This window comes from Membranihabitans marinus (assembly GCF_019802045.1).
Lineage (GTDB): Bacteria > Bacteroidota > Bacteroidia > Chitinophagales > Saprospiraceae > Membranihabitans > Membranihabitans marinus_A.
The window spans coordinates 1-115,343 of sequence record NZ_JAHVHU010000009.1 but is presented as its reverse complement, the minus strand read 5'-3'; the positions used below and the strand labels follow the sequence as shown (position 1 = coordinate 115,343).

At 44.3% G+C, this 115,343-nt stretch carries 94 protein-coding genes, 1 tRNA gene and 2 pseudogenes (1 of these 97 running past the window's edge); 50 read left to right on the top strand and 47 right to left on the bottom strand.

Translation table 11 applies throughout. The annotated features are described in order from the left end of the window. The 3 genes and pseudogenes from KUV50_RS10485 to KUV50_RS19735 all read left to right on the top strand — a co-directional run. Positions 1 to 312: the final stretch of an RNA-binding domain-containing protein gene (locus KUV50_RS10485; protein ID WP_222580098.1), read on the top strand. 900 nt of this gene lie to the left of the window's left edge; 312 of the gene's 1,212 nt are visible here — the last part of the coding sequence; its start codon lies beyond the left edge, outside the window; its stop codon occupies positions 310 to 312. A gap of 440 nt (positions 313 to 752) precedes the next feature. Next, positions 753 to 2,192 (top strand): annotated as a pseudogene (locus tag KUV50_RS19740) (type I restriction endonuclease); the annotation flags it as partial. A 63-nt stretch (positions 2,193 to 2,255) separates the two neighbouring features. After that, positions 2,256 to 4,559, top strand: a pseudogene (locus KUV50_RS19735) (type I restriction endonuclease subunit R); the annotation flags it as partial. Positions 4,560 to 4,565: 6 nt separating this feature from the next. Here KUV50_RS19735 and KUV50_RS10475 read toward each other — a convergent pair. Genes KUV50_RS10475 through KUV50_RS10465 form a run of 3 tightly spaced genes read right to left on the bottom strand, consistent with a single transcriptional unit; the run spans position 4,566 to position 8,197 of the window. After that, entirely contained in the window at positions 4,566 to 5,552 is a 987-nt protein-coding gene (locus KUV50_RS10475) for an ABC transporter ATP-binding protein (protein ID WP_222580096.1), read from the bottom strand. A gap of 4 nt (positions 5,553 to 5,556) precedes the next feature. Continuing rightward, positions 5,557 to 7,224 (bottom strand): ABC transporter permease, encoded by a 1,668-nt coding sequence (locus tag KUV50_RS10470; RefSeq protein WP_261395142.1) that lies wholly within the window; start codon positions 7,222 to 7,224, stop codon positions 5,557 to 5,559. Next, positions 7,205 to 8,197, bottom strand: a complete 993-nt coding sequence (locus KUV50_RS10465; RefSeq protein WP_410000045.1) for a Fe(3+) ABC transporter substrate-binding protein — start codon at positions 8,195 to 8,197, stop codon at positions 7,205 to 7,207. The genes KUV50_RS10470 and KUV50_RS10465 overlap by 20 nt, the downstream gene beginning before the upstream one ends. A gap of 739 nt (positions 8,198 to 8,936) precedes the next feature. Here KUV50_RS10465 and KUV50_RS10460 point away from each other — a divergent pair. From KUV50_RS10460 to KUV50_RS10380, 17 genes are all read left to right on the top strand, one after another. Then, a complete protein-coding gene (locus KUV50_RS10460; protein ID WP_222580093.1) occupies positions 8,937 to 10,013 on the top strand; it encodes an aldose epimerase family protein in 1,077 nt (358 codons plus the stop codon). Positions 10,014 to 10,121: 108 nt separating this feature from the next. Next, positions 10,122 to 11,279 (top strand): DUF5009 domain-containing protein, encoded by a 1,158-nt coding sequence (locus KUV50_RS10455; protein ID WP_315899955.1) that lies wholly within the window; start codon positions 10,122 to 10,124, stop codon positions 11,277 to 11,279. 153 nt (positions 11,280 to 11,432) lie between these two features. Then, positions 11,433 to 11,951 carry a hypothetical protein gene (locus tag KUV50_RS10450; protein ID WP_222580092.1) on the top strand — a complete coding sequence of 173 codons (519 nt, stop codon included), beginning with the start codon at positions 11,433 to 11,435 and terminating at the stop codon, positions 11,949 to 11,951. After that, on the top strand, positions 11,952 to 13,487 hold the full coding sequence (locus KUV50_RS10445) for a tannase/feruloyl esterase family alpha/beta hydrolase (RefSeq protein WP_222580091.1): 1,536 nt from the start codon (positions 11,952 to 11,954) through the stop codon (positions 13,485 to 13,487). Between the two features lie 164 nt (positions 13,488 to 13,651). Continuing rightward, the gene (locus tag KUV50_RS10440; RefSeq protein WP_222580090.1) at positions 13,652 to 15,055 is read left to right on the top strand and encodes a purine-cytosine permease family protein; all 1,404 of its coding nucleotides are present in this window, start codon (positions 13,652 to 13,654) and stop codon (positions 15,053 to 15,055) included. Then, positions 15,052 to 15,240, top strand: a complete 189-nt coding sequence (locus KUV50_RS10435; protein WP_222580089.1) for a hypothetical protein — start codon at positions 15,052 to 15,054, stop codon at positions 15,238 to 15,240. Before KUV50_RS10440 ends, KUV50_RS10435 begins: the two co-directional genes overlap by 4 nt. Before the next feature lie 606 nt (positions 15,241 to 15,846). After that, entirely contained in the window at positions 15,847 to 16,434 is a 588-nt protein-coding gene (locus tag KUV50_RS10430; RefSeq protein ID WP_222580088.1) for an RNA polymerase sigma factor, read from the top strand. A gap of 121 nt (positions 16,435 to 16,555) precedes the next feature. Beyond that, complete coding sequence (locus KUV50_RS10425; protein WP_222580087.1) at positions 16,556 to 17,521, top strand: FecR family protein; 966 nt, start codon at positions 16,556 to 16,558, stop codon at positions 17,519 to 17,521. A gap of 97 nt (positions 17,522 to 17,618) precedes the next feature. Continuing rightward, on the top strand, positions 17,619 to 21,026 hold the full coding sequence (locus KUV50_RS10420; protein ID WP_222580086.1) for a TonB-dependent receptor: 3,408 nt from the start codon (positions 17,619 to 17,621) through the stop codon (positions 21,024 to 21,026). A 16-nt stretch (positions 21,027 to 21,042) separates the two neighbouring features. Continuing rightward, positions 21,043 to 22,524 carry a RagB/SusD family nutrient uptake outer membrane protein gene (locus KUV50_RS10415; protein ID WP_222580085.1) on the top strand — a complete coding sequence of 494 codons (1,482 nt, stop codon included), beginning with the start codon at positions 21,043 to 21,045 and terminating at the stop codon, positions 22,522 to 22,524. 76 nt (positions 22,525 to 22,600) lie between these two features. Continuing rightward, positions 22,601 to 23,503: an amidohydrolase family protein gene (locus KUV50_RS10410; protein WP_222580084.1), complete on the top strand. Its 903-nt coding sequence runs from the start codon at positions 22,601 to 22,603 to the stop codon at positions 23,501 to 23,503. 82 nt (positions 23,504 to 23,585) lie between these two features. Continuing rightward, positions 23,586 to 24,677, top strand: a complete 1,092-nt coding sequence (locus KUV50_RS10405; RefSeq protein ID WP_222580083.1) for a plastocyanin/azurin family copper-binding protein — start codon at positions 23,586 to 23,588, stop codon at positions 24,675 to 24,677. Continuing rightward, positions 24,674 to 26,380, top strand: coding sequence for a hypothetical protein (locus KUV50_RS10400; RefSeq protein WP_222580082.1), 1,707 nt, complete (start codon positions 24,674 to 24,676; stop codon positions 26,378 to 26,380). Before KUV50_RS10405 ends, KUV50_RS10400 begins: the two co-directional genes overlap by 4 nt. Then, positions 26,377 to 27,738, top strand: coding sequence for a DegT/DnrJ/EryC1/StrS family aminotransferase (locus KUV50_RS10395; protein ID WP_222580081.1), 1,362 nt, complete (start codon positions 26,377 to 26,379; stop codon positions 27,736 to 27,738). The genes KUV50_RS10400 and KUV50_RS10395 overlap by 4 nt, the downstream gene beginning before the upstream one ends. A 43-nt stretch (positions 27,739 to 27,781) precedes the next feature. Continuing rightward, positions 27,782 to 28,744, top strand: a complete 963-nt coding sequence (locus KUV50_RS10390; RefSeq protein ID WP_222580080.1) for an amidohydrolase family protein — start codon at positions 27,782 to 27,784, stop codon at positions 28,742 to 28,744. After that, positions 28,734 to 29,540 (top strand): amidohydrolase family protein, encoded by an 807-nt coding sequence (locus tag KUV50_RS10385; protein ID WP_222580079.1) that lies wholly within the window; start codon positions 28,734 to 28,736, stop codon positions 29,538 to 29,540. Before KUV50_RS10390 ends, KUV50_RS10385 begins: the two co-directional genes overlap by 11 nt. A 100-nt stretch (positions 29,541 to 29,640) precedes the next feature. Continuing rightward, entirely contained in the window at positions 29,641 to 30,939 is a 1,299-nt protein-coding gene (locus KUV50_RS10380) for a flippase (protein ID WP_222580078.1), read from the top strand. Positions 30,940 to 30,944: 5 nt separating this feature from the next. Here the strand turns inward: KUV50_RS10380 and KUV50_RS10375 are convergent, their stop codons facing one another. The 3 genes from KUV50_RS10375 to KUV50_RS10365 all read right to left on the bottom strand — a co-directional run bounded on the left by KUV50_RS10375 (position 30,945) and on the right by KUV50_RS10365 (position 34,759). Then, positions 30,945 to 32,096, bottom strand: coding sequence for a porin (locus tag KUV50_RS10375; RefSeq protein ID WP_222580077.1), 1,152 nt, complete (start codon positions 32,094 to 32,096; stop codon positions 30,945 to 30,947). 252 nt (positions 32,097 to 32,348) lie between these two features. Beyond that, a complete protein-coding gene (locus KUV50_RS10370) occupies positions 32,349 to 33,776 on the bottom strand; it encodes an O-antigen ligase family protein (RefSeq protein WP_222580076.1) in 1,428 nt (475 codons plus the stop codon). Further along, on the bottom strand, positions 33,773 to 34,759 hold the full coding sequence (locus KUV50_RS10365; RefSeq protein ID WP_222580075.1) for a Wzz/FepE/Etk N-terminal domain-containing protein: 987 nt from the start codon (positions 34,757 to 34,759) through the stop codon (positions 33,773 to 33,775). Before KUV50_RS10365 ends, KUV50_RS10370 begins: the two co-directional genes overlap by 4 nt. A gap of 191 nt (positions 34,760 to 34,950) precedes the next feature. Here KUV50_RS10365 and KUV50_RS10360 point away from each other — a divergent pair, with 191 nt between their 5' ends. Continuing rightward, a complete protein-coding gene (locus tag KUV50_RS10360; protein WP_222580074.1) occupies positions 34,951 to 36,000 on the top strand; it encodes a hypothetical protein in 1,050 nt (349 codons plus the stop codon). 114 nt (positions 36,001 to 36,114) lie between these two features. Here the strand turns inward: KUV50_RS10360 and KUV50_RS10355 are convergent, their stop codons facing one another. Genes KUV50_RS10355 through KUV50_RS10335 form a run of 5 tightly spaced genes read right to left on the bottom strand, consistent with a single transcriptional unit; the run spans position 36,115 to position 39,279 of the window. Further along, positions 36,115 to 37,332, bottom strand: coding sequence for a hypothetical protein (locus tag KUV50_RS10355; RefSeq protein WP_222580073.1), 1,218 nt, complete (start codon positions 37,330 to 37,332; stop codon positions 36,115 to 36,117). Then, positions 37,325 to 37,888, bottom strand: coding sequence for an RNA polymerase sigma factor (locus tag KUV50_RS10350; RefSeq protein WP_222580072.1), 564 nt, complete (start codon positions 37,886 to 37,888; stop codon positions 37,325 to 37,327). The genes KUV50_RS10355 and KUV50_RS10350 overlap by 8 nt, the downstream gene beginning before the upstream one ends. 20 nt (positions 37,889 to 37,908) lie before the next feature. Next, the gene (locus tag KUV50_RS10345; protein ID WP_222580071.1) at positions 37,909 to 38,331 is read right to left on the bottom strand and encodes a hypothetical protein; all 423 of its coding nucleotides are present in this window, start codon (positions 38,329 to 38,331) and stop codon (positions 37,909 to 37,911) included. A gap of 56 nt (positions 38,332 to 38,387) precedes the next feature. Then, entirely contained in the window at positions 38,388 to 38,840 is a 453-nt protein-coding gene (locus tag KUV50_RS10340; protein WP_222580070.1) for a hypothetical protein, read from the bottom strand. A gap of 28 nt (positions 38,841 to 38,868) precedes the next feature. Beyond that, entirely contained in the window at positions 38,869 to 39,279 is a 411-nt protein-coding gene (locus KUV50_RS10335) for a hypothetical protein (protein WP_222580069.1), read from the bottom strand. A gap of 245 nt (positions 39,280 to 39,524) precedes the next feature. Between KUV50_RS10335 and KUV50_RS10330 the strand changes: the two genes are divergently transcribed. Then, positions 39,525 to 40,793, top strand: a complete 1,269-nt coding sequence (locus KUV50_RS10330) for a hypothetical protein (RefSeq protein WP_222580068.1) — start codon at positions 39,525 to 39,527, stop codon at positions 40,791 to 40,793. Between the two features lie 48 nt (positions 40,794 to 40,841). On the opposite strand, the gene KUV50_RS10325 is transcribed toward KUV50_RS10330, so the two are convergent. After that, positions 40,842 to 42,014, bottom strand: coding sequence for a phospholipase D-like domain-containing protein (locus tag KUV50_RS10325; RefSeq protein ID WP_222580067.1), 1,173 nt, complete (start codon positions 42,012 to 42,014; stop codon positions 40,842 to 40,844). A gap of 145 nt (positions 42,015 to 42,159) precedes the next feature. On the opposite strand from KUV50_RS10325, the gene KUV50_RS10320 reads away from it, so the two are divergent. From KUV50_RS10320 to KUV50_RS10305, 4 genes are read left to right on the top strand one after another with little or no spacing between them, the layout of a single operon-like run. Further along, entirely contained in the window at positions 42,160 to 43,074 is a 915-nt protein-coding gene (locus tag KUV50_RS10320) for a DUF6807 family protein (RefSeq protein WP_222580066.1), read from the top strand. A gap of 10 nt (positions 43,075 to 43,084) precedes the next feature. After that, on the top strand, positions 43,085 to 44,116 hold the full coding sequence (locus KUV50_RS10315) for a DUF6340 family protein (protein WP_222580065.1): 1,032 nt from the start codon (positions 43,085 to 43,087) through the stop codon (positions 44,114 to 44,116). Beyond that, on the top strand, positions 44,094 to 45,599 hold the full coding sequence (locus KUV50_RS10310) for a sulfatase (protein ID WP_222580064.1): 1,506 nt from the start codon (positions 44,094 to 44,096) through the stop codon (positions 45,597 to 45,599). Before KUV50_RS10315 ends, KUV50_RS10310 begins: the two co-directional genes overlap by 23 nt. Before the next feature lie 36 nt (positions 45,600 to 45,635). Next, positions 45,636 to 46,667 (top strand): threonine aldolase family protein, encoded by a 1,032-nt coding sequence (locus KUV50_RS10305; protein WP_261395103.1) that lies wholly within the window; start codon positions 45,636 to 45,638, stop codon positions 46,665 to 46,667. A 309-nt stretch (positions 46,668 to 46,976) separates the two neighbouring features. Here KUV50_RS10305 and KUV50_RS10300 read toward each other — a convergent pair. From KUV50_RS10300 to KUV50_RS10265, 8 genes are all read right to left on the bottom strand, one after another. Continuing rightward, positions 46,977 to 47,050: transfer RNA gene (locus KUV50_RS10300), tRNA-Met, on the bottom strand. Between the two features lie 115 nt (positions 47,051 to 47,165). Next, positions 47,166 to 47,921, bottom strand: coding sequence for a zinc ribbon domain-containing protein (locus KUV50_RS10295; protein WP_222580063.1), 756 nt, complete (start codon positions 47,919 to 47,921; stop codon positions 47,166 to 47,168). Between the two features lie 15 nt (positions 47,922 to 47,936). Next, a complete protein-coding gene (locus KUV50_RS10290; RefSeq protein WP_222580062.1) occupies positions 47,937 to 48,731 on the bottom strand; it encodes a Nif3-like dinuclear metal center hexameric protein in 795 nt (264 codons plus the stop codon). Continuing rightward, a complete protein-coding gene (gene rfaE2 / locus KUV50_RS10285) occupies positions 48,724 to 49,209 on the bottom strand; it encodes a D-glycero-beta-D-manno-heptose 1-phosphate adenylyltransferase (protein WP_222580061.1) in 486 nt (161 codons plus the stop codon). The genes KUV50_RS10290 and rfaE2 overlap by 8 nt, the downstream gene beginning before the upstream one ends. After that, a complete protein-coding gene (locus tag KUV50_RS10280; protein WP_222580060.1) occupies positions 49,199 to 50,257 on the bottom strand; it encodes a lysylphosphatidylglycerol synthase transmembrane domain-containing protein in 1,059 nt (352 codons plus the stop codon). The genes rfaE2 and KUV50_RS10280 overlap by 11 nt, the downstream gene beginning before the upstream one ends. Before the next feature lie 6 nt (positions 50,258 to 50,263). Beyond that, the gene (gene panD / locus KUV50_RS10275; RefSeq protein WP_222580059.1) at positions 50,264 to 50,611 is read right to left on the bottom strand and encodes an aspartate 1-decarboxylase; all 348 of its coding nucleotides are present in this window, start codon (positions 50,609 to 50,611) and stop codon (positions 50,264 to 50,266) included. A 228-nt stretch (positions 50,612 to 50,839) separates the two neighbouring features. Next, positions 50,840 to 51,691: a pantoate--beta-alanine ligase gene (panC, locus tag KUV50_RS10270; protein WP_222580058.1), complete on the bottom strand. Its 852-nt coding sequence runs from the start codon at positions 51,689 to 51,691 to the stop codon at positions 50,840 to 50,842. A gap of 6 nt (positions 51,692 to 51,697) precedes the next feature. Further along, positions 51,698 to 52,660 (bottom strand): glycoside hydrolase family 113, encoded by a 963-nt coding sequence (locus KUV50_RS10265; protein WP_222580057.1) that lies wholly within the window; start codon positions 52,658 to 52,660, stop codon positions 51,698 to 51,700. Between the two features lie 245 nt (positions 52,661 to 52,905). Here KUV50_RS10265 and KUV50_RS10260 point away from each other — a divergent pair, with 245 nt between their 5' ends. Further along, positions 52,906 to 54,006 (top strand): AAA family ATPase, encoded by a 1,101-nt coding sequence (locus KUV50_RS10260; protein ID WP_222580056.1) that lies wholly within the window; start codon positions 52,906 to 52,908, stop codon positions 54,004 to 54,006. A gap of 221 nt (positions 54,007 to 54,227) precedes the next feature. Here the strand turns inward: KUV50_RS10260 and KUV50_RS10255 are convergent, their stop codons facing one another. Continuing rightward, entirely contained in the window at positions 54,228 to 54,722 is a 495-nt protein-coding gene (locus tag KUV50_RS10255) for a DUF4920 domain-containing protein (RefSeq protein ID WP_222580055.1), read from the bottom strand. Positions 54,723 to 54,886: 164 nt separating this feature from the next. Between KUV50_RS10255 and KUV50_RS10250 the strand changes: the two genes are divergently transcribed. From KUV50_RS10250 to rplI, 4 genes are all read left to right on the top strand, one after another. Further along, positions 54,887 to 56,131, top strand: coding sequence for a caspase family protein (locus KUV50_RS10250; protein WP_222580054.1), 1,245 nt, complete (start codon positions 54,887 to 54,889; stop codon positions 56,129 to 56,131). A gap of 113 nt (positions 56,132 to 56,244) precedes the next feature. Beyond that, complete coding sequence (gene rpsF / locus KUV50_RS10245) at positions 56,245 to 56,664, top strand: 30S ribosomal protein S6 (protein ID WP_222580053.1); 420 nt, start codon at positions 56,245 to 56,247, stop codon at positions 56,662 to 56,664. A 27-nt stretch (positions 56,665 to 56,691) separates the two neighbouring features. Then, on the top strand, positions 56,692 to 56,958 hold the full coding sequence (gene rpsR / locus KUV50_RS10240) for a 30S ribosomal protein S18 (RefSeq protein ID WP_222580052.1): 267 nt from the start codon (positions 56,692 to 56,694) through the stop codon (positions 56,956 to 56,958). A gap of 28 nt (positions 56,959 to 56,986) precedes the next feature. Then, on the top strand, positions 56,987 to 57,433 hold the full coding sequence (gene rplI, locus KUV50_RS10235) for a 50S ribosomal protein L9 (protein ID WP_222580051.1): 447 nt from the start codon (positions 56,987 to 56,989) through the stop codon (positions 57,431 to 57,433). A 180-nt stretch (positions 57,434 to 57,613) separates the two neighbouring features. Here rplI and KUV50_RS10230 read toward each other — a convergent pair whose 3' ends face one another. The 9 genes from KUV50_RS10230 to KUV50_RS10190 form a co-directional block, all read right to left on the bottom strand. Further along, positions 57,614 to 58,387, bottom strand: a complete 774-nt coding sequence (locus KUV50_RS10230; protein WP_222580050.1) for an XRE family transcriptional regulator — start codon at positions 58,385 to 58,387, stop codon at positions 57,614 to 57,616. 116 nt (positions 58,388 to 58,503) lie between these two features. Beyond that, positions 58,504 to 59,271, bottom strand: a complete 768-nt coding sequence (locus KUV50_RS10225) for a creatininase family protein (protein ID WP_261395139.1) — start codon at positions 59,269 to 59,271, stop codon at positions 58,504 to 58,506. After that, a complete protein-coding gene (locus KUV50_RS10220) occupies positions 59,268 to 59,675 on the bottom strand; it encodes a RidA family protein (protein ID WP_222580048.1) in 408 nt (135 codons plus the stop codon). The genes KUV50_RS10225 and KUV50_RS10220 overlap by 4 nt, the downstream gene beginning before the upstream one ends. Continuing rightward, entirely contained in the window at positions 59,672 to 60,808 is a 1,137-nt protein-coding gene (locus tag KUV50_RS10215) for a mandelate racemase/muconate lactonizing enzyme family protein (RefSeq protein WP_222580047.1), read from the bottom strand. The genes KUV50_RS10220 and KUV50_RS10215 overlap by 4 nt, the downstream gene beginning before the upstream one ends. 6 nt (positions 60,809 to 60,814) lie before the next feature. Beyond that, positions 60,815 to 61,609, bottom strand: coding sequence for an SDR family NAD(P)-dependent oxidoreductase (locus KUV50_RS10210; protein WP_222580046.1), 795 nt, complete (start codon positions 61,607 to 61,609; stop codon positions 60,815 to 60,817). A 4-nt stretch (positions 61,610 to 61,613) separates the two neighbouring features. Next, positions 61,614 to 62,303 (bottom strand): RraA family protein, encoded by a 690-nt coding sequence (locus KUV50_RS10205; RefSeq protein ID WP_222580045.1) that lies wholly within the window; start codon positions 62,301 to 62,303, stop codon positions 61,614 to 61,616. Between the two features lie 289 nt (positions 62,304 to 62,592). Further along, entirely contained in the window at positions 62,593 to 63,588 is a 996-nt protein-coding gene (locus KUV50_RS10200) for a Gfo/Idh/MocA family protein (RefSeq protein ID WP_222580044.1), read from the bottom strand. A 36-nt stretch (positions 63,589 to 63,624) separates the two neighbouring features. Next, positions 63,625 to 64,992 carry a Gfo/Idh/MocA family protein gene (locus tag KUV50_RS10195; RefSeq protein ID WP_222580043.1) on the bottom strand — a complete coding sequence of 456 codons (1,368 nt, stop codon included), beginning with the start codon at positions 64,990 to 64,992 and terminating at the stop codon, positions 63,625 to 63,627. A 101-nt stretch (positions 64,993 to 65,093) separates the two neighbouring features. After that, entirely contained in the window at positions 65,094 to 66,446 is a 1,353-nt protein-coding gene (locus KUV50_RS10190) for a DUF6807 family protein (protein WP_222580042.1), read from the bottom strand. 272 nt (positions 66,447 to 66,718) lie between these two features. Between KUV50_RS10190 and KUV50_RS10185 the strand changes: the two genes are divergently transcribed. The 4 genes from KUV50_RS10185 to KUV50_RS10170 all read left to right on the top strand — a co-directional run bounded on the left by KUV50_RS10185 (position 66,719) and on the right by KUV50_RS10170 (position 70,027). Then, positions 66,719 to 67,282, top strand: coding sequence for an AraC family ligand binding domain-containing protein (locus KUV50_RS10185; RefSeq protein ID WP_222580041.1), 564 nt, complete (start codon positions 66,719 to 66,721; stop codon positions 67,280 to 67,282). A 15-nt stretch (positions 67,283 to 67,297) separates the two neighbouring features. After that, a complete protein-coding gene (locus KUV50_RS10180) occupies positions 67,298 to 67,636 on the top strand; it encodes a helix-turn-helix domain-containing protein (RefSeq protein WP_222580040.1) in 339 nt (112 codons plus the stop codon). Between the two features lie 183 nt (positions 67,637 to 67,819). Further along, positions 67,820 to 69,130, top strand: a complete 1,311-nt coding sequence (locus tag KUV50_RS10175) for an NfeD family protein (protein ID WP_222580039.1) — start codon at positions 67,820 to 67,822, stop codon at positions 69,128 to 69,130. Between the two features lie 99 nt (positions 69,131 to 69,229). Next, complete coding sequence (locus KUV50_RS10170; RefSeq protein ID WP_222580038.1) at positions 69,230 to 70,027, top strand: slipin family protein; 798 nt, start codon at positions 69,230 to 69,232, stop codon at positions 70,025 to 70,027. A gap of 359 nt (positions 70,028 to 70,386) precedes the next feature. On the opposite strand, the gene KUV50_RS10165 is transcribed toward KUV50_RS10170, so the two are convergent. The 5 genes from KUV50_RS10165 to KUV50_RS10145 form a co-directional block, all read right to left on the bottom strand. Next, on the bottom strand, positions 70,387 to 71,400 hold the full coding sequence (locus tag KUV50_RS10165) for a Gfo/Idh/MocA family protein (RefSeq protein WP_222580037.1): 1,014 nt from the start codon (positions 71,398 to 71,400) through the stop codon (positions 70,387 to 70,389). After that, positions 71,397 to 72,683, bottom strand: a complete 1,287-nt coding sequence (locus KUV50_RS10160; RefSeq protein ID WP_222580036.1) for a DegT/DnrJ/EryC1/StrS family aminotransferase — start codon at positions 72,681 to 72,683, stop codon at positions 71,397 to 71,399. The genes KUV50_RS10165 and KUV50_RS10160 overlap by 4 nt, the downstream gene beginning before the upstream one ends. Positions 72,684 to 72,736: 53 nt before the next feature. Beyond that, entirely contained in the window at positions 72,737 to 75,319 is a 2,583-nt protein-coding gene (locus KUV50_RS10155; protein ID WP_222580035.1) for a glycosyl hydrolase 2 galactose-binding domain-containing protein, read from the bottom strand. Further along, a complete protein-coding gene (locus KUV50_RS10150) occupies positions 75,316 to 75,567 on the bottom strand; it encodes a hypothetical protein (RefSeq protein ID WP_222580034.1) in 252 nt (83 codons plus the stop codon). Before KUV50_RS10150 ends, KUV50_RS10155 begins: the two co-directional genes overlap by 4 nt. Before the next feature lie 403 nt (positions 75,568 to 75,970). Then, entirely contained in the window at positions 75,971 to 77,479 is a 1,509-nt protein-coding gene (locus tag KUV50_RS10145; RefSeq protein ID WP_222580033.1) for a sodium:solute symporter family transporter, read from the bottom strand. A gap of 664 nt (positions 77,480 to 78,143) precedes the next feature. Here KUV50_RS10145 and KUV50_RS10140 point away from each other — a divergent pair. Continuing rightward, positions 78,144 to 79,853, top strand: coding sequence for a DEAD/DEAH box helicase (locus tag KUV50_RS10140; RefSeq protein ID WP_222580032.1), 1,710 nt, complete (start codon positions 78,144 to 78,146; stop codon positions 79,851 to 79,853). Between the two features lie 746 nt (positions 79,854 to 80,599). On the opposite strand, the gene KUV50_RS10135 is transcribed toward KUV50_RS10140, so the two are convergent. From KUV50_RS10135 to KUV50_RS10120, 4 genes are all read right to left on the bottom strand, one after another. Further along, a complete protein-coding gene (locus tag KUV50_RS10135) occupies positions 80,600 to 83,050 on the bottom strand; it encodes a hypothetical protein (protein ID WP_222580031.1) in 2,451 nt (816 codons plus the stop codon). Positions 83,051 to 83,192: 142 nt separating this feature from the next. Further along, positions 83,193 to 84,074 carry an endonuclease/exonuclease/phosphatase family protein gene (locus KUV50_RS10130; protein ID WP_222580030.1) on the bottom strand — a complete coding sequence of 294 codons (882 nt, stop codon included), beginning with the start codon at positions 84,072 to 84,074 and terminating at the stop codon, positions 83,193 to 83,195. A 166-nt stretch (positions 84,075 to 84,240) separates the two neighbouring features. After that, positions 84,241 to 84,441 carry a hypothetical protein gene (locus KUV50_RS10125; protein WP_222580029.1) on the bottom strand — a complete coding sequence of 67 codons (201 nt, stop codon included), beginning with the start codon at positions 84,439 to 84,441 and terminating at the stop codon, positions 84,241 to 84,243. Positions 84,442 to 84,553: 112 nt separating this feature from the next. Then, on the bottom strand, positions 84,554 to 86,776 hold the full coding sequence (locus KUV50_RS10120) for an SMP-30/gluconolactonase/LRE family protein (RefSeq protein ID WP_222580028.1): 2,223 nt from the start codon (positions 86,774 to 86,776) through the stop codon (positions 84,554 to 84,556). A 442-nt stretch (positions 86,777 to 87,218) separates the two neighbouring features. Here KUV50_RS10120 and KUV50_RS10115 point away from each other — a divergent pair, with 442 nt between their 5' ends. Both KUV50_RS10115 and KUV50_RS10110 read left to right on the top strand, forming a co-directional pair. Continuing rightward, positions 87,219 to 88,310, top strand: coding sequence for an amidohydrolase family protein (locus tag KUV50_RS10115; RefSeq protein ID WP_222580027.1), 1,092 nt, complete (start codon positions 87,219 to 87,221; stop codon positions 88,308 to 88,310). A 76-nt stretch (positions 88,311 to 88,386) separates the two neighbouring features. Further along, the gene (locus tag KUV50_RS10110) at positions 88,387 to 88,962 is read left to right on the top strand and encodes a DUF4256 domain-containing protein (RefSeq protein ID WP_222580026.1); all 576 of its coding nucleotides are present in this window, start codon (positions 88,387 to 88,389) and stop codon (positions 88,960 to 88,962) included. Positions 88,963 to 89,059: 97 nt separating this feature from the next. On the opposite strand, the gene KUV50_RS10105 is transcribed toward KUV50_RS10110, so the two are convergent. Then, entirely contained in the window at positions 89,060 to 91,615 is a 2,556-nt protein-coding gene (locus KUV50_RS10105) for a phosphocholine-specific phospholipase C (protein ID WP_222580025.1), read from the bottom strand. A gap of 267 nt (positions 91,616 to 91,882) precedes the next feature. Here KUV50_RS10105 and KUV50_RS10100 point away from each other — a divergent pair, with 267 nt between their 5' ends. After that, positions 91,883 to 93,979: a hypothetical protein gene (locus KUV50_RS10100; RefSeq protein WP_222580024.1), complete on the top strand. Its 2,097-nt coding sequence runs from the start codon at positions 91,883 to 91,885 to the stop codon at positions 93,977 to 93,979. Positions 93,980 to 94,063: 84 nt separating this feature from the next. On the opposite strand, the gene KUV50_RS10095 is transcribed toward KUV50_RS10100, so the two are convergent. Then, positions 94,064 to 94,543, bottom strand: coding sequence for a nuclear transport factor 2 family protein (locus tag KUV50_RS10095; protein ID WP_222580023.1), 480 nt, complete (start codon positions 94,541 to 94,543; stop codon positions 94,064 to 94,066). Between the two features lie 273 nt (positions 94,544 to 94,816). Here KUV50_RS10095 and KUV50_RS10090 point away from each other — a divergent pair, with 273 nt between their 5' ends. Then, entirely contained in the window at positions 94,817 to 95,830 is a 1,014-nt protein-coding gene (locus KUV50_RS10090; protein ID WP_222580022.1) for a zinc-binding alcohol dehydrogenase family protein, read from the top strand. A 287-nt stretch (positions 95,831 to 96,117) separates the two neighbouring features. Here the strand turns inward: KUV50_RS10090 and KUV50_RS10085 are convergent, their stop codons facing one another. After that, entirely contained in the window at positions 96,118 to 97,119 is a 1,002-nt protein-coding gene (locus KUV50_RS10085) for a phosphotriesterase (protein ID WP_222580021.1), read from the bottom strand. A 317-nt stretch (positions 97,120 to 97,436) separates the two neighbouring features. Here KUV50_RS10085 and KUV50_RS10080 point away from each other — a divergent pair, with 317 nt between their 5' ends. From KUV50_RS10080 to KUV50_RS10055, 6 genes are all read left to right on the top strand, one after another. Then, positions 97,437 to 98,453 (top strand): MsnO8 family LLM class oxidoreductase, encoded by a 1,017-nt coding sequence (locus KUV50_RS10080; protein WP_222580020.1) that lies wholly within the window; start codon positions 97,437 to 97,439, stop codon positions 98,451 to 98,453. A gap of 80 nt (positions 98,454 to 98,533) precedes the next feature. Continuing rightward, positions 98,534 to 99,151, top strand: coding sequence for a Pr6Pr family membrane protein (locus tag KUV50_RS10075; RefSeq protein WP_222580019.1), 618 nt, complete (start codon positions 98,534 to 98,536; stop codon positions 99,149 to 99,151). A gap of 268 nt (positions 99,152 to 99,419) precedes the next feature. Further along, a complete protein-coding gene (locus KUV50_RS10070; protein ID WP_222580018.1) occupies positions 99,420 to 100,403 on the top strand; it encodes an ATP-binding cassette domain-containing protein in 984 nt (327 codons plus the stop codon). Further along, positions 100,400 to 101,128 (top strand): ABC transporter permease subunit, encoded by a 729-nt coding sequence (locus KUV50_RS10065; RefSeq protein ID WP_222580017.1) that lies wholly within the window; start codon positions 100,400 to 100,402, stop codon positions 101,126 to 101,128. Before KUV50_RS10070 ends, KUV50_RS10065 begins: the two co-directional genes overlap by 4 nt. 15 nt (positions 101,129 to 101,143) lie before the next feature. Then, positions 101,144 to 102,661, top strand: coding sequence for a GldG family protein (locus KUV50_RS10060; RefSeq protein ID WP_222580016.1), 1,518 nt, complete (start codon positions 101,144 to 101,146; stop codon positions 102,659 to 102,661). A gap of 31 nt (positions 102,662 to 102,692) precedes the next feature. After that, complete coding sequence (locus KUV50_RS10055; protein ID WP_222580015.1) at positions 102,693 to 103,613, top strand: DUF4340 domain-containing protein; 921 nt, start codon at positions 102,693 to 102,695, stop codon at positions 103,611 to 103,613. A 15-nt stretch (positions 103,614 to 103,628) separates the two neighbouring features. On the opposite strand, the gene KUV50_RS10050 is transcribed toward KUV50_RS10055, so the two are convergent. From KUV50_RS10050 to KUV50_RS10030, 5 genes are all read right to left on the bottom strand, one after another. Continuing rightward, the gene (locus KUV50_RS10050) at positions 103,629 to 105,686 is read right to left on the bottom strand and encodes an alpha-L-fucosidase (RefSeq protein ID WP_222580014.1); all 2,058 of its coding nucleotides are present in this window, start codon (positions 105,684 to 105,686) and stop codon (positions 103,629 to 103,631) included. 62 nt (positions 105,687 to 105,748) lie between these two features. Next, the gene (locus tag KUV50_RS10045; protein WP_222580013.1) at positions 105,749 to 108,337 is read right to left on the bottom strand and encodes an alkaline phosphatase D family protein; all 2,589 of its coding nucleotides are present in this window, start codon (positions 108,335 to 108,337) and stop codon (positions 105,749 to 105,751) included. A 31-nt stretch (positions 108,338 to 108,368) separates the two neighbouring features. Beyond that, positions 108,369 to 108,755 (bottom strand): Co2+/Mg2+ efflux protein ApaG, encoded by a 387-nt coding sequence (apaG, locus tag KUV50_RS10040; protein ID WP_222580012.1) that lies wholly within the window; start codon positions 108,753 to 108,755, stop codon positions 108,369 to 108,371. A 6-nt stretch (positions 108,756 to 108,761) separates the two neighbouring features. Beyond that, a complete protein-coding gene (gene gmk, locus KUV50_RS10035; RefSeq protein WP_222580011.1) occupies positions 108,762 to 109,334 on the bottom strand; it encodes a guanylate kinase in 573 nt (190 codons plus the stop codon). 210 nt (positions 109,335 to 109,544) lie between these two features. Then, a complete protein-coding gene (locus KUV50_RS10030) occupies positions 109,545 to 110,420 on the bottom strand; it encodes a YicC/YloC family endoribonuclease (protein WP_222580010.1) in 876 nt (291 codons plus the stop codon). Between the two features lie 208 nt (positions 110,421 to 110,628). Between KUV50_RS10030 and KUV50_RS10025 the strand changes: the two genes are divergently transcribed. The 4 genes from KUV50_RS10025 to KUV50_RS10010 all read left to right on the top strand — a co-directional run bounded on the left by KUV50_RS10025 (position 110,629) and on the right by KUV50_RS10010 (position 115,159). Beyond that, positions 110,629 to 110,937 carry an HU family DNA-binding protein gene (locus KUV50_RS10025; protein ID WP_222580009.1) on the top strand — a complete coding sequence of 103 codons (309 nt, stop codon included), beginning with the start codon at positions 110,629 to 110,631 and terminating at the stop codon, positions 110,935 to 110,937. Continuing rightward, positions 110,930 to 111,694 carry a tetratricopeptide repeat protein gene (locus KUV50_RS10020; RefSeq protein ID WP_222580008.1) on the top strand — a complete coding sequence of 255 codons (765 nt, stop codon included), beginning with the start codon at positions 110,930 to 110,932 and terminating at the stop codon, positions 111,692 to 111,694. Before KUV50_RS10025 ends, KUV50_RS10020 begins: the two co-directional genes overlap by 8 nt. A 413-nt stretch (positions 111,695 to 112,107) precedes the next feature. Next, positions 112,108 to 113,667: an Rne/Rng family ribonuclease gene (locus KUV50_RS10015; RefSeq protein ID WP_222580007.1), complete on the top strand. Its 1,560-nt coding sequence runs from the start codon at positions 112,108 to 112,110 to the stop codon at positions 113,665 to 113,667. 409 nt (positions 113,668 to 114,076) lie between these two features. Beyond that, positions 114,077 to 115,159: a glycosyltransferase gene (locus tag KUV50_RS10010; RefSeq protein ID WP_222580006.1), complete on the top strand. Its 1,083-nt coding sequence runs from the start codon at positions 114,077 to 114,079 to the stop codon at positions 115,157 to 115,159. The last annotated feature ends 184 nt before the right edge of the window (positions 115,160 to 115,343 follow it).

Genomic DNA, 115,343 nt, shown 5'->3' with positions numbered 1-115,343 from the left:
GAACTCATAGCCAATGCGTTGATCCATCAGGATTTTGACGAAAAAGGCTTTCCTATGATAGAGATATACGCAGATCGTATTGAAATCTCAAATCCTGGTCTTCCTTTTATTACTCCAGAACGTTTTATAGATGAGTACCAATCCAGAAACGAACAGTTGGCTGATGTGCTTAGACGCTTAGGAATATGCGAAGAAAAGGAAGTGGTATTGATAAAGTTATTGCTTCTACCGAAGTATATCAGTTGCCAGCTACAGATTTTATCATTCAACAAAGACATACCAAAGCCATATTATATGCCTATAAGCAACTGAACGATATGAGTAAAAATGATAAAATCAGAGCTACCTATCAGCACTGTTGTCTTAGATATGTAACCAATAAAAAAATGACCAACCAATCTCTTAGAATACGATTTACCATAGAGGAACATAATGCTGCAACAGCATCTCGTATAATACGGGACACTTTAGATTCTGGTCTGATTAAAGATGATGACCCCACCACTAAATCAAGAAAATATGCCAAATACATCCCATTCTGGGCTTAATTCTTATTTGATGAGCAGGACTACAAACACACACTGGTCTGTCATAAGCTATTGTATTTCAATCACTTGCTTATTTGATGGTTATTTGACAGGAAAAAGCTACGTGCTCCATAAAACATCAAAATCACTTGATCAGATTCACCTCTATTCTCCATTACCAAAAAGTTGTCATTATACGGCGATAGAATATAATATTCCAAGTATATGACCCGTATAACCGAAAATACCATTGAAGATTTTGTCATCCATTTGTTGGAACGTTTGGGGTATGGTTATATCTACGCACCAAGCATTGCATATGATGGTGAGAACCCCGAGCGCAGTTCCTACGAAGACGCCCTCCTGACAGGTCGAATGGCCAATGCCATCAGAAGAATCAATCCCACCATTCCGGCAGAAGCCCAGGAGGAAGCCATCAAAGAAATACAACGGATTCATTCCCCGGAACTTTTGACCAATAATGAAAGCTTCCATCGATTATTGACCGAGGGGATCAACGTGAGCTATCAGAAGGGTGGCCACCAACGTGGAGACTTGGTCTGGCTCATCGATTTTACCAATCCTGATAATAATGATTTTATAGTCACTAATCAATTTACCGTAGTGGAGGATGGTGTCACCAAACGACCGGATGTCATCTTGTTTGTGAACGGGATACCACTGGTGGTAATGGAACTGAAAAACGCTACCGATGAAACCGCCACCATCAATTCGGCATTCCGGCAGATCGAAACCTACAAAGCGATGATCCCATCCCTTTTCACTTACAATGCTTTTTCCATCATTTCAGATGGACTGGAAGCCCGGGCAGGAACGCTTTCATCCGGTATAAGCCGATTTATGACCTGGAAATCTGCTGACGGTAAAGAAGAGGCTTCTCATTTGGTCAGCCATATTGAGACCTTGATTACTGGCATGCTAAACAAAGAGACCCTGCTTGATCTGATCCGGCACTTTATCGTGTTTGAAAAATCAAAAAAGGAGGATAGTAAGACCGGAATCACGACCATCTCGACAGTAAAGAAACTGGCCGCTTATCATCAATACTATGCGGTTAACCGAGCGGTGGAATCCACACTACGCGCTACAGGTTATTCCCCTCCTGGGGAGGGGTGGTCGCAGACCGGGGTGGTAAATTCCCCTCCTCAGGAGGGGTGGCAGACGAAGTCTGACGGGGTGGTAAATCTTCCCCATAAAGATATTGAGCTGGAAACCGATCCATTAGATAGGAGCGCCCGTCCCGGCTCTGGCGATCACCAATCCGGTGGAAGCACCACCCCGCCCCATGGGCACCCCTCCAGAGGAGGGGAATTTCGGAAGTCAAAGAACTACTTCTCCCTTCCATACAACCCGAAATTAAAAGAACGTGCCCGGAAGCTTCGAAAAGCAGGGAACCTGCCTGAAGTTTTGTTCTGGCAGAGAGTAAACAAAAAACAATTTAAGGGCTTTGATTTCGACAGACAGAAAATAATAGGTAATTATATTGTCGATTTCTATTGCGGAAATTGTCAGGTGATAGTTGAAATTGACGGAAGCAGCCATGATAATAAGCAAGAGTATGATGCGGAAAGGGATAACTACTTGGAATCATTGGGATTATATATGATTCATATTACGGCGAAGGATGTTTTGCAAAATTTGGATGGGGTTATGAGGTGGCTTGAAAACCACCCCGCCCTGAGGGGCACCCCTCCAGAGGAGGGGAATGTGCAAGAATCACCGGAACAGTATGGATTACCCGGGGTAAAAACCCAATCCCACGGGGATCGGAAAGGCGGCGTTGTATGGCATACTCAAGGGAGTGGCAAATCGCTGTCTATGGTGTTTTTTACAGGAAAAGTTGTCCTGGCTTTGGATAATCCCACCGTGGTGATCATTACCGACAGAAACGATCTGGATGATCAGCTCTTTGATACGTTTGCCGGATCAACCCAGCTGCTCCGGCAAGAACCCCGGCAGGCAGAAGACCGATTGGATTTGAAAGATAAGCTGCGTGTAGCCTCGGGCGGTGTGATCTTTACCACGATTCAAAAATTCCAGCCCCAGGAAGGTAATGTATTTGAGACCCTTTCGGAAAGAAAAAATATCGTCGTAATCGCTGATGAAGCCCACCGGACACAATATGGCTTCAAAGCAAAAACCATAGATGACAAGGATGAACAGGGGAATGTAATAGGGAAGAAAACCGTATATGGATTTGCCAAATACATGCGCGACGCATTACCAAATGCCACCTATGTAGGATTCACTGGGACCCCGATAGAAAGTACAGATGTGAACACTCCGGCTGTATTTGGGAATTATATCGACGTCTATGACATTGCACAAGCGGTTGAGGATGGAGCCACTGTCCGTATTTATTATGAAAGTCGTTTGGCAAAGGTAAACCTCAGTGAAGAAGGTAAAAAGATGGTGGAGGATCTGGATGAGGATCTCACCACGCAGGATCTCACGGATACCCAAAAAGCCAAGGCGAAATGGACTCAGCTCGAAGCCCTGATCGGAAGCGAGAACAGGATCAGGAATGTAGCCAATGATATCGTCCACCATTTTACGCAACGCCAGGAGGTTTTTGAAGGTAAAGGAATGATCGTGGCCATGTCGAGAAGAATAGCCGCTGAATTGTATGATGCGATTATAAAAATCCGTCCGGATTGGCATTCTGATGATTTGAATAAAGGTGTGATAAAAGTGGTAATGACTTCCGCTTCTTCCGATGGCCCTAAAATTGCCCGGCATCATACGACCAAACAACAGCGTCGAACACTGGCCGACCGCATGAAAGATCCGCAAGATGAGTTGAAATTGGTCATAGTACGCGATATGTGGCTTACGGGTTTTGATGCACCAAGTCTGCACACTCTTTATATCGATAAACCCATGAAAGGACACAATCTCATGCAGGCCATAGCCCGGGTGAATAGAGTTTATAAAGATAAACCAGGCGGGCTGGTGGTAGATTACCTGGGGATTGCATCTGATTTGAAAAAGGCGCTTTCCTTTTACTCGGATGCCGGTGGAAAAGGAGATCCTGCGGAAGCGCAGGAGCAAGCGGTAGAACTGATGTTGGAGAAAATGGAAGTGGTTTCCAATATGTATTATGGCTTCCCCTACGAAGACTATTTTCAGGCAGAAACCGGGCAAAAGCTTTCCTTGATTTTAGCAGCCGAAGAACACATTCTCGGTTTGGACGATGGCAAGAAACGATACCTCAATGAAGTGACTGCATTGTCTAAAGCCTTTGCCATCGCTGTACCTCATGAACAGGCCATAGATGTAAAAGATGAAGTTTCGTTCTTTCAGGCAGTTAAAGCCCGATTGGCTAAGTTTGACAGTACCGGTGCTGGAAGAACGGATGAGGAAATCGAAACAACCATTCGTCAGGTCATTGATCAGGCATTGATTTCAGAACAGGTTATCGATGTTTTTGATGCAGCTGGCATTAAGAAACCCGACATATCTATTCTTTCAGAAGAGTTTTTGCTCGAACTAAAGGGCATGGAACATAAGAATCTGGCCCTTGAAGTCTTGAAGAAACTACTCAATGATGAAATCAAAGCTCGATCGAAGAAGAACTTAGTGAAAAGTAAGTCACTGAAGGAAATGTTAGAGAACTCCATCAAGAAATACCACAACAAGATTTTAACCGCAGCTGAGGTGATGGACGAACTTATTAAACTGAGTAAGGAAATCGTCAACATGGATAGTGAAGCCAGCAACCTGGAGCTCACTGATTTTGAGTATGCATTCTACACTGCCGTATCGAACAATGACAGCGCCAAACAGCTCATGCAGCAAGACAAGCTGAGGGAACTTGCCGTAATTCTAACAGAACGGGTAAAGAAAAATGCCTCCATCGACTGGACCATAAAAGAAAGTGTCCGGGCGAAACTAAAAGTGATTATCAAGCGGACCTTAAGACAATATGGCTATCCACCGGATATGCAAAAGCTGGCGACTGAAACCGTTTTGAAGCAAGCCGAAATGATTGCGAAGGAACTTACTAAATAAATTCCATCACGATGAAAACTCCATCACATCCTTTGAATTAAAACCGATCTTGATGTGGTCTTCGATATGGCGTTCGTGGGTAATTACCGACACCCGATGACCATTTTCAAGCTGAAGATCCAGCTGCGTGCTATTCCCCAGAAAGGTTGATTTCAATACTTTCGCGTGGGTTACATACTCACAGTCCGTATTGATGGTCAGGTTTTCATTGCGGATCGCATGACAGCACTGAGGATTCAAAGGACATTCAAAGGCGCTTTGGAGTGCTTTGTCCAGCATAATGGTATTACCAAACAAGGAGGCCACGTACATAGATTTTGGCTGCGTATAGAGTTTAAAAGCCCGATCCTGCTGTATGAGTGATCCATCTTTGAGGATCAAAATTTCATCCGCTACGGTCAGTGCATCCTGCGTGTCATGGGTCACGAATATTGCAGTCACGCCGGTCTTCTTGATGATTTCAAAGACTTGGTTTCTCAGTTGAGCTCGCAAAACCGCATCCAGATTACTGAACGGTTCATCGAGTATCAACAATTCCGGATTGGGCGCCAAAGCACGTGCCAGGGCTACCCGCTGCTGCTGGCCACCTGACAACTGATGTGGATACCGATCTTCCACGCCGTGCAAATCTACTAATTCGAGCACCTCCCTCGCCCGTGCTTTTTTGTTCTTCATTCGGGAGATTCCGTAGGTCACATTGTCGATCAATCGCAGATGTGGAAACAGCGCATACTCCTGAAATACCAGACCAATTTTCCTTTTCTCCGGAGGCACCAACTTATGAATAGAAGATACCAGGGAACCCTGGAAGTATATCTCCCCCGCATCGGGTCGTTCCAACCCCGCTATCAATCGAATTAATGTCGTCTTACCACTTCCACTTTCCCCTACGATCGCCCCCACATCTCCTTTCTCCATCCCAAAACTTACATCACGGAGGGCATAGCTCTTACCACCGTCAAAACTTTTCGATATTTCTTTTATTTGTAGCATTTTTCTATCTGTTTAATAGTAACCGGTTCAATAAAATCACCGGAAGCACTGCTGTCACAATAATCAAAAGGGACGGAATGGCTGATTCCATCACCATTTCGTCACTTGCATACTCATAGGCCTTGACTGCCAGGGTATTTACACGGAACGGCTTCAAAATTAAAGTCAAGGGTAGTTCTTTGAGCACATCGATAAACACCAAAATAAAGGCACTAAAAATACCGGTTTTGATCAATGGAAACTCCACCCGGAAAAAGGTTTTTGCATTTCCTACCCCCAGCATTTTGGATGAATCCGGAATACTTTGTCCCACTTTTTGACTGGTCGATTCGATCGGGTTGTAAGCGACCGCCAGAAACCGCACGCAGTATGCATAGATCAAAACCACCAGACTGCCGGTAAAAATCAATCCTATGTCTATACCCAACAAACTTTCGCCGATTTTGATCAACCATTTATCAAATCCAAGTGCCGGGATCAATACACCCACGGCAATAACCGCACCAGGTATGGCGTATCCCAGTACACCTATTTTGGTTACATTCTGGATAAATGGCAAAGGACTCCATTTTGAAAAGTAGATCAGAAAAGTAGCCAAAATCACTGCGAATAAAGAGGCGATCAGCGCAATACCGAAACTTTGAAGCGACAATTGGAAAAAAGCGGGTCCCAGAACTTTATCGGCAGTTAGGGTCGCCCAATAGATCAATTGGCTGACCGGAAGAATAAATCCCAATAATACCGGAACAAACACCGGAATAAAGATCATCCATCGTTTCCATCGACGTGCCGGTCGGATCCGGTTGATCCCACCGGAATTCGATTTGTTGTCAGACACCCGTACATTTTTACGCTCCCAACGTTCCAGGAGAATAAGCGAAAAAACAATAACAATCAGTAATGCAGATAGATACACCGCGGTCTCCGGTTCTCCAATCGAAAACCACGCCCGGAAGATCCCCGTCGTAAATGTATTGACCCCGTAGTATTTGGCTGCGCCATAATCATTGAGTACTTCCATCAGCACCAAAATCAATCCTGCTATAATGGCTGGACGAGCCAGAGGCAGCATTAATTTAAAAAAGGTCTGACCCTCCCCGGCACCCAACATCCGGGAAGCCTCCAGCAGATTATTCGCCTGATTTAGAAAAAAGGCGCGCGCACTCACATACACGTAGGGAAACAACGAAATACTCAACACAAATGCCAAACCAAACCGATTCATGATGTCCACCTTGGTCATGCTCAGTTCGAAATAACGTAAAATCAACTCCAAACTACCTCCGTAGTCAAAAATACCAGCATAGGCATAGGCTACAATGTAGGACGGTATTGCCAGCGGAAGTATTAGCAACCACTCCAGCTGGGGCCGGAACGGAAATTCATACCGGGAGATTAACCAGGCACAAGTCACCCCAATGACCACGACCATAAGCCCACAAACGAGAAAAAGGAACAGTGAATTGGAGGTATAGTCCCATAAGAGATGCTGGACGATATGACTCCAAGTCTCTCCTGGTCCGGAGAACAGCTTAAAACCTATCGCAAAGATCGGTAAGGCTATTAAAAAAGCAATGGCCAATGCGTACATTGACCATCTGTTGTTGTCTCTTTTAAACCTTTTTAACCGGTTTTTCCAGGAAAATAAATCTTTATGGCCATCCTGTTTCATCAAAAATCAGCACTGCTTTTTTATTGTTAATTCCCAACTGGGAAAGGTTTAATGTATCTTCTTTGAAATCGCCCCATTCCTTCAGTTGGTCCGCCGGTTCGACGCTTTCATTAACAGGGTATTCGAAATTCACATGCGCAAACACCTTCTGGGCTTCCTCTGAAGCTAAAAATTCAATAAACCGGATGGCATTCTCTTTGTGGGGAGCATATTTAGCCACACCGGCCCCACTAACATTGATGTGCGTGCCACGCCCTGCCTGGTTAGGGAAAAACAATCCAACTTTTTGGGCGGTTTCCACCTCCTCTTGATTGGAGGAATTAAGCATTTTACCCAGGTAATACGTATTCACCACTGCGACATCGCCTTCCCCGGCTACCACTGCTTTCACCTGATCGCGATCTCCCCCCTTGGGCGTTCTCGCCATATTATCAACGATGCCTTTTGCCCAAGTCCTGGCTGCTTCCTCTCCGTCATGTGCAATGATCGAAGCCAACAGAGATTGATTGTAAATATTACCCGACGAACGAATCAAGATTTTATCGTTCCACTTATCGGAGGCCAGATCTTCATAGGTGGATAAATCTTCCGGGGAAACCCGGTCTTTCGCATATACGATCACCCGTCCCCGCTTCGTCAGACCATACCAATAATTGTCCTTGTCCTTTAGGTGACCTGGCACAATACTTTTTAATTTATCTGAACTCACAGGCTGTAATAGATCTTGTTCTTTTGCACGATGCAGCCGACCGGCATCCACAGTAATGAGGACGTCAGCAGGAGATTGCTTTCCCTCCATTTTTATTTTTTGGATGAGCTCATCTGCATTGGCATTGACCACATTCACTTTGATGCCCGACTGTTCTTCAAAGGTATCAAATAACATCTGATCAGATTCATAATGCCGATGCGTGTACACGGTGACCTCGCCAGCATCTTCGGACTCATTTCCTGAGTCCTGGCAACCCCACATCAGGATGGTTGCAAATAATACGATATATACTTTTTTCATTGCGCTTCATTTTAGCCGCTGATTTGTTAATCAGCGATGAATGAGGTGCAAATATAACTATTTAGAATCGGTATAAACAATAATGCGATAAAGAATGTACAGATTATTGTGTTTCATGCGGTTAGCGGACGATGCTTGAACATCCGTAAATACACAGTCACTTGGTAATGACCATTTATTTTCGCTCTTTTATGCTCTTCCAAGAGAGAGAAGACTGAAAATCGACTCGGCTCCCTTTAGGGTGGGGCAAAACGAGGCAATTATTCCGACGGCTGTGTAGTTGCGAAAACCTGCATTCTTCCAGATGCACTTTTTATTTACCCATGAAACAACCACATTACGTGGACGACCTATCAGCTATTTTTACCCCTTACAGAATGAGGAAATTTTTATATCGGCTACTAACATATTTGGTATTCAGGTCCAAATCATTGATTAATATTTTACATCAGAAAAGCTATAAATAGTATATTTAGCTGAAATCCTAAAAATAGCATGCTGCCATAGTTACTACATTGGACATGTTTCGATCCAACCTGGTTGCATTTTTGAGAAAACTTAGTAATGAAATAATTATTTGAATCAAATGAAAATTCAAAACGAAATTTATCCGATTAGTGTTCTCGCCTTCGTATTATTGCTTTTTCTTTATTCTTGCCAGTCACCCTCTGACACGAATACATCATATAAAAACAATGGAATGGACGCATTAAAAAAAAGCATTGCCCTTAATTACGACGATTTCGACACCATTGTGAATAGTCAGAACGTTGGGCTGTATTGGATCGAAAATGACAGCATCCTCGCTGCATTCACGAACTATGGCGCCCGGCTCGTGGGTCTGTGGGTTCCGGACAGGGATGGTAAATGGACTGACGTGGTCGTTGGTTTGGGTAGCATTCATGACTATACCAAAAGCACAGAACGCTACTATGGAGCCACTATCGGACGTGTGGGGAATCGTATTGCCAAAGGTAAATTTACATTGGAAGGAAAAGAATACCAGGTTCCGACTAATAATGGAGTGAATGCCCTGCATGGAGGTCCTAATGGATTTCAGGAGGTCGTATGGGAAGTTTCTCAACCGGATCCGAGCACGCTTATCTTTCGATATTTATCACCGGATGGGGAGGAAGGGTTCCCGGGCAACCTCGATGTGACCGTTACTTATTCAGTAACAGCTGAACGATCTGTCTTGATGGATTACAAAGCAACCACGGACCAACCTACGCTTGTCAACCTGACCAATCACGCCTTTTTCAATCTTAATGGAGAAGGTTCAGGCGACATTCTGGATCATAGGGTAATCTTCTACGCAGACAAGTTTACACCGATTGACGATGGGTTGATTCCTACCGGAGAAATAAAAGATGTATATGGGACACCGTTTGATTTTACTGAGGCGCAAACCATTGGAGCGCGGATCGGTGCTGATAATACGCAGTTAAAAAACGGAGGTGGGTATGATCACAATTTCGTACTCAATGGCACCCCGGCACACGGTATGAATCATGCCGCTCAGATTATCGGTGACCAGTCGGGTATCGTCATGGATGTGTACACGGAAGAACCCGGGATGCAGTTTTACAGTGGAAATTTCATGCAAGGAAAAAACACGTTTAAATCTGGGAAAAACGACTTTTATAGAACTGCTTTTGCTTTGGAAACACAGCACTTTCCCGATGCACCAAATCAGCCGGCATTTCCTTCCATCGAACTTCAACCCACTGACTCCTACCATACCGTTTCTGAGTATCAGTTTTCTGTCGTGAAGTAATTCAAAAATTATCGACACTCTACTATCCCATTTTATTGAATAGTTCAGATGCACTTTGTACATTGGAAAACGCAATATTTTTCGTGAAAAAATCTTAATTCAAAAGAAGTGAAATCGGCTTATCAACCAATAGACACCCCCGCTCCTAATCCAATAGGGCCCAGTTCATTTGTCAAGAAAAGACTATTGTCCCTGGATGCACTCCGGGGATTTGATATGTTTTGGATCATGGGGGCAGACAGTCTTATCAAGCGCATCGCGAAAACCACCGATTCTCCATTTTGGGATACCCTCGCCATTCAGCTGGACCACCCGGAATGGAACGGGTTTCACTTTTATGATCTTATTTTTCCCCTGTTCTTATTTATGGCCGGAGTCGCTACACCTTATTCGATCAGCAGCCGCCTCAAAAAAGGCCATACCAAACAGCAGGTACTGCGTCACATTATAAAAAGAGGGATTGTCTTAGTCCTTCTTGGAATAGTATACAACAATGGTCTGGAGCTTAAACCAATTTCTGAAATCCGTTTTGGAAGTGTATTGGGAAGAATAGGATTAGCCTATATGTTTGCTAATATAATCTACCTCTATGCCCGAGAACGCGTACAGTACATGTGGTTCGGCGGGTTACTTCTCGGTTACTGGTTACTTTTAAAATTTAATTCAGCCCCCGGATTCCCAATGGGTGATCTGACCATGGAAGGAAATTTTGCATCCTACCTCGACCGCATCATTATGCCAGGTCGTCTTTACAAGGGGATACACGATCCCGAAGGGTTGATATCCACCATTCCGGCGATCAGCACCGGGCTATTGGGTATTTTTGCAGGAACACTGTTAAAAAACAAGCCCTTTAGCGAGTTGCGAAAAGCAAGTCTTCTGGCGGTAGTTGGTGTTGTTTGCCTGATCATCGCGCAGCTCTGGAACCTGGATTTTCCGATTAACAAAAACCTGTGGAGCAGTTCCTTTGTATTCCATACCGGCGGGATCAGCCTTTTGTTACTCGCTTTATTCTATTACATCATCGACATAAAAGGATATAAATCATGGACCTTCTTTTTTCGTGTGATCGGCATGAACTCGATTCTCATTTATATTTCCGGACATTTCATTGATTGGCGTTACACCACCAGTGCCTTTTTCGAATGGGTGGGACAGTTGGTGGGTGATCCATACAACATCGTGGCGATGGCCATTTGCTATATTCTGGTCAAGTGGGTTTTTCTTTATATTCTTTATCGGAACAAAATATTTCTGCGGGTGTAGTCCAATAGGGAATCGAAGAACACACTCCAAAGATTTGATTATAAGAATGAAGTAATCCGCCTTGATTATGCTTGAATTATTCAAATAATCGCTATATTGATAACCCCGTAGATAATTCGACATTATATAAATCGCAGGTTAAAATGATTAACCATGTTCAAAGCACCCATCATAGAAAATCCCCGGTACTATAAATTGGTGCAAATGCAAACCAGAATATTAATCCTCCTGATCTTTCCATATGGTTGGATTATGACCAGCCTGGATTTACCAGTCTGGACAATTACTTTATTGCTCTTAGGATATATCGGGGTTGTTATTGCGATATTCCGCAACCAAAAAGCTGTCCGAAAAATATTAAATCGGAAGCAATTGGAAATCAACGAGGATGAAATTCACCTGGTTAATCAAAAACACGACATCCTATCGAAATGGGTGGTCAGCCCGACCGATTCGATCATTACCAATACGGATTTTGCAATGCCCCACTACAAATTTTCTGACATCGTGGGAGCCTGGCGCGGGGATTCTCCACATAACTTTCTGGAATTGAGGAAGGGGTCGGAAGAGGTTCGTTTTGAATTTCATCTCGATTCAGATTATATGCGAATTCAAATGCAGAAAATATTAGATCACTGGATAGCCCGGGGCATCCCTGTAAAACGCATATAGATGACTGCTCTTTTTCCTCGGACCATCCTGATTTTATTCCTACTCCTGACATCGGGTGTACTTATTGGCCAGGAAGAAAAGTCAAATTCACCTTGTCTGACGCCAGAACAACTTCAAAAAATTCAATTACCAGAAGTACAGATCCACAAAGTGCTTCCTTCCAATGATCCGGTGCCTCATATTTCATTTTTAGGTACGATCGGTCAGGAAATTCAGTTTGAATTATTACTACCCCGCGAATGGAACGGCCGTTTTGCGATGGGTGGCGGTGGGGGTTTCGTGGGATCCATACAAAACTCGGCTGAATTTTCATTGTCACGTGGATTTGCCACGGCAGGGACCGATACCGGCCATCAGGGGAGCGGCCACCGCGCGACCTGGGCAAAAAACAACATAGAAAGGCAACTAAATTTTGGCTACATGGCTATTCACCGGACCGCCGTAGTGGCCAAAGAAATCATCCGGCAATATTATTGTTCTTCGTCTGAATACAGCTATTTTCTCGGTTGTTCCAGAGGTGGGGGTCAAGCCATGATGGAAGCGCAACGATTCCCGGAGGACTTTGACGGTATTGTAGCTGGCGCCCCCGCATTCACCTGGCCGGCACTGGGCACAGAGTTTATCCAAAACTCCCAAGCCATTTACCCCCGAAAACTCAATGAACCGATACTGACCAGAGCAGATCTCACACTTTTAGAACAACTCATCCTGGAACAATGTGACACCCTCGACGGGCTCCGGGATGGGATCATCAATGACCCCAGAAAGTGCACAATTAACTACACCGTCTTTCCTACATGCGACACACCTGAAGACAAAGATTGCTTCACCCAGGACCAATTAGATGCTATTAAAACGGTGTATCGTGGCGTAGTGCTGAATGGCCGGGAAGTTTATCCGGGGTTTCCATACGGCGCAGAAGGTCAACCAGGTGGTTGGTTTCCCTGGATCGTTGGGTTACCCTCCGATACCGCTTTATTTGAAAGAACAGGTCTGCAATACCGGTACGGCAGCGAGGTATTCAGGTATTTTGTTTATCATGATTCAGCCTGGGATTATCAAAGCGCTGACTTTACAAACTTCTTTGACGAATCAAAATTCGCTTCTTCGTTTTTGGACGCGACATCCACTGATTACGCCTCTTTTGAGGCCAGAGGAGGTAAAATGATTATATACCATGGCTGGAATGATCCGGCGCTTTCCGCTTTCTCCACCATTGATCATTATGAAGCAGCCCTGGCTAAAGATTCCCGCCTTCCGGATTATCTTCGTCTCTTTCTTCTACCTGGTGTTCTTCATTGCGCCGGTGGTCCCGGCCCGCACCAAACGGATTGGTTAGTCCATATCCAAAATTGGGTGGAAAAGGGTAAAGCTCCTGATGAAGTTATTGTGTCCAAAAAACATGGTCCAGATACCCTGATGAGCCGACCCGTATATCCATATCCTTACCTTAGTCAATACAAGGGTGTCGGGGACCCTAATCAAGCAAACAGCTTTCACAAAACACGCTCCAATCCGCACGATATTAAGAGATAACTGATCCTCATCACGTTCTCGGAGAAACCATAGGGAAGCAAATTAGATTTTTTAACGTTTCTTGGAGCATGCGATCAACAAACAAAGCATCCAAACTTGACCAATGGGATGTTAAAAGTTAATTTCAAAAATCTAATTCAAGTAAATAGAACCAATTCCGAAATATGTTTCAAAAATTTCAAAAACGACTGGATGAGGTCAGCGAATTTGAGCGTGAACCAGTACCCAGGAAAAAGCAAAAAGGATTGCGAAGTTTTCTGGGGATGTATGCCGGAGAGCATACCGCCGGTACTGAATTTGTCATCGGGCCCTTGTTTGTGGTTCATGGGGTAACTGCTTTTGACCTGGTCATCGGTTTACTGATTGGTAATTTATTGGCCGTTTTGAGTTGGGCATTCATTGTGGCCCCCATTGCAGTCAAAGAACGGATCACACTCTATTACAAGCTGGAGAAAATATGCGGTAAACGATTGGCTGGTATTTATAATTTGGTCAATGCCCTGATGTTTTGCTTTCTCGCCGGATCGATGATAGCGGTGGCAGCGACCGCGGTAGGTATTCCGTTTGGGCTGCCGATGCCGACACTCAATGACTGGCTACCTACGAGTATCATGTGGATCGTAATAGTTTTTGCTATAGGGGCCATCACGACTTTGGTGGCCATGCTGGGCTACGAACAGGTCTCCCGGTTTGCCAATATAGCCGCTCCATGGCTGATTTTGGTATTTATCGGTGCGGCCGTAGCTGTCTTGCCAGAGCTAGGCGTAAACAAGTTGGGTGATTTCTGGCCGATCGCACAGGAGCGGATCTGGACCGGCCAGGTCATGGAAGGCCAGTCCAAATTCACCATCTGGCACATCATTTTTTTCAGTTGGTTCGCCAATATGGCGATGCACATCGGAATGGCTGACCTTTCGATACTTCGTTATGCTAAAAAGTGGCAATATGGGTTTTCCTCTGCGGCCGGCATGTATGTTGGTCATTACATCGCCTGGTTGGCCTCCGGAATATTGTACGCTGTTTTTCTACATCAAAGTCAACAGTCACTGCAGTTTGCCCCTGGCCCCATTGCATATTATGCGGCCGGAGCAGCTGGCGCCATATGCGTAATTATAGCCGGTTGGACGACCGCCAATCCAACCATTTACCGTGCCGGATTAGCGGTTCAATCTTTATTCCCTAAGTTCAAGACTTGGAAAATCACGCTGATCGTTGGTCTGGTGACCACACTGGCGGCTTGCTTTCCGGCGCTGGTGATGAAATTATTGGAATTTGTTGCTTTGTACGGACTTCTGTTGATGCCGATGGGTGCCATAATTTTTGTAGACTTTCATTTATTCCCCAAACTGCGGCTGTCGCAGAACTGGGCAGAGCGGAGTGGTATTATATTCAATCGCGCAGCCGGATGGACCTGGCTGCTGACATTGGCACTATGTCTTGCCATGTCCTATTTTCTGGGTTGGGAAATTTATTTTCTGGGACTACCCGGCTGGTTTGTAGCGGTATTGTTTTACATATTATTTGGTACCTGGATTCAGAATAAACATAAAACTGCGCTAGCATCATGAAAAATAAAAACATAAATTCTATTTTATGGCTATTGGCCGGACTTGGGCTTCTCCTTACCATTCTTCCTCCTATTCTGGTATTCACTCGTTCCATTGAATTTAGCCTACATACCACGCTCATGACGGTGGGGATGTTTGTATGGTTTGGGGCTCGGATCGGGATTCAAGCCATGGATAATCGTTAATTATTGATTCAGCGGTGATCAATCAACCGAGGAATTTATTAGCCAAGTCCAGTCTCGTCTTTCACGACGCGATGGGTATTAAGCAGTAGAAGTCGTGATGATCAAAAGGATATTAACCCCCTTTATTCACCACATCAATCAATTGCAATGTATAATATGCAGTGTAGCAATTGCTTAAAGTACAAATTTGGGCATATTACACAGCCCAATTTTGGGTGACGTTTGACTTTTTCGAGTTAAAAGATCACTTATAATCTACTCGAAATGGCCTTTGTTATTTTTCCAATCTCGCATTCCAGCCGTAACCTGCGGAATGAAATTGAAAAATCAAGATAAATCTACTTCTACGATAATGGAATACGCAATGTCGTGATCAATCCATGCAGGCCTCTGGAACTTTGCCCTGACAAGAGAGCTTTATGAGTGTTACCGAGTTGGATTCCCCCTTTTAAATAGCCCGAGTTAATTACGAAATAACAAAATTTATTCTTACTTTCGGTAACGTACCCAAATCGTAAATCGTTATACTACGTAGAAAGGCAATGGGAAATATGATTTTCACTTAAAATTAAAATCGGAAAAACCAGGCTCATCAAAACTCTGAAAATGAAAGAGAACGATAGAAAAGCCGAAGAGATAATCTTGGAATCACTAAAGTCCGGCGATGAATCTTCTTTTAAGATAGTTTACAACCAATACTGGGAAAAGTTATACGTGGTGGCCTTTACCCGGATTAAGAATTCAGTGGGCGCAGAAGAAGTTGTACAGAATGTTTTTGTCCAGCTATGGTGCAAAAAAAAATCCCTGGAAATCAACAATCTCTCAGCTTATCTGGCGGCCATGACGAGATATGAAGTATATAAATACCTGGCCAGAGAATCCAAAATGAAACAACGGGAAGAAGTTTGGACCTCAAAGACATATTCATATGTTACTCCTTTTTCAAGTCTTGAAAATAAACTCTTATTAGAATTTATTCGAGATCTCGCTAATGAATTGCCTGAAAAATGTCGCCTCGTTTTTGTGGAAAACAAACTTGAAGATAAGTCTTTAAAGGATGTAGCCCATGCAATGAATATTTCTCAAAAAACAGCTGAGGCCCACTTAACGAAAGCACTCCGCTTTATTCGCATTCAACTACACAACCACCTGGATATCGTTTTATGGATTCTTTCGGCCCCCTTAATCCTCTGATAACAAATATTTTTAAATATTTCAGCTTTTGACTAAGGGTAAACACTGCTTAGATGTCTCTTATATAGTATACGGCCAATACAATAATTGACTAACGAAAAAAGAAACGTGCTGATAATCAATGAACAAAGAGAAAATTAGGCAAATCGCCGCGAAAGTATTACAGGGAAAAGCCACAAAGGAAGAACAAAACATACTGCATAAGTGGTATGACCAAAAAAAGATGGTAGAAGGGGAAGAAATAAGGATTGCAGGTCATTCTCCCAAAAACCGGATGTATAAAAATATTGTGAAGCAAATGCCACAGAAAGTGGACGTATATAAACCAGGACCACATCTTTCGACCGTAAAATGGTTGTGGGCTGCAGCAGCTATCCTGGTTATGATACTATCGTATTCCGTTTTCTATTTTACCGTACCACATAAATCTGTGGAATGGATCGCTGTAACGGTTCCTCTTGGGAAGATGAAAAAGATAATTTTGCCGGACAGTAGTATCGTCTGGTTGAATGCGGGATCGCAATTACGCTACCCTGCTCATTTCAGCGAAAGCGAAAGACGTGTAGAAATCACTGAAGGACAGGCTTTCTTTGAGGTTCAAAAAAACAAGAACCGGCCTTTTAAGGTAACAGTCCATGAATTGCTGGTGACCGTTCTAGGCACTTCATTTGAAGTGAAATCTTTTTTTGATGAAAAGAATGCGGAGGTGGGCGTCCAAACAGGTCTCGTCAATATCTCCTATAAAAATCACAACGAGAAAACTTCACTCCACCCTGGAGACCTGGCTTTTGTGAATAAATCGTCCGGAGAGTTGGATCTAAGAACTCAAACCCCTCAATCCATAGGATCGTGGAAAGAAAATCGACTAGAGTTCAATGGTGAATTATTAGGTGTCGTCACGAACGCATTGGAACGAAAATATGACGTGAATTTTTCCATAGATAACCAGGTACTATTAGACCTTCCAGTCACTATTAAACTGGACCATCAACCCTTAGAAAACATACTGGAAGTACTGGGATATTCACTGGGCTTTAATTATGAGGTAAGCGAAAATGGAAAAATTATAAAAATATTTAAAGAATAAAAAAGCGAACCGGCCAGGTTTACGAGGCATGACCGGTCGCTCCTCTACTAATTATTGAACAATAAAAAGTTATGTAAAGATGACAAAAATTTCACTCATGTTACGGACGAAAAGTCCCTTAATCCTTCGATGTATGCGCATTTCCACATCAATCACCATCATTCAATTATTATGCAGCACCTTTTTAACCGCTCACATCGCCGAAGGTCAGGCTGTAACCCTTAATTTTGAAAAAGTAAAGCTTGACGCTGTTTTCGCAGAAATTGAAAAGCAAGCAGAAGTGACTTTTGTTTACCATCCTCCTACCATAGAGGAAGTAGGTTCTATCTCACTCCGGGTAAAAAACAAACCACTTGAATACATTTTGAGAGAACTAGAGAAGAAAACACCTCTTTCGTTTAAACAGGTTGGAAATATAATTGGTGTATCTGTCACAAAAAATAAACCACCATTATCTGTCAGTAAGAATAAGGCAACTACACTTAATGAACCTGAAAAGATGGACCAAAATCAACCGGTTTCTGTATCAGGTACCGTAACTGATGTTAGTGGCCAACCGTTAATAGGTGTCAATATCGCTGTAGAAGGTAGTAACCAGGGGACTGCCACAGATTTCGATGGCCGATTTGAACTCAATGATATTGCCGAGAATGCCATACTGATCATCTCCTATATCGGGTATAAAACCCAGCGAATTCCATTGAACAATAGATCTACCCTAACGATCATCCTGGAAGAAGATACACAGACCCTTGATGAAGTAGTAGTCGTGGGATATGGTACTCAAAAGAAAAGTTCTTTAACCGGGGCTATTGCCAAGATAGATAATAAGACACTGGATCAAATGCCTACAGGACGAATTGAAAACACATTAGCCGGCAAGATGGCCGGCGTGAGTATTCTCAACAACCGGAATATTCCAGGTGCCGCTCCTTTGATCCGCATCCGGGGTGCAGGATCGATTGATGCCGGAAACAGTCCTTTGGTGGTGATCGATGGTTTCCCTGGCGGAGATCTCGGCCAGTTGAATATGAACGATGTTGAATCCATCGAAGTTCTGAAGGATGCATCTGCGGCCGCGATATACGGATCTCGTGCGGCAGGGGGAGTTGTTATTATTACAACAAAAAGAGGCAGCGGAAAGCCGACCTTGAATTTTAATGCTTACTATGGTATATCTTCTCCTCTCTTACACGACGACTGGTTGACCGGCGAAGAGTGGTATGACTATTTGGTCAAATACCAAAACCGGGAATTTGCCTGGGCCGGTGGAGATGTTTCGTTGCCGATGTTCGGTGATCCTCGGCGACCTGCTTCCTATCAGGTAAATCCATTGACTTACGAATTACCCCAAACCATTTGGCAGGATGAAATCACTAAAAATGCCCCGATTGCCAACTACAACTTATCCATCGGTGGTGGGCAGGGGAAAACTCGTTATTATGTTTCGGCAAGCATGAAAAATGAAGAAGGTAATATCCTGACAGCCGGATATGAACAGTATAGTCTGAGAGCAAACCTGGATGCGGAAATTAATGACCGCATTAATGTGGGCTTTGAATTAAGCCCTTCCTATAGCAAAACAAGAACCGCAGGAAGCAATATGGTTTCACTGGTAAAATATCCGCCATTTGTTGCACCCCTTGATGAAAATGGAAAGTATCCTCGAACCCAGGATTACATCCCCAAAGGTCACTCGGGGCAAGCCAGTCCATATGTTTATTTGTACGGAACGCATGACAATGATAGTTATTTTAAAAATCTGGCCCGAGGTTTTGTGAATATTAATGTGTTGGATGGGCTGGATTTTAAAACCAGTGTAGGTACCAATATCACACAAAATTCATCTGATTATTTCCGCGGAGGCGCGGGGGATCCTTTAATATCCACCAGAGGAAATGCCGGTGATTATCAAAGTATCAATCTGATCAATGAGAATACATTGAATTACACCAAAACATTTGGCAATGTACATGATCTTACTGGACTTTTGGGAGCTTCCTTTCAGCATCAGACATCCCGGGGGACTGCCATCGGAGCAGTTAACGGGTCATTTAATAATGAAACCATTCACACGCTCAATAATGCTATCATAAATCCATCTGCAACCCGGACTACTAAGTCTGAATGGGGATTGGTTTCGTATTTTGGTCGTGTAAACTATGCATACGATAGCCGGTATTTATTGTCTGCTTCCTTGCGAACGGATGCCTCTTCTCGTTTTGGTCCAGATAACAAATGGGCAATATTTCCAGCATTATCCATGGCTTGGAGATTGTCCAATGAAACATTCATGGATAATATTGCCACCATCAGTGAACTAAAGATCAGAGCCAGTTATGGAACCACAGGTAATTTCAATATAGGTGATTTTGCTTACTTAGGACGGGTCGGTTACGTCAGTTATTCACCTGGCAACAGCTTAGTAAATGGTCAGGCGCCTGTTTCTTTTGAAAACAACATGCTGGGATGGGAAATCACCTCCAGTTACAATGCAGGGATTGACCTCGGACTATTTGAAAATAGGTTTTATATGAGTCTGGATATTTATGACAAAAGCACATCTGACCTATTGTACAATGTGTCAATTCCGGCTATAACAGGTTTCACAAGCACCATTACTAATATAGGGGAAATCAATAACAAAGGCGTAGAGCTGGAGTTAACTTCCCGAAACATAGTTGGAGAATTCAACTGGCAAACATCGTTCAATATTTCACACAATAAAAACAAAGTGGTCGATTTGGGACCCGTCAATGAGCGGATATACAACCATAGTCTCGGAATGAGTTGGATCCTGCGGGAAGGAGAACCTATGTTTTCATACTATGGATATAAAATGGAAGGCGTTTATCAAAACGACGCTGAGGTGGAGAATTCTCCACATCTTCCAGGAGCTAAAGCAGGCAATCCCATCATAAAAGATCAAAACAATGATGGCAAAATCGATCCGGAGGATAAAGTCATTCTCGGCAACTTTCAACCCAAATTTTTAATTGGCTTAGTCAATGACTTTTCCTGGAAAAATTTTGACATGAATATGGCCATCCAAACAACACTAGGAGCTGATATTTATAATTTTGAAAATCAATACTATGAGGGCAATACCTTGGGAGCCATGCGGCGATCGTTAGTGGAAAACCAATGGTGGTCGCCCGAGGAACCTGGAGATGGACAAACCCCCGCCGCTGCTTTAAGCCAATTGATTCAATACAATTCAAATACGGATTTCTATATTGAAAACGGGTCCTATCTATCCATTAAGAACCTGAATATTGGCTATACACTACCCGCCAACATCTCACCGAAAATAGGCATGGAACGGTTTCGCATCTATGCCAGTATAAATAACCTGCTAGTCATCAAGGACAAGAACAACCATGCGTACAATCCCGAAGGAATGACCGGAGGTGAAATTGGGGGCATTAATAGTATTCCGGGATACAACAGTGGTTCAGAACCCATTGCCCGGGTATTTGCTCTGGGATTAAACATTTCCTTTTAAACTTAAAAACTCAGTAATGAAAAATAGATCAATAATCACAATCACGTTCGTCACTTGCCTTTTGATATTCATGACCAGTTGTCACAAAGAACTACTGGAACCTATCCCCGAATCTGTGCTGACGACGACGAATGCTTTTAATACGGCAAAGGACATCAATCTAGGCGTCATCGGAATCTATTCCGGCTTGCAATCCAAAGTTCAGAAGGACTATCTACTCATGGAAATGACCTCGGACAACATGTATGCTGAGTACTATGCGACGGAACCAGGGTTGGCTGAAGTAGAAGTACTGGAGGTGTCCTCTGAGAATAATATCCTCAACAACTTCTGGAAGATGTCATATAATGGCATTTTTAGAGCAAATTCTATCCTGTCAAATATTGACCAACCATCGAGTTATGGCCCAGGTGAAAAAGAACAGTACACCGGGGAAGCAAAATTTTTACGCGCCTTGTTTTACTTCGATTTGACCCGTATTTTTGGAGATGTACCACTAGTTACTGAAGCACTTTCGGTCATTGAGGCTGAAAAAGTCGGTCGATCTCCTCAAACTGAAGTTTTAAATTTGGTCGTTTCAGATCTAAAAGACGCCATCGATAAACTACCCGCTCCCTCGAACATAGAAAGTGGCCGGGCGTCAAAAGCAGCTGCCATGGCCTTGCTAGGCAAGGTATACATTCACATGGAAGATTGGGCAAATGCCAAAACATACTTTGGGCAGGTGGTTAATGACTTTGACTATGAATTGGTCTTTGAATTTAAAGACTTGTTCTCATTGGAAACAGAGAATAACAGCGAAGCGATCTATTCGGTCAATTTTATTGAAGGCACTAATGGCCAGGGCATTACCTACAACTTTGCTCCGCTTGGAGGAATATATGGGGTCCTATCCAATGGATCAAGGGTGGGTCGCCCTACCTGGGACTTGCATCAGCTGTATGAACCTGGTGATCAAAGATTTGACGTAACGATTTCAGAAACTCAACTCACTGCAAACTCCAAACCAGGAGACGAGCCAATCTGGTACCCATATGTGAATAAATACATTGTGCCCATAGCAGGTTCAAGTTCTGGATTGGATTTGCCCATTCTCCGTTTGGGGGATATCATCTTGTTATATGCGGAATCACTCTATAAGACAAATGATAAAGAAGCCGCTCTGAAGCAGTTAAACCGTATCCGAACTCGTGCATTTGAAAACGACAATCATGATTATGCTTTGAGTGACATTGCATCGGAACAAGAATTTATGGATCTGCTTTTATTGGAACGACGATTGGAACTGGCTTTCGAGAACCAACGATGGTTTGACCTGGTTCGCACCGGCCGTTTCACTTCGAAACTCACTCAGTTTGAAACGGAATACAATCCGGGTTCTGGAAATGCAGAAATACAAAAAATCAATGTCCAGCCTTATATGAAATATTTCCCAATACCCTATGAACAGATACAATTGTCTGCCCCCGGGGTATTAACACAAAATGAAGGATACTAATTCAAATGTATATGTACGAATAGATATGACCATATCTGTTCGTACATTTTTAAATGTAATAAAAAAACTTAGCTACATGAAGAGGCTCGATCGGAGAGGATTTATAACCAATGCTGCTACAAGTGTTGCTGGTATAGTCCTGCCCCGTCGTGCTTCGGTGAACAGAGCCTCATATATTGCTCAATCCGAGTATTCGATCATCGAGCAGGTTCGAAAATTCCAGTTATTAGATGCCTATTGTACCGCTGATCCGAAAATGGACGATGCAAAGAAATTTGGCATCGAGCAGATGTTCACCGGGAAACCAATGATCTGGTCAAAATGGACCCCGGATGAATTTATCCAAGCCAATGACGACATGCTGGCGTTGATGAAAAAATATCCGAACCAGGTTATTGGTCAGATTTCCATTAATCCACATTATCAAAAGGAATCGTTGGAAGAGATTGATCGATGCGCAGATCTGGGCATGGTTGGAAGCCGACTGTATTATCAGGTAAAGATCAATGACCCTTTGTACTTTCCCATCATAGAAAAATTCATCGATCTGAATATGATCATCTTTATGCATGGCGAAGCACAAATAGGTGTGGGAGGATATCGTATGAAATATGATGTCGGAAGGCCTTTTACCATTTCAACCCCGGAAGATTTCGTGGATGCGGCGGTACGATACCCGGAAGGAATGTTCCAATTTGCACATATCGGCGGAGGTGGAGACTGGGAATATATGTGTAAAGCTTTTCGGGAACACCCCAACATTTATGTAGATACCGGCGGAAGCAATAATGCCGGCGGTATGATCGACTTTGCCGTGGAATACTTGGGAGAAGACCGGATATTTTTTGGTACAGACAACAGTTATTATCAAGGTGTTGGGAAAATATTGGCTGCAGACTTGACGGATCGTCAGAAGCAAAAAATATTTTTCGATAATTACAACCGCGTGCTCACAAAAGGAGGCTATAACATGGATTGATTTCGATTTTCAAAAACAAAAAATAAATAAAATGAGTCACCCAAATAACTGTATTAAGCAGAATCACACATAAATGCTAATCATGCAAAAATCCGCTTATCTAATTCTATTGGTTCTGTTGTTATCAGGATCTGTAAAATCTATGGCTGTGCAGTCCGATACGACTATTTATCTCAAAGCGATCGCCGGGATGCAATACGATAAGGTTCGGATTCAGGTAGAACCTGGTTCTACAGTAACACTAGTCCTTTCAAATGTCGATGACATGAGTCACAACCTGGTCGTGACAAAACCAAAATCAAGGGTCAAGGTAGTGGAAGAGGGCATGGCATTGGCGGAACGCGGTCCCGAAATGAACTTTATCCCGGGTATCACAGAAGTATTATGGTCTATCCCTGTACTTGCTCCCGGTGAAGAAAATACCGTGGTATTTTCCGTGCCGCAGGAAGAAACCATCCTTCCGTATGTGTGTACATTCCCGGGCCATGGATACATTATGTATGGAGCAATATATGTAACGAAGGAGGAACTACCACCGCTGGAGACAGACACGAATATACCGGAACACCGGCGGAAAGCGGGGAGTAAAAAAGGAGAGATGGCGGAACATGCCACCATGAAACCGCATCCCTATAACCTGGATCCGCCTTATTATTACCGGATATTTATGCCCGACGCCAGCCCGGCCTCAATTGCAGTACGACTGACCGATGAAATTTCCTTTTGCTGGGACGCCGGGCCTTGTCAGCTGCTCTACGCTTGGCAAGGTGGCTTTATTGATAATTCAGTAGCCTGGGAAGGCCATAAGAACACGGAATCAAGGATTCTGGGAATTATTTTTTATACAGAAGCAGTGAATAACCCTTTGCGCTTTGGGGGAAAGAACCATGTTTCAGAAGAGATAGAATTTCAGGGGTATCGATTAAAAAACCGGAATCCGGAATTTCATTATCGCATAGATGGTATCGATGTTTATGAATATTTCCAAGTGTCCGATGATGGGCAAAACCTTGTCAGAAATTTCCGAGTGCCCGATGTTTCAGAAACGGTATGGCTAGAAGTACCGGAATACGTAAAGGCTAGTGATGGCCAGATGTCCGGAGGATTTATAACATTGACCCCGATGGAAGCCCGGCAATTTTCGATTGAAATTCCGATAACTGCGCTAAAATGAAAAAGACCGGACATAAACAGATGCTCGAGAAAGGAAATATCAATAACTTTTCAGACATTTCATCCCAAATCGCTAACAATTGCCGTAACCCCCATAGCGGCGGTTTTAACCGCCGACCCATCAAATGGGCTTATACAATTAACAGCTTTATCCACAATAGAAATTTCACTCTTTATAGAATCAAAAGTTGGAGTAGTAACTTAATGGTTGTATTGACGTTGTTAACCGTACTATGCAGCACAGGATGCAATTCGAATGAACCGTCCGAATCTTCACCTTCAACCTCCTATCTGGTAGAAGATATCCCCCTCCCGGATGGTCTGACCGCAGAGGTCGGCGGAATGGACTTCCTACCCAATGGAAATCTGATCGTTTGCTTTCACCGCGGTGAAGTCATGACTTACAATCCGGCAACGAAAGAATGGTCATTATTTGCGATGGGACTTCATGATCCTCTTGGTTTACATGTGGTCAGCGATTCCGAGATTCTGATCATGCAACAGCCGGAACTCACCCGATTAAAAGATACAGATGGTGACGGTGTGGCGGATCTTTATGAAACGGTTAGTGATGAATTTGGTTTGTCTGGGAACTATCATGAATTCAATTATGGTCCGGTAAAAGACAAAGCCGGAAATTTGTATTTTGCCTTGAATACCGCTTCTTCAGGTGGAGAGATCAAAGACATCGTACGAGGTCCCGTAAACCTGCTGGGCCGGGATGGTGAAGATGGACAACGACAAATGTATTCGGTGGTGCCTTACCGGGGATGGATGATGAAATTACATCCGGATGGTGAATTAATACCGTATGCATCGGGGCTGCGCTCCCCTAATGGACTGGGATTTGATGGTGAAGGAAATCTGTTTGTGGCCGATAACCAGGGAGACTGGGTCTCGACAAGCACATTATACCACATCCAGGAGAATCACTTTTACGGTCATCCGGCCAGTCTGGTCTGGAAAGACGACTGGCCGGCACGTAATCCTTTTGATGAACCGATTGAAAAACTAAATAGCATGCGGACCGTTGCAGCGGTACTTTTCCCCCAAGGCATTATGGCAAATTCACCATCCGAACCTTTGTGTGATCTGACTGGTGGGAAGTTTGGCCCGTTTGAAGGGCAACTATTCGTCGGTGAAATGAACCGGGACCGGATTGTCCGTGTGATGCTGGAAAAAGTGAATGGAAAATTTCAGGGTGCCTGCGTCCCCTTCATCGATCATCAAGGTTTGCGCATGGGTAACAACCGGCTGGCTTTTGGTCCCGATGGAGATCTTTGGGTCGGACAGACTGAACACGGATGGGCAGGTGCCATGGGTATCCAAAGAATCCGTTTTACCGGTAAAACGCCATTTGATATACATACCATGAATCTGACAAAAGATGGGTTTGACCTGACCTTCACGCAACCGATCACCAAAGATGCACTGGATAGCACAACATTCCATCTGCGTCATTACTATTATGACTATTATAAAAAGGATTTGAGCGAACCCGTCGACAAATCTATACAGATTGATGTTCAAGAGGTTCCAGTCTCTGATCTTTTACTTTCTAAAGACAAAATGAAAGTATCCATGAAGATTGACGAACTAAAACCGGGGTACATCTACGAACTGAAGCTGGAAAACCTAAAAAGCAATCAGGGCATCGCTTTGGAAAACACCCTTATCTGTTATACTTTAAATGAACTAAAATGAAAGATCCACTCCAACGACGAAAGTTTATATCCAAGCTATCGGCCGGAATGGCCGCTTCTGTGTTAACACCCTCGGCTGTTGTACATCCATTCAATATTAATTCTTCCGGTCGGAAACTAGCCCTAAAAGGGGGGAAAGCGATTTTTCCTTCTACCAAAATCGGTATAGACTGGCCTTATGTCGATGATAAAGTAGTCGATTCGGTGGTGGAAACCACGAAAAGCCGGATATGGAGCCGGATCCAATCCCGGGATGGGAAAGTGCCGACATTCGAAAAAGTATTTGCAGATCTTATCGGTGCGAAACATTCAGTAGGCACCGGGTCTGGTACACAAGCTTTGAGTACAGCCGTCCTGGCATTAGGCATCGGTCCAGGTGATGAAGTGATCACATCGCCCTACTCCGACTTTGGGACGATCTCGTCCATCTTGACCGCACGTGCATTACCCGTATTGGCGGACCTGGATCCACAGTCATTCCAACTGAATCCAGATGAAGTAGAGAAGAAGATCAATAAAAACACCAAAGCGATCATGCCTGTTCACATTTCCGGGTTGCCTGCCGACATGGGCCGCATCATGGATTTAGCACGTAAACACAACCTGAACGTAATCGAAGATGCCTGCCAGGCTCACCTGGCTTCCTACCAGGGGCAACCATTGGGGCTGATCGGGGATCTTGGATGCTTTAGTTTTCAGGCAAGCAAGGCTATAGCCTGCGGAGAAGGCGGTGCCGTCGTGGGGAATGATGAAGCCCTCATGGATGAATGTTACACGGTGCAAAACCGGGGTTCGTCCCGACAGGGTAAAAATGAAACAATCGGCCCTAAATACAGAATGAATGAATTTGAAGGGGCAGTATTGATGGGCCAAATAAGTGGTGCTAGAGAACGGTTTGAAAAGCGGGATCAAAATGCCAATTTTCTAAACCAACATTTAAAAGAAATCAATGGATTGACTCCACAAAAACAATACAAAGGCACGGAAAATGGGGGATATTACCGGTATGCCCTGTCCTATGAAGAGGACAATTTTGATGGTGTCAGCCGGACGGCTTTTCTCAAAGCGGTCAATGCCGAAGGTGTTCCTTTTAGTTCCTATATCCGCAATGGATTTCACCGCGAGCCCTGGGTGGATCATATATTGGGATTAAAAGGTTATCAGACCATGTTTTCTAAAGAAAGATTGGAGAAATACAAAGCGGACATGAAAATGCCAAATTGCGATATCGTGACAGATAAAACCCATATCTCTCTATGGGGGTCGGGCCTTTTACTCGGTTCCCAGGAAGAAATGCAAGGGATCGTCGATGCAGTAACCAAAGTGTACGAAAACAGGGATCAATTAAAAGACCTATAACAGCCATAGAAGCCATTAAAAACCACCTTCATAAATTAATGAGATGAATAAAAAACTCAACCGCAGAAAATTTGTAACCAGAAGTGCGGCTGGTGTAGGGGGCCTTTTAATTGGGAGCCCTCTGGCAGCTAATCAAAAGCAGTTTTTTTCAGACAATGAAGAAGGACATACGTCTTCAGAAAAGCCCGGACACTTCGACCTTATGAAAGAGGTGATGAAGTACCGGAAAATCGATGCCCACGCTCATATATATTTTACAGACAAGAGTCCGGAAGAGCAACTAGAGCAAGGACAGCGCATGGGGATTGATCAACAGGTCATCTCCCGATACCTCAGTGTAATGCTCGGCACCCCGGAACAATTCAGGGAGTACAACGACCTGACAATCAAGGCCATGAAGAAATATCCCGATCAGTTATTGGGCGGATTTGTATTGAATCCTCACTACAAAAAGGAGTCCCTGGAGGAAATTGACCGTTGCGCAGATGCGGGCATGATCGGCACCGGTGAACTGTATTACCAGGTCAAGATTAACGATCCATTGTATTTTCCGATTATTGAAAAACTGATCGACATGAAGATGATCATATTTTCCCATGCGGAATGTCAGCTGGGGGTCGGCGGTTACCGGATGAAGTATGATGGCCACAAAGAACCCAATACGTCCATTCCTGAAGATTTCGTAGACGTTGCAAAACGCTACCCGGAAGGAATCTTTCAATTTGCTCACATTGGTGGTGGTGGAGATTGGGAGTATATGTGTAAAGCATTAGCGGATAGCCCCAATGTATATGTGGATACCTCGGGCAGCAATAATGCAGAAGGAATGATTGATTTTGCGGTAGAGACCTTGGGAGAAGATCGTTTGTTTTTTGCTTCCGACAACAGCTATTATCAGGGTGTCGGCAAAATTCTCGCATCAAACCTGACCGAAACTCAGAAGAAGAAAGTCTTTTTTGACAATTACAATAATCTTTTAAAAAAAGGAGGTAGAAATGTTGATTGATATAAATGCCTATGTGGGCCACTGGCCTTTCGTACAGTTAAGACACAACACCTGTGAAAAGTTGTCACAGCGCATGGACAAATTTGGAGTTGATGTATCTGTGGTTAGTAATCTAAATGGAATATTCTATAAAAACACTCAGTCAGCAAACGAAGAACTCCATGAAGAAATCCGGTCTTCCGGTCGATTCAAGGATCGGCTCATCCCGTTTGCCGTGATTAATCCGATTTATGCAGGATGGCGACGTGATCTCGAGACCAGCGTCAACAAGCTCGGCATGAAAGGATTACGGCTGTACCCCAAATATCACGACTATAAAATGACGGACCCTGCCCTGATCGAACTGGTAAAAAGAGCCAGGGACCTGGATTTACCGGTAGCATTCACATACCGAATGGTGGATAGTCGGCAACGGTCCTGGTTGGATATCGACCGGGTACCTTATACGCCAAGACCAGAGTGGTCTTTGAAAGATATCATGCCCATCATACGGGAAGTTCCCGATGCACGGTATATGATCTTGAATGTAGCGAATAGCCTAAGTCTGGAGCAAGAAGATGCCAATATTTTTAAAAAAGCAAACGTGTTGATGGACACCTCAGGCCGGTCTATGAACAGCCTGGGCAACTTACTAAAGACACAAGGTAAAGAGCGGTTTGCTTTTGGTACGCATTCCCCCTTGTTGGATTATCTCACCGGGATGCTTCGGATAGAAGCTTTGCGGGATGATGAAGCCAACGAAACAACAAAAAAGCTATTGAGAGCGGAGAATGCACAAGCTTTTTTGGAAATATGAACCTGAAAATCACCTGCTCAAAAAAGATTGTGAGGGCAAAAATATCGTGTTGACATCCAAATGTTATTGATACATTTGCACCAGAATCAATAGCATCATCGTGGCACGAAAGTCTGAAATCAGAATTTTCTGGCGGGACATACACATCTGGGAGACCTTACGTGGAAGTGGTATCTACCTCATTATCAAAATATTTGGCTCCCTGGGTGCCTATCTGCTGGCCTGGTATATTTCCAAAAAGTATGGCCCCGAAGGAAATGGAATCCTGTCTTTTGTACTGACTTTGTCTGTCCTACTTGCAGCGATCTACAACCTTGGACTGAACATCTACGCCGTCAAAATAATCCCCCAATTTCAGCATCAAAAAGATGAGTCAGGCGCACAGTCGTTTTATCGAACCGCTTTGACCTGGGTTCGAAACGTCACTATCAGCGGGAGCCTGCTCTGTTATGCTCTTTCTCACGTTGTCCCATCTCCCAGTCTCTCCAGAGACCTGGAGCTGGTCAGCTTTCTGACGGTTCCGGTATCGCTACTCCTGTTTCTAAGCCATAGCTTTAAAGCACGAAAAAATATGTTTGGTTTTTCGTTGCTCCAAAATAACATCATCCAACTCGTCGCTGCGCTGCTTTTAGTAATACCTTTTTGGCATCGAACCGCTCCGTCTGAACCGGTTTGGGCTTGCATTTTGGCTGGCACATTAATGACTCTTATAGGCTTGTTAGCAAATCCCCAAAGGCAGGGATTTACAACAAAGCTTCCCTCGGTTTCTTTCTATTCCCATCTCCGCGAATCCCTCCCCATGTTAGCGGGTGGAATTGGTTTTATGGTTCTAAGTCTGACAGATCGGTTAATGCTTCGTTTTCTCGATTCGACGACACAACTGGGTATTTATGATATTGTGCTCCGGTTGTCCAATCTGACCCTGCTGGGCATAATCTCTCTGAACGCCATGACAGAGCCAAAATTCGCAGGATTTTACGCACAAAAAGCCATGAAAAGTTTGCATCGGTACGTAACTCGGATGACTTGGACAGGAATATTTATCTCCCTGCCTATGTTAATCGTACTGGGACTTTTCGCAGACTTTTGGCTGGGGCTATTTGGTCAAAGCGGTGATTTTCTCTCGGGGCGCGACACCCTTTACATATTGCTGGTCGGTCAATTAATACATGTGAGCTGCGGGGCTGGCCTTATCCTTCTGACGATGACCGATCATCAACGATCGGCACAATACATTCTCCTGACAGCAGCCCTGGTAAATATAGTGCTCAATGCTCTGTTCATACCCGCTATGGGTATCGAGGGAGCAGCGCTCGCTACGACGATCACCACGCTCATATGGAGTATTTGGGCGTTCATACTGGTGCGACGAAACCTGGGATTTTGGATGTGGCGGTAGTCATTCTAAAAGCCTACCTGTGCTTGCAACCGAAACCCGAATCGACCTGTAAAGTCGGTGCCCCTCGTACGGCTTTCATGCAACGTAGCGTCCGCCTGTAATTTGATAGCTCGTCCGCTGATGTACCGGTTGAGCCCGATGGTCCAATCCCTTTTCTCCGGTGTCAGATCCTGAATTCCATCCCCAGGCCTCACCCCGGCAAGTCGTCCGACCAGCTCCCAGTCAGACCGGAAGTACTTACTCATTTGAGTACTATAACCCGACCCATTATATACATAGCTAATCTGTTCTCCGGAAGGATCAAAGGTTATCGGATCCTCGCTGTCTCTTGTGGTAAATGCACCTTGAATGCTCCAGCCTCTGTACTTGAAAATCACATCGCCATATATCGTTGATATATTCCGATTTGCATAAAGCAGTCCACCCCGCTGTCCGCCTGCGCGCTGCGCCCGATCGTTGTAATTATATGATAATCCGGCCATCAACCGTGGACTGGTATGCCATTCCAGATCCCCTTCTTTATAGGCACTGCTTTTCAGAAACGAGCCGAACGGATACCAATCCAAACGCCCCGTATACGAAAAGCCGGCTTGTTCTACGACGACCCAGTTTTTTCCTTCACCAGTGGTGATCGCACCATGGAATACAAGTGGTCGCTGACCACCGGGGTTGAATTTATACTTTCCTTGTAAACCAAAATCCAGATCTAAATTAAAGGTCGAATTGAGCAGCGAACGATCGACCAGTTGGAGGGAAGTAGAAGAATTTATACGGTCTCGATTTCCAGGTAAAGCGGTTTGACCAAAGCCCAGAGAAAATCTATTGTTGAATTGGTAATAAATCATCGCGTCATACATCACCCGGGGTGCCTGACCCTGCGTAACGCTACTAATATTTCCTGGTGCCATTGCCAGCTGTATCTTGTAGGTCAACCGGGGATTGAGAACAAAACCACTGAACTTTAATCGGAACCGTCGGATTTTTGCTGAAAATTCATCCACAGTCCAATTCTCAGTAGATGGGGTTTTTAATTCCACCCTATTTTGCATATTAAATTGAAAATGAAGACTCAGCGAACTATCAGGCGCTACAATCCCTACTCCTTTGTCAAAAGAAAACTGTGGGTCGTTCTGTGCGGTCAATTTTACTGTTATCAAGAAAAATAGGCTTACTGTCAAATACGAAAAAAAGTATTTTATCATTTATATATACATTTATATTCCAATGCCAAACAACACGGGAAGAACAGTTAAGACATACTCTGCTGCTCTGTTCTGTCACCCAGGCCTACTGTTCTCAACCCAGACTTCACACCATGTCAGCCTTTGGTACGATCCGGTGCCCAGCAACCCCATCAGCGTGGAGAATCCTACATTTCATTTTCCACATTCTCTTATCAAATTTCCTTTCTAAACTTTTCTCTTCTCCACATCGTAAAGTATAATAATCGCACTAAAACCCCAAACGAGGACCGAAACTTTATCAGAGTTTAAGAAATTGTTCAAAACTCCATGGGTGAAATAAGCCACGAGACCCAGCAACGCTCCCAATAAAACCAATCGGTCCCTACCCCGTAATTTCAATACCCGACGATAAGCCGTTCCGAGTGTCACCACCACCAATAATAAAAATAAAATAAAAGCCGGAGTCCCGCTTTCGGCCAGCGTCCCTAAAAATTCACTGTGTGCATTGCCCACATCCCCAATATTGGTACTGATGATCGTGAGATCTGCCGAATTCTGAAAAGGTGCATATTCGAACTGATAGGTTCCCGGGCCCCAACCAAACAATGGGCGTACCTTCCACATTTCGATGGCCGAGTTCCATCGGTTGATCCGTTCCAGATTGCTGGCGTCTGAGGAAATATTGCTGATCGATTCAATGTTCTCAACGAGTTCTCCGCTGGATTCGGATTGATTGGCACTCAACTTTTCTATCAACGTATCCTGATTCCAAATAACCAAACCAAGAATCATAAGACCAGCTGCCACCAGCACCCGGAAACGGACACGAAATCGCACAAAAAGATAAATCACTCCAGCTGCTGCTAAAGAAAGTAAAGCTGCTCTCGAGTGGGTATAGATCAATACAGCGGTGGATAAACCAGCAAGTCCCATCCACAGAAACCGTTTTGTCACCGTGGATTCTACTGAGAAGGATCGTAAGTACAGATAAGGCATCACCAATCCAAGAATAGCCCCCAGAAGCGTATGGTCTTTTACAAATGGTTGCATCAGCCATTGCGATGCTTTTACCGGAAAGCCATGAATCCACAATCGAATGAAGGTATAGAAAAGAACTACCGCAAATCCAGCTATATATAAGTGAAGAAACTGAAGCCTTTTATTTTTCTTTTTCAATAGCCTGCTACCCAAATACAAGACTGGGACTACGTACCACATATGTGCCGTAAAACTTTTGAGGCTTACTAAGAAATGGGATGAAAAAAACACCGATATAAACATCCAACCGTAATAGAGCATGACCAGCCGGCTAATCGGATGATTAACATATTTTCTTTCTATGGGATGCTTGATAAAATACAGTAAAGACAAAATCAAAAACCCTAACAGTAAAGGTTCTGTAGGCAGGTACATACCCACTGCGCTATCCATAAATATTTCTGTATTCACGGACAAAGGAACCAATCCGATCAACATCCACCAAAACGGAGTGGCCCCAAAAAGGTAACCAATCACCACCATCGGAAGCATCACCACAATTCCCACCAACGGACTCCAGGTCAACATCAGATAATAAAGCACCATTGATACGACCGCCAGAGGAAACAGTTCCTTCCACCAGCTCAACGTTTGTGCTTTGACATTCTGATTCATGATTCCAATCTCTGTCGCAACGCCAACCAATTGACACGGATATACAGGTAAAAAAGCAATACAATTAACGAAAAGCCTATGGCGCCCAGAACGACATAGAGTCGTTTTGGAGCGTGCTTCTTATCGGCGACATGTCCGTGCTCAAAAATAAATTGTTGGGATGCATCGGGTGAAAGATTTGTTTGAAGCTGAGTTCTGATTTTATTCATCGTCGTGATCTGCCCCTGAACAGACTCCACATGTCGTTCTACAATATCATACTGTGCACCGTATCGGATATTGGCATCTATCCTTCTCTTTATTTCTGCGCTGTTGCCCCGCACATTTCCCAAAGATTCCAAAAGAGCTGCCCGTTCTTCCTGACTGACCACGCCCTGCTCTTGGAGAGTCAGCAAACTGTCTGTCCACACTGCCATTGCATGCTGAAGACTATCTTTGGATTTTTCAATTGTACGATAGTGCGTTCGGATCCGCCGACTAATAATCTGGTTGCGAAACCGGTCCAATTCATCAATAATCAGATTGACGATTTCAGCGGCCTTGGCCGGTTCCCGATCCTGTACCGATATTTTGACAGCATTGTACCTGTTTCGCTCGGCCTGGATCAACTCCCGATATTTCTGATGGATTTTGAACCGGGCTTCTTTTCCGTCCGGATCTATATTATAATGCTCAAAAAGTCCGGCTTTCCCGATGATTTTATTTTTAAAATCCTGGGATGAGAACATCTCCAGAATTTGCTCTGCCTGTTCGGTATCGCCCAGTTCATTGACATTACCCCGACGGTACACCAAGTCGGTAGACTCCACATATGAAATTGCAGCCGGGTAAATGGTGGCTGTAGATTGGTAGTATACCGGCAGTAAAAAAGCCACCACCAGACCCAGGACACCAGCAACGATAGCGGTCAGAATAAAATGTTGCCGAAATCGCCAAATTACCCGTCCAATATCGGTGAATTCCACGCTGTTTTTTTCTTTCATGTGATTCATTTATAGTGCAAAAATACTTAAATTTTACGGGAAAAAAGATGTCATCAATGCAATGACACCCTCCCCAAAGGATGCTATAGAAACTGCTACCAATGGTGAAAGAATTGCAGGATATTTGATTTTGAAGAAAGATGTTGTATTATTAACCGGATCACAACATCACCAGGATAAAGAATCATACCATGAAGGGAGATGTACCCTCGAAGAAGAAAGTGCCTTTTAATATTAGCAAAGGTTTTATGGACTATTTGAAAAAATATGGCCGCCAACACCCTTTACCCTTGCAATACAGCGATTTACTTCGTTTTATTTCTTCCGTTCCGTTGTTGGATTTAAGAGGAGATGATACGTTGTGGGAAACCGTCTATTATTCGGAATTGGACACACTCGAACTCCACGAGTCACTAACCCATATTTATGCTCTTTTAAAGACGGAAGGCGACTATTCGGTCATGGAACACCTCACTATTTCCCGGATTGACTACTGCACATTTGGCAATACCAAACCATTTCGTGTCCGCATTCTGAACAAACTCAACGATAATTACGATCATTTCTACATCAAGGTAGCTGATGCTTCCCGGGTGTACGGGCTGGAGCTAGAACATATCCTATCACCAAACCGGATTACTTACCTGGTGGATGACAAGACGCTCATCGAAGAACATATCGCCGGTATTCCAGGAGATGATTTCATCAAAAATTATACCGACATCTCGGTTTTCAATAAAACCCGAATTGCCAAGGAATTTGTGAAGTTCAATGAACGGTGCTTTATCCGTTTACTCGGTGATATGCGCAGTTATAACTATGTCATCGATATCACCCCGGATATAGAAGGGAACCAATACCGGATCCGTGCTATTGACTTTGATCAGCAATCATACGAAGGACGAAAAAGCTTTTATTTACCGCAGTACTTCAAAGAAAATAATCCAATCATTTATATGGGAATCGATCACATGGAAATGACCACAGTCCGACAGTATCAGACCGAAGAACGAAGCCTCATTGCCGTGCGGACAAAGAGTTCGACCGTACAACTCAAGCATCTATTCAAGAACATGATCAAGGATAAGCTTTCCTTTCCCGAGAAGGTGGGACAACTCAAGGAGGAATTGGCTTACCATCATAAGACGGATCTTTTCTACACGTGTGACAATATGGGCGAAATCGTGCTCGCCAATCTTAAGTTGCTCCTTGCGAAGGAATTTCATGGGATATCTTTGTGATGACCAAATTATAGACCAGTTCAATCTTCAAGCCACAAATCAACTTCTTATTCGGCCGAAGATACAGCGTTGGCGACGGGTTGCGGTAGTCATTTAGTTTTCCACGCTCAAATTTTAATTTAAGACATACTCCATCCGCACTGCAGGCAACATGCCTACAGTACCAGGCTGAAGCAAATTGATCATTCGGGCTCCACCGTGGATCTTCCATTGATTACCCCATTGATAATGGACGGACACGGTCCCATACCAAAGGCTGTTCTTAAGATCGGACAATTCTGTTCGAGCAGCAATGCCTTGGTTGGGTTTTGCTTTCTGAGTGAAGTCATACCGGAACCCAATTCGACCAAGTCCTGCACTGATTCCCCAATGTTCGGTTAACTCTCGATGCATGTATAGATTCATCATAAGTCCAGGATTCATGGCGTATTTTTCATAATAAACCGCCTCGGAACTACTGGACAAGCTCGCATCCTGATTAAAACTTTCTTGTTGTTTATCAAAGTTGTACTGCCCTGAAAATGGAATATTGGAAGCATAAAAAGCCTTTTGGCGGGGCAAGGGTATCGTCACACCCCCCGACAGCCCCACGGCCCATTTTCCAAAACCATATGCAATACCAGGTCCGGCGTTAACAAATCCAAACCGGTCAGAGAATGACCACATCATTTCTGAAAAAACAGAGACAGAAAATCTTCCGGTCGATTCTGGAGCTGTGATTGGTACAAGTTCATCGCTAATTCCAATAGACGGTTCAAGATATTTTCGTGGGCTCTCCACCACTAAAGACCGTCGATCCAAATTGACTACGATGTGGCCATTGCTGGGAGGATCAAGCGCATCCAGCACATCTTGACGATCCCTCAATTCAAGGGCATACCCTTTTCTTTCTCCTCTGCCATTCGTTTTTTCTATTTCTTTAAATTCAACATATTCTTTCTGTCTTGCATTGGCTTGACTATCTCTCGGATCAAAGGAGTTAGCTCCGGCAAAATCATCTCGACCTTTCGGTGTGGTTCCGGGTTCTTTCCCTGGTAAAGGTACAGCTTTACTGCTTATCTCCTTCCGGTCATCAGTCGGTGTAGAATTCTGTTCATCAGATGATATGACAGATTCCTGATCGACCATAGCAGTGGTTGGGGCAGTAGAAATATCATCCTTCAGTAGCATCCACGGTATGGCTACAGCCAGCACCAACGCCGCTGCACCAGCCATCCAATACCACCAGATCACGGGACGTTTATTTTCATGGGGCATGTGTTCATCCAACAGAGTGGCCATCTGCTCCCAACCTTGTTCTCTAATTTGATCTATATTGTTATTCTCATCCATGATTATTCTTTAATTTTTCTGCCATCAGCTTCCGGGCTTTCCCCAAGTGATATTTAGAATTACTCTCGCTCATATTTAGCTTTCGTGCGATTTCAGTGTGCCTATATCCCTGAACTGCATAAAGTTCAAGTACTTCTCGTGTTTGGCTCGGAAGAGATTTCATGGCTCGGTGTATATACTCTGTATCCAGGGGGGCATGACCTTTACCATTTACTTCTCCCCAAAAAGACACCGTTTCGGAATCAAAGATCAAGTCGGTTTTATCCCGATTTGACGTTCTGAAATGATTCAAAATATTGTTTTTGTGAATCATATGAATCCAACTCTCAAAAGCCCCTTTACCCTGATACGTATCAATGTTTTGAAATACCTTGAGCATCGTTTCATTGATCAGCGAGATTACATCCTGACCGGTCAATCGGTAGCTTTGGCTATGGGCATACAATCCCTCAAAATACCGATCGTACAGTATTTTCTGAGAAGCGCGATTGTTTTTGCGACAACCGTCTATGATCGCCTCTATATCTCCTGATATATGATCATCAACAGGTTTCAAGTCATCAGCCAGGTGGACTTTTAGAATTCATATAACAAACTCGTATCCGCATTCAGCAGATTCAGTATCATTTTCTCTCCTGAAGATCGAAGGGTCTTAAGATCAAAAGTCATTTCTTTGACAAAATAAGCCTCACACATTTCCTCATTCTTCAGAGACAATCGGACATCACGTTGAGGTGGGATAGACAGGTATTCCTTTTCGGAGCCGACCAACTTCAATTCCCACGTTTCACCGGAACAACCGCTTGAACCAAATTTTATCCAAAGACAGTCCTCATCGATCTCTGACGCCAAAATAGTCAAATGATCTGCGGGTGCATTTTTGAACTCTTCTTCACTCAAAATTGCTATTTGATCACACTCCGAAATCGTCAAATCTTCTTTTTCACATCCAGCCAAGTGGAGGAAAACCGGCAAAAAAAACAGAATTATACTTTTCATAATCAATGACTTAAATTAAATTGTTCGCAATAAATCATAAAGTAACCATTACCCATTTACAATTGATTAATCGCCTTATTCACTTCATCAATAAAATCATGCAGATACACGGGCACCGCGCTTTTATTCTGGTCGATTCGCCAACTGTTCGTTTTTCCATTATCTGAGAACTCAATATACAACCCGCCCTGATCAGCACAATCCGGACAGCCAATGGTGTCCTCCTCTTCATTCAAAAGTTGACCAGGTATTGCATTCATCAGGTCCTTCACCTGCTGGTATTTATCATTGCTCAATGGAACAAAGTCAAATTCGGTGGCCAGATAACTGTCTGCGGTGTCCTCGAGTAATTGATCGGAAGTCAATTTGAACATCTTTACACAATCTTTACCCCGGCATTCTCCGTAAAATCGTCCAAAGATCAAGAAATCATTTGCTTTTAATTCAACGCCTTCTTTACTGCAGGAAACCCATGTCAACAAAGCTATTCCTAAAATCAGGTATTTCATCTTTTTGGATTTTTATTCAATTAATAGATCACTTCCGTACAAATTTATGAGCGTCACAATCCGCACACTGATCGGTCAGGTTCAATGTGTCCTGCTCTATATAAAACGATTGATCAACGCGACTGCTGTCATTAAATCGGTAAATAAACCGTTGGGCGCCTTCCACTGTATCAATTTGCACGGTGTAGGTATGCGCTTCCGCAATGGAGTCATTCCGTTTCCAGCTGTACGCACCTTGCGGTGTAACTTCCAAAGATTGGGAATAATCTACAGAATCCACATAGGTCGTCACGCCCCATCCTGTTGTCGAGGAAACCCAGTCCCATGTGCCAAACACATTTTCGTAAGGCAACATGGGCTCTGGCTTTTCCTTCTCACAACTCAGAGCCAACAGTATGCCGGCAAAAGTCAACATGGTTATGATTTGAATATTTTTCATATCTTTCTATTTTAACATAAAATGATTTCGGTAGAGTGGCTGTTATATCCTTTGACCGATCACCGGGCACCCTACTTTGCCTTTAAGACACCGGTCGAGCATAAACCGTCAGTGACCAGAGATATTTTTAGGATATTTTAACACAATGAAGACAATCTGTTGGAGTATCTTGAGCTTAGCCCTTTCCTTTTTGAATAAACTTCAACCTACTATCAGTTCAAAAACTAACAACCAATAACTCGTCAATGAAAATCAATAGATCTCAATTTTTGAAAATATTTACCCTCCTTTTGTTCTCCGGGCTTGTCATATCAAGCTGCCAGGACAAAACCGCTACAGCAGAAAAATTCGGTGCAGATACCGTTGATTTTCCTAAGGTGTCCGACCCTATTCTATTGATTGACAACGAGAAAGAGCATTTATATGCCAGCTACTACGGAATCAATTCGTTTAGTCAAAATGACAAATACGCTACCATCCTGGAGACTGATATCAAGGACCGCCTCCCGACCGAAAATGATCCGGCCACCCTGGGGTTGGTTCACCTGGAAACGCAGGAATTTACCCCACTGGCCGAAACCAGAGCCTGGAATTTCCAACAGGGCTGCATGGCCCACTGGCTGGGGACTTCACCCGATTCTTTGATTATCTACAATGACCTGAGAGACGGTCAATTTGTTTCGGTTATACTAAATGTGCACACCAAAGAAGAATTGAGAACCATCCCTTATCCGGTTAGTGCGGTATCTCCGGATGGCAAAAAGGCAGTCAGTATCAATTTTTCCCGGATTCGTAAGACCCGCCCAGACTATGGATATGGGGGGGATGGGCAGGATGCAAACCTGGAGACCGCTTTCCCGGAAGATGATGGCCTTTTTGTTATTGATCTGGAAACGGGAACCGCAGAACTCATTGTATCGCTGGCTGATGTCCAAGAGCTGGTACCGGAATTGCCTGAGGAAGGCATCGAATACTTCAACCACACCTTGATAAGCAGAGGAGGTTCCAAAATATTCTGGCTGGCCCGGGCCATACCTCATCGAAACACCACCGCCCTGACCGTGAACATCGATGGATCCGGATTGACCAAATGTTTTCCGGATGGCTGGGGCGGATCACACTTTGACTGGCTGAACGATGATGAGTTGATGGTTACCGCAGCGTATCAGGCTACGCAGTACAGCCACATTCTTTTTACTCCTGATCAGAAGAACTATAAACGACTCGGTGGCGGCTTACTTGATTACGATGGTCATGGAACATTTTCTCCGGATGGAAAATGGATGATTACCGACACCTACCCCTCGAAAAGTCCCATACGGGAACAAAAAATCTACCTGATGGACATGAATAGCCAGGCTGTTCTGCCGTTAGGTCGATTTGTTCAGCCGGAGGAATTTTCCGGTCCGTGGCGGTGTGACATCCACTGTCGATGGAGCAGTAGCGGGAACCTCGTCGGATTCAATTCGACACATACGGGAAGCAGACAGGCGTATTTGTTCCGGTTGAGGTAAAAATGAAATAGAAATGAAGAATAAGAATTAAATCAAATAATAATTCACCTAATCTGCCGCCTGCAGAATCCGGTCAAAGTGCTCCCAGTACCCTTCAAACAATGTATGATCCTTTAATATCACTGTGACTTCATTATTATACCGAAGTGCATTGCCGGTAAAATTTTGAGAACCTGTGATCAGTAACCGGGTCTGCTGATTTTCTATCACACCATCGATAAGCATCATCTTGGAATGAATATTGGAATTAGTCAATCTGTGAAATAAAGCCCCTTTATCCGCCAGGTCCAGTAATCCGGCGTACACCTTATCTCCCAATCGTTTTTTGGTTACAATTTCTATCTGTGCACCCGCATCGTGAAGTTCATTCAATTTTTTGACGAGGTTAAACCGTGTATCCGTCCACAGCGACATTCCAATGCGGATAATCGTGGAATCCGGTGCGGTAATGGAATTGAGTATTTCTTCGATCGTGTCGTCACCAAAGAATTTTCCATTTTTTCTTTTTGGCATGAATGAAACCCGGATTCCGGCTGCTGGGTCCACATATTCCCGGTATTCAAAATCAGCCATACCGCCATTGGCCTTGTCTTTCAAATCTTCCCAATAATTCAGGTAAGCTTCATATAGCCCTCTATCAGCCAAAATCACGGCATCTTGGAATTTCTTAGCTCCTCCGTATGAAAAATTTTGAGACGTTTGGAATACAACATTCTCTTTCAATCCTTCAGTGGTTTCCACTTCGCTAAACAATAAAAACTTATTGCGATTGATCGCAATTGAGCGGGCATCATTGACAATCGGAAACACCTCTGAGTTTGTACTGAGTACACTTTTCAATCGACTTAGGGTCGCATAATTTTCTTCGTTACCTTCCGGACTGCGATCGATCATCAAGTGGAGTTCTACCCCACGCAAATCCGCTCTTATAAATGCATTTATCAAGTCCTGGTAATCAAAACCAAAAATAGACATATAAATTTGACTTCCTTCTACCGCAGCATCAATCAAATCGATCAACTGATCCAAAATCACGGTAGAAGCTTCCTGTTCTGAAACCCTGCTGACATCTGTAAAAACAGCTTTGGGTGTCGTCAATTCGACCGCTGTAATTTCCGGAATATCCACTTTTTGCTCCGTGGTTTCTGTCTGACACGCCCATACAAACCACGACAAAACCAAAAAAAGAATCGGAGTAATATGTGTTTGCTTTATAATCATAGTTCATTCATTCAGATTTATCGACAGATTCACCGCCAGAATATCCCAACCAGCGTAAATGCAAAATATACCGTTGGTTTCTTAAAAGTAAAGATAATGTTATCCATCAATTTCTGTATATTTCGTTCTCTAAGACCAATCCATTATGCGTGTAACTATAATTCTAATCTTTTTATCACTCCATATTTCTGCCTGTGCCCAGATTAATGCAGAAGAAAATAATGACGGGGTTCTGATCTCCGAAAACAACGTTCCGGTCCTATTCTACCAGAAAGCGCCAAAAGATCACGACGGGCACTATGAACGTACCAACTACATTCATCCGCTCTGGAATGTGGATGGTACCGTTCTCACAGAAGATTTCCCCTCAGACCATCTTCATCAGCGGGGGGTGTTTTGGGCCTGGCATCAGATCTGGGTAGACGGGCAGCGGGTCGGTGACGGTTGGGCCCTGGAAGATTATGAGCAAAAGGTCCTTCGCACCACGTGGAAAGAACATCAAGATGGTAGTGGAACCTTGTCGTCGGTTGTTTCCTGGCAGTCAGACCTCTACACGGAGAACGGAGCACCCGTGCCCTATATCGAGGAATTGACCTCGATGACGATTCATCCCAAACAAGATAATTACCGAAAAATTAATTTTAGCATCACCCTGAACGCGCTTAACCGTCCTGTGGCTGTCGGAGGTTCAGAAGATGAAAAAGGATACAGCGGGTTTTCAGTGCGGATGAAATTACCGGAAGATGTTCATTTTGCCGGTCCGGATGGCATGATTGATCCTCAGGTTACTGCCGTACATTCCCCGGGATTTGTGAATGTGCCAGCCACCTTTGACGGTGACCATCCGGGTGGCATTCTTATGATAGATCATCCCGGGAATCCCGGTTATCCACAGCCCTGGATCCTACGGGCCAAAAACAGCATGCAAAACGCTGTATACCCCGGACGGGAACCGGTGAAGATAACTCCTGACGCTCCTTTGACTTTAAGATATTCCCTGGTCACCTACCAGGGTACTTTGTCTCAAGACCAGATAAAAAATATTTTACAAACAATGTAAATCCTGTCCTATGAGAATAAATCCTCACATCACTTTTATATCCAGCGCCATTCTGCTCATGTTAACCCTGGGATGTTCCTCTACCAGAACTTATCAAAGAGTCAATCACATTATATACCCGGAAAAACGATTACCGGATCAAACTTCCGAAATCACTGTCATTCATACCATTCCTTTAGAGAAACCCCAAATCACCTCGTCTACGGAACCATCAGCACATGATCATGTCAATGACCAACCAACTCAATTTGGGCTCCATGATAAAATCGGCTATCTGGTAAATATGGTGGCCAGGGAATTAAAACGTTCGAAATTTTATGTAATCAAAGAAAGGCAACTGTCCCAAAATGAAATAAAACTATGGGATGCGAATAAAGTCAATAGCTATATATCCAGTAATCAGGGAGTACTCCTTGTTTTGGATGAATTGCATTCGGATTATGATTTCAAGTCCGAAAAAATCAGAAAACACCAGCTGGATGAAGCTGGCCAGGATTATTACATCGATGCTTATGAAGCAACCCGACGCTATGTGATCGATGCAAACTGGAATATATATCATGGTGAATCCCCAGAACCCATTTACGCGATAAAAAATCAGGGTAAAAAAACCGTCAAAACACAAGGTTTGCGCAAGGACCAGACTATTGAAAAACTAGACAGTGTAGCCCAACATACGGAACGGTTTTTACTTGATTCTTTGGCTGCTGATCTGGCCAGTCTCATAATGCCTCTAAAGGTTTTTGATTCCTGGTCCTATTATGTAAAAGGCTCTGAAATTCTGAAAGAAGGGAAAAAATACATGGAACTGGATCATCTGAATGAGGCGATGCAGATGTATAAAGCGGAACTGAAAAAAGAAGATGATAAAAAAATAATCGCGCGGTTACATTATAATCTGGCCATCATCCACGACATCCGGGGTGAATCCGCCCTGGCCTTTCAATATGCCGAAAAAGCCCTGTTAGCCGATAACAAATACTTACATAAAACGCTATATGATAAACTCAAAATACAAAATGATCGCGCTAATAAATCATAAATGGAGAGATCGCTTTTGCATTTATTTCAACCTTAAAATATTAACAAGTTCCATCGTTTTTCTGGTTTTATCTTTGATAAATCCCAGTGTTCAGGGGCAAAATCATCAGCCCAATATCGTTTTTATCCTGGCAGACGACCTGGGATGGGCCGACCTGCCGGTATATGGTAATACATTCAATGAAGCACCACATCTCACAAAGCTGGCAGAAGAAGGTATTCAATTCATGAAGGCCTATGCTGCTGCACCGGTCTGCTCACCGAGTCGTGCCAGCATCCAGTCCGGCCAATATCCGCCCCGGGTGGGCATTACTGATTTTATAACGGGACACTGGCGACCTTATGAAGAAGTTAGAGTACCGATAAACCGTACCCAGTTTCTCCCAACAGAAATCACCACCATAGCTGAATCGTTGAAATCAGCAGGTTATGCGACCGCCTATTTTGGAAAGTGGCATTTGGGAAACGGACCGGATCACCATCCATTGGCCCAAGGCTATGATGAGGCAAATGTTGGCACCGGATTTTACAATGTTAATATGATTCCTTCGCGTTCCGAGGACAAATCACAACGACTCTCCGAACGCATTACCAATTACGGCACCGATTTTATCCGGAAAAACAAGGATCAGCCTTTCTTTCTATTTCTGTCCCATTATGATGTTCACGTTCAACTGGACGCAGACCACGATTTGATCGAAAAGTATCAATCCAAAGCCAAAGACCCAACCTATCCTTCCAACCCCATTTATGCAGCCATGATCGAGCATATCGACCGGAGCGTAGCCCGGATTACACAGGTCTTGGAAGACGAAGGACTATCGGATAACACCATGGTCCTATTTTTCTCAGACAATGGCGGATTAATCAGCCGGTTTGACCAGATTCCTTTGGTTGCAACATCGAAGCTGCCGCTCATAAATGATGAACCACTGCAATACATCGCTTCCTCCAATGCACCACTTCGGTCGGAGAAAGGAACTGTTTATGAAGGCGGAATTCGGGAACCCTTAATCATAAAGTGGCCAGCAATCATTTCCGGTGGTCAGGTCAGCGATGCACTGGTATCCAGTGTGGATTTTTTCCCTACGATCCTGGATGTGGCCGGGGCTTCTCCACCAGCCGGCCAGACACTGGATGGTATATCGTTGCTCCCCACATTGTCTTCTGGAACCCATAATCCGGAGCGAGCTATTTTTTGGCATTATCCGGTATATCACCACGATGTCCCTGCTTCCGCAATCCGGAAAGGAGATTGGAAATTAATCGAAAACCTGGTCACCAAAGAGACTGCACTGTACAACTTATCGGCTGATATCAGCGAAGCCATGGATTTGTCTCGTCTATACCCAGAAAAAACCAAAGCCCTTTATGCTCTGCTGCAGGAGTGGCAAGAAAAAACAGGTGCTGAATTTCCTTCCCCCAATCCGGATTTTGATTCCGAAAAAAGGTACCGTTGGGGTACGCACCCCGATCGTAAATAAAGATTTCACAATTTCTAAAGCACCATATAGCACAAAATGATGAATTCGGTGAATCAATACAGTTTTCGGGATGATTACAGTGAAGGGGCGCATCCCCGTATTCTTGAGGCAATTGCGAGATACAACAACGGCCAGGTAGAAGGGTACGGTATGGATCCGTACTGTCAAGAAGCCATCCGGTTAATCAGGCAAGAAACGGGGGCCATGAAGGCAGCTGTGCATTTTGTGTCGGGCGGCACCCAGGCGAATCTCCTCATATTAAGTGCTATCCTGAGACCTTACGAAGCAGTGATTGCAGCCGGTTCTGCTCATATTTCAGTGCATGAAACCGGCTCTATTGAAGCAACAGGCCACAAGATCATCTTGATCGATACAGAGACCGGAAAGTTGACTCCCCATCTCATTGCACCCATTCTCGATCGACACCAGGACGAACATAGAGTCAAGCCAAAAGCAGTGTTTATATCCCAGACCACCGAATGTGGTACTATCTACACAAAGACAGAGCTCGAAAATCTTTCAAGGTACTGCCGGAAGAATGACCTCTGGCTTTATGTGGACGGCGCCCGTCTGGGGGCAGCACTTACTTCACCCTCAAATGATCTATCCTTACAAGATCTGGCCCAAATGGTTGACGTATTCTATATCGGAGGCACTAAAAATGGCGCATTGTTTGGTGAGGCAATTGTCATCACCAATGAAGCGCTTCAAAGCAATTTTCGGTATATTATGAAGCAAAAGGGTGGCTTGTTGGCCAAAAGCCGGTTTTTCGGAATCCAGTTTACCGAAATGTTCAGGGATGGATTGTATTACGAACTGGGACAACACGCCAACTTTTGTGCCAGGGAATTATCTGAAGGTTTGCAGGTCGCTGGATACACCTTTGATCGTCCGCCTGCCTCTAATCAGCTTTTTCCTGTATTTCCCGACCAGGTCATTGAAGAATTGCAAAACAAGTACACTTTTCATATTTGGGGTCCATGTAACAAAAGCGAGTCTGTCGTTCGTTTGGTGACTTCATGGGCTACGTCGACTTCTGCCATACATGCCTTTCTTGCTTCATTATAGAAAGACTTAGCCCGGATAAAATTTTTCTTGTAACGTGCAATTAGGCGGACGGCACTGTAGGTGGCAAAACGAAGGTCTTGTTCTTCAGGTTGTACATTGATGTCCTATGCATTTCACAATGTGGTATAATATTCAGCAGATCGTCCAAGATTATCGAGGGAAAAAGCAGAGGGATAGCTTGAGGCACACCGGGTTTTGTTGACGAAGAAAATTGAGGCATATCGCGGTATACATGCGGCATTTATAAATAAGAATGATACCAAGGAATAAAATCAAAAAAGGCTGCTCCAGTGGAGCAGCCTATGAACGTAGCGTGAGGCGGGCTTGAACCGCCGACCTCAGAATTATGAATCCTGCGCTCTAACCAGCTGAGCTACCACGCCATTCTATTTCTTAAAAGACCGCAAATATAAGTTCAAATTCAGATAATCCAAACCTATATCTCTTACTTTTATTAATTTTTTACGACACAGAAAAAATGCACTTTTGCACCACTTATTATGCTTCCACTTCTTCTCCGGCGATCGACTGGTCAACCAATATCCGTCCGCAATGCTCACATACGATCACCTTATTCATCAGAGAAATCTCCAGCTGTGTCTGAGGTGGAATTTTGTTGAAGCAACCGCCACATGAGTTCCGTTCTACCGTAACCACGGCCAGACCGTTCCGGTAAGATCCCCGGACTTTATTATAGGCTTTCATCAATCGTTTCTCGATCTTTTCTCTTTGTTTTTCGGATTGCTTTTCCAGCTTCTTCTCGTCCTTCTCTGTCTTCTCAATGATCTTTCCAAGTTCACTTTTTTTCAGGTCAAGCGTCTCCTGTTTTTTATCTAGTCGGCTTTGAGTTTCAGCCAAAACCTCTTTTTTGGCTTCAATCTTGGCTTTATCGTCCCGAATTCGCTTTTCGGATAATTCAATTTCAAGACTTTGCAATTCAAGCTCCTTACTTAAAGCCTCATACTCCCGATTGTTTTTCACATCATCGAGCTGCTTGTTATACCGGTCGATCAAAGCTTGAGCTTCTTTGATGTTGGTGGTTTGTCGATTGTTGTCCTCTTCCATCTCCTCGATGGTTGCCTCCAATCGTTTAACACGTTTTTTCAGTCCTTCAATCTCATCTTCCAGATCATTTACTTCTACAGGAAGCTCTCCTTTGAGAATTTCAATTTTATCCAGCTCTGAATCAATCGACTGCAATTCATATAAATCAGTCAATTTTTCTTCTACTGTAAGTTCTTTCTTTTTTGCCATAATATTCTCTTCCTTTTATTTGAAATATCGAACCGGGTTCGTATCGACTTTCGTTATTTGAGCCGCAAAATTACGAAAATTATTGGATAATAGTTCATGCAACAATTGAATTGTGTATTTTTCACTTTCATAATGGCCGATATCCAAAATCATTATCCGATCCTCGGCATCAAAGTATTGATGGTATTTAAAGTCAGCGGTGATAAATGCATCGGCACCACTTTGGATCGCATCCTGCAGCAGGAAGCTCCCCGAACCTCCACACGCTGCCACCGTTCGCACTTTTTGGACTGATGACGCTGGAACATACTTGATGACTTCCAATTCAAATCGATCCCGGACCATTCCCAGGAAGTCAATCACAGAAAATGGATCAGGATAGTTACCTACAACACCTGCTCCTATTTTAGATTCTCCTTCTTTTGGGGCCAAAATCCGAACATTGCTGAGGTTCAGTCGCTGAGCGATCCGCTCATTAACACCATGTCGAAGCACATTGTCCAGATTGGTATGGATTGCGTAAATCGCAATGTCATGACGTATGGCCATGACGACTGCACGAACTATATAGGAATCCCCACTAAGCTTTTTCAAACCCTGAAATATGATCGGGTGATGGCAGACGATGAGGTTACACCCCTCTTCCCTGGCTTCCATGACCACTTCTGGTGTGCAATCCAAAGCGCAGAGTACCCCCGTCACGTTCCAGGAAAAAGAGCCCGTGATCAAACCGCTGTTATCATAATCTTCCTGAAGCTCCAGCGGCGCTATATTTTCCAAAAAATCTGCAACTGTTTTTACTTTAGTCATGGTTCGCCCGTATTTTTTCGATTAACGAGGTAGTACTTTTTCCTTCCACCAGAGGAATGGTCGTCACCTGGCCACCATACCGAACCACTTCGTGATACCCAACAATGTCTTCTACTTTGTAATCACCTCCTTTGACCAATAGATCCGGCTTTATTATTTCGATCCACTTCAATGGCGTATCCTCTTCATAGACGAACACATAATCCACGAAGAAAAAGGATGCCAGATGAAGAATACGCTCTTCCACACTATTCACTGGTCTATTAACGCCCTTGAGCCTGCGAACAGAAGCATCACTATTCAGCCCCACTATGAGTCGACCGCCCAGCATTTTGCAACCATATAAATAGGTAATGTGTCCGGCATGAATAATATCAAAACACCCATTGGTCCAAATCAGCTTCTCTTCACGTTGATCTGACAGAGCGTGTAGTTCGGATGAATGGATGAGTTTTTTAGCTACGAAATCAGTGGTCATGCTCCCGTTGCGGTTTATAGTTTGTATTTACGATCGGTAAAGCTATTAAAGAAACTACCCCCATCACTAAATTTACACATATATTGATAACCAGAAAAATAATCATTGCAAAAGAAAAAGCATCCGGTCCGGATACACCATATATACTCAGCCCCGCAATCACCATAGCATGATAGGTACCAATCCCACCAGGCGCTGGTAACACCATCCCCAATCCTCCAAATATAAACACCAGCAAACCAGCGACCGGGGTAAGATGAGCGGTAGAATCAAAACTAAGAAATGGCAAAAAGGTCATCAGATAATACATCAACCATATGTTGAGGCTGTGAAATACAAGCAACTTATAGTTTTTAACATTCCGAATACTCATCACGCCTGCCACAAATGATTTCACTTTTGCTTTCAAACGCTGCATAATCCGGTGGTACTTAAACCGCACACCAAGATATACAGTCAGGCCAAGAACCAACAAAATACCCAGAATAAGACCTGTAATCATAAAAGAAGAAATATTCGGCAATTGTGCATGAGTTGAGAGATAGTCCAGTATTTGTCCTGATGCCAGGATCATCCCAAGCCCAAACATCAACAACAGACAAAGCACATCCAGCAAACGATCTGTTACTACCGTCCCCATCACTTCTGCAGACCCTATCTTTTCGTACCTGGAAAGCACCCCTGCCCGGACAAATTCACCAAATCTAGGAATTGCCAGGTTTGCAAAGTATCCCACCATGGTTGCCAGAAAAGTATTTCTCACTCGAACAGGTCCGTTGTCGGGTTCGACCAATAATTTCCAGCGAATGGCCCGGGAAACATTACTGATAAAGTATAAGACCAGGGTCATAACCAACCAAAATGGACGGGCATGCCGCAAATCATTGATGATTTTATCGACCAGGCTACATTCAGATGCACTGTTTCCCTGCTCGAGACAAAAATTCATATACTGAGCAGCTTGTTCTTTATACACAAAGTAAAAGATAAAGACACCCAGCGATAGGAAAAGAAGGAGGCGCAGTAGGGTCGAGATGCTTTTTTTCAAATTAGCTTAGGATATCTTATTGTTTTCAGCAGGAAAAACCGTGATCGGGGTATACTCCGCAGCTTCCTCCGGGGTCATCAAAGCATATGAGATTATAATAATTACATCCCCCACCTCAGCTTTTCGTGCTGCCGCACCATTCAGGCAAATCACTCCCGAACCACGTTCTCCGGCAATGGTATAAGTTTCTAAACGTTCTCCGTTATTATTGTTGACGATTTGCACACGCTCCCCTTCCTGAATATTGCACGCCTCCAGCAAGGCTATATCGATGGTAATGCTACCGACATAGTTCAGGTTCGCTTCGGTCACCGTGGCCCGATGGATTTTGGATTTAAATCTTTGGATTAACATAAGAGCGCAAATTTAGGAATATTTGATCGTTAAATTAAAATAATGGATCAATTTCGTAAGCATAACAGTTTTAATCCCGCGAAAGTTTAGATCAGGGTCTGGGTTCTTCTACATGTTTTTCATCCTGTTGCAGTAAGCTGGATGATTTGTCCCAGCCCGGCCAAGAAGAAACAATCCTGGAAAATGATCCCCCTTTCCCCTAACGCCTTTCACCTAACACCTTTTCTTCTAATCCGGCATGGCCATATTATCGATGAGCCGAATATCCGTACACCACACAGCAGTCACGGCATATATTACCCCCTGATATTCATCCTTTTGTGATAAAATCTGCAAATTATCTCCCCGCACAAATTCAAAATACTCAGGCCGAAATGGAGATTGATTCAAGTGAGCTATAGCCTCGGATTTCAGATCCTCCAGTTTGTCCGACTTAAAGTTTTCCGCAACCCAGGAAAGGGTGGTATAAATCAGAGAAGCCGCTGCCCGGTGCTCAGCAGTCAGACGTTCATTGCGACTACTCAAGGCCAGTCCATTTTCTTCGCGAACTGTGGGTACAGCTTCCAATTCAATCGATAATTTCTTTGATTCGATCAACTTTCGAATGACCAATAATTGTTGCAAATCTTTTTCTCCCATGAACAAAATATCAGGTTGGACGATGTTCAATAACCGATCTACTACCTGCAGAACCCCTTCAAAATGGCCAGGCCGGAATGCTGCCTCAAGGGTCGTCCCAAGATGCCTCAGATCCAAATCAGGTCCGGCCTTACGTCCATCCGGATAAACCTCTCCGTCGGTTGGCAGAAATAATACGTCGCAACCCAAATCAAAAAGAAATTGAAGATCCCGAACCAGCGGACGGGGATACTTGGCCAGATCATCCACATCATTAAACTGAGTCGGATTAACATAAATACTAACTACAGTATAGCACTGCTTGTTTAAGGACGCTTTAATCAATGAACCATGTCCACGATGCAAAGCACCCAACGTGGGTACAAAACCAATAGCTTTTCCTTCTTTGCGTCTTTCCTGGAGATGATTCTGAAGCGCCGTCACCGTTTTATATAAGAACATATGCAATTATTTGTTATACCATATTGAAAGAATTTCCTCCGCCTCTTTGTTCTGAACCGTATAATCCCGGGCTTGATTCCGCACCCGGTATCCCGGCGGGTACCACTTCCAGATAAAACCACCACTCCACCATTTTTTGGGATAAAAACAATCAAACAATACATCAATCGCCAACGATTGAGCGGCTTCGTTAACCGGCAGTTCTTCAATTATCTTTTCTTTCTCCCAGGTATTGTGCGCATTGAAATCTGTACTGAGATAACCAAATTCTGTAAACAAGACCGGCTTATCCGTTCTTTGATGAAGGCTTTCTATTTTTTTGATGATCGGGGACCAAGCTTGAATCAGTTCCACCCGTGTTGGATGCCGGGCATCAGACAGTGGGAAATATGCATTGATACCAATATAATCCATTTCATTCCAAAAAGGAAAAGCTTCATACGAATCCCAATTCGCTGCATAAGTCAACTGACCTTTATAGATACGTCGAATCTGATCAATCAACTGGGCCCAAAACAAGGGGCGGATCTCCACAGATTTTTTGAGCTCTGTTCCAATACAAAGCATTTCAACCTTCATGCTGTCTGCAGTATGAGCCATCTCCAATATGTAGTTGCGATAAGCACTTTCCCATTGATTCCATGAATTTTCAGAGTGATACTCAATTTCGCCGCTCCATTTATGACGTGCCCAGATCTGGGGCTTTAGCATGATCTTTAAACCCGCATTGTGACCATGCTTTACGGTTTGGATGATTCCCGGAATGGTTTCTCCCCACCATTGTCGGGAATGATTATACCATACGGTGGATTCATCAGCAGGTGTAAAGCCATAGGGCACTACAGCCAACCACCCGGCTCCCATTTGTTCCACATCGACAGCAGGGTCTCTGCTAAAAGGACGGGAAGGTGCCACCAATGTAACTCCATTTATAAACTCCGCTCTTTGACTGTAATTCTGTTTGTTCATCTCCTCCGAACAGGAACTGAATATAAACACAAGCGGAACCCATAGAAAATGACTGTAATAAATCAGCACAGTATAAATTTAGCTGTAAAATAAAGCAATTTTTTTAAAATGTTTGCTGACTTGGGTGTTCGCTGCGACGAAGGCCATGGATTTCTACGTGCTAATTAGTGAAACCGCTTTGTCTGATTCGACTTCCCGGTAAAAATGCTTACATTAGGAATTCGTAGATCAAAATAATACTTCATATGCAAGGATTTTATGTTGCTGCAACCAATCAGCATGTGGGAAAAACCACCTCCACCCTGGGTTTGACCGCTATATATCATGCCCTGGGGTACAACGTCGGATATTGCAAACCAGTAGGACAACAATTTCTGGACCTGGATGACCTTCGAGTAGATAAAGACACCTTGTTATTTGCTGACTTATTGGGATTTTCACTGGAACCGACGCATCATTCACCAGTCATCCTCGGATCTGGAGCTACCACTGCTTACCTGGACAACCCACAAGATTACCACTACAAAGATGATATACTGAAGGCCGCCAAATACCTTGATCAAGCTCATGATCTTGTCATCTATGAAGGAACCGGTCACCCCGGTGTAGGCAGTATCGTCAACCTTTCCAATGCCGATGTCGCCAAACTACTCGACTTGGGTGTCGTGATGATCGTAGAGGGAGGAATAGGGCGTACTATCGACCGTCTCAATGCCTGCGTAGCACTTTTTCGTGAACAAAATGTTCCAATCATTGGGGTCATTATCAACAAAGTAATTCCCGAAAAAATGGAGAAAACCAAATACTACGTTTCCAAGAAACTCCGGGAAATGAACTTAAAACCTTTGGGCTTTGTACCCTATGATAAATCCATGGCTTTCCCGATTATAAAAGGGATCATTGACCAGATTCAAGGCACCGTTACATTCAATGAAGACCACGTATACAACAAAGTAGAAGACATCATTTCAGGTTCTGTGCTCGAACGGAATCAGCTGCAGACTTCGCAAAAAAATCTTTTATTGGTCGTGGCCGCAGACCGCGTTGACAACGCCATTAATAAAGTCAAAATCTGGAGCTATGAAAAACACGGCGATTTTTCACCACTATCCGGAATCGTAGCCACCGGGGATGGATTTATTAATTCAGAAACAGAAGATTATATAAAGCGAAACAAGATACCTTTTATTCGTACACATTTGGACACCTTGGGTACGGTGAGAAAGATATCAAAGATGGAAGTGAAGATCAATTTAAAGACACCATGGAAGATCCAACGCGCTATAGAACTCATTAAAGAGAACGTAGATTTGGAATATCTACAGGAATCTGTCAAAAAATTATAAAAAACTTTTTGAATATTCTTGGATTTATAAAAATATGTCTTATATTTAAGCAATGAATTTGAGCAGCCCTTATGCAATGTTCATCTTCACATAATTGATCTTTTCACAATCAGAGAGTTAGTAAAATCCTATTAATCAACATTCGAAGGGCTGCCATTTTCACATTTCTATCTTTAAAACGCCTCCCCCCAAACTTCCGCTGCCTGCCAACTCAAATTATTTTAATTTTTTTTCCGAAACAGTTCTACTCCATCTGCTATAAAAATATATTCCTCCCTGGGAGTCGTGATCATGGCTACATCCTGCTCACTTTTCCCTGCATCCCGCGCAAAATGTTTTAGAGTTTCCACATCGGTTACCTGTCGGAAAGCCTTCCCCTGGAGAAGTACGGTATCACCAGATATATCCTTGGGCATAAAAAATCCATAATCCTTAAATTTCACCATAAAAACTGGAGCCTCTTCTCCTTCAGACCGGATCGTCATCCAGCATCCTTTCTTCTGACAAACTTTGCTAACCAATCCAACCGTTGAAGTAAAAACGGTATCTGTAGTTTGCAGGTCATTTTGAATCGCCAAAAGCGATTGATTCTTTTTCACAGATATGCGTTCACCAAATGTTTCGCTATCAGAATGACTTGCGTTTAATTCCTTACGCAATCCTGAGTTGCAAGCAATCAGCAGCGTTGCAACTAGTAAGCAGACCAACTTCTTCATAATATCTTTTTTAAAATCCATTGCCCAAGGGCCAAAAGGCTCGGAGGTAATTTAACAAATAAACAAATAATAATTTACGGGATCAGGGGTTCTAATAGCACATTTTCACACAAATATATCGAATATTCTGAAATAAGCCCTTACTCAAAAACCACATAAGATTTATGAGAAACTGGCTCTTTTCATTGGCTATCCTTTTACCATTCTACGGCCTTGGTCAATGCCTTTCCGGAAACTGTTACAATGGATCCGGAAAATTCAAATACACCAACCAAGCAGTCTATGAAGGCGCATTTCAAAAAGGAAAACCAAATGGAAAAGGCACCCTGCTTTACTCCAATGGCAACCTCTATAAAGGTGATTGGGAAAATGGTAAAAAAGCCGGAGAAGGCGTCCTATTGTTCTCCAATGGCGCTAAGTATTCCGGACAGTTCAAAAATAATTTTATGGAAGGCATGGGCACCTACACCTTTAAAGATGGCAGTGCATATACAGGTTTTTTTGAAACAGACCGACCCAATGGACAAGGCACGCTGGTCCGCCAAGATGGCAGCAAAATATCTGGGCTGTGGAAGGACGGCAAACTGCAATCCAACCAGACAGCGTCCCATGCACAAAATCACTCTCAGCCTCAGCCTCAGCCTCAATCTCGACCTCGACCTCGACCTCGACCTCAACCTCAAAAAGGTGACGTCAATATTTACGCCGTCATTGTAGGGGTCAGCCGGTACGAAAATTTTAAAACTCTAAAGTATTCAGATGATGATGCTTACCGGATTTATGCTTTTTTGAAAAGCCCGGAAGGTGGCGCAATTCCCGATGAAAACATTCATATACTCATTGATGAAAGTGCGGTCAAAGAAAACATCGTCCATGCTATGAAAACGGTGTCTGCAAAGGCGGACGAAAATGATGTCATTATTTGTTATTTTGCAGGTCACGGACTGGATGGTTATTTTCTCCCGGCGGATTCCGATGGCTACCGCCACAGAATACCTTATCTAAGTTTGCGTAAATATTTAGCATCGAGTCAAGCGAAACAAAAATTATTTATGGCCGATGCCTGCTTTAGCGGGAGTTTACTGGCCAGCAGAACACCCAATCTCTCCCAGTTGCAAGATTTTTATCAACAAATCTCCCAATCCACCGGAGGTACTGCATTTCTCCTCTCCTCCAAAGAAACTGAATACAGCAAAGAAGCCAGTGGTTTACGTCAAGGGGTATTCTCATACTTTTTAATAGAAGGGATGAAAGGCGAAGCGGATATCAACCGAGACCAGATTGTCACCATTCAAGAACTTTACCATTACATTCGTACAGGAGTCCGGAAATATACAAAAAATGAGCAAAATCCCATGCTAGCCGGTCAGTACCAAACTGATCTTCCGATAAGCTGGGTGAGAAAATAAAGAGCAATACACAATATATTACACAGAAACAAATAATTTACCTATCTTTGCGCTCCATTATCTTAACCGCGCTCAATAAAATCATAATAGATTGGGCTACAAACTACTAAACCATGCGGACATATGAAGTTACCTTCATCGTAGATCCTGTATTGTCGACCGAGGAGATAAAGTCGACGGCACAAAACTACGTTGACCACTTAAAAAGTGAAAATTGTAACATTGTTGACTTGCAGGACATCGGTCTTCGTCAACTTGCTTACCCGATTAACAAACGCTCCACCGGGGTATACTACAGCCTCGAATTCACCTCAGAAACAGGAGAGATCGTTAAAAAACTCGAACTCGCGCTTAAAAGAGACGAACGGGTCATTCGCTATTTGTTGATCAAACTGGACAAATTTGCAGTTCAGTACAACGATGACAAGCGAAATGGCCGCATCGGCAAATCGCTTCCCAAAGAAGAGAATGCACCGAAGGAGGAGCAACCTAAAAAAGCTGCGAAAGTAGTCGCAGGTGGAGAAGAAGAATAATTTAGTAAGCATTAAAAATTAAAAAAAATGGCAAAGAGAGACGATATAAAGTTCCTGTCAAATCCAAATATTGGTCAGAATAAGAAAAAATACTGCCGGTTCAAACGATACGGCATTAAACATGTAGATTACAAAGATCCCGAGTTTTTGAAGAAGTTTTTGAACGAACAAGGAAAAATTCTTCCACGACGAATTACGGGAAACTCCCTGAAATACCAGCGGAAACTAGCTGTTGCCGTAAAAAGAGCTCGGCACCTGGCTATCTTGCCTTACGTGACCGACCTTATGAAGTAATTCTATCACCGATCAAATTAACATTACAATGGACATTATACTTTTAAAAGATATAGAAAAGTTAGGTGAAAAGCACGACGTCGTATCGGTAAAGCCCGGTTTTGCCAGGAATTATCTTATACCTCAAGGTTTGGCCAAAGCAGCTAACAAATCCAATCTCAAAACACTAAACCACATTTTACAACGGGAAGAGGCCAAAGAGCTCGAAAAACTTTCTGATTACAAAGAGATCGCAGATTCGCTTGACGGAAAAGTGCTCCGCATTGGTGCCAAGTCAGGGGCAGAAGGAAAGATTTTTGGAAGTGTCACCGCTCTTCAGATTTCTCAGGCAATTAAAGAGCAATTGGGCACTGATATTCCACGTAAAAAAATCAGTTTAGTCGAAGAAGTAAAGACCCTGGGTACATATCAGGCAGAAATAGCTTTCCACAAAGAGGTCAAAGGAAATATTTCTTTTGAAGTGGTCAGTGAATAGGTTTATCTACCGAATTAGAATACTATTAAAAGCACCTTCAAGACCGGAGGTGCTTTTTTTTGTGCCGGGCGAGGTTCAATCTTGCGGGTGATTTACCTTTTCAGCACTGTTTATTGATTTCCATAGCGTTTTGATAGATCCCGACCAGACCCATGGTCCATAAGCTGGGTTCCGGGGTTTTCAAGTGGTGGTTCGATCATAGATTTCAGTCACCTTCTGCTGAATATCTCCAATCCGTTCTGACATATCACGGTCGACCATCCCTCCCAAATACGATTCCGGCGACTGATCCGAAAATCCCAGATGGGCATAATACTGCCAGATCTCAGCGATGGAATCATAGTCTATGTCATAAGCGGGGAACAACGGATTATCAGATATAGCAGTTAGGAAATTCCCTGCCAGGTTTTTCTGAATCCGTTTGTAAACCATCCCTTCGCGTTTGGTTATGATGATGTAAGTCCGCTGATTACGCAAGGCTTCCAAGCTCTCCACCTTCACACCGATAATCACAGATCCAGATTCCATCGGCAACATGGAATCACCTTCTATTTCAAATCCACGGTACTCATTTTTTGGCAAATAGGGCAAATAAAGCTTCGGCAAATCCCGGATATATTCCGGATCCTGAAAGCTCTCCAGGTACCCTGCTTCCGCTTTGGTCTCCACTAAATCAATGGCCTGCAAATACTCAGACGACGGATCCACATATCTTTTGACTTGCTCAGAAGAAGGTTGGATGTTGACCCCTTCCTGATAGACTGCCCTGGTAATGAGTGCATCGATATCAATATTGAACAGGTCCGCCAATTGGGTGAGCATCTCAAAATTGGGCTCTGTTTTCTCCCGCTCATAATCTCCAAGGGTGGTTCGAGCAATGTCCAGCCGGTCCGCCAGTTCAGCCTGGGTCCAGTTATGCGCTTTCCTTAAATACACAAGATTCTTTCCAAACATGATGTAAGATACCCATTTTCGTCGATATAAACGACAATCAGGACGAATAATTCGTCGGCAAGTACTTCTAAGCACATATATCGTACCAGAGATACCGAGATATTTCTCGTGACTAGCTACTCACTCGCGGAGATATTGAAAATATCATTTACTATTTCTGTCATCCGTGTCACTACAACCTTTTCTATTTTTGCACCTTTGTCAGCGGTCGCAAAGCGTGGGTCCCCATAAATACCATTTTTTGTCATAGATGACATGGATCGGTAATAGGATACTTCTGCGCCCTGCAAAAGATCTCCTTCTGCCCAGGAAAAGGTGGGAATGTTCCTCATGGACGAAATATTATTCTCATCAACGAGATGTGGTGCTATTCGCAGCATTAATGAAGTCTCAAATTCACCACCATGGCCAATCCCCCCAGGCCCGGACTCTGACAATTTACGCAGTTCTTCAACTGCCAAACGGAACCAATTCATCATAAAGAAATGACCGTGTGGATATTTATCCCCCATTTTTTCAATAAACACCTGGCCCAATGCCTGGTTTCCCCCATGACTATTAAACAAGATGAATTTTGTAAACTTATGTGCAAAAACCGAATCCACGATCTCTTCCAGTTGTGCTATGAGCGTGGAATGACTAAGGCTTAGTGTGCCTGGAAAACCCAGATGATGCCTGGAATAACCGATGGACAAATTGGGCAACAAAAGGACTTTATCAGCTATTCTATCGTTTAGTTTTCTACAAAAATAATCACCGATGATACGATCCGTGCCCAGCGGTAAATGATTCCCATGCTGTTCTGTAGCCGAGATATTAACCATAACCGGCAAGCTTTTCCCTGCCTTCGCTAACTGTAGGCTGCTTAATTCTTCCCAGATCATGACGTCGTAGCCCAAATTTCAATTTCAACTAATAATTCACCGATTAAACCGGCTTGTACTGCAGTTCGCACCGGGCGAGGTTCCTCAAAGTAATCTTTATAAATTGCATTGAAGGCAGGCCAATCATCCATATTTTTCAAATAGACTGTCACCTTAAACACATCATTAAGCCCACAACCAGCCACAGACAAATGAATTTTACAGTTCTGCATCATATACAGGGTTTGTTCTTCAATGGTCTCACCCACAATCTTTCCGTCTTCATCAATCGCAGCCTGTCCTGATAAAACCACTAATTTCCCTGGATCTACCACTAACACAGGAGAGTAAGGACCGGCTGTTTTATGCTGCTTTGCTGAGGCAGGCAATGATTTGCTTAGATGTTTTCTGGTAGTTTCTTTCATGCTAATTTAAATTCTTTATGTCGTATCATATAATGTCTGACAGCCTCCTCATCCACTTCCACACCCAGACCCGGTCCATCCGGAAGATAAGCATAAGGCGGATCAATCCGAATGGGTTGTTTGAGCAGATCATGTTCTCGAATCAATCTGCCAAATATATCACTCGGCCAGGTACATGCCGTAGAAGCAATGGCCGAATGTACATATCTCGCTTCGAGGATTCCCAAATCGATCTCTGAACCGTGCCAGCAGGGGATTTCAGCCGCCGCCGCAATATTTGACAACCTTTGGAAATCAGACAAACACCCATTAAAGTTGAATCCATCGACGGCATTATTCTGGATGGCCTGAATAGCATCTTTTATCCTTTGGCCGTGCTGGATATATGGCAAAGCCACATGCAGTGCAATTGGAACAGATGAAAAATTCCGGAGTAAATGAAAATCATTCAATTTCCATCGGGAAATGGGATCTTCGATGCACAGCACATTTCCTATCTCCGACAAAGGTTTCAATCTTTTTTTGACTTCATACACATTGAGCCACCGCTCATTAGGATCCAGAATGATCTTCATTTGAGGATTTGCAGCGTGTACAGCCGCACTCCATTGCACCACCTCGTCTTCCAAATCGCATTTGAATTTAATACAGTCATATCCTTGATTTGTAAAATTACCAACCAATTCTGCAATATCTTCCATATTCCTGTGACTCGACCAGGCGCCTACTCTGACTTTATCTTGTACCGCTCCTCCCAATAAATCTACAACCTGCATGTGGTGTACTTTGGCATAGGCATCCCAGATCGCGCACTCAAATCCATCGTACTCCCGACAATATGAAAATGGAAGTTTCTGTAAGGTTATCGAATTTATATCCATGTCAATCAATATAGCCGCAATGTCTGAAACGTTCTGCCAACTGTGCCCACGATACAACTCCCCCCACCCGACAATACCACCATCCAGCTCCAGTTTCACGATTAGTTTAGAAACCTGATCAAATTGCATCGTCCATGCTTTCTGAACACCGGACTCTAATTTATGCAGTGGTTTATTGATAGACTTGCTCTCTACAGATCCTTTCTTCGCTGGTACTATTACTTCAAAGCATGCAATCCTTGAGATCTTCATATTCACTTATTTCTTTATAAAGTCGTTTCCATAAAGCATTAGAGATGTCCCATGATCTACGTAAATTGATTGTCCTGTCACTCCTTCGCTGAGCTGTGATAATAAAAAGGCAATGACATTTCCACACTTTACTGGTTCCATCACCCGATTAACAACCTGATAATGATTAACATGGTCATCGACCCATTTTTCCGGGTCATCGGTAAGAGATTGAAGTAAGTGTATATTTTGATCAGAATGTACGAACCCGGGTCCAACCGAATTAACCCGTATATTATTTTTGCCCAATTCAACGGCCATTCCCCGCGTCAACCCTTCTACTGCAGATTTTGCACTGGAGTACAACGCATATTTACCCACGGTTTTTAAAACATGTATGGAAGTAACATTCACAATGTTTCCAAGATGGTCATGCTTTAGAAGATGATTTACAAAGTTTTTTGACACCTGCCAAAGCCCCTTGACGTCTACATCATACAACTTATCAAATCCAATGCTGTCCACTTTATGAGCGTACTCGACCAATCCTATACCTGCATTGTTCACCAATCCATCTAATTTCCCTACCGTCTTTTCGATTTCTTCAAAAATCTTTTCTACTTCCTCCGCACGTGAAATATCCGCCTGGATAAAAACAGCATGAGGATACTTATCTCTAAGATTCGTAAAATGGTTTTCCGAAACATCATTGATAATTAGTTGAGCACCGTTTTGATCAAGTGCTTTACAGATTCCGGAAGCTAACCCATTCCCCCCTCCGCCTGTTATCAGTATATTTTTACCTTTCAAATCCTGCATCATAGTATTAAATAACCCCGTATTTTTCAAAAGCTGCACACGCACTCATCCCCTCCTGAATCTTTTTTTGGACAATTTTTTCTGACCTGGCTTTCTCCAAAGCTCTTTCTATGACCTCGTTCTCGAAGTCCTGAGGAATGATGCAGACCCCGTCAAAATCACCGTAGATGATATCACCCGGATGAATAGTAACCTTTCCAATGGTGATGGGTACCCGATAGTCTACCACTTTGCCCCTGGCCTGTTGATCCTGTGAATACGGCCCGTACGAAAAGGTCGGAAATCCGGTTTTTAATACGCCGGCAGTATCCCTGGAGTAGCCGTCCAGCACAGCCCCAGCAGCGCCCAGACTTTGTGCTCTGATTGACATTATTTCTCCCCAGACGGCATAGTTTGGCGACGACCCCGAACAAATATAAACTTCATTGGGTTGCAGATCATCCAGCGCCTCAAGCATAACACCGAATGGCTTGTCAATGATGTCTTTATTGATGACGGATGAGCCAATATCTGCTTCCACCACGGGAAATGCCCGCCCAACGACCACCATGTCTTTTTGCAAAGGACGGATGTTGGGTGGCATAAACTGATGTATGAGATTCATTGAATCCATGGCGTCTCCTATGACCGCAGAAAATAATTCTTTTTTCATTGCGCTAAAAAGCTCCTGATCATCCTTCCAATTGGTGTTGTTCATTTTTAAATCAATAATTTTACATGTATTTCAATTCATTATTCTCTACGACAATACAGTGGATCCATTTTTTTTCTGAATTCAAGAACTGGAGAAATTTCCGGTGTCTGGATTCCTAAAAGCATCCGCACGCTCAGATGCGGCTATGAAAATCTATATTCAGCGAACGAGATACTCTCTACAGGTCCGGTATCGGGCACATCACACCGACTACTAATTCGCAACCCCGTTAATTCACACAACTTGAATCCCCATCAGCAGGAATCGTTAGAAATAAATCCATCGATTTGCTCTATATGGAACTCAGATAAATTCTTTCTCCATCCCTATGTTTGCTCTGCTCGGCGGCTTCCATAAAAGCAAAAATTTCTAATGTTTCTTCAATATCTATCGGAGGTTGGTGGGTATTAAAAAATTTGATGATCTCATGCAATAGTCCGTTATACCCATCAAAATTATTGAGATATTCAATCCCTTCCTCTGCATAGACTACAGCGCCATATCCCCCTTTCCCTTTTCTGATGCCGCGATAAGTTCCTATTCTTTCGTTATCCCACATTCCGATCACCAGATCTGTATCATAAGTATATGTCCTTTCTACCCATTGACATCCGGTCCCCATAAGGGTGAATAATATTTCCACCCCATGCACACCATACCAAAACAAATCCGGATGATGTGGTTCGATGTGTGCGGGGCTATAAGCCTCTACTCCATTCACTGTTCCCAGGCTTCCATTCCTTACTTCACGAGCGCCTTTCATAAACCGCAATGAAGAAGAGGAAAATAGGGGGGTATGATACTTATCAGCCGCTTGTGCAATTTTACGTGCTTCTTCTATCGAAGCCGCAAAAGGTTTGTCTACAAATACAGGCACCCCAGACTTCAATACAGGTAAAACTTGCTCTAAGTGTTTGTTCCCATCAATGGTGGTCAAAATCACAAAATCAACTTTTTGAAGTAGTTCGGAGATAGAGTTTACTGTTTCCACACCATGTTTTTTTACCTCGGCTGTGAATTCTGGAATTTTGTTTTTCCACTCCAAAATATCATCGGTTCCCTTCGGATAAGCAGCTACTACTTTATAATCGTCAAATTCATGGTTTTTTGCTGTATTTAATGCTTTAACAAATGCAATACTATGGCCGGTATCCAAGCCGATCATTCCAACTTTCTTAGCAGGTTCTGTGGTTGGTTCATGAAAAGCATTTGCGGCCGTCACAATTCCCAGGCCCAGCCCGGCCGTTAGCGATTGTTTTAAAAATTTTCTTCGGTGATTACCTTTCATGGTCTGTGATTTCAGGAAGATACTATATATACCACATTACAAGTATTCTGACGGAAATTTCCAGGGAGAACGATACTCCGGGATCGCCTTTTGACTAGCTATATCATCCCCCACAATCTTTTCAGTTTCAGGATCAAATTTAATCGAGCGTCCGAGCTTGAGAGACAAAATGCTGAGCTGTATGGGCAAATCCACTTTAATATGGTAATCAGCATTGCACAGCGGTTGTTGACCTGATCTGATTCCCTCGAGCCACTCAAGCTCCTGTCCGGGTGAGGATTCAATAGACTCTGCCGGTGCAGCCATACCCGCCATTCTATCCCCTTCAGGAACTAAAATATGAGAATTATAATCTGTGATCAATGTACCATTTGCGCCATGGAAATAAATCCCCAATCGTCTCCTTGTACCTGTTTCATAACCCACTCCATCTTTGTCTGCCTTTTGAAATGCCCATCCGTGGCTGTTGGTCGAGGAATTCATCCAGGTCATGGTGAGTTCAGGATATTGCCAGATCACTTCATGGTTGTCATATGCATCGCCGTCGTCTCGGATTATATACCGGCCACCCATCGCACTAATCTCCGTGGGATAACCCAAATCAAGAGCCCATATGGGCAGATCCGTAATGTGAGGAGCCATCCCCGGTGTCCAACCACCACTAAAATCCATCCAAAAGCAATGATAAAACGCATCTTTAACCAGATGTGGGTTGAAGGGTTGCATGCGAGCCGGACCCACCCACTGCTGCCAATCCAACCCCTTGGGTGCGGTATCTCTGTTATTCCCTGACCCGATACCATCTGGGGCTTCATTCATCACAAAAAAGGTTCGTACGGTAGCTATATCCCCCAGATTTCCTGAACGCACCAACTCGACCATTCTCCTGTAGTGGTCACCGGAATGAATCTGTGTACCGATCTGATTGATCGTTCCGTGTTTCCGGAACGCATTGCGTATAGCGAGGCTTTCTGCGGGAAACATGGACATCGGTTTTTGTAAATAGACAGCCACACCTGCTTCCGCGGCTGCTACGGCTTGTAGGGCGTGCCAATGCGCCGGCGTGGCTACGATGACTGCATCCAGACCAGGGTGTTCCAACATTTTCCTGTAATCGTGATAACCGGTACAGGTGTCCTTATGTTGTTCCACCACTGGGTCGAGTCTCTTGTCCCATACATCACAGGCAGCAACCAGTTCTACACCATCATCCTGCAGACAAGCTCTAAGGTTTGCTTTTCCCAGAGCTCCACAACCAATAATTCCCAGATTGATCTTATCATTGGGCGATGTTTTCCCCTGGCGGGACAATACAGATGAAGGTACAATATAAGGAAGTGTGAAAGCTGCCATAGAGCTGTTCTTTACAAATTGCCGTCTGGTAATGTTGGATTTATTCTTCATTGTCGTTAATGTTTAATTATTCAAATCTGGTGAATTTATCGAGGCAGTTCCTTTGGCATTTGCCTTCATTATGTCTTCAGTTTTCTTTCTGGATCAGCTTCCTATCGATCCTTTACCTGGGGTAAATTTTGAGAATTATAAGCATCCCAATAGGCCTTTGATACATCAGGAGTTGGTTCACCTCCCGCATGCACCACAAAGCGGTATCTCAACACCAATGGCTCCGTGAGACTCAATCGGTACCTGGACTTGGGCGTTGGAAAAGTAGGCTGGATCCAGGATAGGTTCGGATACTCCACCCAGTCGCCGGGATATTCCGGATTGGATTTATGTTGTAATATCATCAATCCTGATTTGGCCTCATTTCCTTCAAAGATTCCATTAAAATCGGCCCATGCTCTCGAAGGACTGCCCCCTGGTTCATCCGTAAAATACGAAATCTCCTGTTCTTCCGGTGTTTGCATTCGAATATTTAACCCCCCATAACTGTCCGTAAATCGAGTAGCAAGGGTTATGTTTTCTTCGAGTGCCTGGAATTCCAGTGTCAAGTCTATGATTCTTTGTCTATCGTTGGCACGGTACGCTCTGATAGTCACCTGTTCATGAACAATGGGCACTTCATCCTCCCACATCCAACGATTTTCAGCGTAGATCTGAGCATACACCGGCCCGCTGATGAAATCAATTTTCCCTGTTGGACGGGCAAAGACCCTTTGTAAAGCATAAATATCACCTCGCTGACCATTATATTCCACCTCAGGCCACGCCCAAAATATCCCTCTGTGATGAGGGTGTCCACCATCCGGCCAATCGCGGGTTAACATTTCGCCATTCAAACCGTATAAAGGATGGATATAATCAGATCTAGGTACGCCATACACGGCACCTGTGAGCACCGTGTCCTTTGGATAGGTGGGGTGCGATTTTAATAATTCTTCATAATAGATACCCGATGAAAATTCAGAATACGTCAATTCTTTTTTTTCGCCCCCTGGCCGCACAACATCCTCGGCATGAACTTTCTCATAGTTGTATTGGAGCACCTTTTGATTCCCTTCAGTAATGAATGGTTGGGCACTCTCCTGACCTGGTTCGGCCTGAATAATGGAAAATGCTGGCTTATCCTTTGCTGTGAGTTGGTATTCCTGCTTCCCAGTATGGCCTCCCGGCAGGAGTGCTGTTATTCTGAACTTATGTGCGTTTAATTCTTTGTCCAGCTGAACAGAGATCTCTGCATGATCAGAAACCCCGGTTAATACCAGCCTGTTCTCCCTAGCTGCTGTCAGGAGAGCCTCACTCAGCTCCACGTCAAATGATACCGGGGTGGTGGTCCACTCTTCACCGTAAGAATGGTTAACGAGTACGATATCATCTGTGGAAGGTGCCGAACAAGAAACAGCTACTGCGATGGTACTTGCTAAACACGCAACAAAAAATAATAATTTAGCGGTCATTTTATTTTATTGATTTCGATCCAATTAAATTTACAAAATACTTCTATCCTGAAATAATTTGCAACATTCCATGGGATTTAAATATGTGGAGTAAATTACCAATCTGGATTTTGTAATAACATGATTTTATATTCTACGCTACCCTTATAGAACTCATAACCTGTAACCTTTGATCCACCCACCTCAAAATCCTATTGTTTTCGCTAATTAAAACTATAGGAGTTCTATATAGAATCGTATAATTATTATATTACAGCACAATATTGATAGAAATGGAAGTGCAATTAGATTTTCGATCGACATCAGACCGGAAGATATATGATCTGAGAGATACGGGAATTTCGAGTATTATGCTATTGGGTCACTATACTTACCAAAGAGCAGGGCAGGTTTTAAAACAACATCAGCACAACAACATGTTTGAGATTTGTTACCTGGAAACTGGCAAACAAATTTATGAAATAGAATCCAAGGAATATCTTTTAAAAGGCGGGGACCTTCTTTTAACAAAACCCAATCAAATTCACGGCACCAGCAATTACCCTGAATCAATCGGGAGCCTCTACTGGATAATCTTGAAAGCCCCGGACGAAAATCAATCGTTGTTAGGATTTAAAAAAAGCTGGAGTGAATCCTTGTATTCGGAACTGCTTAATGCCCCTCATGTTCATTTTCCCGGAAATCAACGTATCCGTCAACGGTTCAGAACTCTTGAAAGCCAATGCAGATCCAGGGACCGACCTTTGATCAATCTTCATATCTTCAATAGTATTGTAAGTATTTTACTAGAAGTTATCGAATTGTCCAAATCTGACAATAGCGTTGATCTTCCATGAGACATCTCAAGAGTAGTGACATACATTAATGAAAATATTTGGGAACAGTTGACCATCGAAGAACTAAGTGAGATCACAGATTTATCTCAATCCAGGTTCAAACACAAGTTTAAAGAACATATTGGTCGGAGCCCCATCGATTACATTAACAGCCTCAAGATAGAAAAGGCTAAAGAAATAATTCCTAAAACAGACTCCATGAAAGACGTTGGGTATAAGTTAAGCTATTCCTCTCCTGCCTATTTTTCCCATGTATTTAAAAAATACACCAGAATGACTCCTTTGGAATTCAAAAATCGATTTGCGGATTTATCTTCCCAGATTGCTAATAGCAACCAGACAGAATCCTTCTAAGGATGAGAAACCAAATTAACCACAGCATTATATATGGAATACAAATGCCATTTTATGCATTCTGGTCTCAAACTCAAGAACTAATCCTTTCATCTGTTTGTTGTTCCTGTTAATGCCTTACATATATGCATATCCTACTTCGTATGAATAATTACTGACACCATGTAGAATCAACAAATCGCGATGAAACACCTCTTTATATTTCTTTTTTCAGTCACACTGGTTCTATGCAGCTTTGCGCAACCGGACTCTGCTTTCTCCCAAAACAAAGAGGTCACTCTGATCAATGTCAACGGTGCCATTTCACCGACGACCACGAATTATATCAAGCGGGGTATTACAAAAGCGCGGGAATCAGGTTCTGTTGCCCTGATCATCGAAATGGATACCCCGGGAGGTCTCCTGGAATCGACCAAGAATATCGTCCAGGCTATTTTGGATTCCGATGACCTACCCATTGTCGTTTATATAGCCCCTGAGGGTGCTTCAGCGGCAAGTGCAGGTACTTTTATTACCATGGCTGCACACATTGCGGCGATGGCACCCGCCACCAATATCGGTGCGGCCTCTCCGGTACAGATGGGTCCGTCTGGCTCTTCCCAACCGGACACCGTGATGCAAAAAAAGATATTTAACTACACAGAAAGTTATATCGAATCCATCGCAAACCGTCGGGGACGCAATGCAGATTGGGCGATTTCAGCAGTCCGCGATGGCAAGTCTATTACAGCAGATAAAGCAGTGGAGCTTAATGTAGTGGATATGATCGCTTCAAGTCGCCAAGACTTACTGGAAAAAATAAACGGTAAAACAGTAGCTGGTAAAACCCTTGAAACCCGGTCCGCAGAAATAGTGATCTTAAAACCCAATCTCATGGAAAGCTTGCTGGGGTTTGCCATGCGGCCTGAAGTGATGTTGATCCTCACCATGGTAGCCATCTACGGCATTATTGGCGAAATAACTAATCCAGGTGCCATTATTCCCGGTGTGTCGGGTGTAATCGCGCTTATCCTGTTACTGTTTGCATCTGCCGCCATGCCGATCAATATGGCCGGATTTTTGTTAATCGGATTAGCCATTGCGCTGTTTATAGCGGAAGCTTTTACCCCTACTTTTGGCCTATTAATCGCCGGTGGTGCTGTTTCATTTTTCCTGGGAGCCCTTATGCTTTTCCAAGATCTACCCGAGCCAATGTCCATCTCGTTGGGTTGGTTGATTCCAGCCACCGTGTTAACCGCACTATTTTTTATTTGGGTGGCCGCCGAAGGGATCCGCGCCCAGTTTCGCGAAAGCAAAACCGGTAAAGAAGCGATGATTGGGAAAAAAGCAGAAGTAGTAGACCGGATCGACCAGACCGGTGGTCGTGTTCTCCTTTTTGGAGAGTACTGGAATGCCGTTAGTGAAGATACGCTGGAAGTGGGAATGAAATGTGAAGTTATCAGCATTCACAACCTTCAATTGACCGTAAAAAAAATAAATCCAGAAACCACCTAAAACCAAGTAAAAGGCTGGATGAGCCATCCCTGCACAGTGGATCTGAAAAAGTTGCCTTTTTTGTTTATTTTGTAACCTAATAATCTAAATATGAATCCTATGGAAAATTTGGTCAATCAACTCAGTTGGGTGATTCCTGTTATCGTCATTGCCTTTATGATGCTCATTCAAATGTTTAAAATACTTCGTGAGTATGAACGTGCAGTGGTCTTTCGATTGGGTAAATACATGAGCACAAAAGGACCGGGGCTGATTTTCCTGATTCCGTTCATTGATAAAATACAACGGGTAGATCTGCGGGTCCTGACCATCAACGTCGACAAACAGGAAGTAATCACCAAAGACAACGTGACAGTGAATGTGGATGCCATCACCTTCTTCCGGGTGGTCGATGCCGAACGTGCTGTGATACAGGTCGAAAAATACATCCACGCCACCTCCATGCTCGCCCAAACTACGCTCCGAAGTATCGTAGGCCAGGTAGAATTGGACGAACTATTGGCAGAACGTGAAAAGGTTAACAAACAGATTCAGGAAATCATCGATCGCCATACAGATCCCTGGGGAATCAAAGTTGTGTCTGTGGAAGTCCGGGATGTTGTCCTGCCTGAAAACATGAAACGCGCCATGGCCCGGCAAGCTGAGACCGAACGGGATCGACGGGCAAAGGTCATCAATGCGGAAGGGGAGTTTCAGGCTGCCGAACGACTGGTTGATGCAGCGCATATGATCGAAAAAGCACCAGCAGCCCTACAGCTCCGTTTCCTTCAAACCATGAATGAAGTGGCCGATGAGAGCTCTACCTTTGTTTTCATGCCCATTCCCATGGATTTTCTGGAAGCTTTTAAAGCTATAAAAGATAGCGGCGTGCCCATAATAAAAACAGATGATGAGTAATACCATTTGTATTTGATAATGCCGCATAAGATTTTGCAAATATTCAAAGATTGTCGAGGAAAGAAACGCCGGTATAGCTGGAGTTACACCGGGTATTTTTGACAAAGAGCATCGAAGATGATTTCGGAATATATGCGGCAATTATGAATTCAAATGGTATAAGAAGAAGACCAGCGAACCAATTCGTTGCAAGAAGATTAAATATGCAAATACTTCTCGCTAAGGCTTCACGACACAAAGGATAATCGCTCTTAGTTCAGAAAAGATTTGTTCAGCTGTTTTTGCAACGTGGTAAATGGAAGCTTACAATGAGTGCATCGAATAGGAAGCGACCCCCAGACATCGACCATCTTCTCAGGTTATCTTCCAATTTTCACTGCCTCGCCGCTTTTTGAAGATTCATAGGCGGCATCCACTATCTGCAGAACCACCATTCCTTCTTTGATCCCGGGAACCGGCGTGCTTCGAGTACGGATGCAGTCGACAAAATGAGCCATCTGATTCGTATAGATCACCTGGTCGCAGTGTTCGGTCCGTTCAGGCAGTTCCGGAGTAATTGTCTCTGAGGATTCTTCGCCCTTCGTCAATTTCAGAAACGTAGGAAATAGGCTGGCGTAGCCTTTGGTGCCATACAGTCCGGTACTGGCTTCCGGTCCATCCATGTGAGGGTGCCACCAGCCGCTCTCGATGATACTTTCTGTTCCATTGTCCCAGGTAATCATCAGTATGCCTGTATCGTCCACATCATAATCGCCAAAGTGGGTCGCTATGCGGGCATATACCTTCACCGGCAAGGGATCTCCCAGGAGATACCTGACCGTATCGATCGCATGAACCCCCATGTCGGCCAAAGCACCCCCACCAGCAAGTTCTTGCTTCGTAAACCACCCGGAAGGCCCCCAGTTTTCATGGATCCCATACCCTTTGGTTTTAAAGATTTTACCCAGACGACCTGACTCAATGCTCTGCTTAACACAATCTGTATCGGCATCAAACCGCCACATATGACCGACCATAACCAGGTTTCCGGTTTGAACAGCGATATCCTGTATTTGCTGGCCTTCTAGTGCATCCATCGCCATGGGTTTCTCCAGAAAAACATCCTTGCCGCTTTGGAGAAATTCAATGGCATAGGGCGCATGAAATGCATTGGGTGTACTAATGATGACCGCATCAATCCGATCATCAGCGACTACTTCTGCGATGGAATCGTACGCATGTGGGATGTCGTACTTTTGCGCAAACTTTTTTGCATTCGCGAGTTGTCCGGAAACCACACTGGTCATTTCCACTCCATCCAGGGTTTGTAAACCCCGCGCATGATAATCCGCTATGTAGCCGGCACCGATTAATGCTATTCGTAGGGTTTTCATGCTGTCATCAATTCATCGGCGTGTTCATACACTTTCCTTATTGCCTCGGCTATCCCATCCATGTCTTGCTCAGACCCCAACAGGACCTTATGATGCAAACACACGGATTCTTCCCGGTAAATTCGTTCGCACACCGGCAGTGAAAAGCGCTTCGGATCAATAGCGGCCCAATATTCTTCGTTCAGCTTGTGGCGGGATGGCTTGGTATGGGGTACATACAACGAACAATTATTCAAAGGTTCATAGCACGCATCAACGACGATCCCCAATTCAGCCTCCAAAGCACTTCGAAATCGATCCACAGACAATCCTTTAAATTCCTCTTGGTGGTAACGAAAAGCAAAATTAAAATACGCTTTTTTAGTTTCCCGTTCATCTCGTCTCAAGGGCGTAATACCAGGAATATCCTTTAATAACGCATTAAGGTAGGCGCCGTTCGCATCGCGCGTGGCGTTTTGTCCGGGCATCCTCTTCAAACCTTCAATAAGTATAGCTGCCTGAAATTCGGTGATTCTGTAATTACCGGATTGTATGAAATTACCATCGTCTCCATAGGTTCCAATGCCTTTGTCCGCCCCGATCAGTGAATCGCCTTCCGGTCTTCGCCCACAATTGCGAAGTGCATCCAGCCGCTCTGCCAGGTCGACGTTATTGGTCGTCACCACACCCCCTTCACCTGCTGTAAGATGCTTGGACAACTGAAAACTAAAACTCCCGACATCACCGATACTTCCAGCTTTTTTACCCTTCCATTCTCCTCCGTGTTTGTGCGCACAATCTTCAATAACGAATAGATCGTGTTCATGAGCGATTTCCATAATGGCATCCATGTCAGCAAACCCGCCGTACAAATGGACAGGAACAATAGCTTTCGTTTTCGGGGTAATCGCTTTCCGTACTGCTTCCGGATCGATGCACCAGGTATCTTCCATCACATCAACCAACACCGGAATCGCATTGACGTCGATCACAGTAGCTGCTGTCGCCTGCCAGGTCAGTCCGGGAATGATCACTTCATCACCGAGACCTATGCCGAGTGCTTCCAAAGCGATCTGTAAGGTTACCGTACCATTCACGGCACAAATAGCATGACGGACGCCCGTGAATTCCGCAAAGCGTTTATTGAATTCGGTTTCCTTCGGGCCATTATAGGACCACACACCACTATGCAACACCTCCAGCAAAGCTTTTTCTTCTTCCGGACCCCAAATCGGCCATTGTGGCCAAGGATTCGTCTTTACATCCCGGGTAGACTTACCACCCGTTAATGCCAAATTTTTCATAAACTAAATATTTATCCGGAGTGGTATCACTCCATCATTTTAAAAATATTCATTCACATGCTCTTCATATTCCAGCCCTCCACCTGAAGTTCGGGTTGGCCATCGGATTCAAATCCAGCCTGTAGAGTTCGCTTTTCCCCGGGCAGAAGACTGACGAAGTTATCATTCCAAAAAACGGGGAGAATCAGTTCGTTCGTTTGTTGATCTATCAATTTAAGATTGATCATAAAAGCGATGGTATTCCCCGTGTTTTCCAGGTGGACCACAATTTCACGCCCTGACTTGGCATCGCTAACCTCATAAGACACCGCGACCGTGGTAGACTTGAGTTCATTGAGTTGCCGCAAGTCCGCATACTGCTTGCTGGGTGTGTGGTAGGCAAAATCACCAAGATCAGCCTCATAATCAAGAATTTCCTCTTTGGTAGACAACCAATAAAAATTGGTACTTATTGGGACTTCATTGGCGTCATACAGCCGCAAATCCAAAAACCAGGTCGTTGACATATCCTTTAATTTCTCGATTTGAAAAAGAGAGACCGATGAATCCGGTTCGGCATCAAAGGTGATTATTTCTTCGAAAATAACTTTCGAATGAATGTCATAGCCCCGGATGTGCGCTTTCAAGCCATTCACAGGCTGTTGGTAATCATTCACCCCATAGACCTGTTGATTCCCATAGTTGTAGATTAGTTGAAGTGGTTCACACGCTTTGAGCGTTGCATAAAATGCGCCATTGGGATTGAGGTAGTAGTCATACAACTGCCAATACATTTTTGGCCAGGCCCCATTCAACATCCACTGAATCACACCGGTTGCCTTCTTTTTATTTACCTGAAAAGCTTCGAACATCGGCCGCATCAGCTCATAATTCATGGCCTGCGCTTTTCGATCAAATTCTGTTATATCTTTCGGCGTCCCATAGCGCTCATTGATGGCGGTGATAAATCGATTGATGGTCGAAAATTCATAGCGACCGCAGTGGTAATCCCAGACTTCGTTGACCGGCCACAGCTGATCCTCCGGGATAAATTTCCTCAAACTCTCCAACTGGGGCACTTGAGCACCTGGTCCGGTTTCCGTATTAAATCCATAGGCACCCCCGAATTGGGTGTCCGTATACCAATATCCGGGTGCGGTATACGCGTAAGGACCCAGCATTTTCACACCGGAAGAGCCACTAATTTCACTGATAACATCTTCCGGGCCGATCACATGCTGGTCGCTACCTACCCCTCCGGTGGAGTTCAGATAGGGCCGATCGGGATCATATTCTGCAAAAGTATCGATGTATTTTTGTTCCAGTTCAGTGATCGGCACTTTGTCACTCGCTACTGTCCACACAAATATACTGGGGTGATTTCGCAACCAAAGCAACTGATCCTCCCAGGCCTGAGCCACATGTTCGATGTCATCGGGTTTGTAAACTGCTCCATAACGTTCATTCACGGGTATGCCCATATGAATCTCATGCTCCCAGTGGCAGCTCCATCCCGCCATCAAAAGAATCCCATACTCATCACATAGATCATAAAGCTTTTTATCGGTTCCCCAAAATCCTTCCAGACGGATGCAGTTCATATTCATGTGCTTGACATATCTGACCTGGGCTTCAATTTTTTCATGGCTGTCCATGAGCAATAAGTCATCCGTCCAACCCGCTCCTTTGATCAGTACTTTCACGCCATTAACCATGTATCCTCTGTGGGTATCTTCCAGCCAGTAATCCTTTATCTCACGGATCCCGAACCGCGTTCTCGATTCACTGGAAACTACTCCATTCACTTCGAATCGCATGTCCAGATCGTACAAATGTGGTTCGCCCAACTGATAGGGCCACCATAGTTTTGGATTGGATAATATTAATGGATCATAATCTTCCGGAGTAAAAACAACCTTTACCTTGCTTCCGCCCGGTGACAGAGTGACGGGTTGTTGAAACACAGCATCACCTATTTTACCTTTTAATACACCCTCGATCGCTTGATCCGCATCATTGGATAATTCTGCTGAAACGGTCAGCTTGGCCGACACAGGATCATTAAAATCAATCCGGGAACGAACGAATGGATTTTCGACACGCACACCCCGATGAAGACGCAGTATAACAGGTCTGAAAACTCCCATATTGCCATCGGGCGGAGCCGGATTCCAATCCACAAAACCGGTACTAAAATCACCGGGCACAGGTGGGATAACTTCTATGGCCAGGATATTTTCGCCTTTGCGTATGGCCGTAGTCACATCGACCGATGTCCGTTTATATGCTCCATCAATGAGCCCGCTATCCGCTATCAGATTCCCATTTAACCAGACATTGGCCTTATAATTAATACCGTCAAAATACAGCATCCCATAGAGACCAGAAAGATCTTCTTCAATGGAAAAAGTAGTTGTATACCACCATGGAACCTTGAATTGATCGGTCGGAATAGCTTTTAGATTTTCTCCAAAGTACGGGTCCTTGTAGACGTCATTTTCAACCAAAGCACCTAAAACAGTGGCGGGCACACTGGTTGCATATCCGTTCTGAGAAAAGGAAGCATCTGTTGAAAGCACCTGACCGGAATGCGCAGTGCTTTCGGAAGAAAACACTTTCCAGCCGTCTGACAATACCACATTGAACAATTTACTCATGTTTGATTTAGCCTGTTTTCTTTATTTTTGAGATCATATTTCTTAATCAGTCTTCGGGCATTCCACATCATCCCCCCGCCAATACATACAATGACGCCGCCTGCAATTATGTTGGTCATCTTCTGTGTAAATGTTTCTGATAGTGATACCGAGAACACCACGATAAATCCGAAAAGAAGCATGAAAAATCCAAGTGCGTTATTGATCTGGCAGGTCTTTAATTTTCCCTGTTTTTCGATTGCATTCATTGCTTATTAGTTATTAGGTTAGTAGTTAGTGAGTTATCTGTATGGCCACCGCGTATTTTTTGATAACTCGGCTCTCCGCACGCGGATTAGATGGCTAAATCACCCGTCATTATCCTGCTGAAACGAATCAAGCTGTTGTAAATATGAGCATTCCATTCTAAGCGCATCGTATGTGTAGTTGGTTTTTTAAAAGATATAGTATATAAAAAAGAGGATAGATAAAGAACATATCGCCCACAATTTCAGATTGTTGTACCAATGCCGATCCTCTTTTTTCACGCCAACATAAATATAATCGGTGGGAATGAGTAGAACCAGCCCCCCGATGAGGACATATAGCCCTAAAAATATGTATCGGGCCGTTTCCTGTGATATTCCTGAAAGCCAGTCAAAGTTTAGCATACTATATTTCTTTAGATGTACTCAATATTTTCGGATCATATACCAGTCCTTTCAAGTGTTCTTTGGTATGGGGTCTTGTCATCAAACTGACCACGACATTCACCACAAAACCAACCAAAAACGACCACCAGGAGATGAAAAGGAATGGATCTTCGATATGGAAAAACTGCCCTTTGAAAATGTGCATTAGGATTGCCGAACCGATACCTATAACCAACGCGGAGAGTCCACCCAGCGGAGTTGATTTTTTCCAAAAGATACCCAGTAACAAGATCGCAAACAAAGGACCCTGAAAAAACGACATAAACGTTTGGATCGCCACATAAATTCCGGGGAATCCTGAACTGATCGGTGCGGTCGCTACGCCAATAAGCAGCAGTACCAACGTGGTTAGTTTTCCGACTTTTAAATAATGGTCATCATCCCCGTCTTTTTTGATAAAAGGTTCATAAATATCCTTGGTAAACAGGGTTGCTGTGGAGTTGAGCAATGAATCCACACTGGACATCAACCCGGCAAAAAATGCAGCAAACATCAGTCCCACTAGACCGGGGGGTAGAATCGTCTTGATCATCATCGGCAACGCCTGATCCCCGTCAGCCAACCCCGGATGAACCACGATGGCCATTAAACCAGGAAATAGAACTAGAACAGGAATGGCCATTTTCAACGCCGAGGCCAGAATCATACTGGCTTTGGCATGCCATTCATTTTTTGCGGTCAAACACCGCTGCACGATCGATTGATTACCGATCATATAGGCATTGGACATAACAAAGGTCAGACCAAAAAGAATGCCGGTCCAGGGAAAGGGGGACTTGGTATCCGATGGCTGGATGATGTGAAAATGCTCCCGATATTCCGGCCCCATATTGTAGACCTTATCCACCAGATTGTCCCAGCCACCGACCGCATCGAGACTGAGATAAACGAGTGCTGCACCACCTACAAACATGATCACCATCTGCACCACATCGGTCATGATCACCGCTGTGATCCCCCCGAAATAGGTATAAAGCCCCACGACACCTGCTGTGATCAGGATGGAGGACCATATCGTCCATCCCAGCAAGACATTTAACAACACCGCACTGGACCAGAAAAGCACTCCCAGATCCAAAGCAAAAAACAAGATCCACGTCAGTGATGCGATCGTCCGGACAGATAGATTGTACCGCTTGCCCAGATATTCCGGGATGGTGTACATTCCACCGCGCCAAAAATAGGGAATGAAAATAAAGGCCGCCAGGAGCATGGCAGGTACCGAGCCTACCCAGTCAAAGTTCCCGACTGACACACCGTATCGGTACGCCTGACCGGAAACACCGACAAAATCCAGCGCACCGATGTCAGAAACTACAATGGACATTCCGATCGCCCAGAACGGAAGGCTTCGTCCTCCCAGGAAATAATCTTCAGAACTATCCACAAACCGCTTGAAATAAAGTCCGAGCAACAACATCCCAATGATGTAAGCAATCACAACAAAATAATCGACTCCTGTGAGCATGGCGTTTTATTTTAATTTCAACCGGCTCGAAATTCAAATTTGAACCGGGGTTAAAACTACATCGTCACCTCCCCATGGCATTATTCTGCATTAGCGTACATCACCGTATTCTGCTGGGGTTGATCAGACTTACTTTTACAAACCATCTAAAAAGCACGGTTCATTGCATGAATGAATCAAATAAATTTTCAAAATCAAATGTGAAATAACCGCATCGAAAAACAGTGCTTATAATAGCAGTTCGTCCGTTAAATTAAGGACAATACCGATATGCTCCAAATTGCAAATTAGATTTTCAGTCAAAACGTAAAGATCAACACAATATCGGGCTAAATACTATAAAAAGAATGCAGATTCCTTCCCTCGATGATGACTGTCGGGACCCGCAGAATTGGTCGGATATGCCACATCCATTCCCCACCAAACAGATCGACCACGCTTCGAGACAACCATTAATTTTTCATTATTTTATGAAATAAAACGAAACTCCTGCCGCGAACTAAAAAGTAAACATTACTTTTGTGCCCTGAAAAAAAATCGATGTCTGAATACATCGGTTTTTTGAATGATCCTCAGGGTGAGGAGTGTTATAGTGAAGCTGTCCGTTTTTTATATGTCCAGTAACTTCCCATTAGCACGCATATAAAAAACATAATTTAATACCATGACAGCATTCAAAGCACTCGGCTTAGAAGAGTACCTTCTAAAAGCCATTGCCGATATGGGGTTTGAAACCCCTTCGGAAGTACAAAAAAAAGCCATTCCCATTTTATTGAACCGTGGAACCGACATGGTTTCTCTGGCACAGACCGGAACGGGCAAAACCGCAGCATTTGGTTTCCCAATGTTGCAAAAAATAGACCCCAACAATCGAACCACACAAGGGCTTATTCTTTCGCCTACCCGTGAGCTCTGCTTGCAAATCACCAATGAAATGGAGGCGTATGGCAAATATATGCCGGGTTTGAATGTGACCGCTATTTATGGTGGGGCAAGCATTACCGAACAAGCACGTCAGATCAAAAAAGGCGCCCAAATCATCGTTGCGACACCGGGTCGTATGAAAGACATGATTGGCCGTGGACTGATTGATATTTCAAAAATTGAATATTGTGTACTGGATGAGGCTGATGAAATGCTCAATATGGGTTTTTACGAAGACATCAGTGAAATCCTTTCTCATTCACCCAAGGCCAAAAGTACCTGGCTTTTTAGCGCAACGATGCCAAAGCAGGTGTCGACCATCGCGAAAAACTTCATGAATTCTCCCGTAGAAATTACTGTGGGCACCAAGAATGTGGGGTCGGACCAGGTATCACACGAATACTATGTAGTCAATGCCAGAGATCGATACAATGCCTTAAAGCGCCTCGCTGATGCCAACCCGGATATCTTTTCTGTCATTTTCTGCCGAACCAAAAGAGACACGCAAAAAGTAGCCGAAAAACTGATTGAAGACGGTTACAATGCCGGCGCAATACATGGAGACCTGAGTCAAAACCAACGGGACCTGGTCATGAAATCCTTTCGCAACCGACAGATTCAAATGCTGGTAGCCACCGATGTAGCGGCACGCGGGATCGATGTAGACGATATTACCCATGTCATTAATTACCAACTCCCGGACGAAACTGAAATATATACGCACCGAAGTGGTCGGACGGGTCGGGCCGGAAAAACAGGTGTTTCCATGGTGATCGTTTCTAAAAGTGAAGTCCGGAAGATCAAGGCCATTGAAAAGAGAATCCAAAAGAAATTTGTAGCCAAGGAAATTCCGTCGGGTATAGAAATTTGTGAGGTCCAGATGTTTAACCTGGCCAATAACATCAAGAATTCTGAAATTAATCCGGAAATAGACGCTTATCTTCCCGTCATCAACGAGGTACTGTCTGATTTTTCAAAAGAAGAGTTGATCCAGAAAGTATTTTCGGTAGAATTTACCCGCTTTTTGAACTACTATAAAGACAGTAAAGACCTGAATGCATCAGCAGATCAGGGTGGTTCCGGCGGGAACGAAGACAGCACCCGGTACTTCATCAATGTGGGTGCCCGGGACGATTTTGATTGGATGAGCCTAAAAGACTTCCTCCGCGATTTATTGAATCTGGGCAAAGAAGAGGTGTATCGCGTGGATGTAAAAGATAGCTTTTCCTTTTTCAATACGGATACCGTGCACCAGGATATGGTCATGAATGCCTTTAATGGGTTCAAGCTGGAAGGCCGGAATATCAACATCGAAATCTCTAAAGATACGGGTCGGAAAAATCGGGGTGGCGGCCGGAATAAAAGAAAAGGGAAACGTGGCGCAGGCAATGAACGAAAGGGCCAGTTCAAAAAACGAAAATCGAAAGGAAAAGGCCGCAAGAAAAAGTAAATCATTAGCTCGCAAAATTCATGGCTTTTGATTTTACCCACCTGGCGTTGTTTCGCGTTTTATACCATTTGAATTTGATAATGCCGTATAAGATTTTGTAAATATTCAAAGATTGTCGAGGAAAAAAACAGAGGTCTAGCTGGAGTTACACCGAGTATTTTTGACGAAGAGCATCATAGAATATTTCGGAATATATGCGACAATGATGAATTCAAATGGTATTTATCGCAGTTAGGCAGGTGCACATGTGAGTGAATATAGTCTCGACGGGCCCAGAGATGTTTAACGGGCAGTATATCTTACACTTATTTCCATCCGATAAGAATTGCTCCTAATACTACAAAACAACTACGATGGTCATTCTTAACTTCCAAAGTCAGAAAATGACATTGGTCGCCAAAATAATTCATACATTTTTAGATGAGATGAGAAAAACTCAACCCATCTCGAGCGACTAAAGTCAGCTTGCCCCGTATGGAATTTGGGGTCGATACAAGGGTTGTAGTGGTTGTTTCCAAGCTTAAGGGTTCCTTGTGTTTGGGGAAAAGGAATTTTTTTACACAAAAGTGTATTATTTATTTAGGATGTAAAATCGTTGGCTGGCCCGAGACCAGAGGTCCTCAATCGTCCTTTGTTGAAGGCAGGGTGAGCTCCCGCGAACAGCGCTTAGGATGTTTTGGAATTCAAGCAATTGACCCACTGCATGTGATGCATCACAACAGATGTACGTAGTGAATAAAGCGGGTTCAGTTATTTCTTCCAGCTGTAGCCTCTTCCTTGATCAGCCACACCTCCGACACCTGGGCCCCGCGTTCTCCCTCACCGCAGGTCCATTTGAACACCACCTGACCATCGGCTACAGCATCCATTGGAACTTCGAACTCATAGATGGGTTGGATGCCCGTCTGAATGAAATCATGAACCAAAAGGTCATCAGCCAACATTTTCATTCGCGACCTAAAACGACCGGTGTATGCAACACGGATGGTGTAACCACTTTTTGGATCAAGATTATCGTACTCTATTTCAAGTGGTTGATCATAAAGGGCAGTAACCTGGTTCATCCATGCCACTGGCGAAGCTGATCCCTCAAAACCTTTTGCCGTCACTTCATGAACCCATTCCTGGTTTTTTAAACCCACTCCAAAGCTAACACGCGGCGATAAAAGAGAGCCTGGATCCTGTGCCCAGCTCACATTTGATCTAACCCTTGCCCAGCTGCGGGGCGACCCAAAATTGTCATAATAACCACCCGGGCCGGGATTTGTACGCTGGAGCATCTCCTCAATCTGTGCTCTCCGGTCAGATTCGGATTGGAGTTTCTCGATGACAGATATCCGATCGAGCAGCCACATGGCATCATTCAAAGGCAAATCAATATTGTCGATAAAATTCCCACGACCAGCGGCTGCATGATGCTTTTCGACGGTTAATTGAGCACCGATGCTATTGAAAAGCGAATCGGCCAGTGCCAAACAGCGCTTCTTCCATTCCGGCATTACAGGATTCTTCCATGCGCTTGTCAATACCTCCCTGGCTTCATTTAAGGCATGGAGCGAACCCTGGGTTTGGTCTCCTGCTAAAACAGCGCGTGCTTTGTGTTCCAGTTCAGTTTCATATATCAGCCGGCGATAAGTGTACGCATCAAAATATGCTCTGATCAAACCCATTTGAAACCGATAATTATCCTTTACGAAAAGTGGTGCTTTCCTTGCTATATCCTGCCATTGCTGAAGCGTCCGCAGTACACCATCATTTACCATCAAAGGCCCCATAATATTCTCTTCAAGTGCCAACATTCCACTTGCAATTTCATGGGTCAGATCCGGACTGATAAAATAGCGGGCGTATTCACGCAGTGTTTCCATGACAGGAGTTTCGGGGTTCCAGTCCTGATCACTCCATACCATTTTATTCACATCGTCATTGGTTCCCTCTGAATAACTAATACTCCCTTGGGCCAAATGGTCAAACGCATTGTGAATCGCTTTCTCATCGACAGGACGTGGATTGATGCATTCACGTCCCAAAGTAATCGCATACGCCAAATCCCATTTTGGAATCGGATACTGACTGCTCAAGCTGTGTGTAATATCCGGATATCGGCGGATAGGTATGCCGGGATTAATCTTTTCTCTGATTTCTTCAATGGGCGTTTTAATCCAGGGGCCAAATACCACGCCACCAAACCAATCATATTCTTGATTGACATGCGCATAAAAAGCATCAAACCATTTTTGAGTGGGTCGAAACACCTGTGGAGAAACCCATATTTTAGCTTCAGGGTGAAATTGATGGAGTACTTTTGCTTCCTTTTTGAGAAATTCGAATAGGACGTCGGGTTCCAGATCACCCGGATCACCACCAGGCACAAAAAGATGGTCGAGCCGGGGTAAGGCCTTAAAAACAGAAGAACGTTCTTCCAGTTCACGAGCCACAGAATCGGGATGTGTGTAATCCGACCCTAAGTTTGGGTACCACATCCACACATCCATGCCATATGAGTCGCATATTCTGGATTGTTCTACCATCATTTGGCTCGCCGGTAACTTCATATGTATATTGGTAAAGTCGTCGTCGGTCCGTGGTGGCATAATCTCAATGCTGTTGGCACCAAAAACGGCGAGATCCCGGATGTATTGATCAAACTGGTTTACCGTCCATGCATCGTACGAATTGGTCTTCGGCCGGTAGCCCAGTTGATGACCACGAATAGGGTAGGCAGGAGACGACGAAATATTAAAATCCTGCGGAATCAATAGCTGGTTCGTCCTCATTTCCATCGTTCGCAGCAGCTTGCCCACACCGTATAGAACACCACGTTTATCGGCGCCGATCACCGCCACCGTTTTGTTTGTTTTGCTGACAGCGATTTTGTACCCTTCCTTGTAAACCGGTGGCATTTTTGAAGTCATCGACCGAACGTCCTGGGGTAGTGCCTCCATATCACTTTCCAATCCGATAAAAATGGAGGGCTGATCGGATGTGGACCATTTATTATAAATGATCAATTCAATACCTGTTCGCTTTTCTACTTCTTCTTTTAATACCACAATTGATTTTGACACCAATCCGTCATCCTGCTCTATAGCGATGATTCGTGCATGACGCAGGTCCATCATTTGCGTGAATGCGTTTGACGAAAACAGAGACAAAAGGAAAAGTATAAGAACCCCATTCACTCTAGTTTTTTTCATAAATTGATCATTTTCACATGATTAAACAATTTCATATACGCTGACATCCTCCGACCAGGTAGACCTATGCCCACCGCCCGCCTTTTTGTTTTGATTGATACCGTTTCGAAATTCCTTCGATAAAATAGCAATATCAGAGGAGTCAAAAACGAATCTGGGCCATGATGGGATTGTGATCCGAAATAAAGACCTCGCCACGCTGCTCTGATATATTCAAATATTGACTTACCCGGGCTTTTGTTGTGGTAAATATGAAATCAATTCGCTCTCTTTTATCGAAGGGTACGCTTCCAAAGCCATGAAAAGTCCCTGCGGGTCCATAGCTGTTTTTTGCATAGCGTACTGCATCGTAAAACACCTTCTTCTTTTCAGTCTCGTCCGTCAGATTAAGATAAGCCTGTGTTTTGGGATTGGAATTAAAATCACCCATCACAACAGCTGGCAACTCTTCTGCAATCTCATGAACTCTTTCTACCATCAAATCCGCGCTTTTATTCCGGGCAATTTCCCGGTTGTCAAAGTGTGTATTGAAAATAAAAAATGTTTTGTCCGTAGTCTTATCCCGGAATTTACCCCAGGTCACGATCCGATAGGTTGCCGCGCCCCAGCTGATCGATGGCTTGGTGGGAGTTTCTGACAGCCAAAAGGTCGCACTTTGAAGCAGTTCATACTGTGCCTGATTATAAAACACCGGGCTATATTCTCCTTCGGTCTTAGCATCATTGCGGCCAACTCCTATGTAACCATACTCCGGAAGCATCTCCTGAAGTTCGATCAGCTGATCATGCAACACCTCCTGCATCCCAATGATACCCGGACGATAATAATGAAACATATCCCGAACCCAGTCTTTTCGATTTGGCCAACCATTTATTCCGTCCTTTATGCTGGCATTGGAATTTCGGACATTAAAGGACATGGCACCAAGTTCGAGCGCCTGTGCATTTTTTGTGTTTTGCGCCTTCGCGTCCATGTGGAAAACACTTGTTGAGATGAAAACTAAGATAAAAATCAGCTTATTCATTTCATTATTGGTTTTATGAAATATTTACAGTGGTCCCTGGCTTCCCTCAAAAATTATCCCATGAAGAACTTTTCAGTCCCAACTTTTCTTCCAGATCGGTTTCCGTCATAGTTTCTGCCGATCGGATACTTTTCATTGGGCGTCACCGCCTGCTCCATGAAGTCTTCTATTTTTCTGACCACCCCGGGGGAGCATTCGCCAAATCATCCTCTTCTCCAATATCTTTGCTCACATCATCCAGTTCTAAATCTCCTTTTACTCTCATTCGGATCCCTTTCCATTTTCCCATTATACTCGTACTAAAAAAGTCAAGAACTTGTTTCCCGACAATCGTTGAAGCGCATTCCTGTGACTGACCAGTACTCATTCAAAAAATAAGGCGGAAGAGGCTCGCAAAGTAAGGTATAACTCACTTGCGACACCTCTGACCAACCTTCAGGATCTCCGGATGCAGGTGTTTGCCGGTTAAGTTGACATGGTTATTTTTCACTTGTCGGCGCACCAATCACATCCAGGTATCTTCCAATCCAATAAGGCAGCAACCAGATATCTCCGGCACCATATTCTCTCCATCCCTTACCATCCCGATCTAGCGTAAACCGATTGGCATTGTGTTGGCGAATGGGAAGTTCATCCGGCGGCAGGACCTCTTTGATGGTTTGGCCTCTAAAATTCTCAGGTAAGTGTTCAATATCCTTGCGATGACTGTTTTCCACAGACCAGGTAATCAGGTCCAATGGATATTCCTGCAAAAACCAGATGGCTTCCTCAAAATCATAATTATCATCCCCTACCAGCGCTGTCATGATGTTCCACAGCCCTTCCTTCTCCGGCCGCTCCGCTTCCCAATGATCAATGATGGCCTCTTTGTACTTGGCTTTCAACTCTTCATTGAATGCATACCGGTACAACCCCCAGTACCCCAAATAGTACATTTCATCGTCCGAATGATTCCAGGTGCTGGAAAGCATTTTACTATAGTCATCATCATCTTCCGCGGCCTGACCGATCTCATCCATGGGACGCATCAGGTTTTCCAGATACCCATGATCATTCATCAGCTCGAAAGCCTTTTCCTTGTAGATTTCTTTTTTTGTGAAATAATAGGCCGACTGCAACATTGCTATGATGTTGGAGCTGTTGAGTTTTCGGTCTCCGATGTAGGTTGCAAAGTTGTTGACATACTCTGGATTCCAGCGTCCCCAGGTGGTTGGTTTACCATCAAAGTCGATCAGATAAAAATCATTGTCGACGATGTGCTGCATCAATCCATCGAGCAATTCAATAGCTTTGGTCCGGATCGGCTCCACATCGACTAACTCAGCAATGACTGCAAAAACAAACGCATGCCCAATGGCTTCGTCACTGCTGGTCGTGGACTTCCAGTCCCACTCAGGATCTTCGGTCGGCCGCCAGGGTTTACTGTCTTTATTATATCCCGCTCTTTGGAAAGAGCGCGATGGAAATCCGGAATTCATGGGGTTGATGGTATAAAGTCGTTCCATGGCAGCCAGGGATTCTCGAATATTACCCAAGGCATCTTCAGAGTTTGTGACCGCATATCGAAATGTTTCGCCACCAAGGTACATCGCCGTCCACAGACCGTCATTATCCGAATTCTGGAGGGTTCCCGTGGTGACATCACCATCTTGCAAGCCATCCAACCGGGCGTTAAAACCTGTCCGAATATGTCGTTCACGGACTTGGTGATCATAAAAGTCAGCCTTCTCTGCTAAGGTCATCTCTTTAAAATAAATCCTTCCTACACCAGCATCCGTTAAAACCAATACGGAGTTTTCAGGACCTGGCGCAATATCGATGATCTGATCAGATGGCACCCACCGCTTGGAGGCATAGTAATTAAAGCCACCATCTGCTCTTAGTAGCATCGCACCGCGAGGTGAACCGAACCAAAGCCGACCGTCGATATACCGAATAGTAGTCAACTCGGTCCAGGGCATTTTACGCTGAACTGATCCTGTTTTCTTTTTTGTTCTGGAATTAATTTCAAAATAGCCGTTATCTGTACCGACGACCAGTTTGCCCGGAGCGACCTCTATACATGTCACATTGGAGTTTTCCAGAACTTTGGTGATTTTATTCTGCCCCGGTGAAAAAGTACTGATCGATGATTTACCCAAAATCCAAAACAGTTGAGCATCCGCATCGTATTTGATATCCCGCACTTCGTCGTCCGACAGGTTTCCGTCCCACAAACTTTTGGAATCTTTGAGGAAGCGGAGTTTTTTACCATTGGAAATCAAAAATGCGAAATCTTTACCTCCTGCAAATAGATGGGCATCAGGCATTTGGTGTCGCGAATACAATTTCCCTGCCCAGGCATTGCTGAATACGGCTTCATCATCGATGTACACCAATTCATTTTGATAAGTACCGAGCGATGCTATATTTTTATCCGAAGTCGGCCGGTAATGCACATCGGTCACTAACGTGCCCGGGAAAAGAAACTGACCGGCTCTGGGGCGCAACAGCCCGGCTGATGAGAAGACCTGAATATAACCATTTCGGTCAGCAGCAACCTGAATTAAGTCTGTGTTCGCATCCTCCTTCAGGTACCTGATGCTGTAATCCTGAACAAATGGTTCGTCCGGAATAGTTTGAGCTTTGGGTAGATTGGAAGTTTGTGCGCAGGCGGAGATGGCCAGTGCCATAAAGAAGAATAAAAACAATTGATTTTTCATTTTGAGTTTACCTTTGGTTTATATGTGCCAAATTAACAACAGCAACTGCAATTATCCAGTCCATTTGTTAGCTATTTTTGATACAATATTATCTTTTGGGTGAAGAGGGGCAGGGGTCCAAACTTTAAATACCTAAAGTTAGTTATGACCGCCCGCAGATTATGCAGATGAACGCAGCTATGAACCACGCCGATTGCATGGTCAGAAAGCATGGGACGCCAAGTCATCCACGCCTTGGTGTGGATTAGCAATACCAGGGAAAAATTAAGCTATAGCTTTTTAATTTGGTGCAAAAGTGTACGGAATCGCAAATTAGGTAATATCTCACCGCGTCCGACGAAGCTTTGAAAGCATAGGAGGAAGATCTGTTAAATCTACCTCTCACTAAGAAAAAGTCTGTAATTTTAAGTTCTGATGAATTCCCAGCCAAAAAACAACAGATATGCATAGAATACTACTTATTTTGTTTTGGACCATCCTCGGCCTAAACAATGTCCTCACCCAGAATATGGACTTCGAAGATTACGATCCGCCCTCCACGCTGGTGGTTCCTGGTGAGGAGATTCACCAGGCCAAATACCCATTTATCGACGTACACAATCATCAGTTTGGCATGCCGGACATGGACCTGAGCAAGCTGGTAAAGGACATGGACGATCTCAATATGAAGGTCATGGTTAATCTCTCCGGGCGGGGTCGCGGGTCAGCAGAGCACCTCAAGGGCGCACTGGAGAATGTGAATCAACATTATCCCAACCGGTTTATTGTATTTACCAATATTGATTTCAACAACGTCGACGAACCGGGCTGGACCGAAAATGCCGTGGCTCAGCTAGAGAACGATGTACGTCTCGGAGCCAAAGGCCTCAAAGTGTACAAAAGCCTAGGCATGCACAACACGGACAGCGAGGGGAACCGGGTTCGGATCGACGACCCGCGGATCGGTCCCGTCTGGGAAAAATGTGGCGAACTGGGTATTCCGGTCTTGATTCATTCCGCCGACCCCAAACCATTCTGGTCCCCGCACGATAATCAAAACGAGCGGTGGCTGGAACTAAAGTTGCGATCCCGGCGCAAACGAAGCGACACCGATCCGGCCCCCTGGCAGACCATCATCGATGAACAGCACAATGTGTTTCGAAAACACAAAAACACGACCTTCATCAACGCCCACCTGGGGTGGTACGCCAATGATCTGGCTACCCTGGGCGAATTACTCGACGAAATGCCCAATGTCTATACCGAGATCGGTGCGGTGATCGCCGAGCTGGGCAGACAACCCCGGTTTGCGAAAAAGTTTTTGACCAAATACCAAGATCGGGTCCTGTTTGGGAAAGACGCCTGGAATCCGGAAGAATACTACACCTACTTTCGGGTCTTGGAATCGGCTGACGAATACTTTCCGTATTACAAACGTTATCACGCGTTTTGGAAAATGTATGGCCTGGACCTGGATGATGAAGTACTGAAAAAAATCTATTATAAAAATGCATTGAACGTGATTCCTGGGATCGATAAGACCTTGTTCGAATAAAAACAAATGAATCACTTTTTCTGCAAAAAATTATTTTCTAATTTACCAGTCCATAGAAATTAAAAGACACATCGCCATGGCAGGAATTAGCAAAAAAGAATTAACCCCAGACCAAACCGATAAATTACTACAATCTTTAAAAGCACGGTTTGAATCTAACCGACACCGACATAAAGCTATTCAATGGGAAGATATTGAGAAGAAACTAAATTCGGCAGAATCAGTACAAAAACTTTGGTCGCTTCACCAAATGGAAGAAACCGGAGGAGAACCGGATGTGGTCGGATATGATAAAGAGAAAGACGAATTCCTCTATTTTGATTGTGCCCCGGAAAGTCCCCAAGGTCGACGCAGCCTGTGCTACGACCAAAATGCACTGGAATCCCGAAAAAAATTCAAACCTGAAAGCTCAGCTATGGAAAGGGCAGCGGAGATGGGCATTGAAGTCGTCACGGAGGATCAATACCGGGATTATCAAAATGTCGGTCCTTTTGATACTAAAACATCAAGTTGGGTCAAGACTCCCAATGAGATCCGGGAATTGGGCGGAGCCATCTTTGGGGACTATCGGTTTGGCCGGGTTTTTATATACCACAATGGCGCCGAGTCCTATTACAAGTCCCGGGGATTTCGCGGTGTGTTGCGGGTATAATACCAATCCAAGCTCTTATACTTCAGGCTTTCCAGCAACTACAGGTGGAAAATTCTCAATCTGCCATGTCTAGCCATCACCTGATTTCCAGAAATTTTTAGTTCGTTCCACCCATCTGAGGGTCGGTCCTGCCATCCTGCCCGGTTTCCACGCGGCCTGCATAATGATAACAGAGGTTCCCCGGGTTTTTAACTGCCACCTTAAGATCGTACCATCGATGGCTTTCACTCAGGTCAACCACAGTAGTTTGCTTCCCAGGCGCTATGGTCAATTCAACAGGTGGTTTGCCATATGCCAAATCGGTTAATGTAACCTTTTGATTCATCCTGGTGGGGTTATTAAAATGAATTTCCAGATTCCCCGTTAACCTGGAAGGGTTCCGGGTATCCTGTTCATAATCACACCGTATATCCAAAGCCGGATCGTCCCCGGCCCCCTGAAATTCCCTGTAGAACCCATTGGGCCCATATACCCGAAGATGATACCCCGGATCCTGAAAGTAGTCCAGAGGAAACGAATCGTCCAAATGATCGCCAGGTGCCACAGCGTAATTCCAGGATCTGGATTTTTCATATTCCTCAGAATGAGCCTTTCTATATGTCCCGGGCGCATAGACGAGATAGGGGACTCCTCTGGTTTTCTCACCAAATACGTAATTACGAGCTTCCATATCCAAATGAAACACCCCATCGGACCGATTTAGATGGCCATCCACTATCATGTGGTAGTTTAGAGCATTGCTGTTTTTGATTCCAGGTTCCTGCTGGGGCATAAACGGGGATTGGCCTGGAAATTCGTTAATCTGTTTTTGTTCTGATGGGGACAGTGCCTTAAATCCTTTTGGAAGCGCTCTAAATTGAGCCTGGTGGATGGATGCAACAAATTCGTCCCGTTCCACAGGGGGCGGGAATGTTATATTATCTCCGCGGTAAGGTCTGAAAGCCGAGGACAAATCACCACAGACCAACCGACGCCAGGAGCTAATATTATCTTCTCTCAAAGATCCCTTTGCTTTTTTAGCCATCACCCTTTCGATCAACTGAAGTGTAGAGGTGTGATCCAATACGTCAGAATTGACATAGCCCCCTCGGCTCCATGGGGAAACCACCACCATGGGCACCCGAAACCCAAGTCCGACCGGGCCCCATCGGGCTCCGGAAGGGTTATTACTATGACGATCCAGTTCATCTTCCGGACGGGCAAATTCCTGCCAGGTATCCATATTATGACTCACCTGGCCTGTTTCCGGATTTCCTGTCTCCGGTGGAACAAAGGGTGGAATATGGTCAAAGTAACCGTCATTCTCATCATACGTAACGACGAATATCGTTTTTTTCCATACTTCCGGATCTTCGGTCAGGATATTCATTACCTCAGAAATATACCACGCGCCATACCAGGGGACACTCGGATGATCGGAAAACTGCTGTGGAGCAACCACCCACGAAACGGCAGGTAAATCTCCATTTTTTACTTCTTTTCTGAATTGATGAAGAACGTCTCCTTTGGGTACTTTCATTTGACGTTCAACACCATCATCTGAATAGTTCAGTGTCTCCAGCTCATGATAATGTGGGTCATCTATATTACTACAGAAAGCTTTGTTATGAATGTTTTTTTCAAACTCTGATAATTCTTCAAATACTTGCCGGCCCCATTTTTCTGTATTGTCCCGAGCAGACTGCAGATGACTTCTTAACTCCTCCAGTTCTTTTTTCAGCGCCGCATAATCCTCACTATGTTCGTCCAATTTTTTCAAGTTATTTTCAGCCACAACAATCCGTTCCGGCATTTTTTCAATGACTTCCGTCAGGTAATTCTGAAACCCGGTAGCATATCGAACACCATATTGTTCAAACCATTCCAGATTGTTATTGGTGAAATTAGCGAGCCAGGATTCTTCTTCCCATTCAAAACCACAGGGCATACTTATTTCATTTTGGTAGACGCTCCAAGAAACACCATTTTCTTCCAGTCGCTCCGGAAAGGTTTTCCAACGAGCCCATCGATAGTAAGTCACATCTCCGTTGTGAACATTGGCCTTGGATTGACGATACTTCGGATCACGCATCGAGCCGGTCCAGAGATAATGCCTGTTTGCAACCGTGCCAGTCAGTGAAGAACAAAAATGGTGGTCACAGACGGTAAATGCATCGGCTAGGGCGTAATAGAAAGGAAGATCTTCCCGATCATAAAAACCCATGGTAAGTGGCATATCCCGATAATCCTGGTGCCAGGACTTTTTTGCTTCCAGCCATCCATCATACTTACCACCATTTCGGGCGTCGACCATATCTTCCCAACTGTGAGGCAACGAGGACATCCAGGTTGCTTTGGAGTTTTTTATATCAAAACGAAACGGTGCATAGGTCTCTCCTTTTCGATTAGTTTGTAACCAGACTTTATTCTTATTGGGTAAGTGGATGGCCCGGGGATCATTGAACCCACGCACCCCTTTGAGTTTACCAAAAGCATGGTCAAAAGATCGGTTCTCCTGCATAAGTATCACAATATGTTCAGCATCCATATAGGTACTATCCTGGATGGGGTCGATGGCTAAAGCGCGTTGGATAGCCGATGGAAAAACACCTGCAAAAGCAGTGGATCCGGACAGCATCGCTGCTTGCTTGATAAAATTTCTTCTTGAAGTCATATTGATAAATTTTAAATGGGACTCTTTATGCTGTTGAAATAAAACGGGTCGTGTTTTCACATCCGAATTTTTATCAACCGCTGAATGGGTCATAAACTCAAATATTAGTTGAAACTAACAAAATATTCTATCTTCAGCATTTTATTATAAACCACAGTCAGCAAAAATCATATGCCAATATGATAATAACGAAAAGCTGACTCTAGAGCCCCGGAACGGTAAAAATAATTGAAACGCTTAAGAGTTGGAGGTTAATTTAAATGGACGATGAAATATATAATACGGTTAACTAGCCTGTTTATACTGATGATATGGAGTGCCTTGCCAGGTAGCGCCACTATTGATAACCCCGGCACGGTGCAGCCCTTCAGTCTGGAACACATAGCCATACATAATAAAAACAGCTCCCTGACCGACAGAAGTTCTGAATTCGATCAAACGACCTTAACCATCCACCCGACACAAGAAAACCCGGGCGTGGTTATCTGGGAAAAGGGCGATCAAGGAGATTGGAACGCCGGACAGTACCTCGTATTTGAGGTGTTCGCCAACAATAAATACAGCGGTCAAGTAAATATTGAATTTTACATAAACGCCGAACAGTCAGATTCTGAAAACAATCCGAACCAAAAAGCAAAGACCATCAAAGGGATTTATACCCACATGGGGATCCTTCCCAAACTGAAAACCAAAATGATCTTCCCATTGAGCTACCTCGATGGACAAAATGTGTTTATGCCCCGCTTCCCCCGCCAACTAAAAGGAACGGTCTGGGGCCGGCGACTAGATCCGGCAGATATCGTCAAAGTTGTCCTGCGGTTTGGTCCGATCCACAAAGTCTATCCGTCACCGGAATATGAGGTCGCTTCTATCTCTATCACTGAAAATCTGCCCCCGCCTTATCCACCCATTGAGGAATCGATCATCGATGAATTTGGCCAGTGGAAGCTCAAAAAATGGAAAGACAAGATTCGAAATGAACGACAACTCAAAAGAAAAAACAGGAAGGTCGAAAAATTAGCACAGTCAGCGACTTATCCAGATAACTGGAGCCAATATGGTGGTTGGAAAGAAAAACAATTTGAACCATCCGGATATTTCCGGACCGAGCACGATGGTCACAGATGGTGGCTGGTCGATCCGGAAGGCTATGCTTTTTTGAGCACCGGCGTGGATGTCATGCAGTATGGTTCTGCTGGCCCGGTCAATGACATTGAAGACTTATTTGAGCAACTCCCGGAAGACACCAAAAATGTGGATTTTTATGTGCAAAACCTGACCAAAGTATATGGCGAGGAGGCGCGCAGGAAATGGGAAACCACCACTAGGGGATTGATGAAAAAATACCGATTTAACACGGTGGGCAATTGGTCCGATATAACATTTATCAAAAACAACAATTTGCCGTATGTCTTGCCCCTCTACGGTTTCCCAACGACCAAAATTCGTGTATTTAGGGATTTTCCTGATGTCTTTTCCAACGAGTACCACAAAAATTCGGTTCACTTTGCCAAACAGCTTCATGATTACAAAGACGACCCTTACCTGATCGGATATTTTTTACAAAATGAACCCCAATGGGCATCCGGGGATCTCAACATTGCCTTTGAGATGTTTGGGACAACCCAGCAGTCCGAAACCAAAAATAAATTTGTCGAATGGATTCGTGAAAAATATGGCGGGGATATCAAGGATTTTAATAACAGCTGGAACCTTGATCTCCATGCTTTTCAGGAATTACTCCAAAAATCCTTCAAATCCTACCCGTCAAAAACAGCTGATAAAGATTTCTACGCATTTTCGGAAATCATGGTATCCAGATATGTAGATATCCCCTGCGATGAAATTGACAAGGTTGATCAAAACCACCTCAATCTGGGGATGCGGTATGCCTGGTTGAGTTCGGATTTACTTTACAAGGCCGGAGAACGTTTTGATGCATTTTCCATTAATGGCTATGGCATGGATCCACCTGAAACAGCGAAAATTGCCGAAAAAAGTGGCAAACCGGTACTTATTGGCGAATTCCATCACGGCGCCGTGGATCGGGCGTTACCCGCCACCGGAATCGTAGGAGTAGCTAATCAAAAAGACCGGGGAAGGGCCTATCGACACTACCTCGAACAAGGGTTTTCCCGGCCTGAGGTAATCGGAATGCATTATTTTCAATGGATCGATTTGCCGTTTTATGGACGTTTTGATGGGGAGAATTATAACATCGGGGTGGTGAATATGAACAATATCCCCTATCCCGAACTCACCAAAGCCATGACCGTTTCCAACGAACGAATCTACAAAGTGGGCAGCGGACAAGTACCTCCCGTTGATGAAAACATGAAAAAAATTCCAGCTATCCACTATTAAATATGAAACTACAATACAACCAGTTTTCCCGGATTAAAATCCCGAGCTACACTATTTCATAACTGTTTTGAATGTATTCCGAAGCTACTCCGTCGCTTTCCGGCGATTGCTGGGCCCCCAGAAAGCCCGCATGGAGACGATCTTACCTTCTTCATTGAAGTGGAAGACATCAATAATATCCGTGACCATGGGTACACCGTCTACGTCCATTCGCAATTGAAAAGGAAAGGCCGCCTCTACGCCAGCTACACGCACCGGTCCGGTCCGCATCAGGCTCAAATCCATCGTCACTGCGCCGGAATAAAATTTATAGACAGCCTCTTTGCCCGAGACGATTTCACTTCCCACGGGATCTTCCACCGTAGCGTTGTCCGCATAAAGCGACATGATCAATTCCAGATTTTGCTCATTTAATCCTTTCAAATAATTGTCCGCCACCGCCGTATAATGGCGCGCTTTCGCTTGTTCATCCATATTTTCAAAAATTACTTGATCTGCTTCATTTCCGACAGAAATAAAACTTATAAAAATCACCCCCATTACGGAAGTTATGAATACCGACAAAAGTTCTGTTTAATCATCTCGATAATTTACAATAATCATTCAAAAAACACAAGACCCCACAGCAATTGCTCGGGCCACCACCAAGATAGTCTACTATTTCCTAAATAGGATTGGGATTAAGAACTTCTGTCTGCCAGAATGATTCGCCGAGAAGATAATAAAGCTCAGCACTGGATTCTAAAACTAAACATGTTTCGTTTATCAATGTTATTCACGATGGAGGAGAACAACAAAATGGCTGGCCTCAATAGCCCGGAGTAAAAAATAAAAAACATGAAAGCAATAGGATTTAAAGAATCACTTCCCATTTCCGAACCAAATAGTTTTATCGAGTTTGAAACTGAGAAGCCGACGCCCTCGGGACACGATTTATTGGTGAAAATAGCCGCTATTTCAGTGAACCCTATCGATTATAAGATCAGACAAAAGGCAGCTCAGGATAAAGTGCTTGATACACCAAAAATCATTGGATGGGATGCTGTGGGTACCGTGGAGGCTGTTGGCGATAAGACCTCCAGATTCAAAGTAGGAGATGAAGTATTTTATGCCGGGGATCTTACCCGAAGCGGTAGTAACGCTGAATATCAGCTTGTTGATGAGCGCATCGTAGGGAACAAGCCCAAAAGCTTAAACGTGGCAGAAGCAGCTGCTATTCCTTTAACAGGATTGACGGCCTATGAATCTCTTTTCGATCGGATCCGGGTAAACCTAAAGACAGACCAGAGGAAGACGATATTGATTTTGGCAGGAGCCGGCGGGGTAGGCTCCATCGCCATACAACTCGCTAAAAAAATAGGGAATCTCACCGTGATCGCAACCGCTTCAAGGCCAGAATCCATCCAGTGGTGCAAGGACCGGGGTGCCGACGTGGTGGTTAACCACTATAAACTAAAAGAAGAACTGAAAAAAGCAGGGCATCAGGAGGTAGACTACATCCTTGACTGTGTGGATCTGGAGGGATATTGGGATACGATGGCAGAAATTATCAAGCCACAGGGACATATTGTGTCCATTACCGGCAGCAGCAAACCTTTGAACCTGGATGTCCTTAAAACCAAGAGTGTCACGTTTTCCTGGGAATTGATGTACACCCGTTCTATGTTCACTACGGATGACATCGCCCGACAGCATGATATTCTTAATAAATTGGGTGATTTACTGGACGCAGGCACCCTCCATACAACCCGGAATACTACCTTGGAAGGTTTTACTGTCAGCAATCTCAAGAAGGCCCATGAAATGCAGGAATCCGGAAAAAGCATTGGCAAAACAGTGATTCGATTCTAAAAAATCCTGCCGTTCCGAAAAAAGCTATCCTACCTGGATTAACCCGCTTTTTTCACCACGAAAATCTGTTATGACGGATAATATGCATTGCATCAAGTGCTTAAATTCCAAAATTGGGCATATTGCATAGCCCAATTTTGGGTGACGTTTGACTTTTGCGGGTTAAGGTCCTGAATGGACAGGGTTCGAAGAAAATGGAATCACCAAAAATCAGGTTCTGGAAAATTGCAAAGAGTGTCGATTGCATTAATCGCAATTGGCCTGGTGCTCCAACAAGAATAATCAGCCTATTCCCTTTTTCGTACGTCAATCCCAAAAGCCATCGCTGGGTTCACAGTGAGCAACTGATGGATATCGCGCCGGGTAAAACCAGACGCCATTAATCGAGGTATCAACACCTCAAAAATATTGGTAAAAGGCTGAATGGATTGTTCCTCTTTTTGCGGATCATACCACCCTGCATCGTGAGAGATCAGGACGCGATCTAGCAGATCCATCTCCTTTGCCCAACGAAGTTTCTCGACATAGAGTTCTGTTTTCCAGCCCACCCCATCCAGACTGATCCAGCAGCCTTCTTCGGCCGCTTTAATATATGCATCCGTGTCAGATTCGTTTTGTGCATGCACCCAAATAAAAGCAGCAGGTGACACGCCGGCATTCTTCAGTATTTGGAGCTGTGGCCACAGTCCCAGTGCTTTTCCTGTATGGGATGCGATGGTCAATCCGGTCTCCAGGTGGGTCAGCGCAGCCGCTTTGACAATTTTTTCATGCATGGGATCCAGGGGATCTTTAGGATCGACACTAATCTTTATAAATCCGGGGCGGATCCCGGTATCGTCAATACCCTGCCGGTACTCCTTTATCCACCTTTCGGATAGTTCTTGAGCGGTCAGATCAAAAGCATAAGCCGGAATGAATTTGTTTTGCTGAGCTCCATATAGCCCGGTGTTGGTCAGAATCGATACCCCTGACGCCACAGAAAGTTGCCGGAGCAGTTCGGGGTCTCTTCCCAGAAATGGTGGGGTCGCATCGACGAAGTAACCGATCTGGTATTTTTTAAGCGCCGACAGATATGGAAGCATTTCATGGAATACTGTGCTACGATTGTAATCATTCATTGTAATTTTGTCTGCGCCAATAAAATCCACCAGAATATGCTCATGGGAAAGCCAGATCGATTTCTGGTCAGCGTTTCGTGACCCGGTGACCGTTACTACAGGCTGAGCCCACATCGTCCAGCCGGCACATACAAGGACTGCAATAAGCAGAAAATTTTTGGCATTCATCATCTACAAGGTATCGTGAAATGCATATAAGTACATGCAATTTACAAAAATACATCTGCCGGACCTCCCATTTATCTTCCTAATATACTTCTTCCAGGGGCCAATCTGTCCGGAAAAACAAGACTGATATTCACCATGATCAATCATTTCCATACCTGTATACAAGAAAGACAATCGCCGTTTTGACAGGAGACTGGTCATGGAGCGATTCGGTAGCTCAAAGTGTTGGAATATCAGAAACAAAACCTATTAAGTTGGGTTTTATCAACATTACGCGTGCTTCGCCAAATTTGGTCCAAGGTTAAATAAAATTTTGTGCTATGAAATTATCTATTGTTGATCTATCCACCGTCATTCCTGGAGAAACCAGACACGACGCCCTCATGAAAAGTATCGATGTCGCCCAGCACATCGAAAAGCTAGGCTTTCACCGGATTTGGGTGGCCGAACATCACGGAGCCGCGTCTATTGCCGGTCGCGCGCCCGAGGTGCTCATCCCAGCTATAGCAGCCAACACCTCGAGCATCCGGGTCGGATCAGGCTCGGTGCTTCTGAATCACTACAGTGTGTTCAAGGTGGCTGAAGTTTTTTGCACGCTCAATGAACTATACCCCGGACGGATTGATCTGGGGGCGGGACGGGCAACGACAGGCCCCATCACTGATTTTGCCCTGCAGCAAGATCGGAGCAAGCAGTTTCGCAGTGATTCCGACCAACAAATAACAGAATTGGTAGCCTGGTTGGATCACAGTTTTCCCGATGACCACCCTTTTGCAAAAGCCCCGATTCACACCATCGACAGCCATCCCGAACTCTATCTGCTGGGCTCCAGCGCCTGGAGTGCCTCGGCGGCTTCCCAGCTCGGTTTGCCCTATGTGTTTGCCGGATTTATCAACCAAAAAGGAACACGACAAATCATTGATTCCTATCGGTCGGGATTTAAACCATCTGCAGGGCGTACAGGTGTTAAATCCCCTGAAGTGATCCTTTCCGTCCATGTGGTTTGTGCGGACACAGAAGAGGAGGCGCGCAGACAAATCGCTCCGGTCCATGTGATGTACGATAATCTCGCCCGAGGTATAATTGACGCACAAATGCCAGCTCCCGATGACGCCGTCAAAAAGCTGGGTGGGTTACCCAGCCTCGAAACTTATATGAAAGGCTCAGGCAAACCACCCCGGTTTGTGGCCGGTACGCCCGATCAGGTTCATGAGCAGCTTACTCAGCTGAGCAACGATTTATCCGTAGATGAAATCATCATCCAGGATATGATGACGAACCATGACGCACGATTGCACTCTTATGACCTTTTGGCGGGGGTATTTGATTTTATCTGATCAAAAAGATCATGACCTAGAAAAAGTATTATTACTATATTTGAGTAATCTATATTACCAGGCATGGCTCTACTATTGCTATGAAAAGAAAACTTGAAGCGTTTGGATCGGTTATAACATGGCTGACAATCGTCATCCAGCTCGTGCTTATGATCCAAAACAGAGTGGCATCTGTTCCGGAAACACTCATTCGTTTCTTTAGCTTTTTCACTATTTTGACCAATTTATTGGTTGCATTGTATTTCACGATCCGGTTTTTTAAGTGGAAGAAAAGACCCCTTCAATTTTTTTTCAAACCGGAAGCCATCACAGCGATTACCGTTTTTATACTCATCGTGGGCCTGGTCTACCAATTCGTGCTACGTCCAATCTGGGAACCCACCGGCTTGCAACTGGTCGTAGATGAGTTCTTACACAGTGTCATTCCAGTTTATTTTTTAATTTATTGGCTGATCACGATAAGACACACGGCACCCCGGATGAAGCTGGTCTTTCTATGGTTGGCTTACCCTGTATTGTACATTACTTTCATTCTCATGCGAGGTTCGGTATCCGGATATTATCCATACCCTTTTTTACATATTGGGGAAATTGGACTTTCAAGTACGCTATGGAATATGGGTGCTATCCTCGGTGTGATGATCCTTCTGATGATTGGTCTGACCCTCGTCGGAAAGTGGATTCAAAAAGATCGATAAGTCGCCGATTCATTAGATATACCCCCCCTCCAGGCGACCACGGTTTGTTTTAACACACATTAACGAATTTTGATTTTAACATAAATTCTCAATTTTATAATTTTGGGTAAATGTGATAGCAATGTCGTAGAAGATTCTTAAAAACGCTTTAGTATTTCGTGGTGTTGTTTACACACAGATGAAGAGAACTTCTCACCCTGGAATAGTGGAGCGATCCCTAAAACCTCTGCGATATTATAATCAATTTGCGGTTTTAAAATACGTACAAATGTCCATCAGGGTACACAATTTGACAAAATATTACGGGGATCAAAAAGCAGTGGACCAGATTTCATTTGAGATTCAGACTGGTGAAGTCATCGGGTTTTTAGGACCCAACGGTGCCGGAAAAAGCACCACGATGAAAATGATGACGGGATATATGGCGCCCTCCGACGGAACCATTTATATAGAGGGTGTCAATGTAGCAGAAGAACCTTTAACCATTAAAAGGAAGATTGGGTACTTACCTGAAAACAACCCGTTGTACACCGACATGCCCATCATTGATTACCTCCATTTTTGTGCAGAAATTCAGGGGGTCCACCGCGATGCCATCAAGGAACGTATACGGCAAATGATTGACCTGTGCGGTTTGGATGATGAAAAGCACAAATACATTCACGAACTATCCAAAGGATATCGACAGCGGGTCGGGCTGGCGCAGTCCATCATTCACGACCCTGATGTATTGATCTTTGATGAACCCACCACAGGGCTGGATCCCAACCAGATCATAGAGATCCGAAAATTGATCAAAAAGTTGGGAGAAGAAAAAACGGTTATCCTCAGTAGTCACATCCTATCGGAAGTAGAGGCTACATGCGATCGAATCCTGATTATCAATCAAGGCAAAATAGTGGCAGATGGTACGGCAGAATCATTAAGAAAACAAGCAGAAGGGGAAGAAATACTTCATGTTCAGCTGGGTACTATCGCAGGCGAAAGCGCAGAAATGGGTTTGCGCAGTCTCCCCACCGTGGCTTCTGTGGAAAAGCTGGATAAGAAAACCAATTACTTTAAAGTATCTTCTGAACACGGAAAAACATCACGCAAAGCTATTTTTGATTTGTGCGTCAAAAACCAATGGTATCTTATGGAACTGACACCAATGGAAACCAGGCTGGAGGATGTATTTAGAAATGTAACTTCACAGCCAGGTACAAAGAACAGGGAAGATTATATGCAGAATACCAAAATGGATATAGCATGAAAAAAATCTGGATCATAGCCCGACGAGAATTGGACAGCTATTTTGATTCACTGATTGCCTATTTGATGATCATTCTATTTTTAGGGTTGAGTGGATTTTTTACGTGGTTGTCGAACAGCAGCAATATATTTCTCATTGGTCAAGCCGATTTGCAAGTGTTTTTTAGCATTGCATTTTGGACGCTGTTTTTCTTTATTCCAGCTATTACTATGCGATCGTTGGCAGAAGAAAATCGGTCCGGCACCATTGAGCTCTTGAGTACAAAAGCGATAAGGGATTGGGAAATCGTCTCCGGAAAATTTTTATCCTGCCTGCTTTTAGTCATGATCGCTGTGGCATGTACATTTCCATATTATTGGAGTGTATCTTCTCTCGGCAACATCGATCACGGTGCTGTCACAGGTGGTTATCTGGGGTTGATACTACTCAGTGGGATGTACATTAGCATCGGAATATTTGCCAGCAGCATCACGCAAAACCAGATTGTGGCCTTTCTGTTGGCGCTCCTAATCGGGCTGTTTTTCCATCTGCTCTTTGGAATATTAGCTCGTGGTCAGTCCGGATGGTTAAGTCAACTCTTCGAGTATCTGAGTGCCCGATCCCATTTTGAATCCATTTCTAGAGGGGTGTTAGACAGCCGAGACTTTATTTATTTTCTGACGCTCATTGTATTGGGCTTATTTTTATCCACCATTTCGCTGAATAAGCGGAATTGGCAGGATTAAAACCTGATGGAAGCTATGAGAAAAAAGACGATTTATACACGAATATTTTTAGTGCTAAGCATACTAGTTTTGGTTAATTTACTTTCGGAATTATGGTATGTCCGACTGGATTTTACAGCCGACAAACAATACACCTTGAGCCAGGCCACCGATGACATCCTGGCAGAGCTGGATGATGTGGTCACAGTTACGGCCTATTTTACAAAAAATTTACCGCCACAGCTCCAAAAGTCGCGTCAAGACTTTGAAGATTTACTCACGGAATATGAAAACCGATCCGAAGGGAGCGTTGTATTTCGATTTGTTAATCCCAATGCGAACGAAACAGAAGAGCAAAAAGCTCAGGAAAAAGGCATACGACCGGTCATGGTCAATATTACAGAAAAAGATCAGGCGAGCCAGTTGCGTGCTTACATGGGGGCCACAGTGCAACTGGGCGACCGATCTGAAGTGATCCCTCTCATACAGCCCGGTGCTGGCGTGGAATATGCACTGACCACAGCCATCAAAAAATTGTCTGTGGATGAAAAACCAAAAGTCGCATTTATCCAGGGTCATGGTGAAGCCGGGATGGACGCGATGCCCCAGGTCACAGAACAACTCACAGTGCTTTATGATCCGGAAAACTACACGATCACGGACACCACCGAGATACCGACCTATTACCGCAGCATAGCAATGATCAATCCGACAGACTCCATTCCCCCGAGTCACCTGGAACAGATGGATCGATATCTGAATACTGGCGGTCATATATTAATAGCTTACAGCAATCTTCAGCCCGATCTGAACCAGGGCTTCCTGACGACGGCACCCCCGATTGGACTTAATGAATGGATGGAACGGAAGGGTTGGTCTCTGGCCAATGAATACCTTATTGATGCTACCAGCGGATCCATAAGTGTACAGCAGAACCTGGGTGGATTTGTGATGAACACCCAAAAACCGTTTCCTTTTTTTCCAATTATCTCACATTTTACAAACCATCCCGTGACAGAAGGTCTGGAGACCGTTATTTTGCCTTTTACCAGTCCGATCAATATAAATCAGACGGACAGTGCTATCCATATTAGTCCCTTGGCTATGACATCGAAAAACACCGGATTGGTTTCCTCGCCGGTTATGGTGGACATCAACAAAGAATGGACCCGGGGCGATTTCAATGCTTCCCCCCAAGTGGTGGCTCTTGCTGCAGAAGGTCCGCTAGGAGGTTCCGCAAACGGTCGAATGGTAGTCGTCAGCAATGGGACGTTTGCGGTCAATGGAACCGGTCAACAACAGCAAAGAGTCAGTGAAGATAATGTAAACCTAATCAGTAATGCTATGGACTGGCTCGCTGATGATACGGGATTGATCAACCTGAGAACAAAGGGAATAACCTCCAGACCTTTAGCTGAGGTAGATGATGGAACCCGGAACTTGTATAAATATGGGAATGTACTTGCTCCGATTCTACTCGTGATAGTCCTTGCATTATACCGTCGTCATCGGGCACGTATCCGCCGCCATAAAAGACAAACAGAACAATGGTGATTCAGTCAGTTCACATTAAATGTAAACCGCTATGCTAATAGATAAAATCAATCGAAATTTACTTGGAATTCTGATTGTACTGGCACTGACTTACGTGGTATCATTAAGTCTAAAACGAGGCTCATCAGGTAGCGCAGTATTGACACAGGATTTATTCCAGGTAGACACCGCACAAATCACGAAAATACTGATCGAAAAACAAGGCGATCAAATTCAGTTGTCCAAAGCGGGTAATTCCTGGTCAATAACCCCAAATAATGGGACCGAAGTACCTGCCTTGTCTCCTCGCGTTCACAGCTTACTCGATGCGCTGTTACGCATTTCTCCCAGCCGCATCGTATCTCAAAGGCCCGATCAATGGCGGGACTACCAAGTCGACTCCACGGGTCAACGGGTTCAGTTATTCCAGGGGCCCAAAAAATCAATGGATTTAATCATTGGCCGCGGATCGATGCAGGACCAACGTACATATATCACCTATGTTCGCCCAAAGGACGAAAATACCGTTTATGTCATCGAAAACTTTTCGGGTTCCTCGGTTTCTACCAATGCCTCAAATTACCGCAATAAAACGGTGCTCAATGCCACTGTGGACTCTATCCAGCAAATCATTTTCAATTATCCAAATGATAACGATTTTGTTCTTATGCGGATGAAAAACGAGTGGCAGATCAATGGCGTACCTGCCGATTCTGCCCGGGTGGCGGATTACTTGAATGGATTAGGACGGGTTACCAGTACGCAGTTTGCTGATCAGTATCCCCTTGCTTTGAACAATCCCCCGGCTTCAAGCATGACCATTCAAACCAATACCTCACCCGACATAATTATTGAATTATATCGCGCTGAGGACGGGAAACAAATTCTACACTCCAGCCAGAATCCAAATAATAACTTTGCAGACACCGCGGTGATAAACAAGTTGTTTGTGCGTTCTGTAGAATTTAAATAAACTCGATGGTCTCGACTACGGTACGGTCATCACATCGATTTCGGCCACCCGCATTTCTTGCCCGTTATCAACCAGAGATTTCGCTTCGAGTTTGATGTAACGTCCTTTTGATTTGCGAAAGCGGATAACTTGTTCGATGGGATTGTTTTTAATGTTGGAGAATTCACCCTGAGCCACCGTTTTCCATTTCTTACCGTTCTTACTGACCGAGAACCGGTAGTCTTGAATAATACCTGAAGCATACCGACCCTGATCAGGGGTGTACGTAAATCCATTTAACTGATGGATGTCACCAAGATCGATGATCGCTGATTCGCCAACCTTGAAGGTCGATAAAGATCGTGGATTGCCATCGATTATAGTCCGGTCTCCGCTCAGCACCTTCCAGCCTTTTTTGGGGATATCGAGCCGGGCTTCTGCTACCGGGCTCCACTGTGAGGTTACCGGATCAAGCACCGCCACACGCAATGAAGTCTTTCGGGGCAGATGAAAAGGATTCGCGTACCGGGTGGCATTTTTATCCGGGGAGCTTCCATCGGTGGTATAATATATTTCGACATCTTCATCCCCCGGCACGATGGTCACCCGGTCCTGATCATCCCGTGTTATCCGGGGCAGCGATAACACTTTGGGTGCTCGATACAGCTCGATCGACGTGATCAATGGAGCTGCCAGCGCAGAGTCCACCGTAAACCGTACTTTTTGGGTTGTCACATCATCAAACCGAAGAATGCGTTTCCGGCCAATCGTTGTTTCCTCGGCAATCTCTTCCCATTGACCCTGTTCATCCAGGACTTCCACACGAAAAGCTTCGACCCGTTGGCCCAAGGGGATGTATTCACTGACCAGAAACCGATTCAATGTTTGTGGAGCGCCCAGATCGAGCGTCAGTGAACCCGATCGTGTAAACTCATCGGTGGCCCAATAAGTCTCCGGATCCCCATCGGTGGTTTTTTCCGGGCCATACTTTGGATCATCCCATCGATAGGAAGATGCTTCTACTGCAACGTCCACAGCAAGGTTGGTCTCAAAATCTTTGCGAAGTTGATCCGCCAACGCCATCATTTGCGCCGAATCCGTAGCATGCACCTGACCGGTCCGGTCTACAGGAATATTGAGCAGAAAGGAAGCATTGCGTCCGATCGAATTGTAGTAAATATCAAGCAATTTCGGTAAGGTCTTCACCTTATGATCTTCCGACGCATGGTAGTACCAACCGGGTCGTATAGAAACATCCACCTCGGCAGGCACCCAGTGTGTTCCGTTTTTGTGACCGTACTGAAGTTCTTTGTAATGCGGCCACCCAGGCCATACCAGATCCCGGTTCAGCGTCGACCAGTTGGTTTTACCGGCAAACCCGCTTTCATTACCCACCCACCGCACATCGGGTCCTCCATCGCTGAAGATCACCGCGTTGGGTTGTAGTTCACGGACATGGTTCCATATTCTCGGGAAATTGTAATACGTCCGGCGGTCCACTTTACGATCTTCATTGGCCCCACCGTAATAACCGGTCCCCCCATTCGCACCATCAAACCATACTTCAAATACATCCCCGTATTCCGTCAGCACTTCTTCGAGTTGGTTATGAAAATACTCCAGATATTTTTCCGTCCCATAATCGGCATGATTCCGGTCCCAGGGGGAATAGTAAATCCCCATTTTGAGTCCATAATGATCACAAGCTTCGCGCAACTCCTGCAAAACATCTCCCTTTCCATTTTTCCATGGGCTGTTCTTGACTGAATGTTCCGTGTATTTGGAGGGCCAAATGACAAAACCGTCGTGGTGCTTGGCTGTGATTATGATCCCTTTCATACCCGCTTTTTTCGCCAGCCGCGCCCACTGCATACAGTCCAGATCGGTGGGATTGAAGAGGGACGGGTCTTCACCTCCGAGCCCCCATTCCATATCGGTAAAGGTGTTCATGTTAAAATGGACGAACATGTAGTACTCCATATCGGCCCACTCCAACTGTCGCTGACTGGGCAGTGCGCCATGGGGTTCGGGATGCTGACTAAAACCAGTACAAAACAAGAATATAAATAAAACAAGGGTAAAAAAGTATCTCATGTCCTAGTATTGTTAATTTCAATAATCACATTTTTATTAGTGCTCCCATGAGGTCGGTCCCTTTAAAACTCAAACCGCCGCGTCCCTGTCCCATTCGTAGAGACCTTCTGCTCTTTCCAAAGATCCCGGTCCGGCTCACCCACTTTTACTACATATTCCCCTGCTGCCAACACGCTGGCCTGATACGGAAGTCGTGATTCCGGAACCCGGATGGCAGATACGAGTTCCTCCCCAGCCTTGTCATAGACCATGACCACGGGATTGTCCAGTCCAGTTACCTCCACCGGCGGCAGTGAAATCCGCGATGAAAACCCAAAATTATCCAGCTGATTGATCTCAAAAGGCCAATCGTCGTATTGCCCCTGATTCCCTTTCGCGGGATCTGAAAACCTGGGCCAGCACTCAAATCGGATTCGTCGACTGGATTTATCAAAATGTACCACGCCATATCCAGTGGATCGATCGTACAACAATGCGGGCTCCAGGCCGGTCTTGACCGGATTCGCAACCGAAAATACAGTCATCTTATTCCCGAAGCCATCGTGGAAGTTCCCGGTGTATTTTTCACGCCCCATAATTCCTCTGTGGTCATCTGTTACCGGTGGCCACCACCTCCGGGGCCAGATACTCGTAATGGCAGGAACCGTAAAGACAAAACTACTGTCCTGAAATTCATCTACGCCATATTGCGCTACCGACGCCAAATGTTGGTCACCTACGATATGGGTTGCATACGCTTTGCGCAGGATCCGGACGATTTCATCCCGCCGAATCTGTGGCCAACCGTTTGAATCCATATCCCGGGTATAGTAATCCCCAGAAACATACTGACCGGGTTCAGGAATCTCCAATTTTGGGGTGATCTGATCGTTCTTTGTCCCTTCGGGCAGCGTTTGCAAGGTCATAAAGGAGGTAGCCGACAAGAGTGCTTTGATTTGGGTCCGATCACTCCAATCTTCCACCCATTCCTCGAGAAAAATCTTTTGACGGTCTCCGATCAGCTGTGCGGTATCGTAATCTTTAAAAGAACTGAAGTCAAAGTCGGGGTTTTCCGCATACCCATTGAAAACCTCTGCATTGGCAGGTAAAATATTTTTTGGAGCCGACTTAAATTTTCTGTCTTCAATAATCCCAAAATCAATTCCCCCATATTTCCAGCTGGTATAAAATACGGTGATGTCTTGTTTGACCGGGGTCGGATCAAAAGGGTCCGGCATATGACTGGTCTGGGTTCGCTGAACAATATTGACCCACGGCCCGGGCATTTTATACCCTCCACTGTCCTGACGGGCAGCAGCACCGCCTTTTTTAATGGTCGCTTTGCCTTCCTCACCCCACACATTCCCATGAAATACATCGTGATCATCCGGTAAACAAATGGAAGGAATGTGCCGGAAAAGATCCCGGTGGGCCCATCCGAACTGAACCCACTTTCTCAGATAGTCCAACGCTGCCTTTTCAGGCGGCTCCATCTGAATTCCAAAACCTCCGTTCGGCTCGTAAAACTGGTCGCCCAGAAAAAGAGCCAGGTCCGCATCGTGCTTACCGGCATTTCGGACCAATTCGTTGTCCGGAAAACCCAGATCCCAGTTGCAGCTGAAGGCCACAGCCTTGATCGTATCTTTGTGGTGTGGCTCAGCAGCTATCCGTCCTTTATATTCGTACTTTTTTTCAGCTCCTTCTCCAAGGGTCAAGGCGGTGGTGACTTTATAATCGTACTCTTTGGACGCATCATGGTCTTCCACCCTGAAGTGCGCTGTACGGGACCAGCCATCGATAGCCGATGAATCCACTTTTTGCCAATCCTGTTTTTTTTCTCGAAACCACAGTTCAGCCTGAAGGTTTTCCTGATCCAAAGGAGCCAGTTGCGCCGTCATTTTGAGCACATTATTATTTATCGTGTACTGCGCAAAGTAAACCGGGCCAAAAACCTGTTCTTCATTCACATCCAATAAGTCACCCCGCAGCTCCCAGGCATCGAACTGCACGGACCAGGTCTCCTGAATAGGTTTTTCAAAATCAGCAAATAATCCAATATTTCCGGCCATGGCTTCTTTCTCAAATTCGATGCCCTGTAAGGTGACCACGGGTCTTCCTTCGTACCACGCCGACAAATCAGCCGTCACTTTCTTTCCATCCGCATTCAAAAACAGTTTCAGGTCAACCCCCTCCAGCAAAAATTCTTTTTCCACCGGTTTTCCGGATCGGTGTGAACCAAGAATTAAGTGACCATCCTGATCAATTCCGGATGAAATTCCCTGACCGGTTACACAGGCACTCCGGTAATCATCAAATCGCCCCTGAATGCCCCATCGAAATCCGGCCGTTCCTTTGTATTGAAGTGCTTCTTCATTCCACCGAAGCGCGATGGACGTTTGCATAAAATTCCCTTCATCTGATAATTGATGGGTGAGTAATTGAATGTTTCGGTTGGGGCCACAGAGATTGCAACGGAGGACCTTGTTGTGGATCTCCCAATCCTGCATCCTGTTGGCCCAAAATTCCGGACCTGTCCAGACCATGTCCGGCCATTCGTGCCAGGAACTCAGATAGAATGGATTGCTGGTCTCGGGTTCTCGCTCTGCACGCCTTTGTGTCTGCAGCTCATGAACCGATGAAGCTAATTGGGACGGTGGTGTCGGTGCGGCCATGGCATAGGGTATTTTAAGTGATTATGGGCAGTTAATTCAGTAAGAAAGGAAACACAAGATCAAAGGAAGGGATACTGACATAAAATTTCTCATCGCTATTCATATCAGCCATTTGATACCGACCATCCATTCGGCCAATTTCTGTGGTTACCGGACACCAGGACGAATAGCTGTGGTAATCTCCGGGCTGTATGATGGGCTGTTTACCGATCACCCCTTCCCCAATGATTTCACGTTTCACCCCATACGCATCAAAAATCCGCCAATGCCGGGCCATCAACTGAACAGGATAGTCGGTCAGGTTTTCAATAAGAACCTCATAGACATGAACAAATTTTTTCTGCACCGGGTCTGAATGTTCTTTGTTGTAAAATGTCCGCACGCTGATCCGGATTCCATTTGTGGTGGTCGTTTGCATCTCTATTCATTTTTTAATGTTCAGGAACTCTTCTACCATGAGTTCGGCCTCTTTAAGTGTCACGTGTAATATATCATTAACAAGGATTTTATCGAAACGGTTCTGATAGGTCAGCTCATTCCGCACCTTATCGATGCGAATTTGCAGATCTTCCGCGGACTCAGTTCTCCGATTCTGGAGCCGGTTAACCAACACCGATTCATTGGGTGGTTTGATAAATATGGTCAGACATTCTTCTGTGCTGTTGTCCTGGATCTTCAAGGCGCCCTGTACATCTATGTCAAATAATATGGTTTTATCCGCTTCCCAGAGCCGGGTTAGCTCTGACCGGAGCGTACCATACAAACGCCCTTTGTAGACTTCTTCATATTCCAAAAATTCATCATTTTCAATTTTACGTTTGAATTCACTGGTCGTCAGGAAGTAATAATCTTTCCCGTCTACTTCATTGGGTCTTTGGGGTCGGTTGGTTGCAGAGATGGAGAAGCCCAGGTGGTCGGGATAGGTTTTGAGCAGATGGCTGACAATGGTCGTTTTCCCGGCACCGGATGGTGCTGTTATAATGATACTTTTTTTCATGTTCACCTTTTTATCCATATCCTCGTTTCATTATAGGTTATCGGTTATTGGGTTATTCAATTATTGGTTAACAGTAATGAGCTTCCCGATGCTTTGCACGGGACGAGCCTGGCCAAGCTCACTTTAACCTGGAATGATCCGTCTCAAAAACTTCCTCAAGTACCTTTATACGCACCAACTAAAAATTATACACTAATCATTAAAAATTCGCTAAAGCACATTGGCCAATTGCTCCTTGATTTTATCCAGTTCGTTTTTCATCTCTACCACCAGTCGTTGAATATCGGAATGGTTTGCCTTCGCACCCAGCGTGTTAATTTCACGACCAATCTCCTGACCGATAAAATTTAACTTTTTTCCTTTAACCGAATCTTCATTTCGCAGTTCCTCCATAAAATAGACACAGTGTTGCTTCAGTCGGATCATTTCCTCGTGTATATCCATCTTATCCAAATAGTAGACCAATTCTTGTTCATACCGTCCGTTATCTATTTTCTCCGGTGGAATGTGTTGTTCCAGATTTTGGCTGAGCCGGGTTCGGACATTCTCCATCCGCTCAGATTCTAGTTCAGCAATGCGTTCCTGGCCATCTACAATTTTTTGGATACTCGCACTCAAGGCTGATTCCAGCGCCTGACCCTCTTTTTTCCGATGATTCATGAGACGTCCCAGGGCAACCTCTATAGCGTTCAGGATATCGCTTTTCATATCCTTGTCTACTTTGAATTCCTGCAGTTTCACTACACCGGGAAGCTGAAGTATGGCAGATACGATGTTTTTACTATCAGCACCCAGGGAGTTGGACAACCGATCCAGCTGGTGGTAATAATTGGAAAACACCTGTTCGTCCACTTCACTGAGGCTTCCCTCCATATTTTGTCCTTCGAGGGTCAGGCTGATTTCTATCTTGCCACGCAAGGCAATTTCCATCGCCTGCTGGCGCACTTCCATTTCAAGCATTGAAAACTCTGGCGGTGCCTTAAAGCGCACATCTGTAAATTTGCTGTTTAGAGACTTGATCTCCACATTTATTTTATACGGTTCGTGCATGGTGCTGGCACTTCCAAAACCGGTCATTGAATACATAGTGTCAATTTTGGACTAAATAAAAAGAAATTAATTGAATTAATCCCATGAAGCCGTTGCTATTTGGATAAAAACTCTGTAATTTCCTGATTTTAATGCGGTTGCGCCAAAACTTTTTAAAAATCTTCGTGTTTTAATTTCCGGATACAAGATAAAATCACGTACTTTGCCGTCCATTTTGAAATGTTATAAAAACAAATTGTAATTCATGAGGAAAGCCGAACTTGTATCAGCCATATCGGAGAAGACGGGAGTACCTAAGGTCGATGTGCTGGTCACCCTGGAGAATTTTTTCACAGAGGTGAAAGAAACATTAGCAGACGGAGAGAATGTTTATATCCGCGGATTTGGTTCATTCGTTGTTAAAAAACGAGCAGAAAAAATCGGGCGTCACATTAAGAAAAACAAAGCGATTGTTATCCCCGAACATTATATCCCTGCTTTCAAACCCGCTAAAATATTTATGGACTCGGTTAAAGACCAGGTCACAGATGAAGAAGTAGCAAAACATGAATAAAAAACAGCTTTGGCTGGTTATTGGCGGATTTATATTAATCCAGATCTTTTACTTTGGCTTCGACACGGTCCAGCTGGACAAAGAAGGTGAAGTAGCCGGTGGGGATGAAGTTGCTATGGATCACGCCTGGGATGACCATCTGGATGAAGCTTTAGCCGAATTGTCAGATGAAGACCGGGATACGATCAATGCCTGGATGAGCCGGGCTGAAGAGCAGGATGTGGTCGCCCGTAAACAACTTGCTTCCTTTTGGGTTTCCAAGAGTGAGTGGGAATTGGGCGGACATTATCTGGAAGAAATCGCGAAATCGTCGCCGACCACAGAGAACCTGAGTACCGCGGCTCGAACCTATGCGACTGGCGCTCAGCAAATGGAAGATGAGCTTCATCGAACTTTTTTACGCCAAAAAGCGCTATCATTATACGATCAGGCGGTCGAAGAAGGGGCCGGGTTCCAGGTTGAATTGGATAAGACCTTGTTCCTCATCAAAATGCCGGACGATCAAAACCCCATGCAAGGCGTGTTAGCTTTGGTGGATTTGAGTAAGAAATACCCGCAGGAACCAGAGGTTTTTGTTCAGCTGGGACGATTTTCCATCCAGACCGGACAATGGGATAAAGCTCTGGAGCGTTTGCTACAGGCTTATGAACTGGATCCTGATCGCAAAGAGACCAACTGCCTGCTTTCATCTGTATACAAAGAGATGGGCGATGCAGATAAAAGTGCCGAGTTTAGCCGGCGCTGCGAGAACAATTAGATTTTAATCATTAAAACGAATATATATGCCAAGTGGTAAAAAAAGAAAGAGACATAAGATCTCGACACACAAACGTAAAAAGCGGCTGCGCAAAAACAGACACAAGAAGAAAAAATAAACTATCTAAAAATCGATTTAAGAATAGGTAAGGTTTTGAATGAAAGGTTTATCTCTATGAACCAGCTACATACTGTTTTTCAAAACCAAACCTTTGTGAGCCAAACGAAGCGATTCTGAACACCATTTTATCGTCACCTTATCAACAACTGTGATCGCATAGTCGGTCCATCGAAAGGAATACTTTCGATACAGCATATAAAATGACAGCGCAGATTGAGTGACCCGAAAACTAGTGTCTCGGTCTTATGTTAACCTTTTCGATCAAAGTCTTGCCATTGTAAAATAAAATAACAGTGGAAAAAGAACTGATAATAAATTCCAACAACAAGAAGGTCGACGTTGCTATTCTTGAAGATAAAAAATTAGTAGAATACCACCAGCAGGATTCGGATTCGAAGATTGTGGTGGGTGATATTTATTTGGGCCGGGTCAAGAAATTGGTTCCCGGACTCAATGCAGCTTTCTTGGATATCGGGTATAGCAAGGATGCCTTCTTGCACTATTCCGATCTGGGTCCTAAACTACCCTCGGTCAAGAAGTTCACCAATAAAGCCACCAGTGGACACAACACCACATGGAGGCTCAACGACTATGATCTCAACGAAGAGATCATCAAGACCGGCCGGATTGACGAAGTGCTCAAGAAAAAGGGCTTGCTTTTAGTGCAAATCCTCAAAGAGCCCATCTCGACCAAGGGACCGCGCCTGACCTGTGAAATCACTATCCCGGGAAGGCTACTGGTATTGGTTCCTTTCAGCAACATCGTAACCATCTCTAAAAAGGTCAGCAGCAATGATGAACGCAAACGGCTCAAAGTACTCATCGAAAGCATTAAGCCAGCGAATTTCGGGGTCATTCTGCGAACAGCTGCCGAAGGCAAAAAAGCAGCAGATCTCCATGAAGAGCTGAATGAATTGCTCGAGAATTGGAAGAAGATGTTCCAAAACATGATCAAAAACCGAAAAGTCGGTAAACTGCTCAGTGAATTGGATATGACCGAAAGTCTGATTCGAGACATCCTCACCGATGATTTCACCCGGATCGCAGTAAATGATAAAGACCTCTACGGCAACATCAAGAAGTTTCTGGATCATGCCATTCCCGAAAAAGCTAAAATCGTTCAAATGTACAATGGCCGGCAGGCCATTTTTGATACGTTTGGAATCACCAAACAGATCAAAGCATCCTTTGGAAAGACATCTACCATGAATAGTGGCGCTTATCTGGTGATCGAACACACCGAAGCGATGCACGTGATCGACGTGAACAGTGGACCTAAAGTCTCTACCCAAAATCAGCAAGACGCTGTTTTAAAAGTGAATATGGAGGCGGCCAAGGAGATTGCACGGCAACTCCGGTTGCGTGATATCGGCGGATTAATCATTATTGATTTTATCGATATGCGTAAGTATGAGCACCGGAAGGCACTGTTTCACCAAATGCGGGAGTTTATGAGTCCCGACCATGCCCAACACACCATCCTGCCGTTGAGTAAGTTTGGATTGATGCAAATCACCCGTCAACGGGTGCGACCGGAAGTAAAAATCGCAACCGCTGAAGTGTGTCCTTCCTGCAATGGAACCGGAAAAATCAATTCCACCATATTAACGATTGATGAACTGGAACGCGATCTGGAGTACGTGATTAAGCTGAGACCCAATACCCGTTTTGAAGTTAAAATTCATCCGTTCCTTTTTGCTTATCTGAAAAAAGGATTTCCCAGCAGACAAATGAACTGGTTTATGAAGTATAAAAAATGGATAAAGATCCAGCCCGATCAGAACCTGCCCATTAATCAGTACAAGTTTTTTGATTCCCAGGGGGAAGAGATTAATATGGAAATAGGAGATTGAGTTGATTTTAGATTGTTGATTGCAGTTTATCGGCGGGTGACTTCGACGCATGCAGTGGGACATGAATTTTTGATGTTGATAGAGTTGATGGGGTTGAAAAGGTTTATTTGTTGAGGTGTTTGTAGGCTTAGAGCTTGATTCTTTCAGTTTACAGCATCCCTTGTATATAGTTCCGCTTCTGCAAAGTTTTAATTTTCTGGTGTCAGAAATTTGCAGAAGCTCAGTACCGGGGGTTCTAACCGCCGACCGTCGGCAAGTTCACCCTGTGGGCATTCTCCTACAAGCTAAATTCGCCGCCTAACTAACTTCGTTCTTGGTGCATCAGGTTTAGATGAGGTACAAAAACGACATATGACAAATGTGAAGTGCGCCAATAGCTAATAACTCAGTGACCAGTAACTGATATACTATGATTGGGTCTACTTTACATCAAAAGAAAGTTCTTCTGTGTCCGTTGAATTGGGGACTGGGTCACGCTGCTCGGAGCATACCCATCGCCCGGGAATTCCAAAAACAGGGGTACAGTGTAGATTTTGCAAGTGATGGCGCGCCGTTGGAATTACTCCGAAAGGAGTTTCCAACGGCCCGGTTTTTTGAATTGCCCGGATTCGGAATCACCTATCCTACAAACAATATTGTTATTAATGTGGGGCGGAAGATGATCCAATTTATCACAGCCCTGCGAGCAGAACATAAAGTGGTCCGTGAAATTGTGGACCAACATAAGTACGATATCGTGGTCAGCGATAATCGATTCGGTTGCTACAGCCCGGACACCTATAATATTTTTATCACGCACCAGGTTAACATCATGTCGTCCAGCGGTCTTCTGGACCCTGCCGTCAATATCTTCAATCACCACTACATACGTAAGTACCATCAATGTTGGATACCGGATTACCCAAATTCACCCGGCCTGACCGGCCAACTTGGACACGACCACATACTGCCTCACGCCCGCTACATCGGACCCGTTTCAAGATTTAGCAGAGCGCGCCGGCCTGAACGGTTTCGTTTGGCTGCTGTATTGTCGGGACCGGAGCCCCAACGCAGTCTATTGGAAAAACAGCTGCGCCAACAATTGTCCCGTTTTCCATTTCCGACTGTACTTATTGGTGGGGTGGTATCGGAAGGCGTTCCCGTTCAGCGTGAGGAAAACATGACCCACTATCCCTTTATGACATCTCAAGAATTGAATGAAGTCATGTTGGAAAGCCAGATCATTGTTTGCCGCGGTGGCTACACCACGATCATGGATCTGGTCGCTCTGGGGAAAAAGGCCATTTGCATTCCCACGCCGGGTCAGACGGAGCAGGAATACCTCACGCGTTTGTATGAAGAGAAAAGGTATTTTCTACGGCAGGAGCAGCATGATTTGGATTTAGCATCGGCTCTGGAACGCATAGATGCTTATACAGGAATCCCAATGGATATTGAACAAGAATTAATGGAGAAGGCCGTGAGTGATTTGAAAGAGTATCTGCCTGGTTAAAGTATCAAATGGGACTGTCAAGTAGTTTGTGTATTTGTGGAGTTCAAGAAGACTTTCCAAAAAAATTTGTGTTGAGCGGAATTGATCTGATTTTGTGAGTCTAAAAACTTTATACTATGAAAGATCAAACTCAAAAATTACTCGATGAATTGGTCAATCAGATTGCAGACAAGGATGAACTTGC

Excerpts from the sequence above, each read along its gene's own strand:
- KUV50_RS10230 (WP_222580050.1), bottom strand. The coding sequence starts at position 58,387 with ATGTTTGGAAAGAATCTTGTGTATTTAAGGAAAGCGCATAACTGGACC.
- KUV50_RS10145 (WP_222580033.1), bottom strand. The coding sequence starts at position 77,479 with ATGCTCACAGGAGTCGATTATTTTGTTGTGATTGCTTACATCATTGGG.
- KUV50_RS10010 (WP_222580006.1), top strand. The coding sequence starts at position 114,077 with ATGATTGGGTCTACTTTACATCAAAAGAAAGTTCTTCTGTGTCCGTTG.
- KUV50_RS10470 (WP_261395142.1), bottom strand. The coding sequence starts at position 7,224 with ATGAAACAGGATGGCCATAAAGATTTATTTTCCTGGAAAAACCGGTTA.
- KUV50_RS10385 (WP_222580079.1), top strand. The coding sequence starts at position 28,734 with ATGTTGATTGATATAAATGCCTATGTGGGCCACTGGCCTTTCGTACAG.
- KUV50_RS10135 (WP_222580031.1), bottom strand. The coding sequence starts at position 83,050 with ATGAAAAAAACTAGAGTGAATGGGGTTCTTATACTTTTCCTTTTGTCT.
- KUV50_RS10420 (WP_222580086.1), top strand. The coding sequence starts at position 17,619 with ATGTTACGGACGAAAAGTCCCTTAATCCTTCGATGTATGCGCATTTCC.
- KUV50_RS10390 (WP_222580080.1), top strand. The coding sequence starts at position 27,782 with ATGAATAAAAAACTCAACCGCAGAAAATTTGTAACCAGAAGTGCGGCT.
- KUV50_RS10460 (WP_222580093.1), top strand. The coding sequence starts at position 8,937 with ATGGACGCATTAAAAAAAAGCATTGCCCTTAATTACGACGATTTCGAC.
- panC (WP_222580058.1), bottom strand. The coding sequence starts at position 51,691 with ATGTTCTTATATAAAACGGTGACGGCGCTTCAGAATCATCTCCAGGAA.
- KUV50_RS10410 (WP_222580084.1), top strand. The coding sequence starts at position 22,601 with ATGAAGAGGCTCGATCGGAGAGGATTTATAACCAATGCTGCTACAAGT.
- KUV50_RS10025 (WP_222580009.1), top strand. The coding sequence starts at position 110,629 with ATGAGGAAAGCCGAACTTGTATCAGCCATATCGGAGAAGACGGGAGTA.
- rpsR (WP_222580052.1), top strand. The coding sequence starts at position 56,692 with ATGGCAAAGAGAGACGATATAAAGTTCCTGTCAAATCCAAATATTGGT.
- KUV50_RS10085 (WP_222580021.1), bottom strand. The coding sequence starts at position 97,119 with ATGATGAATGCCAAAAATTTTCTGCTTATTGCAGTCCTTGTATGTGCC.
- KUV50_RS10075 (WP_222580019.1), top strand. The coding sequence starts at position 98,534 with ATGAAAAGAAAACTTGAAGCGTTTGGATCGGTTATAACATGGCTGACA.
- KUV50_RS10465 (WP_410000045.1), bottom strand. The coding sequence starts at position 8,197 with ATGTGGGGTTGCCAGGACTCAGGAAATGAGTCCGAAGATGCTGGCGAG.
- KUV50_RS10020 (WP_222580008.1), top strand. The coding sequence starts at position 110,930 with ATGAATAAAAAACAGCTTTGGCTGGTTATTGGCGGATTTATATTAATC.
- KUV50_RS10190 (WP_222580042.1), bottom strand. The coding sequence starts at position 66,446 with ATGACCGCTAAATTATTATTTTTTGTTGCGTGTTTAGCAAGTACCATC.
- KUV50_RS10100 (WP_222580024.1), top strand. The coding sequence starts at position 91,883 with ATGAAATATATAATACGGTTAACTAGCCTGTTTATACTGATGATATGG.
- KUV50_RS10150 (WP_222580034.1), bottom strand. The coding sequence starts at position 75,567 with ATGAATGCAATCGAAAAACAGGGAAAATTAAAGACCTGCCAGATCAAT.
- KUV50_RS10120 (WP_222580028.1), bottom strand. The coding sequence starts at position 86,776 with ATGAAAAATCAATTGTTTTTATTCTTCTTTATGGCACTGGCCATCTCC.
- KUV50_RS10345 (WP_222580071.1), bottom strand. The coding sequence starts at position 38,331 with ATGAAAAGTATAATTCTGTTTTTTTTGCCGGTTTTCCTCCACTTGGCT.
- KUV50_RS10475 (WP_222580096.1), bottom strand. The coding sequence starts at position 5,552 with ATGCTACAAATAAAAGAAATATCGAAAAGTTTTGACGGTGGTAAGAGC.
- KUV50_RS10335 (WP_222580069.1), bottom strand. The coding sequence starts at position 39,279 with ATGAAAAATATTCAAATCATAACCATGTTGACTTTTGCCGGCATACTG.
- panD (WP_222580059.1), bottom strand. The coding sequence starts at position 50,611 with ATGTTAATCCAAAGATTTAAATCCAAAATCCATCGGGCCACGGTGACC.
- rpsF (WP_222580053.1), top strand. The coding sequence starts at position 56,245 with ATGCGGACATATGAAGTTACCTTCATCGTAGATCCTGTATTGTCGACC.
- KUV50_RS10160 (WP_222580036.1), bottom strand. The coding sequence starts at position 72,683 with ATGAAAAATTTGGCATTAACGGGTGGTAAGTCTACCCGGGATGTAAAG.
- KUV50_RS10250 (WP_222580054.1), top strand. The coding sequence starts at position 54,887 with ATGAGAAACTGGCTCTTTTCATTGGCTATCCTTTTACCATTCTACGGC.
- KUV50_RS10435 (WP_222580089.1), top strand. The coding sequence starts at position 15,052 with ATGAAAAATAAAAACATAAATTCTATTTTATGGCTATTGGCCGGACTT.
- KUV50_RS10310 (WP_222580064.1), top strand. The coding sequence starts at position 44,094 with ATGATCGCGCTAATAAATCATAAATGGAGAGATCGCTTTTGCATTTAT.
- KUV50_RS10220 (WP_222580048.1), bottom strand. The coding sequence starts at position 59,675 with ATGAAAGAAACTACCAGAAAACATCTAAGCAAATCATTGCCTGCCTCA.
- KUV50_RS10090 (WP_222580022.1), top strand. The coding sequence starts at position 94,817 with ATGAAAGCAATAGGATTTAAAGAATCACTTCCCATTTCCGAACCAAAT.
- KUV50_RS10430 (WP_222580088.1), top strand. The coding sequence starts at position 15,847 with ATGAAAGAGAACGATAGAAAAGCCGAAGAGATAATCTTGGAATCACTA.
- KUV50_RS10445 (WP_222580091.1), top strand. The coding sequence starts at position 11,952 with ATGACTGCTCTTTTTCCTCGGACCATCCTGATTTTATTCCTACTCCTG.
- KUV50_RS10195 (WP_222580043.1), bottom strand. The coding sequence starts at position 64,992 with ATGAAGAATAAATCCAACATTACCAGACGGCAATTTGTAAAGAACAGC.
- KUV50_RS10415 (WP_222580085.1), top strand. The coding sequence starts at position 21,043 with ATGAAAAATAGATCAATAATCACAATCACGTTCGTCACTTGCCTTTTG.
- rfaE2 (WP_222580061.1), bottom strand. The coding sequence starts at position 49,209 with ATGACCACTGATTTCGTAGCTAAAAAACTCATCCATTCATCCGAACTA.
- KUV50_RS10225 (WP_261395139.1), bottom strand. The coding sequence starts at position 59,271 with ATGATCTGGGAAGAATTAAGCAGCCTACAGTTAGCGAAGGCAGGGAAA.
- KUV50_RS10080 (WP_222580020.1), top strand. The coding sequence starts at position 97,437 with ATGAAATTATCTATTGTTGATCTATCCACCGTCATTCCTGGAGAAACC.
- KUV50_RS10355 (WP_222580073.1), bottom strand. The coding sequence starts at position 37,332 with ATGGATGAGAATAACAATATAGATCAAATTAGAGAACAAGGTTGGGAG.
- KUV50_RS10110 (WP_222580026.1), top strand. The coding sequence starts at position 88,387 with ATGGCAGGAATTAGCAAAAAAGAATTAACCCCAGACCAAACCGATAAA.
- KUV50_RS10055 (WP_222580015.1), top strand. The coding sequence starts at position 102,693 with ATGCTAATAGATAAAATCAATCGAAATTTACTTGGAATTCTGATTGTA.
- KUV50_RS10215 (WP_222580047.1), bottom strand. The coding sequence starts at position 60,808 with ATGAAGATCTCAAGGATTGCATGCTTTGAAGTAATAGTACCAGCGAAG.
- KUV50_RS10130 (WP_222580030.1), bottom strand. The coding sequence starts at position 84,074 with ATGAATAAGCTGATTTTTATCTTAGTTTTCATCTCAACAAGTGTTTTC.
- KUV50_RS10315 (WP_222580065.1), top strand. The coding sequence starts at position 43,085 with ATGAGAATAAATCCTCACATCACTTTTATATCCAGCGCCATTCTGCTC.
- gmk (WP_222580011.1), bottom strand. The coding sequence starts at position 109,334 with ATGAAAAAAAGTATCATTATAACAGCACCATCCGGTGCCGGGAAAACG.
- KUV50_RS10290 (WP_222580062.1), bottom strand. The coding sequence starts at position 48,731 with ATGACTAAAGTAAAAACAGTTGCAGATTTTTTGGAAAATATAGCGCCG.
- KUV50_RS10050 (WP_222580014.1), bottom strand. The coding sequence starts at position 105,686 with ATGAGATACTTTTTTACCCTTGTTTTATTTATATTCTTGTTTTGTACT.
- rplI (WP_222580051.1), top strand. The coding sequence starts at position 56,987 with ATGGACATTATACTTTTAAAAGATATAGAAAAGTTAGGTGAAAAGCAC.
- KUV50_RS10155 (WP_222580035.1), bottom strand. The coding sequence starts at position 75,319 with ATGAGTAAATTGTTCAATGTGGTATTGTCAGACGGCTGGAAAGTGTTT.
- KUV50_RS10260 (WP_222580056.1), top strand. The coding sequence starts at position 52,906 with ATGCAAGGATTTTATGTTGCTGCAACCAATCAGCATGTGGGAAAAACC.
- KUV50_RS10450 (WP_222580092.1), top strand. The coding sequence starts at position 11,433 with ATGTTCAAAGCACCCATCATAGAAAATCCCCGGTACTATAAATTGGTG.
- KUV50_RS10140 (WP_222580032.1), top strand. The coding sequence starts at position 78,144 with ATGACAGCATTCAAAGCACTCGGCTTAGAAGAGTACCTTCTAAAAGCC.
- KUV50_RS10440 (WP_222580090.1), top strand. The coding sequence starts at position 13,652 with ATGTTTCAAAAATTTCAAAAACGACTGGATGAGGTCAGCGAATTTGAG.
- KUV50_RS10060 (WP_222580016.1), top strand. The coding sequence starts at position 101,144 with ATGAGAAAAAAGACGATTTATACACGAATATTTTTAGTGCTAAGCATA.
- KUV50_RS10365 (WP_222580075.1), bottom strand. The coding sequence starts at position 34,759 with ATGAAAGAAAAAAACAGCGTGGAATTCACCGATATTGGACGGGTAATT.
- KUV50_RS10165 (WP_222580037.1), bottom strand. The coding sequence starts at position 71,400 with ATGAAAACCCTACGAATAGCATTAATCGGTGCCGGCTACATAGCGGAT.
- KUV50_RS10185 (WP_222580041.1), top strand. The coding sequence starts at position 66,719 with ATGGAAGTGCAATTAGATTTTCGATCGACATCAGACCGGAAGATATAT.
- KUV50_RS10175 (WP_222580039.1), top strand. The coding sequence starts at position 67,820 with ATGAAACACCTCTTTATATTTCTTTTTTCAGTCACACTGGTTCTATGC.
- KUV50_RS10125 (WP_222580029.1), bottom strand. The coding sequence starts at position 84,441 with ATGAGTACTGGTCAGTCACAGGAATGCGCTTCAACGATTGTCGGGAAA.
- KUV50_RS10295 (WP_222580063.1), bottom strand. The coding sequence starts at position 47,921 with ATGGCAAAAAAGAAAGAACTTACAGTAGAAGAAAAATTGACTGATTTA.
- KUV50_RS10030 (WP_222580010.1), bottom strand. The coding sequence starts at position 110,420 with ATGTATTCAATGACCGGTTTTGGAAGTGCCAGCACCATGCACGAACCG.
- KUV50_RS10360 (WP_222580074.1), top strand. The coding sequence starts at position 34,951 with ATGAAGGGAGATGTACCCTCGAAGAAGAAAGTGCCTTTTAATATTAGC.
- KUV50_RS10210 (WP_222580046.1), bottom strand. The coding sequence starts at position 61,609 with ATGATGCAGGATTTGAAAGGTAAAAATATACTGATAACAGGCGGAGGG.
- KUV50_RS10425 (WP_222580087.1), top strand. The coding sequence starts at position 16,556 with ATGAACAAAGAGAAAATTAGGCAAATCGCCGCGAAAGTATTACAGGGA.
- KUV50_RS10200 (WP_222580044.1), bottom strand. The coding sequence starts at position 63,588 with ATGAAAGGTAATCACCGAAGAAAATTTTTAAAACAATCGCTAACGGCC.
- KUV50_RS10045 (WP_222580013.1), bottom strand. The coding sequence starts at position 108,337 with ATGGCCGCACCGACACCACCGTCCCAATTAGCTTCATCGGTTCATGAG.
- KUV50_RS10340 (WP_222580070.1), bottom strand. The coding sequence starts at position 38,840 with ATGAAATACCTGATTTTAGGAATAGCTTTGTTGACATGGGTTTCCTGC.
- KUV50_RS10105 (WP_222580025.1), bottom strand. The coding sequence starts at position 91,615 with ATGACTTCAAGAAGAAATTTTATCAAGCAAGCAGCGATGCTGTCCGGA.
- KUV50_RS10255 (WP_222580055.1), bottom strand. The coding sequence starts at position 54,722 with ATGAAGAAGTTGGTCTGCTTACTAGTTGCAACGCTGCTGATTGCTTGC.
- KUV50_RS10170 (WP_222580038.1), top strand. The coding sequence starts at position 69,230 with ATGGAAAATTTGGTCAATCAACTCAGTTGGGTGATTCCTGTTATCGTC.
- KUV50_RS10395 (WP_222580081.1), top strand. The coding sequence starts at position 26,377 with ATGAAAGATCCACTCCAACGACGAAAGTTTATATCCAAGCTATCGGCC.
- KUV50_RS10370 (WP_222580076.1), bottom strand. The coding sequence starts at position 33,776 with ATGAATCAGAATGTCAAAGCACAAACGTTGAGCTGGTGGAAGGAACTG.
- KUV50_RS10330 (WP_222580068.1), top strand. The coding sequence starts at position 39,525 with ATGAAAATCAATAGATCTCAATTTTTGAAAATATTTACCCTCCTTTTG.
- KUV50_RS10305 (WP_261395103.1), top strand. The coding sequence starts at position 45,636 with ATGATGAATTCGGTGAATCAATACAGTTTTCGGGATGATTACAGTGAA.
- apaG (WP_222580012.1), bottom strand. The coding sequence starts at position 108,755 with ATGCAAACGACCACCACAAATGGAATCCGGATCAGCGTGCGGACATTT.
- KUV50_RS10320 (WP_222580066.1), top strand. The coding sequence starts at position 42,160 with ATGCGTGTAACTATAATTCTAATCTTTTTATCACTCCATATTTCTGCC.
- KUV50_RS10325 (WP_222580067.1), bottom strand. The coding sequence starts at position 42,014 with ATGATTATAAAGCAAACACATATTACTCCGATTCTTTTTTTGGTTTTG.
- KUV50_RS10070 (WP_222580018.1), top strand. The coding sequence starts at position 99,420 with ATGTCCATCAGGGTACACAATTTGACAAAATATTACGGGGATCAAAAA.
- KUV50_RS10205 (WP_222580045.1), bottom strand. The coding sequence starts at position 62,303 with ATGAACAACACCAATTGGAAGGATGATCAGGAGCTTTTTAGCGCAATG.
- KUV50_RS10405 (WP_222580083.1), top strand. The coding sequence starts at position 23,586 with ATGCAAAAATCCGCTTATCTAATTCTATTGGTTCTGTTGTTATCAGGA.
- KUV50_RS10115 (WP_222580027.1), top strand. The coding sequence starts at position 87,219 with ATGCATAGAATACTACTTATTTTGTTTTGGACCATCCTCGGCCTAAAC.
- KUV50_RS10400 (WP_222580082.1), top strand. The coding sequence starts at position 24,674 with ATGAAAAAGACCGGACATAAACAGATGCTCGAGAAAGGAAATATCAAT.
- KUV50_RS10065 (WP_222580017.1), top strand. The coding sequence starts at position 100,400 with ATGAAAAAAATCTGGATCATAGCCCGACGAGAATTGGACAGCTATTTT.
- KUV50_RS10265 (WP_222580057.1), bottom strand. The coding sequence starts at position 52,660 with ATGAACAAACAGAATTACAGTCAAAGAGCGGAGTTTATAAATGGAGTT.